The organism is Streptomyces abyssomicinicus, assembly GCF_008974245.1.
Lineage (GTDB): Bacteria > Actinomycetota > Actinomycetes > Streptomycetales > Streptomycetaceae > Streptomyces > Streptomyces abyssomicinicus.
This window is the reverse complement of the sequence record NZ_BBZI01000005.1, coordinates 1,288,751-1,400,696: the sequence shown is the minus strand read 5'-3', so window position 1 is coordinate 1,400,696 and position 111,946 is coordinate 1,288,751. Positions and strand designations below refer to the sequence as shown.

Below are 111,946 nucleotides of genomic sequence, written 5' to 3'. Positions count from 1 at the left end.
CCGAGGAGACCGGTGTGCGGATGGTGGCGGGGGTGCACGGCGGCGCGTCGCTCGACGGGCTCGGCGGGTGGGCCGCGAAGGTGCCGGGGCTGCGGGCGGCGACGTCCGAGGAGTGTCCGGGCGGCGGTCTGTGGGCACGGGTGCCGCTGATCGACATGCGGGTCCACCTGCCGTGGCTGCGGGAACGTTTTCTCGCGGCGGGGGGCGTGGTCGAGGAGCGCGCGGTCTCCTCGCTCGACGAGGCGGCTGCCGAGGCGCCGGTCGTCGTCAACGCGACCGGGCTGGGGGCCCGGGAGCTGGTGCCGGACGACTCGGTGCACCCGGTGCGGGGGCAACTGGTCGTGGTGGAGAACCCGGGCGTGGACACCTGGCTGACCTCGGTCGTCGGTGACACGGACGACGGGTCGCACTCCACCTATTTCCTGCCGCAGCCGGGGCGGCTGCTGCTGGGCGGGACGGCCGAGGTGGGCGCGTGGTCCACCGAGCCGGACCCCGCGGTCGCCGAGGCGATCGTGGCGCGGTGCGCGGCGGTCCGGCCGGAGATAGCGGGGGCCAGGGTGCTCGAGCACCGGGTGGGGCTGCGGCCCGCGCGGCCCTCGGTGCGCCTGGAGCGCGAGACGGCGCCGGGGCACGGGGGCCGGGTGCTGGTGCACAACTACGGCCACGGCGGTGCGGGCGTCACCGTGGCGTGGGGCTGCGCGCGGGAGGCGGCGGCGCTGGTGGGGTGACGCCCGGCCGCACGCCGGCCGAGGCCGGCCGCGGCCGACGGCGGTGACACCCGCGCAGTGGGGGGTCTCGGCGCGGCCGGGCGTTGCGGCCGCGCGGGCGGGCGCCGCGGCCCGCGGTGCGGTGCGGCCGCGGTGCGGCTCCGCCCGCGCCCGCGCGGTGGGCACCGCCTGCCCCGGCCGCCACGTGGGCACCGCCCGCCCCGGCCGCCCGGCCCGCCCCGTACGGCACTCCGTGACGGCAGGGCCCGGGTCAGAGCGGGGAGGCGTCGTCCGCGATCGTGGAGCCGGAGGCGGGGCCGTCGCCCTGGGAGGGGCGGACCTGGAGCTCGAAGTCGCCGTCGAACTTCCGGTACCCGGTCACCACCGCGTCCTCCAGCGCCTCGTTCGCCGCCTCCTCCCGCAGCATCAGCGGGTCCCGCCGCAGATCCCGCATCAGCGCCACGCAGATCCCGATCATCACCAGCACGAACGGCGCCGCTGCCAGGATGGTGAGGTTCTGCAGACCGGTGAGCGCGTCCCCCTCGCCGCTGCCGACCAGCAGCATGATCGCGGCCACCGCGCCGGTGACCACGCCCCAGAAGACCACCACCGTCTTCTGCGGCTCCAGCGCTCCCCGCTGCGACAGCGTGCCCATCACGATGGAGGCGGCGTCGGCGCCGGAGACGAAGAAGATCGCGACCAGGATCATCACCAGCAGCGAGGTGACGGTGGCGATCGGGTACTCCCGCAGCACCGAGAAGAGCCGCCCCTCGACGGTGGTGGCGCCGCCGAGCATGTCCCGCGCCTGCAGCTGCATGGCGGTGCCACCGAAGACGGCGAACCACAGGAGGCTGACCGTGCTGGGGACCAGGATGACGCCGCCGATGAACTGGCGGATCGTGCGGCCCCGGCTGATCCGGGCGATGAACATGCCGACGAACGGCGTCCAGGAGATCCACCAGGCCCAGTAGAAGACCGTCCAGCTCGACAGCCACTCGTCGACCGTCGCTCCGCCGCTGATCTCGGTTCGCCCGGCGAGCTGCGGCAGGTCGCCCAGGTAGGCGAAGAGCGAGGTGGGCACCAGGTCCAGGATGACGATGGTCGGCCCGGCCACGAACACGAACAGCGCCAGCAGCACCGCCAGCACCATGTTGGTGTTGGAGAGCCACTGGATGCCGCGTTCGACGCCCGACACCGCGGAGGCCACGAAGGCCAGGGTCAGCACCGCGATGATCAGGACGAGCAGCCCGGTGCCGGTCTTCTCCAGCCAGTTGACCTCGTGCAGGCCGGAGCCGATCTGCAGGGTGCCGAGGCCCAGGGAGGCCGCGGATCCGAACACGGTCGCCACGATGGCCAGGATGTCGATGATCCGCCCGACCACGCCCTCGGCGTGCCGGCGGCCGATCAGGGGGGTGAAGACCGAGCTGATCGTCTGGCGGCGCTTCTTGCGGAAGGTGCTGTAGGCGATGCCGAGGCCCACCACCGCGTAGATGGCCCACGGGTGCAGGGTCCAGTGGAAGAGGGTGGTCGCCATGGCGGTGGACATCCGCTCCCCGACGCTGCCGGGCCGGGTGCCCGGCGGCGCGTCGACGAAGTGGGCCAGGGGTTCGCTCACGCCCCAGAACATCAGGCCGATGCCCATGCCGGCGCTGAACATCATGGCGACCCAGGAGACGGTGCGGAACTCCGGCTGCTCGTGCTCCGAGCCGAGGTGGATCCGCCCGTAGCGGCTGATCGCCAGCCAGAGGGCGAAGATCACGAAGCAGGAGGCGGCCAGGACGAACGCCCAGCCGCAGTTGTGGATCAGCTCCCCGAGCAGGGTGCCGGAGACACTTTCGAGCGAGTCGGTGCCGAAGGCGCCCCACAGGACGAAGGAGAGGGTCAGCGCCGCGGTCACCCCGAACACCACCCAGTCGGTCCCCTGGTGCTGGGGACCGGGCAGGCCGGCCTCCGTGCCGGGCAGGGAGCCCTGGTGGTGGTGCTGTGAGGGATTGGGGGCGTCATGCGACACTGCGGCACCTTTCGCCGAGCGGACCTTGGTCTGGTTCCGCTACGCAGCTACCACGTATCCCGCGTTTCCCCCCGGCGTAACCCTCACGGCGTCCGCCGTGTGCGGCCGGGAACCCGCTCCCGGCCGCACAGGGCAGGGGTCAGCCCTCGCTCAGGGCGGAAAGCTCGGCGTCCTCCGCGCGGGTGACCCGGCGGCGGACGGCGAACCAGCCGGCCACCAGCGCGGCCCCGATCACCGGGATCAGCAGCAGGGTCTTGCGGCCCACCTCGGGGTCGCCCCACATCAGCGCCAGCACCGACACCAGGAAGGCGATCGTCACGATCTCCGTCACCGGGCTGCCCCACAGCTGGAAGGAGGGCCGCCGGAGCAGTCCGGCCCTGGCCCTGCGGACGAACACCAGGTGGCAGATCATGATGATCACCCAGGTGCTGATGATGCCGAGCGAGGCGACGTTGAGCACGATCTCGAAGGCCTGGCCGGGCATCAGGAAGTTGAGCCCGACGCCCAGCACGCAGACGCCGCCGGTGAGCAGGATGCCGCCGTAGGGCACCTGGTTGCGGTTCATCACGCCGGTGAACCGCGGCGCGGAGCCGGCGGCCGCCATCGAGCGCAGGATGCGGCCCGTGGAGTACAGGCCGGAGTTCAGCGAGGACATGGCGGCGGTGAGGACCACCAGGTTCATCACGTCGCCGGCGGCGGGGACGCCGATCCGGGAGAGCACCGTGACGAAGGGGCTCTCGTCGCCGGAGTAGACGGAGCCGGGCAGGAGCAGAGCGAGCAGCACGACCGAGCCGACGTAGAAGAGGCCGACGCGCCACATGATCGAGTTCACCGCGCGGGGGACGATCTTCCTGGGCTCGGCGGTCTCGCCGGCCGCGGTGCCGACCAGCTCCAGGGAGGCGTAGGCGAAGACCACGCCCTGCATCACCAGGACGACCGGGAGGACGCCGTGCGGCAGGAAGCCGCCGTTGTCGGTGATCACCGACAGACCGGGGGTGGTGCCGCCCACGTCGGCCTGGGTGACCAGCAGGAAGATGCCCACCAGCATGAACACCACGAGGGTGGCGACCTTGATGATGGCGAACCAGAACTCCATCTCGCCGAAGTACTTCACCGAGATCAGGTTCACCACGAGCACCACCGCGAGCGCGGCGAGCGCCAGCACCCACTGGGGGACGTCGGAGAACATGCTCCAGTAGTGGGTGTAGAGGGCCACGGCGGTGATGTCGGCGATACCGGTGGTCGACCAGTTGACGAAGTACATCCAGCCGGCGACGTAGGCACCCTTCTCACCCAGGAACTCGCGGGCGTAGGACACGAAGGAGCCCGAGGACGGGCGGTAGACGACCAGCTCGCCGAGCGCGCGGACCACGAAGAAGGCGAAGACGCCGCAGACCAGGTACGCCAGCGCGAGGGCGGGGCCCGCGTTGTTGAGGCGGCCTCCGGCGCCGAGGAACAGTCCGGTCCCGATCGCCCCTCCGATGGCGATCATGTTGATGTGCCGGGCCTTGAGGTCCTTGCTGTACCCGGCATCGCCCGCGTCCGCGGGTGGTTCGGCCGTCGGGCCGGTTCCCACCGCGCCGTCGGCGGGCTTCGTGACCGTTGCGGTCGCGACGTCCTTGCTCACGCGTGTTCCACTCTGTTGCGCCCCGGTGCGCTGTTCGCGCGGGGTTCGGATGGTGCCCGGTCCGCCCCACCTGCGCTTGTGGCGGACGACGGGGGACGCGGACCAGAAGTGAATGTCTCATTCCGCTTTCCGATGCGCAGTGGTGGAACTCACACCATGCCTTTCGCAGTGCCGGTGAGACAGCAATACTGTTGCGCATGAGGACCGAGACGGAGGGGTCGACGCTCACGGTCGACGAGCTGGCGGCGCGCGCGGGGGTGACGGTCCGGACCGTCCGCTTCTACAGCACCAAGGGCCTGCTGCCGCCGCCCGAGATCGGTCCCCGCCGGGTCGGCCGCTACGGGCCGGAGCACCTGGCGCGTCTCGCGCTGATCGAGGAGCTGCAGCGGCAGGGCATGACGCTGGCCGGGATCGAACGCCACCTGCGCGGGCTGCCCTCGGGCGTCACCGCCCACGACCTGGCGTTGCAGCGGGCGGTGGTGGCCTCGTGGGCGCCGGAGAGCACGGAGACGGTGGACCGGGCGGGGCTGGAGCGTCTGGCCGGGCGGGCGCTGGGCGCCGCGGACCTGGAGCGGATGGTCCAGCTCGGCGTGGTGGACCGGGAGGGCGAGGACGCCTACCGGGTGGACACCGGGCTGCTGCGCCTGGGCGTGGAGCTGCTGGACATGCCGTTCGCGCAGGAGACGCTGCTGGAGGCCCGTGAGGTGCTGACGGAGCACACGCGGGCCGCCGCGCAGGCCCTGTCGGGGCTGCTGCGGGAGGCGTCGGCGGAGCAGGACGCCGAGGCGGTGCGTTCGCTGTCGGCCCACATGCAGCCGCTGGTGGTGCAGGCGCTGCTGACCGCCTTCCAGCGGTCGCTGCGCCAGGAACTGCTCAGCTGGCTCGGCGGCCGGCCCTGATGGGGACCGGCCGCCGGGCCGGACGCCGGAAGCCTCTCAGCGGGCGTCGCTGAAGATCTCGCCCTTCTCGGCCTTCTCCACCAGCAGCGCCGGCGGCTGGAAGCGGTCGCCGTACTTCTCGGCCAGTTCCCGGGCCCGGGCGACGAAGCCGGGCAGGCCGGTTCCGGCGGCGCCCTGGTAGCCGTTGACGTACTGGAGCACGCCGCCGGTCCAGGCCGGGAAGCCGATGCCCATGATGGAGCCGATGTTGGCGTCGGCGACCGAGGTGAGGACGCCCTCCTCGATCAGCTTGACGGTGTCCAGCGCCTCCGAGAACAGCATGCGCTCCTGCATGTCCTCGAACGGGATGCGGTGGCCCGGCTTGGTGAAGTGCTCGCGCAGGCCCGGCCACAGGCCCGCCCGCCTGCCGTCCACGTAGTCGTAGAACCCGGCGCCGCCGCTGCGGCCGGTGCGGCCGAACTCGTCGACCATCCGGTCCACCACGGCCTCGGCCGGGTGGGAGACCCAGGTGCCGCCGGCGGCCTCGACCGCCTCCCTGGTCTCCTTGCGGATCTTGCGCGGCAGGGTGAGGGTCAGCTCGTCCATCAGGTTGAGCACCTTGGCCGGGTAGCCGGCCTGCGCGGCGGCCTGCTCGACGGAGGCGGGCTCGATGCCCTCGCCGACCATGGCGACGCCCTCGTTGATGAAGTGGCCGATGACGCGGGAGGTGAAGAAGCCGCGGGAGTCGTTGACCACGATCGGCGTCTTGCGGATCTGGCGGACCAGGTCGAAGGCCCGGGCGAGGGCCTCGTCGCCGGTGCGGGCGCCCTTGATGATCTCCACCAGCGGCATCTTGTCGACCGGGGAGAAAAAGTGCAGGCCGATGAAGTCGGCCTGGCGCTCCACGCCTTCGGCGAGCTCGGTGATGGGCAGGGTGGAGGTGTTGGAGCACAGCAGCGCGTCGGGGGCGACGACGTCCTGGATCTCCTGGAACACCTTGTGCTTGAGGCCGGTGTCCTCGAAGACGGCCTCGATCACCGCGTCGCAGCCGGCCAGGTCCTGGACATCCGCGGTCGGCGTGATGCGCGCCAGCAGGGCGTCCGCCTTCTCCTGGGTGGTCCGGCCGCGGGAGACGGCCTTGGCGCACAGCTTCTCGGAGTATGCCTTGCCCTTGGCCGCGGACTCGGCGGAGACGTCCTTCAGGACGACCTCGATGCCGGCCATGGCACAGGAGTAGGCGATGCCCGCGCCCATCATTCCGGCGCCGAGCACGGCGACCTTGGTGACCTTGCGCGGCTCGATGCCCTGGGGGCGGTTGGCGCCGGAGTTGACGGCCTGGAGGTCGAAGAAGAACGCCTGCGTCATGTTCTTGGCGGTCTGGCCCGCGGCCAGCTCCGCGAAGTAGCGGGACTCGATCACCTGGGCGGTCTCGAAGTCGACCTGGGAACCCTCGATCGCGGCGGCCAGGATGGCGCGCGGGGCCGGGTAGGGGGCGCCGTTGGTCTGCTTGCGCAGGTTGGCCGCGAAGGCGGGCAGGCTGGCGGCGAACTTCGGGTTCGAGGGGGTGCCGCCGGGGATGCGGTACCCGGGCGCGTCCCAGGGCTGCGCGGACTCCGGGTGGGCGTCGATGAAGGCGCGGGCCCGGGCGGTCATCTCCTCCGCGGTGTCCACCACCTCGTCGACCAGGCCGTTGTCCAGGGCGCGGCGGGGGCTGTACTGGGTGCCCTGCAGCAGCACCTTGAGCAGGGCGTCGGCGATGCCCAGCTTCCGGACGGTGCGCACGACGCCGCCGCCGCCCGGCAGCAGGCCCAGGGTCACCTCGGGCAGGCCGATCTTGGAGCCGGGGGCGTCGAGGGCGACCCGGTGGTGGCAGGTGAGGGCGATCTCGTAGCCGCCGCCGAGGGCGGCGCCGTTGATCGCGGCGACGACCGGCTTGCCGAGGGTCTCGATGCGGCGCAGGTCGCGCTTCATCTCCAGGCCGCCCTGGAAGAGGTCGTGGGCGGTCTCGGGGGTGACCTTGATGAGCTCGCGCAGGTCGCCGCCGGCGAAGAAGGTCTTCTTGGCGGAGGTGACGACGACGCCGCGGATCGAGTCCTTCTCGGCCTCGAGGCGGTCGGCGACGGTCCGCAGCGCCTCGCGGAACGCCTGGTTCATGGTGTTGGCGGACTGGCCGGGGGCGTCCAGGACGAGCGTGACGACGCCGGTCTCGTCCTTCTCCCAGCGGATGGCGGTGCTGTCGGTCATGACGGGGGTCTCTCCGTTGGATTCGTGAGGTCTCGTGGTTCCGCCGGGCTGTGTCAGAGGCGTTCGACGACGGTGGCGATGCCCATGCCGCCGCCGACGCAGAGGGTGGCCAGGCCGTAGCGCTTGTCCTGCCGCTCCAGTTCGTCGATCAGGGTGCCGAGGATCATCGCGCCGGTGGCGCCGAGCGGGTGGCCCATGGCGATGGCGCCGCCGTTGACGTTGACCTTGTCCAGGGAGAAGCCCATGTCCTTGGCGTAGCGCAGGACGACGGCGGCGAAGGCCTCGTTGATCTCGACCAGGTCGATGTCGTCGGCGGTCAGGCCGGCCTTGGCGAGCGCCTTGCGGGAGGCGGGGGCGGGGCCGGTGAGCATGATGGTGGGCTCGGAGCCGGAGACGGCGACGGAGACGATGCGGGCGCGCGGGGTGAGGCCGTACCGCTCGCCGGTCTCCTTGTTGCCGACCGCGACCAGGGCGGCGCCGTCGACGATGCCGGAGGAGTTGCCCGCGTGGTGGACGTGGTCGATCTTCTCGACCCAGTGGTACTTCTGCAGGGCGACGGCGTCGAAGCCGCCCATGTCGCCGATCGCGGCGAAGGAGGGCTTCAGCTTGGCGAGGGTGTCGGCGGTGGTGCCGGGGCGCATGAACTCGTCGTGGTCCAGCACGGTGAAGGCGTTGCGGTCCTTGACCGGGACGACTGACCGCTTGAAGCGGCCCTCCTTCCAGGCGGTGGCGGCCCGCTCCTGGGAGAGCGCCGCGTACTCGTCGCAGTCGCGGCGGGAGAAGCCCTCGAGGGTGGCGATCAGGTCGGCGCTGATGCCCTGGGGGACGAAGTCGGTCTCCAGGCTGGTCATCGGGTCCATCGCCCAGGCGCCGCCGTCCGAGCCCAGCGGGACGCGGGACATGGACTCCACGCCGCCGGCCAGGACGAGGTCCTCCCAGCCTGAGCGGACCTTCATGGCGGCCATGTTGACGGCCTCGAGACCGGAGGCGCAGAAGCGGTTCTCCTGCACACCGGCGACGGTGTCGGGCAGGCCCGCGGCGATCGCGGCGGTGCGGGCGATGTCGGAGCCCTGGTCGCCGATCGGGCTGACCACGCCGAGCACGATGTCGTCGACGGCGGCCGGGTCGAGGTCGGGGAAACGGGCGCGGATCTCGTGGATCAGTCCGACCACGAGGTCGATGGGCTTGGTGCCGTGCAGGGCCCCGTTGGCCTTGCCGCGCCCGCGGGGGGTGCGGATCGCGTCGTAGACGTACGCTTCGGTGCTCACTGGTCAGCCTTTCGCTGGGGTGCGGGGTGGTCGGCGGCGGTCGCGCCGGAGATGCGGTCGTCCGGGGCGGTCGGGTCGGCCGGGGCGGTCCGGTCGGCCGGGGCGGTCCTGGCGTCCGGCGGGTCCAGCAGGTCGGGCAGGTCCCAGTCGCGGGCCACCTCCGCGGCGCCCGAGCCGGCGGCGGCCGGACCGGTCCGCACGGCGGTGGGGGTGGCGGAGAACCGCGGGGCGGGCGCCGGCTGGACGATGCCGGAGTGCTCGACGAAGGTGGAGCGGGCGGCGAGGTGGGGGTGGCCGGGGGCCTCGCGCAGCGAGAGGACGGGTGCCACGCAGGCGTCGGAGCCCTCGAAGACGGCGGTCCACTCGTCGCGCGTCCGGGTCAGGAAGCGGGCGGCGACGGCCTCGCGCAGGGCGGGCCAGCGGGCCAGGTCGACGTGGGCGTCCCGGAACTCCGGCAGGCCCAGCAGGTCGAGGAACTCGGCGTAGAACTTCGGTTCGAGGGCCCCGACCGCGATGTGACCGCCGTCGGCACAGGTGTGGACCCCGTAGTAGGGGCAGCCGCCGTCGAGCAGGTTGCCGCCGCGCCGGTCCTGCCACTGGCCGGCCGCGAGCATGCCGTGGATCAGCGCCGAGAGGTGGGCGGCGCCGTCGACGACGGCCGCGTCGACCACCTGCCCCGTGCCGGTGGCGCGGGCGTGGTGGAGGGCGGCGAGGACCCCGGTGACCAGGTAGAGCGAGCCGCCGGCGAAGTCCCCGAGCAGGTTGGCCGGAACGGCCGGCGGGCGGCCGGCCTCGCCGATCATGCCGAGGACGCCGGTGGGCGCGAGGTAGGCGATGTCGTGACCGGCCCGGTCGGCGAGCGGGCCGTCCTGGCCCCAGCCGGTCATCCGGCCGTAGACCAGGCGGGGGTTGCGCGCGTGGCACTCCGCGGGGCCGACGCCGAGCCGTTCGGCGACCCCCGGGCGGTAGCCCTCGATCAGGATGTCGGCGCGCCCGGCGAGGGCGAGGACGCGTTCCACGCCGTCGGGCGTCTTGAGGTCGAGCACGACCGACCGCTTGTTGCGGTTGGTCACGTCGTACCGCGGATCCGGGGCGACGGGGATGCCGCCCGGCCGGTCGACCCGCACCACGTCGGCGCCGAGGTCGCCCAGGAGCATGGCGGCGAACGGGCCGGGGCCGATGCCGGCCAGTTCCAGCACGCGCACGCCGTCCAGCGGCCCGGACGGTCCGCCCGTCCCCGGGCCGTCTCCCGGGTCGTGTGGCGTCTTCGCCACTGTCATCGCCAGCCCCCACTGTTCGCGGCAGTTCGCGGCGCGGCCCGTCTGCGCGGCCCGCCTGCGCCTGGATGTGACACAACTGATGTAACACCGGTGATGCTACGAAGGCGTGGGGGTGCGCACAAGAGTCGGGAAAGCAAGCGCTCAGTCGGCGCTGGTCGCGGGCCGGTCGGCCAGGGCCTCCCGCAGCGCCCGGCGGCACAGCGCGTCGGCGAGGCGCGTGGTCTCGGGCAGGCGGTAGCGCGGGGTCAGCGCCAGGGTGTGGGCGCAGGCGTTGTCCAGCGAGACCAGGTGGCCGGCCGAGACGAAGACCGGTTTGACCTCGGCGCGGGTGCGCAGCGCCCTGCCGAGCTCCTCCTCGCCCAGGCGCAGCGGGGCGTGGTCGCCGCGGTGGGGACCCGGCGGGTCGGCGGCGAGGACGAACGGGTTCTTGGCGACGCCGACGGTGGGCAGGCCGGTGAGCACGCCCACATGGCAGGCGAGGCCGAAGCGGCGGGGGTGGGCGAGGCCGTAGCCGTCGCAGACCACCAGGCCGGGCGGGCCGGGCAGCGCCTCGAGGGCGGCCAGCACGGCGGGGACCTCGCGGAACGCGAGGAGTCCGGGCACGTAGGGGAAGGCCACCGGGCCGACGGCGACGGCCCGGCCGGTCACCGCGAGGGTCTCCGCGTCCAGGGTGACGGCCGCGGCGGCCACCACCCCTCGCGTGTCGTCGTAGGCGACGTCGACTCCGGTGACCCGGCCGGTCCCGGGCGGCGGGCCTTCCTGGTCGAGCACCAGGAGGGCCCGCAGTTCGTCCTGGACGGCCAGGGCGGCCTCCTCGGTGGTGGGCCATCCTTCGGGAACGCGCACGGCCGCCGTCACGGCCCGGGTGTCGGTCACGGGCGAAGAGACTACGTCCCCTCGCCGGTCACTTGCCCAGCGCCTTCCGCAGCTGCTCCTTGTTCATGTCCGAGCGGCCGTGGACGTTCTTCTTCCTGGCCTCCTGGTACAGCTGGTCGTAGGTGGGGCCCTGGGAGCCGCCGCCGGAACGCCGGCCGCCCCGCCTGCCCGAGGACATGTCCTCGGTGGATGTGCGGCTCGCGGTCCTCGACTCGCCGGAGCGGGCGCGCTCCTTGTTCACGGTGCGGGCGGCGATCTCCTCGGCGCGGCCGGTGGAGGCGCCGCGCGACTTCTCGCTCTCCTTGATGTGCTCGTACTGCCGTTCCCTCTTGGGGCTGGAACCACGGGGCATGTTCTCGCACTCCTCGATGGGGGAAATACCGGAGATCGGACGGTTACCCATGTTCCGGGCGATCATGGACCGCCGCACGGGACCGGGACCGGACGGCGGGGCGGCGGCCCCCGCCCGCGCACGGGACGCGGGGCCGCACATGGGACCCGGGATGCGGGGGACGAGTCCTGGAGATGCCGTGGGGGAATGGTGCCGAAGCGATTGTGTCCGGTGACGCAGGTCACGCTGCCAGGGTGTACGGATCCGCGCCGTCCGGCCTCTGTTCCAGTACGCGGGTCCGACCAGCCCGCCGTCCGGTCAGCCGACTCTTAGGGGAGCAGACGTTTGTCCACCGTCATCGAGCACCCGGTTCAGGCCCGTCTCGTCGCCGCGGCTCCGCGGATGACGGTGATCCCGTCGACGATGCACTACGACACCGGCGACCCGTTCGCGGTGCGGATGACGTTTCCGGGCCCGGCCACCCTGGAGGGGGTGGAGGTGTGCTGGACCTTCTCCCGGGAGTTGCTGGCCGAGGGGCTGCGGGGGCCGCACGGCGTGGGGGACGTGCGGGTGCTGCCGTACGAACAGGGGCGCACGGCACTGGAGTTCCACTCCCCCGAGGGGGCGGCCGTGGTGCACGTGCCGACCGAGGAGGTGCGCCGGTTCCTGGCCGCCACCGCCGCGCTGGTGCCGTTCGGCTGCGAGCACCTGCACCTCGACCTGGACCACGACCTGGCGGAGCTGATGCGGGACGTCATCTGAGGAGGGACGGCCGGGGGGGTCCGGCGGTGCGGCGATCCGGAGCCGGAAAATCGTCTCGCGCCGTCGGGGAGGCGGTGGGTACCCTGGTGGTGGTTCTGTTGCCGTCGATCGGAGAAGGACGTTGCTCGTCTGAGGTCATGAGACACCGCGTCGCACCCCGTCATACCGGGGCTGTCGCGTCGCGCGTGCGACCTCGGACGTCATGAGCCGTCCACCGCCGCAGGGCCTCTTTTCCCGGCCTCGGCACGGTGTCTCGATACGCGATCACCCGACCGCATCACACCACCGCGAGGCTTCGTGTCAACAACAGTCACCCCTTCGGTCACCGCCGCCTCCCTGTCCTTCTCCTGGCCGGACGGCACTTCGGTGCTGGAGGATCTGGACGTCTCCTTCACCCCCGGCCGCACCGGGCTGGTCGGCGTCAACGGCGCCGGCAAGTCGACCCTGCTCAAGCTGATCGCCGGCGAGCTCGCCCCCACCGACGGCTTCGTCCGCGTCACCGGTGAACTCGGTCACCTCCCGCAGAACGTCACCCTCGACACCTCGCTCCGTGTCGACCAGGCGCTGGGCATCGCCGGGAAGCGCGCCGCGCTGCACGCCATCGAGTCCGGCGACGTCGCCGAGGAGCACTTCGAGACGGTCGGCGACGACTGGGACGTCGAGGAGCGCGCCCTGGCCACCCTCGGCGAACTGGGCCTCGGGCATCTGGGCCTGGACCGCACGGTCGGCGAGCTCTCCGGCGGCGAGTCGGTCCTGCTGCGGCTGACCGCGCTGCTGCTGCGCCGCCCCGACGTCCTGCTGCTGGACGAGCCCACCAACAACCTGGACGTCTACGCCCGCCGCCGGCTCTACGACACGGTGGCGGGCTGGAGCGGGGGCTCGCGGATCGTGATCATGGTCAGTCACGACCGCGAACTGCTGGAGTTCGCCGACCGGATCGCCGATCTGCGCGCGGGGGAGGTCACCTGGTACGGCGGCAATCTCACCGACTACGAGGAGGCACTGGCCGCCGAGCAGGAGGCCGCCCAGCGAACGGTGCGCGCCGCCGAGGCGGACGTGCGCCGTCAGAAGCGCGAACTGACCGAGGCGCAGACCAAGTTGGCCAAGCGCAGGAAGTACGGCCAGAAGATGAACGAGCAGAAGCGCGAACCCAAGATCGTGATGGGGATGCGCAAGAACGCCGCCGAGCAGTCGGCCGGCAAGCACCGGGCGATGCACCAGGAGCGTCTCGCCGAGGCCAGGGACCGGCTGGACGAGGCGGAGCTGGCACTGCGCGAGGACGACGAGATCCGTGTCGACCTGCCCGCCACCGCCGTGCCGCCCGGCCGGACGGTGCTGACGCTCGACGGGCTCCGGCCGGTCCACGGGGCCGCGCTCGAGGGAGTGTTCGAGGTGCGGGGTCCGGAGCGGGTCGCCCTGGTGGGCCGCAACGGATCCGGCAAGACGACACTGCTGCGCACGCTGGCCGGGGAGCTGGCCCCGGCGGCCGGCGCGGCGGTCACACACGTTCCGGCGCGCTTCCTGCCGCAGCGGCTGGACATCCTCGACGAGGAGCTGTCGGTCGCCCGGAACGTGGCCCGGTTCGCGCCCGGGGCCACCGTCAACCAGGTGCGGGCCAGACTGGCCAGGTTCCTCTTCCGCGGGGCCCGGGCGGACCAGCCGGCCGGCACGCTCTCCGGCGGCGAACGGTTCCGGGCGGCGCTGGCCGCGCTGATGCTGGCCGAGCCGGCGCCGCAGCTGCTGATGCTCGACGAGCCGACCAACAACCTGGACATGGCGAGCGTGCGGCAGCTCGTCCGGGCGCTGGAGGGCTATCAGGGCGCGCTGCTGGTGGCCAGTCATGACCTGCCGTTCCTGGACTCGATCGGCGTCACCCGGTGGCTGATGGCCGACGGGGAACTGACCGAGATCACCCGGGAGGACCTCGACCGGCCCTGACTCCACGGCTGGAGGGGGCGCTCGGTGCACACTCGACGGTGCCCGCGGTGTTCCGCGGGCACCGCCGCGCCCACCGCGCCCCGGCGCACCCCGGCGACCGCCCGACGACCGTGAGGCACCCATGCTGACCACCGCATTCGTCCCCGGCTCCCCGAACTGGATCGACCTGGGCACACCCGATCTCAACGGGGCGATGACCTTCTACGGCGGCCTCTTCGGCTGGCAGTTCCGTTCCGCCGGCCCGGACGCCGGGGGGTACGGCTTCTTCACCTCGGGCGGGCGGACGGTGGCCGGCGGCATGGAACTCCCCGCCGGCACCGCTCCCCCGTCGTGGACGGTCTACTTCCGTTCCGACGACGCCGAGGCCACCGCGCGGGCGGTCCGCCAGGCGCAGGGGACGGTGGTGGTGGAGCCGGACGACGTGATGGACAAGGGACGCATGGCGATCCTCGCCGACCCGATGCGCGCCGCGTTCGGCGTCTGGCAGCCGGGAACGCTGGCCGGCCTGGACGTGGCCGGTGAGGACGGCGCCCTGTGCTGGGTGGAGCTGTACACCACGGACGTGGCGGGGGCGGCGGGCTTCTACCACGCGGCGCTGGGCTGGGAGACGTCCTCGGTCTCCTTCCCCGGCGGCGCCTACACCTGCGTCAACGCCGCGGGCGCCGGGGAGGACGGCATGTTCGGCGGAGTGGTCGGCTCGGTGGGCGACCCGGTCGAGGCGGGCGGCGGGTCGTACTGGCTCCCCTACTTCGCCGTGGGGGACGTCGACGCCGTCACCGACCGGACCCGGGAGCGGGGCGGCGCGGTGCGGCTGGAACCCACCGACGTCGCGGGCGTCGGGCGGATGGCCCGCCTCGCTGACCCCTACGGCGCCCGCTTCGCCGTGCTGCGCCCGGAGCCCGTGCAGGGCTGAGCCCCTCGCCCGGCCCATGGTCGGCCCGCGCCCGGCCCGTGGGCTGAGCCTGGCCTTCGCCTGCTGCCCGGCCCCGCAGCGCGCGGGGCGGGTCAGGTCTTCCTGGCCCGGCTCGGCTGCACCCGCTTCGGCTCCCCCGGCATCTTCGGGTACTCCGGCGGGTACGGGAGGTCGCCCAGCCCGTGTTCCGCCTCGTCCCGGCGGGCCAGCTCCAGCAGCGGTTCCAGCGAGAAGGCGTGGTCCTCCATGTCGGCGTGGACGTCGCCCACCTCGGCGTACCGCGCCGCCATGGTCCGGATGTCGAAGTCCTCCGGCCGGGCCTGCCCCACCTCCTCCCAGCGCAGCGGCGCCGAGACGGGGGCGTGCGGCCGGGGCCGGACGGAGTACGCGGAGGCGATGGTGCGGTCGCGCGCCGTCTGGTTGTAGTCGACGAAGATCTTCTCGCCCCGTTCCTCCTTCCACCACCGGGTGGTGACCCGCTCCGGCATCCGCCGCTCCAGCTCCCGGCCCGCCGCGATCGCCGCGCGCCGCACCTCGGTGAAGGTCCACCGCGGTTCGATCGGCGCGAAGACGTGGATGCCGCGGCCGCCCGAGGTCTTGGGCCAGCCGCGCACCCCGTGTTCCTCCAGCACGGCGCGCAGTTCGTGGGCGGCGGTGACGGCGTCCTCGTAGCCGGTGCCCGGCTGCGGGTCGAGGTCCAGGCGCAGTTCGTCGGGCCGGTCGACGTCGGTACGCCGCACGGGCCAAGGGTGGAAGGTCACCGTGTTGAACTGCACGGCCCAGACCACGGCGGCGATCTCCGTCGGGCACATCTCGTCGGCGCTGCGCCCGCTGGGGAAGGTGATGTGCGCCGTGGGGATCCAGTCGGGGTGGTTCTTGGGGACGCGCTTCTGGAAGAACCACTCCCCCTCGACGCCGTCCGGGAAGCGCTGGAGGGCGGTGGGCCGCTCCCGCAGGGCGCGCAGCGCGCCGGGGCCCACGGCGAGGTAGTACTCGGCCAGGTCGCGCTTGGTGTAGCCCCTCTCCGGGAACAGCACCTTGTCCGGGTGGGACAGGCGCACCTTCCGTCCTCCGGCGTCCAGTTCCACGGCGTCGTCACCCATGTGTGCCACGGTAGGCGTGCCCCGGGCGGCGCGCACACGCAGAATCGGCCCATGGACCTGCCGGTGATGCCGCCCGTGAAGCCGATGCTCGCCAAGTCGGTGGCGAAGATCCCCGAGGGGATGCACTACGAGGCCAAGTGGGACGGCTTCCGCGCGATCGTGTTCCGCGACGGCGAGGAGCTGGAACTGGGCAGTCGCACCACCAAGCCGCTGACGCGTTACTTCCCGGAGCTGGTGGCGGCGCTGCGGGACCGGCTGCCGGACCGGTGCGTGGTGGACGGGGAGATCGTGATCGCCCGGGCGGGGCGGCTGGACTTCGACGCGCTGACCGAGCGCATCCATCCCGCGGAGTCCCGGGTGCGCATGCTGGCCGGGCGCACCCCGGCGTCGTTCGTCGCCTTCGACCTGCTGGCACTCGGCGACGAGACGCTGACGGGGCGTCCGCTGACGGAGCGCCGGGCGTCGCTGGAGCGGATGCTGGACGGCGTGGAGCCACCGGTCCACCTGGCGCCGGCGACCGGGGACATCGAGGTGGCGCGGCGGTGGTTCGAGCAGTTCGAGGGTGCGGGGCTGGACGGGGTGGTCGCCAAGCCGCCGGACTCGCGGTACCGGCAGGACGAGCGGGCCATGTTCAAGATCAAGCACGAGCGGACCGCGGACGTGGTGGTGGCCGGCTACCGCCTGCACAAGAGCGGTCCCGTGGTGGGCTCGCTGCTGCTGGGCCTGTACGACGGCCAAGGGGTGCTCCAGCACGTGGGGGTGTGCGCCGCGTTCACCATGAAGCGGCGGGCGGAGCTGGTGGAGGAGTTGGAGCCACTGCGGCTGGACGACGTGTCGGGGCATCCCTGGGCGGCGTGGGGCGAGGCGGCGGCGCACGAGTCGGCCCGGCTGCCGGGGGCGCCGAGCCGCTGGTCGGGGAAGAAGGACCTGTCGTGGGTGCCGTTGCGGCCGGAGCTGGTGGCCGAGGTGGCCTACGACCACATGGAGAACGGGGCGCGGTTCCGGCACACGGCGCGCTTCCGCCGCCGGCGGCCGGACCGCGCCCCGCGGAGCTGCACCTTCGCGCAGCTGGAGGAGCCGGTACGGTACGACCTCGGTGAGGTCCTGGGCCTGGAGTGAGGGTGAGTCCCCGTCAGCGGTTCCGGTCGCTCAAGGATGGTCGGGGCTGCCCGGGGGCGCTCGGGGCTGCTCGGTGCCGCTCAGGGATTCATGACGACCTTGACGGCGCCGTCGCGCTTCTTCTGGAACATGTCGTACGCCTCGGGGGCCTCGGCGAGCGGCACATGGTGGGTGGCGAAGTCGTCCACGCCGAGCGGGTCCGCGTCGGTGAGCAGGGGCAGGATCTCGTCGGTCCACCGCCGCACGTTGGCCTGGCCCATCCGCAGCTGGATCTGCTTGTCGAACAGGGTGAGCATGGGCATCGGGTCGGCCATGCCGCCGTAGACGCCGGAGAGGGAGATGGTGCCGCCGCGCCGCACCATCTCGATGGCCGTGTACAGGGCGGCCAGCCGGTCGATGCTGAACCGTTCGGCGAGGGGTCCGCTGATCTTGTTGGGCAGCAGGGCGGTGGCGTTCTGGGCGAGCCGGGCCACGGCGCTGCCGTGCGCCTCGGTGCCGACCGCGTCGATCACCGAGTCCGGGCCGCGTCCGCCGGTGACGTCCTGTACGGCGGCGACCAGTTCCTTCTCGCTGCCGAAGTCGCGCAGGTCGAAGGTCTCCACGCCGCGGTCGCGGGCCCGGCGCAGCCGGTCGCCGACCAGGTCGACGCCGATGACCCGCTCCGCGCCACGGTGGAGGGCTATCCGGCAGGCCATGTCGCCGATCGGGCCGAGGCCGAGGACGGCGAGGGTTCCGCCCCGCGGGACGGAGGCGTACTCGACGGCCTGCCAGGCGGTGGGCAGGACGTCGGAGAGGTAGACGAACCGGTCGTCCGCCGGGCCCTCGGGCACCTTGATCGGTCCGAAGTGGGCCTGCGGAACCCGCAGGTACTCGGCCTGACCGCCGGGTACCGCTCCGTAGAGGCGGGTGTAGCCGAACAGCTGGGCGCCCATGCCCTCGCCGGTCACCTGCGTGGTCTCGCACTGGGTGTAGAGGCCCTGGCCGCACATCCAGCAACTGCCGCAGGAGATCTGGAAGGGCACCACCACGCGGTCCCCGGGCGTCAGACCCGGCACCTCGGGCCCCACCTCCTCGACGATGCCCATGGGTTCGTGGCCGAGGATGTCGCCGGGGGTCATGAAGGGGGTGAGGACCTCGTAGAGGTGGAGGTCGGAGCCGCACAGTCCGGAGGAGGTGATCCGGACGATCGCGTCGGTGGGTTGCTCGATCCTCGGATCGGGCACGGTCTCCACCCGGACATCCCGCTTGCCCTGCCAGGTCACTGCTTTCATCGCGTCGGACTCCCTGCTTCCGCATGCTCTCGTCCGTGCGACGGGTACCCGGACGGCCTACACGAAACCGGCCGAACCGACACGGTTCGTCCGTCCTGGGTGCGGTGGGGGGCGGAAAGGGGTAGAGCAGAACGGACCGGTACTTGGCACATGGACCGACGACACATGAACCGACGATCGGCGGCGGTGGGCATGGGGCTGTGCGACAGACCGAACGGCTCGACCGGCTCCGGCCCCGGCCCCGGCCCAGCGAGCCGGAGCCGGACGCGCAGGACGCGCCCGACGCGCCGGGCAGAAACGAGAGCGGCGCTCACGGCGGTGATCGCCGCTCTCGCGCTGGCCGTGGGGTGCACCGGGAACCCCTCACCGGACCGCAGCGGCGATGCCGATCAGGCGCCCTCCGGCGTCCTCGCCGTCAAGGTCGACAACGTAACCCCGGCCCGCCCCCAGACCGGGCTGGCCCAGGCGGACGTGGTGTACGCGGAGCAGGTGGAGGCCGGCCTCAGCAGGCTGATGGCGCTGTACGCCACCCGCCTGCCCCCGGCGGTGGGTCCGGTGCGCAGCGCCCGGGAGACCGATCTGCGGCTGCTGCGGCAGTTCGACGAGCCGGTGCTCGCCTACTCGGGCTCGCAGAGCCGGCTGCGCCCGCTCATCGAGGCGGCGCCGCTGCGCGCGGAGTCCCCCGGCAACCGGCCGGAGGCCTGGTACCGCTCCGACGACCGCCCGGCGCCGCACAACCTGTACCTGCGGCCGGGGCGCCTGGTGGACGGACCGGCCGGCCGGGAGGCGCTGACCGCGGCCGGCTTCCGCGAGGGCCCGGCGCCGTCCGGCGGCGAACCGGAGCCGGAACGCACGGTGCGTTTCCCCTCCGCGCGGTTCACCTTCACCTGGTCCGCGGAGCGGGGCGGGTGGCTGCTGGAGACCGACGGCCGCCCCACCACCGACGGCGGCAGGCAGCTCGCCCCGCCGACCGTGCTGGTGCAGTACGTGACGGTGCGGGAGTCGGGCTTCGAGGACCGCGGCGGCAACAGGACGCCCTTCAGCGAGACCGTGGGCACCGGCACGGCGGACCTGCTGCGCGACGGCAAGGTGTGGCCGGTGCGCTGGCAGCGCGCCACCGCGGCCGACGGCACCCGCTTCACCACCGAGGGCGGCGCGCCGGTGAACCTGGCCGACGGCCAGGTGTGGGTGGTGCTGGCCGCGCGGTGAGGCGCCGGTGACGCGCGTCGGCGGCGGACGTTGCCGTCCGCCGCCGACGCCCCGCGTCGCAGGCGCGGTCACGCTGCGCGCACGCTCACCGACCGCTCACCGACCGCTCACCGCGGTCATCGCAGCAGGCGCGCCGGGACCGCGTCGGCCAGCGCGCCGTAGCCCACCGGGTTGAGGTGGAGGTGGTCGCCGGTGTCGTAGGCGGGGAGCAGCGTGGTGGGCGCCTTCGGGTCGCGGACGGCGCGGTCGAAGTCGACCACCGCGTCGAACACGCCGCTGTGGCGGATCCAGTCGTTGACCCGCTTGCGCGCCGCTTCGCGGTGGCCGTCCGGGTCGTCGTACATGTCGTTGCCGCCGAACGGCGTGAGGGTGGCGCCGTAGACGGCGATCCCCGCGGCGTGGGAACGGTCGACGATCTGCCGGTAGGCGGCGATCAGGTCGTCGGCGGTGGCCTCCTGGGCCGACGCGGTGGCCTCGGCGGTGCCCAGGTCGTTGACGCCCTCGAAGACCAGCGCCCAGCGGGCTCCGCTGCGCACCAGCACGTCGCGGTCGAGGCGGGCGAGCACGTTGGGGCCGAGCCCGTCGTGCAGCACCCGGTTGCCGCCCGCCGCCTGGTTGAGGACGGCCACGTGGGCGGTGGAGGGCGAGCGGAGCAGGCGCTGGTGGAGCTGGTCGGTCCAGCGGTCGTTGCCGTTGGTGGTGGAGCCCCGGCCGTCGCTCAGGGAGTCGCCGATCACCACGAGGCCGGCGGAGCGCGGGTCCTCGGACCAGGTCTCCGCGCCGCTGAGGAAGTACCAGTGGTCGGTACGCGTGGCGTCGGGCAGGTCGGCGGCGGTGGCGTGGTCGCCCTTGGCCAGGTACGAGGAGGTGCGGGAACCGGGGTGCGAGGTCACCGACGAGGACGCCTGGCCCTCGGCGAGGTAGACCGTCACGGTCAGGTTGGTTCCGGCCGGCACCTTCATCCGCAGCGGGTCGGAGACCACCTGGGCGCCCATCGGCACCACGGTCGAGGTGCGTCCGCCGAAGGTGACCTGCCGGGCGGAGCCGGGCTCGATCGCGGCGACGCCCGCCGCGCCGCCGGCCGGGAGGGCCACGGAGACGCGGGTGAGGGGGAGTTCGGCCCCGCCGAAGGCGTTGGAGAAGCGCAGCCGCAGCTTCTCCCCCGCGACGGTGGTGCGGATGGTCTGCCGCAGGGTGCTGTCGGCCAGGACCGACTCGCCGTCCGTGTAGGGCGCGGGCGGCATGTTGTGGGGTTCGGTGAGCTGCGGCATGGACACCCAGGTGTCCACCCAGTGGGCGCCGCCGGGGCCGATCCCGGGTTCGCGGCCCTGGGTCGTGCTGCCGCCCGGGGCGCCGGTGGCGGTGGCGGTGACGGTCACCACGACGGCGACCGAGGCCACCGCCGCGGTCCTGAGCATGGCCCCGGCGCGATCCCGGAGCCTGAGCCGGGCTGCCACCCGGCTGCATCTTTCGCGAAACGACGTCGACGACGACATGAGGCTCCCTCACGATGCGCTGCTCCGCGCCCCGTGTCGTCGTGTGCCGGAGCGACACGGGACGCCCGATTCGAAACTTTCGAGAATTACGCGAAAGTTTCCGCGAGGCAAGCTACGGAGCGCGGCCCCACGCGTCAACACTGTGGACACGATTGGCCCTTGACTCGTCACCGGAAATCCGGAACCGGTCGCGGAGAGCACCCTCGGGGCCGCGCCCTTCCCGGGCGGCGAGGCGTCAGATGCGGAGGGCGTGGCTCGCCCCGACCCGCGCCGGCCGCTCGAAACATGTCGGCGCACGGGACGATCCGATTCGCCCCGCGGTCGACGGGGCCGGGACCCCGGACGGTCGCGACCCTGACGGCGGAGGCCGGGCGGGCCGTCAGGCGGCGGGGGCGGGAAGGCGGGTCGGCGCAGGGCCCGACGCGGCGTCACATGGCGGGCCGAACGCAGGGGCGGCGGGCCGGCGGCACCGGCCGGCCCGCGCGAGGGCGGCGGGCCGGCGGCACCGGCGGGCATGCGCGAGGGTGGCGGGCACCCGCGAGGGCGGCGGGCACGCGCGAGGGTGGCGCCACCCCACGGCGGCGCCGCGGCGCTCCGGGGCAGCGCGCCGGAGCCTAGACCGGCCGGCGGAGCGTCTCGGCGGCCTCGGAGACCCGCCGGATGAGGTCGACGAAGAGGTCCTGCTCCTCCGTGCCGAGCGGGGCGAGCAGCACCTGGTTCATCCGTGCGGCCCGGACCGTGAGCCGCCGGTGGGTGCGGGCACCCTCCTCGGTGAGGCGCAGCAGGTACCGGCGACCGTCCTGCGGGTCGCGCACCTTGTCCAGCAGCTCGCGGCGGATGAGGCGCCCCACCACCTCGGCGACCGTGGAGCGGTCGAGGGAGACCCGCTCCCCCACCGTGCGCTGGTCGAGGCCGGGCTCCGCCGTCACCGCGTTCATCACCGCGTACTGCGGCGAGGTGATCTCCTCGGACACCATCGCGTTCCAGAGCAGGGTGTGGGCCTGCTGCAGCCGTCGGGCGAGATGCCCGGGATGGGTGGTGAGATCCACCGCGGCCATGCGCTCTCCCGAGGACCGGTCGGTTTTCGTTGGTGTACGGAACAATAGTCGCTGGGCGACCTCCTGTCGCCTCCCTCACGAAGCCGCACCACAACCACATCTTCCCTGAATCGAGGCCGAGATCTTGACCTCTCGCCGGGAACGGTGAAAGCGTGTGCTCCGCCCCGCCGAAATAGTCAGTGCCCTGACTAAATGACCCGGTCGGGGTTGTGGCTGTGGCGGATGCGGTCCGAAGGGGTGTGCCGGCCTCTTCGGCCCGTGTCCGTCCGAACGAAGGAGAGTCGCCGCCACCATGGCCCTCACCCAGCACGACATCGACAAGGAGATCGCCGCCGAGCGCGACGCCTACGAGCAGCGCGTCGCCGGCGGCGCTCCGGTGGAGCACCACCCGGACCGCGGTTACGCCCCGTACCGCTCCTCGGTGCTGCGCCACCCCAAGCGTCCCCCGGTCGGCATCGACGTCACCAAGGACCCCGAGCTGGTGGAGCTCTCCTCCCCCGCCTGGGGCGAGCGCGACATCACGGAGCTCGACAACGACCTGACCCGCCAGCACCGCGGCGAGCCGGTCGGCGAACGCATCACCGTCGAGGGACGTCTGCTCGACCGCGAGGGCCGCCCCGTCCGCGGCCAGCTGGTCGAGATCTGGCAGGCGAACTCCGCCGGCCGGTACGCCCATCAGCGCGAGCAGCACGACGCACCGCTGGACCCGAACTTCACCGGCGCGGGCCGCACCCTCACCGACGACCACGGGTTCTACCGGTTCACCACGATCCAGCCGGGCCCCTACCCGTGGCGCAACCACACCAACGCCTGGCGGCCCGCGCACATCCATTTCTCGGTGTTCGGCCGGTCGTTCACCCAGCGTCTGGTCACCCAGATGTACTTCCCGAACGACCCGCTGTTCCCCTACGACCCGATCCTGCACGCGGTCACCGACCAGGCCGCCCGGGACCGGCTGGTCGCCGCCTACGACCACAACCTCTCGGTGCCCGAGTTCTCCCTCGGCTACCGCTGGGACATCGTGCTCGACGGCCCGAGCGCCACGTGGATGGAAGAAGGACGCTGACCGCCATGACCGACATCGCCACCACCGACACCCACGGCGCCGAAGCCGTGCTCCCGACGCCCTCCCAGACCGTCGGCCCCTTCTACGGCTACGCGCTGCCCATTCCCGACGGCGGGAACATCGCCCCCGTCGGCCACCCGGACACCGTCACGGTGCACGGTCACGTCTACGACGGCGAGGGCAACCCGCTGCCGGACGCCCTGGTCGAGCTGTGGGGCGCGGCGCCGGACGGCTCGGTGCCGACGGCGACCGGCTCGATGCGCCGCGACCCGGCCTCGGGCGGGTTCGTCGGACGCAACGGGCTGGAGTTCACCGGCTGGGGCCGGATCCAGACGGACGCCGACGGGCACTGGGTGGCGCGCACGCTGCGCCCCGGCGCGCGCGGCGGCGGCGCCCCGTACCTCGCGGTGTGCGTGTTCGCCCGCGGCCTGCTGATGCACCTGTTCACCCGGATCTACCTGCCGGGCGACGACGCCGCGCTGGCCGCCGACCCCGTGCTCTCGCAGGTCGAGGAGGGCCGGCGCTCCACGCTGGTCGCCGAGGAGCAGGCGCCGGCGACGTACCGTTTCGACATCCGCCTGCAGGGCGAGAACGAAACGGTCTTCCTGGAGTACCAGTGACAGCTCTGTCCCACCCCGCACCGTCCGAGGCCGGCCTGCTCTCCCCCGGGCAGGCGGGCTCCCCCGCCGCCGGGGCCACCGGCGACGCCGCCTTCCTGGCGGCGCTGCTGGAGGCCGAGGCGGCGCTGACCCGCGCCCAGGCGGCCCTGGGCCTGGCACCTGCCGAGGCCGCCGAGGCGGTGACCGCGGCGGCCGTGCCGGACCGGTTCGACGTCCACGCGCTCGCCCGGCGGGCGGCCGGCGGCGGCAACCCGGTGATCCCGCTGGTCGCCGACCTCACGGCGGCGGTCGGCGGGACGTACGGGCCCTACGTCCACCGGGGCGCCACCAGCCAGGACATCATGGACACCGCCACCATGCTGGTGGCCGCCCGCGCCCTGGACCTGGTCCTGGCGGACCTGGACCGCACGGAGGGCGCGCTGGCCCGGCTGGCCGCCGCGCACCGCGCGACGCCGATGCCGGGCCGGACCCTCTCCCAGCACGCGGTGCCCACCACCTTCGGGCTGAAGGCCGCCGGGTGGCGCTCGCTCGTGCTGGACGCGCGGGACCGGCTGCGCGCCGTCCGCGCCGCGCTGCCCGCCCAGCTGGGCGGCGCGGCGGGCACCCTGGCGGCGTTCGGCGCCTACGGCGCGGACGACCCGCCGGCGCTGGCCGCCGCCTACGCCCGGGAGCTGGGGCTCGCGGAGCCGCCGCTGCCCTGGCACACCCTGCGGACCCCGGTCGCCGACCTGGCCGGTGCGCTGGCGCTCACCACCGGCGCGCTGGGCAAGCTCGCCGCCGACGTGCTGACGCTGGCCCGCACCGAGATCGCGGAGCTCGCCGAGCCGAGCGGCGGTGGTTCGTCCGCCATGCCGCACAAGGCGAACCCGGTGCGCTCCACGCTGATCGCCGCCGCGGCCCGCCGTGCCCCGCAGCTGGCGGCTTCCTTGTTCGGCTGCCTGGTCGCGGAGGACGAGCGTCCGGCCGGTGCCTGGCACGCCGAGTGGGAGCCGCTGCGCGACCTGCTGCGGCTGGCCGGTGCGGCCGCGCACCAGGCCGCGGACCTCGCCGAGGGGCTGCGGGTGGACGCCTCCGCGATGCGGGACCACCTGGGTGTCACCCACGGCCTGATCGTCTCGGAGCGCCTCTCGGTCGCGCTGGCGCCGGTGCTGGGCCGGGCCCGGGCCAAGGAACTCCTCACCGAAGCCGCCCGGCGGGCCTACGCGGAAGGGCTGCCGTTGGTGGATGTCCTCCGCGAGCAACCGGAGTTGCGGGACGTCGACCTGGCGTCCCTGACCGATCCGGCCGAGTACACGGGCTCCGCCGCCACACTCACCGACCGTGCTCTGGAGCGACGTTGACGAAGAAGTTGCCGTACTACCGTGCTGAGGGCCCCTCTTCGGCCGAGCCGCTGCTGCTGGGTCCCTCGCTGGGCACCTCGCTGGCCCTGTGGGACGCGGTCGCTCCGGAACTCGCCGCGAGCCACCGGGTGATCCGCTGGGACCTGCCGGGGCACGGCGGCTCCCCGGCCGGGCTCATCGGTCCCGGCGCCACCGTCGACGACCTGGCCGCGCTGGTGCTGGACCTCGCCGACGACCTGGGCGTGGAGCGGTTCTCCTACGCGGGGGTGTCGCTGGGCGGCGCGGTCGGTCTGCACCTGGCGGTCCACCACCCGGAGCGCCTCTCCTCGCTGGCCGTGATCTGCTCCTCGTCGCACTTCAACGGCGCCCGGCCGTGGGAGGAGCGGGCTGCCGCGGTCCGTTCCGGGGGCCGTGCCGCGATGGCGGAACTGGCCGGCTCGGCGGACGCCCGCTGGTTCACGCCCGGCTTCACGGTGGACCGGCTGGTCGAGGACCACCGCGAGGCCGACCCCGCGTCGTACGCCGCCTGCTGCGACGCGCTGGCCGCCTTCGACGTGCGCGAGCAGCTGGGCTCCGTCCGGGTGCCGACGCTGCTGATCGCGGGGCGCGAGGACCCGGCGACGCCGCCGGCGCACCTGCGGGAGATCGCGGACGCGGTGCCGGGGTCTTCGCTGACCGAGGTCCCCGGGGCCTCGCACCTCGCCCCGGCGGAGCGGCCCGAGGCGGTACTCGCGGCGCTGCGCGGGCACTTCGACGGGTTCGCCCGGCGGGGCGTCGCGGTGCGGCGCCAGGTGCTGGGGGACGCCCACGTGGACCGGGCGATGGCGCGGCAGACGCCGTTCACCGCGCGGTTCCAGGACTTCATCTCGCGCTACGCCTGGGGCGAGATCTGGACCGACACCACCCTCACGCGGCGCGAGCGGTCGATGGTGACGCTGACCGCGCTGGTGGCGCACGGTCACCTGGACGAGCTGGCCATGCACGTCCGGGCGGCGCGGCGCAACGGGCTCTCCGCCGACGAGATCGGCGCGGTGCTGCTGCAGGCCGGGGTGTACCTGGGGGTTCCGGCCGCCAACTCCGCCTTCGCCGTGGCCCAGCGCGTCCTCGCGGAGGACGACGCCGTCTGACACTCCGGCGGTGGCCTGGCGCCGCCCTCCCCCGCCGACCGCCCTCCCCCGCCGACCGGCCGCCCGCCGACCCGCGGGCGGCCGGGCCGCCGTGCGGTGAGCGGTCCGCTCCACCACCCCCGACCCCGCCGGGACGGCCGGGACGGCGCGGCGGCGGGCGGCCGCCGCGGGGCGCGTGCCGGGCGGCGAAGCCGCGCGACGCGCTGCGGGCGGACAGCGGGCGGGCGGGCAGCGGGCGCGCGGCGTCCCGCGGCCGAGGGGACCGCGGGGCCCCCGGCGTCAGGCGTCCGCGCCCAGGGCCCGCAGCGCGTTGCGCGCGTGTGCGGCCACCGCGTCGGCGCCGCAGGACTCCGCCAGCGCCAGACCCCGGCGCAGTTCCGCCACGGATCCCGCCAGTTCGCCGTACTCCACCCTCGCCGCGGCGTGCTCGTACTGGCACGGCGACTCCTCGAGCAGCTTCGCCGCCCGCCCCGCCAACTCCACCGCCAGGTGCCTCGGCGCGAGGGCGGCCTCGCACCGCAGCGCCTCGCCGATCGCCGTCCAGGTGCCCGACCTCTCCGCCCCGGCCCGTACCGTCGCCGCGAGTTCACGGGCCCGGTCGGGATCGCGGTCGGCGAGCGCCCGCGCCAGGTCGGCCGCCCAGGGCGCCACCAGGTGGTTGCGGTGGCCCCGTTCGGCCGCGGTCCGGCCCGCCGCCTCCAGTTCCTCGATGCCCTCCTCGGTGCGCCCCACCGCCAGCAGCAGCCGCCCGCGCACCGACCGGGCGTCGGGCAGCAGGATCGTCGACGGGTAGGGCGCCCCGAACTGGTACCGCTCGGCGACCTCCATCGCCTCGTCCGGATGGCCGCGCGCGATCAGGGTGTCGACGAGGTTGCAGAACGCGGTCCAGTGCAGCGGCAGCCGGTGGCCCACCCGGTCGGCGAGCCGCAGGGACTCGCGCAGCGTCGACTCCGCCTCCCGCAGGCGGCCCCGGCGGCGCAGGGCGAGGCCCAGGTAGCCGTAGGAGAGCGAGACGTGGCCGCCGCTCCAGCCGGCCGTCTCGTAACTCGCGGACCGCCTCGGAGAACAGCGCCTCGGCCCTGTCGAGACGGTCGGTGTAGGCGTAGATGGAGGCGATCATCAGCGGCAGTTCGAAGCCCCACCCGCTGTCGGTCCAGCCCAGTCCGGGGGCGAGCCGGCCGTTGACCAGGGCGCGGTCGCAGATGGCCACGACCTCGTCGGCGTCGCCGCCGCGCATCAGCACGTCGAACCCGTGCACGATCAGCAGCGCGCGCTCGGAGTCGTCACGCCCGGTGCAGGCGGCGGCCAGGTCGGCCAGGTGCCGGGAGCGGCCGGGCGAGTCGGCTCCGGCGGCGTGGATGCTCTGCCAGAGGAACCGGCAGGCCTGCAGGCGCAGCCGCGCGGGGCCGTGTTCGTGGCGGGACGCCTCGGCCGTCACGGTGCGGATCGCCTCGGCGGCCTGGTCGTTGTGGAGCAGCGCCTGGGAGAGCCGGACCACCGCGTCGACCCGCTCGGCGACGTCCAGGCCCGGCAGCGCGAGGGCGCTGCGCAGGTGGCCGATGGTGACGGCGGGCGCGGTGAGCAGCGTGGCGCAGCCGAGTTCGTAGAGGACCCTGGGGTGGGACTCGGCGCTCGGCGGCTCCTTGAGGGCGCGTTCCAGGCAGGCCCGGGCGGCGGCGGGGGCGCCGACGGCGAGGTGGGCGCGGGCGGCCTCCCGCAGCTGCTCGACCACTTCCTCGTCGTCGTCGGGATGGACCTGCAGCAGATGCCGGGAGGCGGCCGCCGCTCCCCGGCCGGAGTCGGTGACGACCTGGGCGGCGATGCCGTGCATGGCGGTGCGCAGGCTGTCGGGTATCGAGTTGTAGACCGCGGACTCGATCAGCGGATGGGTGAACTCCAGCTCGCCGTCCGCGGCCTGCTGGTTGAGCGGGTCGGGGGTGGTGAGGATGCGGGCCTCGCAGAGGATGCCGGCGCAGCGTTCCGCCGCCGTCGGCTGGAGGGTGGCGAGTCTGGCGACCAGGTCGACGGTGATGCCGGTGCCGAGGATGGCCGCGGCCCAAGCGAACCGGGTGGCCTCGATGCCGAGTTTGTCGAGGCGGGAGACGAGGCCGCCGCCGCGGGCGGAGCGGTTGAGGTCGCGCAGTTCGTGGGCGGACGGCTCCAGGGGCTCGATCTCCGCGTCGCGGACCTTGGCGAGGAGTTCCACCGTCTCGTACGGGTTGCCGCCGGTGACCGCCCACACCTCGCGGCAGAACGGGTCGTCCGCGTGCTCGCCGACGGTGGCGCGGGTGAGTCCGGCGGTGGCCTGCGGGGTGAGCGACCGCAGTGAGGAGACCGGTCCGGCGGCCTCGACGATCCGGTCGAGGTATCCGGCGCGTTCCTCGCTGAGTTCGCCGGTACGGCAGGCGACGAGCACCAGGACGGAGGTGTCCTCCAGGCGGGCGCACAGCTCGGTGAGCCAGCGCAGGGTCTCCAGGTCGGCCCAGTGGGCGTCGTCGACCAGCAGGACCAGCGGGTACTCGCGGCGCGCGAGCCGCCGGACGACGGCGACCAGGCCGTCGCAGACCGAGCCCGGGTCGGGCTGCCCGCCGCCGGGCGGGGCGATGCCGAGGGCCGGGCCGGTGATGTCGTACCAGTCGCCGAGGTACTCGCGGGCCTCCTCGGGCAGGAGGGCCAGCAGCGCGGGCTGCAGGAGCTGGCGCACCACGTTGTACGGCACCGAGCGCAGGGTCTCCCCGCCGCGCGCCGACCACACGGTGCAGCCGCGGAGTTCGGCGATCCGGTGGGCCTCGGTCAGCAGCGCCGTCTTGCCGAGTCCGGCCTCGCCCCGCAGGACCAGGAGCCGGCCGGCGGGGGCGCGCCCGGTGCACAGGGTCTCGACGGCCCGCTCGATGGCGGCGACCTCCTCGTCACGCTCCCAGAGCAGGGCCGAACCGTCGGCACGCATCCCGGGCCGTTCCTCCGTCATCGCCGTTCCCTCCCCAGGCCACCCGGACCACGTCCGCCGTCCGAGCCTAGCCCGCCGCGGGCCGCCGCGCGGCCCGACCCGCACGACGTGTCGCCAGACGGTCCGCTCCACGCGCACGCACAACACCGTTGCGCAAGGCGGGTGTTGGGGGACGGACCGCCGGTTCGCCGACCCTCTCGCCGGTTCTTCACGGTTGCCCCATACCTTTGACGCATGACGCAGGCTATTCCTCCCGGGTGGTACCCGGACCCCGGGCATACGAGTGACGGTCCCATCGGTGTGCGCTGGTGGGACGGCGGCGCGTGGACGCAGCACACGCTGCCCGCGGGCGCCCCCGTGCCGCCAGGGCCGCCCGCATCGCCCGTGGCCGGCTCCTCGCCCCAGGCGATCGCCGCGCAGCCCACCCTGGTCGGTACGGTCCCCGCCGCTCCGGTGTACCCCGCGTATCCGGCCTACGGCGCGCCGCCGCCCCCCAAGCGCCGCCGCGGGGCGCTGGCCGCCGGGATCGTCGCCGCGGTCGTACTGGTGGCCGGTGGCACGGCAGGGGCCCTGCTGGTGCTGGGCAACGCGGACGAGGACCCGGCCAGGGCCTCGTCGTCCGGTGAACGCGGCGGGTCCGGGGAGGACGGCGCGCCGGGTGAGGAGGGCGCGCCGGAGAACCCGGAGGAGATCACCGAGGGGCCGGTGGCGGACCCGGCCAACGGCATCAGCCTCCCGCTGCCCGACGGCTGGACGGGTTCCGCGCACGAGGCGGGGGCGCAGATCGGCGTCGACGAGACGTATCCGTGCCCGGGCAACCCGGCGGAGAAGTGCACGCCGGGCGGCGCCTACTCGCTGGCGGCGGAAGGTCTGGGGCTGCACGGTCCCGCCGAGGCGGTGGCCCGTGCGGACATCGCCGCCAACGTGGAGGACTCCTACGGCGGGGACACGTACGGCTCCATCACCTCGCACAAGGAGCTGGACGCCGGTCCGGTGACGGTGGCCGGGCAGAAGGGCTACCGGGTCCGCTGGTCGGCGGTGACCGAGGAGGGACCGGACGGGATCGTGGAGTCCCTGGCGTTCCCCTCGCCCGCCGACCCGGAGCGGATGGTCGTGGTCCGGTTCGGTATCGACAAGGGCGAGGACCTGTCGGTGATCGGGAAGATCACCGAGGGCATCGAGAAGTCCGAGCTGGGCGCCGCGCCGGGGTCCGGCAAGGAGGTCTGAGCGACGGCACGGAGGCCGGTTCCGCCCCCAGGGGGTGCGGAACCGGCCTTTTCGCATGCGTGCACGGGCGTCCGCGGGCGAGCGGGCGGACGGCTCGGCCGGCGCGGCGGACGCGACAGGCGAGGAGGGGGCTGAACCCCCCGGCCGCCGGAGCCGTGTTCCCGGGTGGGGCGGACCCCCGGCCGACCCCTTCCCGAAGTGTCAACAATTTCGTCAGCCAAACCATTGACCTCGGCCGTGGCGGGATCTACCGTCACGCAGCAAGCGTGCCCCCACCGCGCGACGGAACCCGGTCGCGCCGCTCCGCGCCCACCTCCCCTTCCCCGTTCTCCCGCACAGGAGTAGCCATGCGTCGCCTGCTCGCCGGAATAGCCACCGGCGCCCTCCTGCTCACCGCGACGGCCTGTGGCTCGTCCGACGACCCGTCGGACAAGAGCTCGTCGTCCGGCGGTGTCACCACCGTCAAGGTCGGCGTCATCCCGATCGTCGACGTCGCGCCCCTCTACCTCGGCCAGGAGAAGGGCATCTTCGGCAAGCACGGGCTGAAGCTGGAGATGACCCCCGCCCAGGGCGGCGCCGCGATCGTGCCCGGAGTGGTCAGCAACCAGTTCCAGTTCGGCTTCTCCAACATGGCCTCGCTGATGATCGCCCAGTCCAACGGCGTGCCCGTCCGGGCCGTCGTCAACGGTGTCGCCACCACCGGCGAGAAGGGCAAGGACTTCGGCGGGCTGGTGGTCAAGGGCGACAGCGGCATCACGTCGGCCAAGGACCTCGAGGGGAAGAAGGTCGCGGTCAACACGCTGAAGAACATCAACGACACCACCGTGCGCGAGTCGGTGCGCGAGGCGGGCGGCGACCCGTCCAAGGTGAAGTTCGTCGAGATCGCCTTCGACCAGATGCCGGCCGCACTGGACTCCGGCGAGATCGACGGAGCCATGGCCGTGGAGCCCGCGCTGACCACCGCGAAGAGCCAGGGCGCGGTCGAGGTGGCCTCCTCCTACGTCGACGTGTCGGACAGGCTGACCGTCGCCATGTACTTCACCTCGGCGCAGTACGCGCAGCAGAACCCGGAGGTGGTCGAGAAGTTCGAGGCGGCCACCAAGGAGGCGCTGGCCTACGCGGACGGCCACCCCGACGAGGTGCGCGAGATCCTGACCTCCTACACCAAGATCCCCGCCGACCTGCTGCCGCAGCTGACGCTGCCGAAGTGGCCGGCCGAGGTGGACCGAGGCTCGATCGAGACGCTCCGCGACCTCGGCGAGAAGGACGGGCTGTACACCAAGACCCCGGACCTGGACGCGCTGCTGCCGTGAAGCACCTGAACCTTGTCCTGGGCGCGGCCGGGCTCGCGGTCTTCCTCGCCGTCGGCGAGGCGGTGCCGCGGCTCGGCCTCGTCAAGGAGGCGTACTTCCCTCCGGTGAGCACGATCGCCGGCGCCCTCGCGCGGGAGGTCTCGGACCCCGCCTTCTGGACCGCGCTCGGCGACACCCTGACGGGCTGGGCCGTCGGCCTGGCCCTGGCGGTGGCCGGCGGGCTGCTGGCGGGCGTCCTCCTGTCGGTGGTGCCGTACCTGCGGGAGGCGACCGCCTCGACCGTCGAGTTCCTCCGCCCGATCCCCTCGGTCGCCCTGATCCCGCTGGCCGTGCTGCTCTACGGGACCGAACTGCGGTCGGTGCTGCTGCTGGTGGTGTACGCCGCCTTCTGGCAGATCCTGATCCAGGTCCTCTACGGCGTCCAGGACGTCGACCCGGTGGCCGAGGCGACCGCCCGCAGTTACGGGCTGGGCACCCTGGCCCGGGTGCGGTACGTGCTGTGGCCCACCGCGCTGCCCTACGTGATGACCGGGGTGCGGCTGGCCGCGGCGGTGGCGCTGATCCTCTCGGTCACCGCCGAACTCGTCATCGGCGCGCCGGGCCTGGGCGCCCGGATCGCCGTCGCCCAGACCTCTCAGGCGGTACCGGAGATGTACGCGCTGATCGTGGTGACCGGCCTGCTGGGCCTGCTGATCAATGTGGGCGCGCGCACGGTCGAGCGCCGTGCGCTGTCCTGGCACCAGTCCGTGCGCGGGGAGGTGGCGGTATGAACGGGACGTTCCGCGTCCTGCGGCGCCTGCTGTTCGTCGTCGCGCTGCCGGCCGTGCTGCTCACGGTCTGGTGGTTCGCCTCGGCCGGCAGCACCGACGTGTACTGGCCGCCGCTGGAGACCATCGTGGCCGCCTTCCCCGAGGTGTGGGACGGGGAGCGGATCCGGGCCGATCTGCTGCCCAGCCTCTGGCGGCTGCTGTCCGGATACGCGCTGGCCGCCGTGGTGGGCGTGGCGCTGGGCACCCTGATCGGCTCGTACCGCACGGTGCGCGCCTTCTGCGAGCCGGTGCTGGAGTTCCTGCGCGCGGTGCCTCCGCCGGTGCTGGTGCCGGTGATCATGCTCTTCGCCGGGATCGGTGACGGGATGAAGATCGTGGTGATCGCGGTGGGCTGCGTGTGGCCCATCCTGCTCAACACGGTCGAGGGGGTGCGCGCGGTGGACCCGGTGATGACCGAGACCGCCCGCTGCTACGGCGTCGGCGGCGCGGCCCGGCTGCGCCACCTGGTGCTGCCGTCGGCGAGCCCGCAGATCTTCGCGGGCCTGAGGCAGTCGCTGTCGATCGGCATCATCCTGATGGTGATCAGCGAGATGTTCGCCGCGAGCAACGGACTGGGTTTCGCCATCGTCCAGTTCCAGCGCGGGTTCGCGATCCCCGGCATGTGGACCGGCATCCTGGTCCTCGGCCTGCTCGGTTTCCTTCTCTCCGTCGTCTTCCAGCTGGTCGAGCGGCGGGTGCTGTCCTGGTACCACGGGCTGCGGGACTCCTCCCGGCGGTCGCCGTGACCGGTGCGGTGAACGACACGACTGCGAAAGGGCGTTCCATGCTCGACGTGCGCGGGCTGCGCAAGGTCTACGAGGGTTCCGGGCGCACGGTGGAGGCCGTGCGCGACCTGACCTTCTCGGTGGCCGCCGGTGAACTCGTCTGCCTGGTGGGGCCGTCGGGGTGCGGCAAGACGACCCTGCTGAAGTGCATGAGCGGCCTGCTCGCTCCCACGGGCGGCGAGGTCCTGCTGGACGGCCGCCGGGTGACCGGTCCGCCGCCCGGCATGGCCTTCGTCTTCCAGGAGTACGGCCGCAGTCTCTTCCCCTGGATGCGGGTCGGCCAGAACGTCGAACTTCCGCTGAAGCAGAAGGGAATGGCCAAGGAGCGGCGTCGGGCGCTGGTGGCCGACGCGCTGGAGTCGGTCGGCCTGGCGGACGCGGCGAAGGCCTATCCGTGGCAGCTGTCCGGCGGCATGCAGCAGCGCGTGGCGATCGCCCGCGCGCTGGCCTACGAGCCGCAGGTGCTGCTGATGGACGAGCCGTTCGCGGCGGTCGACGCGCAGACCAGGGCCGACCTCGAGGACCTGGTGCGCCGGCTGTGGCGCGAGCGCGGGATCACCGTCCTGTTCGTCACCCACGACATCGACGAGGCGGTGTACCTGGGCGAGCGGGTGGTGGTGCTTTCGGCCTCCCCGACCGTGGTCCAGGAGGAGCTGGTCGTCGATCTCCCGGTGGAGCGCGACCAGTTGAACACGAGGGTGCAGCCGAGGTTCGCCGAGCTGCGGACCCGGGTCTACGAGCAGATCCAGGCCGCGAAGCGGGGATCGGTGTCCGCGGCGCCGGGGGCGCCGGGGGCGGGCGTCGAGAAGGAGTGAACCCGCGCGGCCGGGTGGCGCTACGCCGCCCGGCCGTCGTCGTCCGCCCTCACGCCCGCGGGGGCCGCGTGCGGGACGCTCGTCGCCACCCGTGAGGGTGACCGCCGCGAACTCCCGCCGCACCCGCGGCTCACGCGGTGGTGTACGGTCTCACGACCGGACGAGTCGGCCTTCGATGACCCCGCGGACCGGGTGGCTTCCCTCGGCGATCTTCGTCGGCGTCTCCGCCACGGAGTCGAAGTACCGGGCCGGCGATGCGTACTCGCCCCCGACCGTGGTCCCACCCACGAACCACCTGCCGACACGCCCGTCCCGCACATCGACGAACTTCCCGTCCAGCCGTCCTGGTCCGGCAGGAACGGGATCCACTCGTTGCGCCGGAACGGATCGTCCGGCCTGTCCGGAGGGTTGGATCCACCGGAGGTGGAGCAGTTCGCGTAGAGCCTCTCCATCGCCCGGATGCCCAGGAAGAAGCTTTGCTCGTCCGGGAACCCGTCGAAGCCGCAGCGTGCCACTTCGTCGTCGACGTCCCTGCTCAGGCGGATCCAGATTGTTCCGCGACAACCACGTCCGCAGATCCCCGGGGAGGGCGATACCCGTCCGCTCCTCGGCGGCCACGAGCGTCTGCTCCGTGGCGGGCCCTGGAAGATCCGCTCGATCGGCCGGGGCGTGCTGCCGAAGAAGAGTCATCACGCCAGATCAGCTCTCGGCCACGCTCATTGCCATCCGCCCTCCCCGCACAACGCCTTCATTCGACCGCGCCACGACGGAGGCTGCGAAGTGCCGCCCTCGCCCTGGAGCGGCAGAGCCGAAAACGTTCAGTGCCCGCCGCTGGTGACGGAGTGCACCAGCGACAGGTGGCCACGGCCACGCGGAGAACGCTCGGGCGCGTCCGCGGTGGGCCCGGGCTCCGGATCGGGTCCGGGAAGCACCAGCGTCATCCGCTCGTACCCCAGTTCCGCGAACGCGGTGGGCGTCTCCACCACCAGGCGGCACTCCCGCACCCCCCGCCCCCCGCCCGGGCGCACCAACTGCCGTACCGAGCCGTCGTGTTCGCGCGCCGCGCGCTCTCCCACGGTACGCACCCAGTGCGGGAGCCCCTGGCGGTAGGCGGCCTCCATCAGCGGGTCCTCGGCGATCTCGCGCCGCACCGCCTGAAGGACCGGGTCGTCCCCGTACCGTTCGGTGAGGTGGGCGAACCGCGCGAGGGCGGGCAGGCACCACCGGACCTCCCGGTCGGCGAGCACCTGGCCGGCGTCGGGGTGGAAGAGGACGAAGCGCAGGAAGTTGTCGCCCGGCATGGCGGTGGGGTGCGGCCCGACGGAGCGGAACAGCTCGGTGAACGCCGTATTGGCGACCACCACGTCCCAGGCGCGGTCGAGCAGCACCGACGGGAAGGACACACTCTCCAGCAACGCCGTGTAGTCCCTCAGATAGGCCTCTTCGGGCCCCGGCCGCGGTTGCGGGCGCCGGCCCCCTGCCCGAGCTTTCATCGGGAGGTCCCCCTCTCGGCCCCGTCGGCGGCCCTGATCCTCCCGGTCGGGCACCACGCGTGTCAACCATTGTGGCATTTCAGGGGTGTTGGCGGCCGGATCCGGCCACAGTTGTGGCGGGACCTGGAGGGTCGTCGGGGCGACCGCTAGTCTCACGGCGTCCGGACGGACGCGACGCGGGAGAGCTGCGGTGGCGGGTGACATGGAGGGCCGGGGGGCCGGTGAGGCCGCCCCGCTACGGGCGGTGACCGCCCGGGTCTGCTCGCTGGCGGACCGGCTCGGCGTCTCCCGTGCCGAGGCGTTCGACGTGGCGCGGCTGTCGGCGGCCTCCGGTGTCCCCGAGGGCGTGGTGAAGGCCCTGCTGAACGGCCGGCCGGGCGGGGAACGCGACGTGCAGACCCGGTTCCTGCAGCGGCTCGACCTGCTGCGCCGCACCCGGCTCCGGCCGGACGGCCGCCGCTACACCCAGCGGGAGATCGCCGACGGCGCGGGCATGTCCCGCCAGCAGGCCGGCGCGCTGCTCAACGGCGACCGGCGGCCCACCATGGAGCACTGTGACGCGTTGCAGCGGTTCTTCGGCGTGCACGCCGGCTTCCTGACCGCGGAGGACCCGGAGGCGCTGGTCGGCGCGCTCCAGCGGACCGAGCGGGAGCTGCTGCGCCGGCTGGCCGAGGCGCCCGGCCGCGAGGGACCCGGGCACGAGGCGTGGGGCCGCGAAGGAGCCGTGCCCCCGGGGGCGGGGTTCACGGGGGCGGGGCACGAAGGACCGGGCCTCGAAGGACCGGGCCTCGAGGGGCCGGGCCTCGAAGGGGCGGCCCGCGACCGGGCGGACCGTGCGGCGGCCGAGGGCGGGCGGGCGCACGGGACCGAGGACGCCCTGGAGCGCCTGCTGCGCGACCACGGCGTGCGCGGCATCGCGTGGCGGGCGGCGCAGCTTCCCACCGACCAGCACCGCGACAAGGTCGCCGAGTGGCTCGACATGCTGCTGGAGAGTGTCCGACGGCCGGGACCGTGACCTTGGGTCTGATCAGGACGCTGCGCACCCGCAGGGAGATGGGCCGGCTGTGCGACGCACTGGTGGGCGGGCTCTGCCTGCCGCCCACCGCCGGGGCGGAGGAGACGCTGCGCGCGCTGTGCGCGGTGATGAGCGGTCTGCGGGGCCGCCCGGTGCGCCTGCGCACCGCGGTCTTCCCGGCCGGTACGGCCAGCGGACTGTGGCTGGACTTCGCCGACCAGGACGTCGTGGTGGTCGAGGAGCGCACGGCGCCCGGGCACCAGTTGGTGATCCTGGGGCACGAGCTGTGGCACATGGCGGCCGGACACCGGGGCGGACCGCTGGACGGGGTGGCGATGGCCGCCCGGACCCGGTTCGACCGGCGCGAGGAGGCGGAGGCGGAGCGGTTCGGCCTGCTGCTGGCGAGCCGCTTCCGCGCCTGGACGCCGACCGTCCCGCCGGCCGTCCCGTCGGCCAGGGAACCGGCCGGCCCTCCTGCCGGGGATCCGTCCTGGCCGGACGGCCTGGTGCGCCGCATCGAGGCCTCCCTGGGCGGGGAGCGGACCACCGCGAGGCGCGGGGCGGGCGGTCCGTGAACAACGTCGGCTACTACGTCCCGGCCGCGGCCATGGCGGTGCCGCTGGTGCTCAAGTGCCGCACCCCGGGGGCGTGGCGGGACCCGTTGCTGCGCTCGGTGTGCGCGCTGCTGCTGGTCACCGCGCTGGCCTTCACGTTCGCCGCGCCGCCCACCGTCGTGGCCGTCAACCGGCTCACCGGCGTCCCCAACGCGGGAGCGCCGCTGGTGTACTCGCTGCTCACCGCCGTCTGCGCGGCGAGCCTGGTGCTGATGATCAGCTGGCGCGGCGGTCCGCCGGACGTCACCCGGAGCCTGACGGTCCGCTGCACGGCCGGTTTCGGCGCGGTGATCGCCGTGATGTGGGTGCTGTTCGCGTGGGGCGACGCGCCGGTGGAGCGGCTGCGCGACTTCGACACCTACTACGCGAGCACCCCCTTCGTGCGCGAGATGGTGCTGCTGTACCTGTTCTCGCTGCTGGCGGCCGGGGTGGCGATGAACGTCCTGTGTCTGCGCTGGATCCACCGGGTGTGCGGCCGGCAGCTGCGCGGTTCGCTGCTGCTGATCGCCCTCGGCTTCGGGTTCTGCGCGCTGTACGCGGTCGCGAAGCTGACGGCGATAACGGTGCGCTGGGCGGGCGGGAACATCGACGGGCTCAGCACCTGGGGCGCTCCGGCGATGGCCGCCTTCGGTGGTCTGCTGAGCGCGGCCGGGTTCTCCCTGCCACTGCTGTGGACGCTGCCCGCCCGGCTCTTCGGCGACGCCTGGTCGGCGTGGCGTTCCTACCACGCGCTGGCGCCGCTGTGGCGGGAGCTGCGTCCGGTGTCCGCGGCGGACGCGGGCGGCCGGGCGGCGGTGCGGGTCGGCTGGTGGTCGCCGCCGTCGCTGCGGGCCGTGCAGCGGCAGGCGGAGATCCACGACGCGCTGCTGCTGCTCTGCCCGCTCTTCGACCCGCTGGTGCGGGAGCGGGCCCGGGCGGCCGCGGTGGCGGCCGGCGCCGGGGCGGAACGCGCCCGCGTGGAGGCGGACGCGGTGATGGTGGTGGCCGCGGTCCGGGCCCACGGCGCGGCCGGTGAGACGGCGGTGGACGGCCCCGGCACGGCGGGGCCGCCGGCGGAGGGCCCCGAGGACCTGGTGCGGCTCTCCCGGGCGATGCGGGCGATGCGGGCCGTGCGCGGATGACACGCCGCCGCTGAGACACGGTCGGTGACGCGCTGGCAGTGAGGCGCGCCGCCGGTGAAACGCCCCGCCGGTGAGGCCCCGCCGGTGGGGCGGCACCGCTCCTGAACCGTCGGCCACGGGCCGCCGGTCACCCGCTGTCGGTGGCGCGCGGCAGGCTGGTAGGAGGATCCGACGACCGGCCGCCCGAGGAGATGCCGAGGATGACCACCACCAGCGTGCCGACCGACCGTGAACGCCGCGCCGCGCAGGCGTACCTGCGGCTGCTGAACGCGGTGCAGGCCGCGTTCGCGGAGCCGGGCGCGGGCCCGCCGGCGGTGCCTCCCGCGGTCCTCGCGGAGGCCGACCGGGCGCTGCGCGAGGCCGGGTTGGCGGGCAACGAGGAGGCGTTCCTGCGGCGGGTGGGCCGGTAGCGCCCGGGGGCCGGGCGAGTGGCTCCGGGCCGTGCCGGGACCGGCCCGACACGCGGTGGGGGAAGTCGTAACACTCGTGTAGCGGAACGCGTCCCGCGAAGCTCTATGATCGGCCCGACGCCGCCGCTGCGAAACCCCCGTTTCACTTCCCGCGGTTCGGCGTCCCTACACGCGTGTACCCGGCCGGGCCGGCTGCTTCGCCGTGCCCGAACACCCGAAAGGCGGCCTGAATGATCTCTCGCGTACGCGTCTGGCTCAACCGCACGTACGCGGAGAACGTGTTCTTCATGGACCAGTTGCGGAGAAATCCGCAGGATCGCGCGGTGGAGATCCATGCCACCCACGGGGACCCGAACTCGCCGGTGCTCGCCGCGGCCGACACCTCGGCGATGGAGCCCGAGGGCCTCTCCCCCGCCGCCTACGCCGAGTTCGCCCTGGACCAGTGCGCGCGGCGCGGCATCGACGTGTTCGTGCCGCGGCTGCACCAGGAGGTGATCGTCGCGCACCGCGCCGAGTTCGAGGCCGTCGGCACGGCGCTGCTGGCGCCGACCGCCGCGGGCGTGGCCGCCTTCCAGGACAAGGCGACCGCCTACGAGCGGGTCGCCGAGCTGGGCATCCCGGTGCCGCCGTGGTTCCGGGTGCGGGACGGGTCCGAGTTGGTCGAGGCGGTCGAGAAGCTGGAGGCCGACGGGCACCGGGCCTGCCTCAAGCCCGCCGCCGGAGCGGGCGGCGTGGGGTTCCGGGTGATCACCCGCAGCCCGTTCTCGATGGCCCAGCTGGACGGCTTCCCCAGCACGGTGGTCCCGCTGGACATGGTGCTCCGCGCGCTGCGGGACGGCGGCGAGGAGGTCAACTGGCTGGTGATGCCGCGGCTGGAGGAGCCGGAGGTCTCGGTGGACTGCCTCACCGGTACCGACGACCGGGTACGGATGACCGTGGGCCGGACGAAGAACGGCCGGCGCCGCGGGTTCACCCTCGACGAGCGGTGGATCGCGCCGGCCCGTCTGATCGCCGAGCGGTTCGGGCTCCATCACCTGTCCAACGTCCAGTTCCGCATGTTCGGCGGGGAACCGGTTCTGCTGGACGTCAACACCCGGGCGGCGGGCGGGCTGCACCAACTCTCGCTGTGCGGTCTGAACGCGCCGTGGGCCGCGGTCCGCCTGGCCCTGGGCGAGGACCCGGGTGACCTGGAGCCGCCGTTCCTGGGGGCGGACTACGCCGTGGTGGCGTCCCCGCAGCGGCTTCGTCCGGCGGGCTCGCCGTGGGGCGACGAGGAGCCGGCCGCCGCGCTGCCCAGCGTTCCCGCCCAGTCCGCGCCTCCCGCCGCCGGACCGGCCGGCGCCTCCTCCGCCTCCGCCGCGGCCGGGGCGCGCGCCTGACCGCGCCTGGCCGAGGGCCGGTTCCGCCTCCGTACGGAGGCCGGAGAAAAAAAATTTCCCGAGGGTGTATCAGAAGGCGTACGGCGCGCTCTTAACGGTGCGGGGGATGGGGCGGGCGGCTGCACCCGGGGGGAGTGCGGCCGCCCGCCCCACCATCGGACCGGGGGGCCCGGGCCTCACCTCAGGTAGGTGAGGCCCGGGTGCGCGTCCAGGTAGCCCGCCATGAGCCTTCTGGCCACGGTGACCGAGTCGACCAGCGGATGCAGGGCGAACGCCTTCACCGCGGCGGCCCGGGAACCGGTTGCGGCCGCGGTGATCACCTCGCGTTCCACCGCCTTGACGGCGCCCACCAGCGCGGCCGCGTGGCCCGGCAGCGGCGCGAGGGCCGTCGGGTGCGCGCCGTCGGCGTCCACCCGGCAGGGGATCTCCACCACGGCGTCCTCGTCGAGGCCGGGCAGGGCGCCCCGGTTGCGGACGTTCAGGATCAGCGTGGCCCTCTCGTTCCGGGCGATCGCCCGCATCAGCGCGAGCGCCACCTTCTCGTAGCCGCCCGAGAGGTCCTCCTCCTCGCGTTCCCCCGCACCCGCCGCGTCGCGGTTCTCCGCCATGTACGTGGCCTCGCGCTCGGCCCGGGTGCGGTCCCACAGCTCCAGCGCCGGGACGCCGGGGCGGCCGGCCTCCGCGTAGAAGCGGGCCTGCTGGTCGCGGAGGAAGACGCCGCGGGTCTGCCCGGCCTCCTGGTAGGCGCGCACCGTCTCGCGGTTGAAGTAGTAGTAGTGCAGGTACTCGTTGGGGATCGCGCCCAGTGCCTGCAGCCAGTCCGCGCCGAAGAGGCGGCCCTCCTCGAACGACTCGAGCAGTTCCCGGTCGGCGAGCAGCCGGGGCAGCAGGTCCTCCCCGTCGGCGCGCACGGCGCGGACCCAGCCGAGGTGGTTGAGGCCGCCGTAGTCCACGTGGGCCCGGTCCGCGGGCACGCCGAGGACGCGGGCGACGCGGCGCGCGAGGCCGACCGGGGAGTCGCAGATGCCGATCACCCGGTCGCCGAGCCGGTGCGACATCGCCTCGGTGACCAGGCCGGCGGGGTTGGTGAAGTTGATGACCCAGGCGTGCGGGGCCAGGCGCTCCACCCGGCGGGCGAGGTCCAGCGCGACGGGCACGGTGCGCAGGCCGTAGGCGATGCCGCCGGCGCCGACGGTCTCCTGGCCGAGGACCCCCTCGGCCAGCGCCACCCGTTCGTCGGCGGCCCGCCCCTCCAGGCCGCCGACGCGGATGGCCGAGAAGACGAAGTCCGCTCCGGTCAGCGCCGCGTCCAGGTCGGTGGTCGCCACCACCTCCGGGGCGTCCGGCACCCCCTGGGCCTGCTCGGCCAGCACCCGGGTGACGGCCGCGAGCCGCCCCTCGTCCACGTCGTGCAGCACCACACGGGTGACACGGCCGGGCGCCCGGTCGGCCAGCAGCGCTCCGTACACGAGCGGCACACGGAAGCCGCCCCCACCAACGATCGTCAGCCTCATCCCGCCAACCTAACGCGGCCGGGCGGGAGGACGGCGGGGGCGTGCGACGGGGGCGCGGCACGGGCCCTCGGGAAGGACGGGGGACACGGGGCGGTGTGGGGTGGCACGAGGACGGGAACCCCTTCCGGGGTGACGGGCGGATCCGCCCTGACCTGCGCGGATCGCTCGGGAGGGCGCCGCCTCCGCATGGCCCGCGGCCCACCGCGGTACTCGGCCCTCACCCGTCCGACGAGAAAGTAGATGATCACATTGACCGAAGCGACCGGAACGGTGGACGCCGTGCGGCGCGGGACCGGCGGCCCGCTGCCGGGTGTGCCCAACCCGCTGCGCGATCCCCGCGACCGCAGGCTTCCCCGGATCGCGGGCCCGTCCGGCCTCGTCATCTTCGGCGTCACGGGCGACCTGTCCCGTAAGAAGCTGATGCCGGCCGTGTACGACCTCGCGAACCGGGGGCTGCTCCCACCGGGCTTCTCCCTGGTCGGCTTCGCGCGCCGCGAGTGGGCGGACCAGGACTTCGCCCAGGTGGTGCACGACGCCGTGGAGCAGTACGCGCGCACCCCCTTCCGTGAGGAGGTCTGGCAGCAGCTCGCCCAGGGCATGCACTTCGTCCCCGGCGACTTCGACGACGACCGCGCGTTCGAGCAGTTGCGGGAAGCGGTCGAGCAGCTGGACACCTCCCGCGGAACCAGCGGGAACTTCGCCTTCTACCTCTCGGTGCCGCCCAGGTTCTTCCCCCGGGTGGTCCAGCAGCTGGAGAAGCACGGTCTCGCCGAGGCGCCCCCGGGCTCCTGGCGGCGCGCGGTGATCGAGAAGCCGTTCGGCCACGGCCTGGCCAGTGCCCGCGCGCTCAACGCGCTGGTGCACGAGGTGTTCGCCCCGGACCAGGTGTTCCGGATCGACCACTACCTGGGCAAGGAGACGGTGCAGAACATCCTGGCGCTGCGTTTCGCCAACCAGATGTTCGAACCGGTGTGGAGCCGTTCCTACGTCGACCATGTGCAGATCACGATGGCCGAGGACATCGGCATCGGCGGCCGGGCCGGCTACTACGACGGCATCGGCTCCGCCCGGGACGTCATCCAGAACCACCTGCTCCAGCTGCTCGCCCTGACCGCCATGGAGGAGCCCGCCTCCTTCGACGCCGAGTCGCTGCTGACCGAGAAGCTGAAGATCCTCAAGGCGGTCCAGCTTCCGGAGGACCTGGGCGAGCACACCGTACGGGCCCAGTACACCGGCAGCTGGCAGGGCGGCCGGAGGGTGCTGGGCTATCTGGAGGAGGACGGCATCGACCCCTCCTCCATGACGGACACCTTCGCGGCGATCAAACTGGAGATCGACAACCGCCGCTGGGCGGGCGTCCCCTTCTACCTGCGCACCGGCAAGCGGCTGGGCCGCCGGGTCACCGAGATCGCGGTCGTCTTCCAGCGCGCCCCGTACTCGCCGTTCGACTCGACGGCGACCGAGGAGCTCGGGGCCAACGCGATCGTCATCCGGGTCCAGCCCGACGAGGGCATGACCGTGCGGTTCGGTTCCAAGGTTCCGGGCACCTCCATGGAGATCCGGGACGTCTCGATGGACTTCGCCTACGGCGAGTCCTTCACCGAGTCCAGCCCGGAGGCCTACGAGCGGCTCATCCTGGACGTGCTGCTGGGTGACGCCAACCTGTTCCCCCGCACCGAGGAGGTCGAGGAGTCCTGGAGGATCCTGGACCCGATCGAGGAGTACTGGGCCACCCACGGTGTGCCCGCCAAGTACCCGGCAGGCAGCTGGGGACCCCCGGAGGCCGACGAGATGCTCGCACGAGACGGACGGAGCTGGCGCAGGCCATGAAACTGGACCTCACCGACACCACGGCCGGAGAAGTCAACAAGGCGCTGCTCCACGCGCGCCGGGCGTCGGGCACACCGGCCGTCGGCATGGTGCTGACCATGGTGGTCGTGATCGACGAGGAGTTCGCCTACGACGCCATGCGGGCCGCGCAGCAGGCCTCGCAGGAACACCCCTCCCGCACGGTGGTGGTGATCCGCCGTCATCCCCGCAGCCCGCGCGACCGCACCCATCCCCGGCTGGACGCCGAGGTGCGGGTCGCCGCCGACTCGGGGCCGGGCGAGACGGTGGTGCTACGGCTGTACGGCGAGCTGCGGGACCACGCCCAGTCGGTGGTGCTGCCGCTGCTGCTGCCGGACGCGCCGGTGGTGGTGTGGTGGCCGGTCGACGCGCCGGAGAACCCGGCCGGCGACGCGCTGGGCGCGCTGGCGCAGCGCCGGATCACCGACATGGACGCGGCCTCCGACCCGCTGACCGAGCTGGAGGTGCGGGCGGCCAACTACACGCCCGGCGACACCGACCTGGCATGGACCCGGCTGACGCTCTGGCGTTCCGCCCTCGCCGCCGCCCTCGACCAGGAGCACGCGCCGGTGCGGGGCGTGGTGGTGGAGGCGGAGCCGGGCAATCCGAGCGCGGAACTCCTGGCCCGCTGGCTGCGGGAGCGGCTCCGGGTGCCCGGCGAGGTCCGGGCCTCCGCCGGCCCCGCGGTCACCGCGGTCCGGCTGGAGACCGACCGGGGCGAGCTGTCCGTCGTCCGCGAGGGGGGACCGCTCGCCGCCCTGACGCTGCCCGGCCAGCCGCCTAGGAGTCTGGCGCTGAAGATCCGGCCGACGTCGGAGCTGATCGCCGAGGAACTGCGGCGGCTCGACGCCGACGACATGTACGAGATCGCCCTGCGGGACGGCGCCGGCGCCGGTGCCGGCGCCGGGGCGGATGCGGGAACCGGAGCGTAAGCAGGGGCCTGAGCAGGGGCCGACACAGGAGCCGGGGCCGTCCGACGGCCGCGGACCTGCCCGACGAACGATCAGGAAGAAGTGACAGTCATGCAGCTCGGACTCATCGGTCTCGGCAAGATGGGCGGGAACATGCGCGAGCGCATCCGCCGGGCGGGCCACACCGTGATCGGGTACGACCGCGATCCGGACCTCTCCGACGTGGCCAGCCTGGCCGAACTGGCCGACACGCTGGAGGCCCCCCGCGTGGTGTGGGTGATGGTCCCGGCGGGCGCACCCACCCAGTCCGTGATCGACGAGCTCGCGGGTCTGCTCGACGCCGGTGACGTGGTGGTCGACGGTGGCAACTCGCGCTGGACGGACGACGAGAAGCACGCCGCGGAGCTGGCCGAGAAGGGCATCGGCTTCGTGGACTGCGGCGTCTCCGGCGGTGTCCACGGCCTCGCCAACGGCTACGCCCTGATGTACGGCGGCGAGGCCGAGCACGTTGCCAAGGTGCAGCCGGTACTGGACGCCCTGAAGCCCGAGGGCGACTTCGGCGCCGTGCACGCCGGCAAGGTCGGCGCGGGCCACTTCGCGAAGATGGTCCACAACGGCATCGAGTACGCCATGATGCAGGCCTACGCCGAGGGCTGGGAGCTGCTGGAGGCGGTCGACTCGGTGACCGACGTCCGGGAGATCTTCCGCTCCTGGCGTGAGGGCACCGTCATCCGCTCCTGGCTCCTCGACCTCGCCGTCAACGCCCTCGACGAGGACGAGCACCTGGAGAAGCTCCGCGGCTTCGCCCAGGACTCCGGCGAGGGCCGCTGGACGGTCGAGGCCGCCATCGACAACTCCGTCCCGCTGCCCGCCATCACCGCCTCCCTCTTCGCCCGGTTCGCCTCCCGCCAGGAGGACTCCCCGCAGATGAAGATGATCGCCGCGCTGCGCAACCAGTTCGGCGGCCACGCCGTCGAGGCGGCCGGCCCTTCGGCTCCACGGTAGGCGGGCCGGTCGTGGGCGATCTTCTGCTGCTGCGGCACGGCGAGACCGAGTGGAGCGCGGCACGCCGGCACACCAGCCGCACCGACCTGCCGCTCACCCCGAGGGGCGAGGAGGAGGCGCGGGCGGTGGTCCCGCTGCTCGCCGGCCGGACCCCGCTCACCGTGCTGACCAGCCCGCGGGTGCGCGCCGTCGCCACCGCGCGGCTGGCGGGGCTGTCCGGTGAGACGGAGCCGGAACTGAGGGAGTGGGAGTACGGGGCGTACGAGGGGATGATGACGGAGGAGATCCGCCGGGACCGCCCGGGCTGGAACATCTGGACCGACGGGTGCCCGCCCTCCGCGGACGGGCACCCCGGTGAGCTCCCGGAGGAGGTCGGTGCCCGGGCGGACCGGGTGCTGGCCCGCATCGAGCCGCTGCTGCGGGCCGACCGGGGTGACGTCCTGCTGGTGGCCCACGGCCACTACCTGCGGGTACTGACGGCCCGCCGGCTCGGCCTCGCACCCGGGGACGGACGGCTGTTCCAGATCTTCACCGGCACCGTCAGCCGTCTGTCCGCCGAGCACGGCCGCCCGGTGGTCTCGGTGTGGAACGCCCGGCCCGGTGGCACGGAACTCTAGGCGGGAGGACCGCCACCGCCATGGTCCGGACGCCCGGCCGTCACCCCCGGGCGCCCTGGGGGACGCCGTACACCCGCTCCACGCGCAGCCGCAGCACCAGTCTCCGGTCGCGCACCATGGCCGCGCGGTAGTCGTCCCAGTCGGGGTGCTCGCCGTTGACGTCGCGGTAGAGGCGTATCAGCTCCTCCACCGTCTCGTCCCGCGGGTCCCGGGCCACCGGGGTCAGCTCCGCGGTGCCGTCGGCGACCGTGTACGCCCAGCGGTCGGCGCTGGTCACGTGGTAGGAGGCACGGGGATCGCGGCGCAGGTTGCGGGTCTTGGCCCGGTCGTCCGTGACGGAGATCCGGAGCAGGCGTTCCTCCGGGTAGTAGGCGTGGTTGACGTTGGACAGCTGCGGCCGCCCGTCGGACCTGAGGGTCGCCAGCACTCCGCCGTCGGCCTCGGAGAGCAGGGCGAGCAGGGCTTCTTCGCTCATACCCGCCGAACGTCCCCACCGGCCCGCGTGTTCCCCGTGCGGCCCGATCAGGTCTGAGATTGCGCCGGACGGGGTATCCCGGTTCAGCTTGCGGAAGGCACACGGAAGGCCAGGAGCATGACGGCGACCGCGAGGACGGTGTTGCGCCAGGAGATCGACCCGGACGAGGCGGGGCTCGATCCGCGGCGGCTGGAGGAGCTGGACCGGCTGCTGGCCCGGCACGTCGACACCGGGAGCCTGCCGGGCTACCTGCTGTCGGTGGCGCGGGCCGGCCGGGTGGCGCGGCTGACCGCCTGCGGCAGCCGTGACCTGGCCGCGGGTCTGCCGGTGGAGCCGGACACCCTCTGGCGGATCTACTCGATGACCAAGCCGGTCACCTCGGTGGCGGCGATGGTGCTGGTCGAACAGGGCCTGCTCTCGCTGGACGACCCGCTCGAGCGCCACCTGCCGGCCTTCGCCGCCCCGCGCGTGCATGTGGCGGGCGAGGGCCCGAGGATGCGGACCCGGCCGGCGGACGGGCCCGTCCTGATCCGGCACCTGCTCGCCCACACTGCCGGCCTGACCTTCGCCTTCCACCACGCCCACCCGGTGGACGCCCTCTACCGGGAGGCGGGCCTGCACGCCTCGGTGCTGCCGGGCGGAGACCTGGCCGAGACCTGCGCCGCGTACGCCCGGCTTCCGCTCCAGTTCGAACCGGGAAGCGGGTGGAACTACTCGGTGGCCACCAATGTGCTGAGCCGGGTGATCGAGGTGGTCTCCGGTGTCCCGCTGGACGTCTTCGTGACCGAACGGGTCCTGCGGCCGCTGCGGATGAACGACAGCGGGTTCTGGATCGACGGGGAACAGGCCGGGCGGCTGGCCGAGCTCTACGGGGACGGCGACGACGGGTCCCTCGAGGTCGTGCCCGGGACCCCGGTGCGGGAGCGGCCTCGGTTCGTGTCCGGCAGCGGGGGGCTGGTGGCGAGCGCGGGCGACTACCACCGCTTCATGGAGATGCTCCGGCGCCGTGGCGAACTGGACGGGGTGCGGCTGCTGCGGCCCGCGACGGTGGAGCTGATGACCCGCAGTCACCTGCCGGACGGCACGGACATCAGGAGCTTCGGAGCGCCGGTCCACGACGAGCCCGCCAACGCCGGGATGGGCTTCGGACTGGGGTTCTCGGTGGTGGTGGACCCCTCGCGCGCGCAGTCGCCGTCCTCGCGCGGGACCTTCGGCTGGAAGGGCGTGGCGACCACCCTCTTCGAGGTGGACCCGGTGCACGACCTGACCGTGCAGTTCATGACACAGGTGCGGCCCCGGCGGTCGCGGATGCTGTTCCCGGAGATCCGGCGGCTGGTCCACGCGTCGGTCGTGGACTGACGGCGGTCCGGGCGAACCGCGCGGGACGCTGCCGCCCGGTCATGGTCCCGCATCGACCGATCGGACGATGCCCCTCGCACCGGACGGGCGATGCGCCCTCGCACCGGACGGGCGATGCGGCTTCGCGCCGGACGGGCGATGCGGCGGCCCGCGCCTGCGGGGGACGCTTCCCCCATGGCGACGACGAACCCGAGGAACACGACGGCACCCACGACTTCCCGCCGGGCGGCGGTCGTCGAGGTCGAGGGACTGCGCAAGGCCTACGGCGGCCGGACCGTCGTGGACGGTGTCTCCTTCGCCGTCGAGGAGGGCGAGATCTTCGGCATCCTCGGCCCCAACGGCGCGGGCAAGACCACCACCGTCGAGTGCGTCGAGGGCCTGCGGTCCCCCGACGCGGGCCGGATCCGGGTGGCGGGGCTGGACCCGGCCGCCGACCACGAGAAGGTCACCCACCTCCTCGGCGCGCAGCTCCAGGAGAGCGAGCTGCAGCCCAAGCTCACCGTCCGCGAGGCGCTGGAGCTGTACGCCGCCCTGTACCCCAGCCCCGCCGACGGCTACGAGCTGGCCGGGCGGCTGGGTCTGACCGAGCGGCTGGACACCCGGTTCGGCAAGTTGAGCGGCGGCCAGAAGCAGCGCCTGTTCATCGCGCTCGCCCTGATCGGCAACCCGCGGATCGTGGTGCTGGACGAGCTGACCACCGGCCTGGACCCGCGTGCCCGCCGTGACACCTGGGACCTGATCGAGGACGTCCGCGCCCGGGGTGTGACCGTCCTGCTGGTCACCCACTTCATGGAGGAGGCGCAGCGGCTGTGCGACCGGATCGCCATCGTCGACGGCGGCCGGATCACCGCGCTGGACACCCCGCAGGGACTGATCGGCAGGGCCGCCGGCGCCACCCACATCTCCTTCACCCCGTCCGAGCCGCTGGACGACGCCGAACTGGCCGCCCTGCCGGGGCTCGCGTCCATGGAGGACAAGAACGGCCGGCTCACCCTGGCCGGCACCGACGACACCGTGAACGCGGTCGTCCAGCTGCTCGTCCGGCGGCGCGTCACCGCCCACCAGTTGCGCGTCACCGACGCCACGCTGGACGACGCCTTCCTCGATCTCACCACCACCTGACGGAGGCCCACCCCATGTCCGCGACCCCCACTCCCGCCCCGGCGGTCCCCTCGGCCTCGGGCGGCTCCGCACCGGCCCGCCGTCCGCGCCGGGCGGTGCTGCGGGCCGAGACCCGCCTCTTCCTCCGGGAACCCGGCAACTTCTTCTGGATCGCGGTCTTCCCGCCCGGTCTGCTGGCGCTCCTCGGGCTGATCCCGACCTTCCGCGAACCCGACCCGAATCTCGGGGGCGTCCGGCTGATCGAGACCTACGTGCCGGTGACCGTGCTGGTCGCGCTGATCGTGTCCGGCGTCCAGGCACTGCCGCCGGTGATCACCGGCTACCGGGAGCGCGGCATCCTGCGCCGTATGTCCGCGACGCCGGTGCGCCCCTCGGCGCTGCTGGCCGCGCAGATGGGTCTGCACGGCGCGGCCGCCCTGGTGTCGGTCCTGCTCTCGCTGGCGGTCGGCCGGATCGCCTACGGCGTCGGGCTGCCGGAGCAGGTCGCCGGATACCTGCTGGCTCTGCTGCTGGCGGCCGCCGCCGCGCTCGCCATGGGCGCCCTGGTGGCCGCGTTCTCCCCGACCGCGAAGATCGCCACGGCGGTCGGCTCGGTCGTGTTCCTGCCGATGATGTTCGCCGCCGGTGTCTGGCTGCCGGTGCAGGCCATGCCGGACGCGCTGGCCACCGCCGTGGGCTTCGTCCCCTTCGGCGCGGCGGCCGAGGCCCTCGGGCAGGCGGCCGCGGGGGACTGGCCCGACTGGTCGTCCCTGGGAATCCTGGCCCTGTGGGCGGTCGTGCTCACCGCGGCGGCCACCCGCTGGTTCCGCTGGCAGTAGGTTGTCGGCCGTGCGGAACGACGGGGCGGGGACGGGGGAACCGGCAACGGCCGGGCGCGGGTGGGAACTCTTCCGCCGGTGCGGGCCGCACGCGATGCTGGTGTTCACCGCGGCGCTGGCGGCCGCCGCCCCGGAACTCACGCCGGTTCCGGGCGAACGGCGGGCGGCGGCGGTGCTGGTGGGCGCGGCCGTCGTCGTGCACCTGGGCTGGGACCGGGCCCACCTGCGCCGCCCCGGCCCGTCACCGGCCGGGGCGGTCTACTACTGGCTGCGCTGGGCCCTCGGTTTCGCACTCAGCTGGCTGAACCCGCTCTTCGCCTTCTACTCCGCGGTGGGCTACTTCGACGCCGAGGACCTGATTCCCCGGGGCCGGCGTCCCTGGCGCCGACTGGGCCCGCTCGCCTGCGCCCTGCCGGTGGCGGGTGCGCAGGCGGGCGGCCTGCCGCCGCAGAGCACCGCTCAGTGGGGGCTGTTCGCCGGGCTGCTGATCGTCAACCTCGCGCTGATCGGCGTCACCACGCACTTCAGCGAACAGCAGGAGGAACGCTCCAGCGCCCGCGCCGCCGCCATCGTCGAACTGGAGCGCGCCAACGCGGCCCTGCGGCGGGCACTCGACGAGAACGCCGCGCTCCACACCCAGCTGCTGCTCCAGGCGCGGGAGGCGGGCATCGCGGACGAGCGCCGGCGGCTGGCCGCGGAGATCCACGACACGCTCGCCCAGGGACTGACCGGGATCATCGCCCAGCTCCAGGTGGTGGCGAGCACCGACGACCCCGCCGTGGCCCGCAGGCACGCGGACCGTGCCGCGGACCTGGCGCGGCACAGCCTCGGTGAGGCGCGCCGGTCGGTGCAGAATCTGGCCCCGGCCGGCCTGGCCGAGGACGGTCTTCCGCAGGCGCTGCGCAAGACGGTCGACGGCTGGTCCGAACGGCAGGGACTGCGGGCGGAGTTCACCCTCACCGGGGAGCCGGAGCAGTTGCACGGCGAGGTCGCCGCCACCTTGCTGCGGATATCGCAGGAGGCGCTGTCCAACGTGGCCCGGCACGCGTCGGCGTCCCGGGTGGGCGTCACCCTCAGCTTCATGGGCGACGAGGTCACCCTCGACGTCCGGGACGACGGCCGCGGGTTCGACCCGGCAGCGCTTCCGCCACGCACCCGGAACGGGGGTTTCGGCCTGGACGGCATGCGGGCCCGCGCCGAACGCATAGCCGGATCGGTGGTGGTCGAGTCGGAGGCGGGGCAGGGCACCGCCGTGTCGACTCGCGTACCGTTGGTCCGTCATGAGCGATGAGACGTCCGGCCGGACCGGAATCACCTTGCTGGTCGTCGACGACCATCCCGTCGTGAGGGACGGTCTGCGCGCTCTGTTCGAGGCCGCTCCGGGCTTCCGGGTGCTCGGGGAGGCGGCCGACGGGGTCCGGGCGGTGGCGCTGGCCGCCGAACTCGACCCGGACGTGGTCCTGATGGACCTGCGGATGCCCGGTGGCGGCGGGGTGCCGGCCATCGCCGAGCTGACGCGTCGCGGCATCCGCGCCAAGGTCATGGTCCTCACCACCTACGACACCGATTCCGACACCCTGCCGGCCATCGAGGCGGGGGCGACCGGTTACCTGCTCAAGGACGCCCCGCGCGACGAACTGCTGGCCGGTGTGCGGGCGGCGGCGGAGGGCCGCACGGTGCTCTCCCCCGCCGTGGCCTCGCGTCTGGTCTCGGCGGTCCGCGCTCCGGGCAACGAGCCGCTCTCCGCGCGCGAGCGGGAGGTGCTGGCGCTGGTCGCCCGGGGCACCTCCAACCGGGAGATCGCCCGCGAGCTGTTCATCAGCGAGGCCACGGTGAAGACCCATCTCACCCATCTGTACGCGAAGCTCGGCGTGAACGACCGCGCGGCGGCGGTCGCGGCGGGTTACCGGCGGGGCATCCTGGGCGGCTGAGGCGACCGGGGCCGCGCCCCGCCCACCCGGCGGGGCGCGGCCGTGCCGGCACGCGCCCCGCCGGTCCCGCTCAGCCCGTGACCGGCGCCGGAGCCGGGGCGTAGCCGGCCGGGCGGGAGACGAAGGCCCCCCGGCCCCGGGTCCGGCCCCGCAGCGAGGCCGAGTAGCCGAACAGCTCCGCCAGCGGGACCACCGCGCTCACCACGGCCGTCCCGCCCCGGGCCTCGGAGCCGTGCACCCGGCCGCGCCGGGCGGCCAGATCGCCGAGCACGCCGCCGAGGTGGTCGGCGGGCACCGTGACGGTGACCTCGGCGACCGGTTCCAGCAGCGCGACGCGGCAGGCCCGCAGCGCCGCCCGCAGCCCCGCCCGCCCGGCCGTGCGGAAGGCGGTCTCCGACGAGTCCTTCACGTGCGTGGCGCCGTCGGTGAGGACGACCCGCAGGCCGGTCACCGGATGCCCGCCCAGCGGACCGTCCACCAGGGCGTCCCGGCACCCCGCCTCCACCGCGCGCACGTACTCCTGCGGCACCCGCCCCCCGGTCACGGTCGACCGGAACTCGAACCCGGAACCGTCCAGCGGCTCGACGTCGAGCACGACGTGCGCGAACTGCCCGGCCCCGCCGTCCTGTTTGACGTGCCGGTGGACGAACCCGGCGATGCCGCCGGCCACCGTCTCCCGGAAGGCCACCCTCGGCCGTCCGACCGTGAGGTCCGGCCCGCCGGACCGGCGGATCTTCTCCACGGCCACCTCCAGGTGCAGTTCGCCCATGCCGGACAGCAGGGTCTGCCCGGTCTCCGGGTCGGTGCGGACCGTCAGCGACGGGTCCTCCTCGGCGAGGCGGGCGAGCGCCTCGGCGAGGCGTCCGGTGTCGGTGGAGCGGACGGCCTCGACGGCAACCGAGACCACCGGATCGGCCGGCGCGGGCGGTTCCAGCACCAACGGGTGCTCCCGGTCGCACAGCGTCGCCCCGGCCCGCACGCCCTTGGGGCCCGCGACGGCGACGATGTCGCCGGCCACCGCGGCGTCGACCTCGCCGTACCGGTCGGCGCGCAGCCGCAGCACCCGCGCGACGCGCTCCGTCCGGCCCGTGGCCGTGTCCCGCACGACGTCCCCCTTCCGCAGGGTGCCCGAGTAGATCCGCAGGCTGGTCAGCCTGCCGGTCGCGGTCGCGTTCACCTTGAACGCCAGCGCGGCCAGCGGTCCCGCGGGGTCGGCCTCCCGCCGCACCTCGGCGCCCTCCCAGCTGCCCGCCACCGGCGGCAGGTCGAGCGGGGACGGCAGGTAGTCGGCGACCGCGTCCAGCAGCGGCTCGACCCCCTTGTCGCGGTAGGCGGAGCCGCAGAGCACCACGACGGCGTCACCCGTGCGGGTGAGGTCGCGCAGCGCCGCGCGCAGGGCGGGCCCGGTGAGCGTCCCGCGTTCGCAGAACTCCTCGAGCGCCCCGGCGTGCAGTTCGGCCACGGCCTCCTCCAGCACGCGGCGCCGCCGTGCGGCCTCGGCGAGCAACTGCGGGGGAACGGGCTCCTCCACGGGCTCCTCGGCGCCGTCGGGCCACACCAGCGCCCTCATGCCGAGCAGGTCGACGACGCCCCGGAAGCCGTCCTCCGCGCCCACGGGCAGCTGGACCGCCAGCGGCGCGGGATGCAGCCGCTCGCGGATCGAGGCCACGGCGGCGTCGAGGTCGGCGCCGGCCCGGTCCATCTTGTTGACGAGGACGATCCTGGGCACGCCGTGCCGGTCGGCCTGCCGCCACACCGCCTCGCTCTGCGGCTCGACCCCGGCCACCGCGTCGAGGACCACGACCGCGCCGTCCAGCACGCGCAGCGAGCGCTCCACCTCGTCGGCGAAGTCGACGTGGCCCGGCGTGTCGATCAGGTTGATCCGGCAGCCCTTCCACGCGCAGCTGACGGCGGCGGCGAAGATGGTGATGCCCCGCTCGCGCTCCTGGGCGTCGAAGTCGGTGACGGTGGTGCCCTCGTGCACCTCGCCGCGCCGGTGGACGGCGCCCGTGGCGTAGAGGATCCGCTCGGTCACGGTGGTCTTGCCCGCGTCCACGTGGGCCAGGACGCCGAGGTTGCGGACGGTGGCGAGGGAGGGGGCGGGCTGGCGGGTGAGGTCGTTGCGCACGGCCTGCGGCCTTTCTGGAGGATGATCCGGTCCTTCGGACGCGCGATCACCGCCACGACCGCGCCACGCCGCGTGGGCGGACGTGGTTCAGCGGGACGTGGCGGACTTCCGGCGCCGGCCGCGCAGCGGGCGCCGGAGCACCGGGGACACCAGGATCACCTCGTACCGCGAACGGGGAACGACGGCAACGGAGCGCTGACGCACGGCCTGTCCCCCTTCACTCGTCACGGTCGTCCTCCAGGGCGCGCCGAACGACGCGAACCGGCCGTCAACAGGCCTTGCGCCCCTGGGGGTTGATGCGAGTGTAGGGTCCGGAGAGGAGCAGGGCAGCACATTTTCCGGTGCGGGCGACCGGCCTGGGAGGACTTCCGCCTCACGGTAGGTTCGCCCCACGGTCGTCTCTCGAGGAGCTTGTGAAACGCATGTCCGTCAAGGTCAGTGTGGTCGTCCCGGTGTACAACCCCGGTCCGTACATCGAGGACTGCGTCGACTCGCTCCTGCGGCAGTCCCTGCCACCCGGCGAGTTCGAGGCCGTCTTCGTCGACGACGGGTCGACGGACGGGACGCCCGCCCTGCTGGACGCGCTGGCCGCCGAGCACCCCCACATCCAGGTGATCCACCAGGAGCCCTCGGGCTGGTCGGGCAAGCCGCGCAACGTCGGGATCGAGGCGTCGCGGGGCGAGTACGTGATGTTCGTCGACAACGACGACTACCTCGGCGACGAAGCCCTCGAGCGCATGTACGAGTACGCCGTGAAGAACGACGCGGACGTCGTGGTCGGCAAGATGGCCGGAAAGGGCCGGCCGGTGCCGGTGGAGCTGTTCCGGCGGAACCATCCGCGGGCGACCGTCGAGAACGCGCCGCTGATGGACAGTCTGACGCCGCACAAGATGTTCCGGCGCGCCTTCCTGGACCGGATCGGGCTGCGCTTCCCGGAGGGCCGTCGCCGGCTCGAGGACCACGTGTTCATCGCCGAGGCGTATCTGCGGGCCGAGACCGTGTCGGTGCTGAGCGACTACGTCTGCTACTACCACGTCAAGCGCGAGGACGCCTCGAACGCCGGGTTCCAGCGCTTCGACCCGGTGGGCTACTTCAAGAACCTGCGGGAGGCGCTCGACGTGGTCGAGCGGTACACCGAACCGGGTGAGCTGCGCGACCGGATGTACCGCCGCTGGCTGCGCAACGAGATGGTCGAACGGATGCGGGGCAAGCGGCTGCTGGTCCTGCCGGACGACTACCGCCGCGAGATGTTCGGTGAGATCCGCGACGTGATCAACGAGCGGTTCGGCCCGTCGGTGGCCGCTCCCCTGGCCCCCACCCAGCGGGTGGTGGCGGCGCTGGTCGCCGCCGGGCGGTACGAGGACACCCTGGCCTTCGCCGAATGGGAGGCCTCGCTCACCCCGCAGGCCGCCGCCGGGGCGGTCCGGTGGGACAAGGGCGTGCTGCGGTTCGACCTGACGGCCGGTTACACGGCGGACGGCGCGCCCATGGTCTTCCCGGCCGACGGCGCCCACACCCCGCCCGAGGGCGCGCCCGAGGACGTGCCGGCGGCGATCGCCTGGGTGCTGGCCGACACCACCGCGCGGTTCGCTTCGGCGGGCGTGGACGTGGTGGTGCGCGAGCGGGCGACGGCGGCCCAGTACTATCTGCCGGTCGAGGTGACGCGGGAGAGGGAGCCGGCCGGGGAGGGCTCCGGTGCCGCGGGCGGAGTGGGGCTGCGGGTACGGGCCTCGGTGGCGGTGGATCCGGTGGTGGCCGCGGGCGGGTCCCCGCTGCGGCCGGGGCTGTGGGACCTGTTCGTCCGCGTGAAGATGGGCGGCTGGGCCCGCGAGTGCCGGATCGACCCGGCCGCGGGGGCTCCGCGCCCGGCCCAGAACGCCGCGGTGACGGCGGGCAGCGTGGTCCTGCCCTACTGGACGGTCCGCGACACCCTGTCGCTGGACGTCGACAAGGCTTCCAGGAACCTCCGCCTCGACCGGCTCTCCCCTTCCGCCGTCACGGTGGCCGACGGCCGCCTCCGCGCGACGCTGCCGCTGCACGTGCCGGACGTCACCGAGGTGCTGCTGCGGCTGACCGGCCCGGCCGGCACGGCCGCGCTGGAGGCGCCGGGCACCCTCACACCGGGCACCGTGACCCCGGGCACCGTGACCCCGGCCGCAGTGACCCCGAGCACCGTGACCCCGGGCACCGTGACGCCGGGGAGCCCGTCGCCGGACGCCGGAGCGGCCGTCTCGGTGCTGGAGGCGGCGCTGCCCCTGGACCGGGCGCCGCGGGCGGTCCCGCTGCGGACCGCCCTGGCGCCCGCCCCGCGCGCCGGCGCCCCCCGTTTCCTGCTCCTGCCGGTCACGCTGCGGGTGACCGGCGAGGGGGTGCGGGTCGGCCACGCGGCCCTGCCGCAGGCGGCGCGTCCACCGGGCGGTGTCCTGCTGCGGCTCGGGCGGCGGCTGCCGCTGCCGGCCCGCCGCGCGGTGGTGAAGGCGATGGACACACTCGCGCCCGGTCTGCGGGCGCGGCTGACCGAGGACAAGGGGGAATGAGCACGTGCGACCGCTGACCATCGAGGGGACCTGGCTGCTGGAGCCGAAGGTCTTCCCGGACGACCGGGGCAGCTTCCACGAGTGGTTCCGGGGCCGGGAGTTCCGCGAGGCCACCGGGTACGACCTGTCGCTCGCCCAGGCGAACTGCTCGGTCTCCCGGCGGGGCGTGCTGCGGGGGCTGCACTTCGCGGACGTGCCGCCCGGGCAGGCCAAGTACGTGACCTGTGCGAGCGGCGCGGTGCTGGACGTGATGGTGGACATCCGGGTCGGCTCCCCCACCTTCGGGCGCTGGGAGTCGGTCCGGCTGGACGAGGACAACCGTCACGCCGTGTTCCTCGCCGAGGGCATCGGGCACGCGTTCATGGCGCTCACCGACGACGCCACGGTGCTCTACCTGTGCTCGACGGGTTACGCCCCCGGCCGCGAGCACGGTGTGCATCCGCTCGACCCCGCACTGGGCATCGAGTGGCCCGCCGGCATCGAGCCGGTGCTCTCCGAGAAGGACGCCGCGGCGCCGTCGCTGGCCGAGGCGCGGGCGGCGAGCCTGCTGCCGGTGTACGAGGAGTGCGTGGCGTACTACGAGAAGCTGCGGGGCGACGAGTCCGTGTGAGGGCGCGCACGACGACGGCCGGGGCCCCCGCGGACACCGCGGGGGCCCCGGCCGTCGTCATGGGCCGCCGCCGGCCCCGTGCGGGGCCGGCCGGGCCCGGTCAGCCGGTCTCGCCGGTCAGCCGGTCCAGCGACCTGCTCAGCTGCTCCCAGCCCTTGGCCCGCTTGGTGCCGCGGTTGCGGGCGTGGACCAGCGGCTTCCAGAAGCCGGCGCCCAGCAGGTCCTCGGCCCGGACCGCGGTGGTGCGGTCCAGGATGGACTCGGGCACCTTCTGCGGGTCCGGCACGTCGAACTCGGCCATGATCTCGTCGTACTTCTCCTCCAGCACCGTGCTGGCCGGGTCGGCGCCGAAGACCAGGAGCTGGCCGGTGGGCTGGGTGTCGACCAGGACGGTCCGCAGGTCGGGCCGGTAGCGCCGGAGGATCTCGACCACCTTGTAGACGTCGCCGGTCCACGCGCCGGTGTGGCGGTCACGGGCGGCCTCGTCGACGTTGCGGGGCAGCATGTCGTCGAAGACGATGACGCTGGCCCAGTCCGAGTGCTTCTCGATGTTGATGAAGTCGCGCAGCGCGAACTCGAAGAGGTGCATCCCGTCGATGAACGACAGGTCCAGCGTGACGTCCTGCCAGTAGCCGAACGGGCTGCGGTTGCGGGCGATGTTGCGCAGCGGGTGACGGCCGCCCTTCAGGTGGCCCAGCGGGTTCTCGCGGGCGAAGAAGTCGTCACTGGTGGCCTTCACCAGGTGGACGTCGCAGCGGATCTCGGTGACCACCTTGAAGGCGGGGTCGACGGCGATGCTCGGGACCCGGGAGAGGGTGAGGCTGCGGCCGTCGTTGACGCCGATCTCCAGGTAGTTCCGGTTGGCGCAGGTCTGGTGGAGCTCCCTCAGGAACTCGTGGCGCTTCACGAACAGGACTCCTTGCGGATGAGCGGAAGGGCAACATGCAGGGCGGTGCGCCAGTCGCGCAACGGCGGCAGTCCGAGGTGCCGCCACCGGTGGTGCGCGAGGGCGCTGTAGGCGGGACGGGGGGCGGGCCGGGGGAACGCCTCGCTGCTGACGGGGCGCACCCGGGCCGGGTCGGCGCCGAGGAGGCGGAAGACCTCCTGGGCCAGTTCGTGCCAGGTGGCCTCGCCGGAGCTGGTGGCGTGGAAGATCCCGGTCGCGTCCCGGTCGTCCCCGCCGAGCCGGACGCCGAGTTCGGCGATCCGCTCGGCGACGTCGGCGCTCCAGGTGGGCTGGCCGCGCTGGTCGGCGACGACGTCGAGGGTGTCCCGGCGTGCTTCGAGCTCGGTCATGGTGCGGACGAAGCTCCTGCCGTGGACGCCGTAGAGCCACGCGGTGCGTACCACGGCGCTCCGTCCGGGCAGTTCGGCGAGGACCGCCCGCTCGCCGGCCAGTTTGGTGCGGCCGTAGGCGGTGCGGGGGGCGGTGGGGTGGTCCTCGGGGTAGGGGGTCTCGCGGGCCTCGCCGTCGAAGACGTAGTCGGTGGAGACGTGGACCAGCCGGGTCGGGGCCTGCTGCGCGCACGTCCGGGCCAGGACGCGGGGGCCGTCGCCGTTGATCCGCAGGGCGGCCGCCTCGTCGTGCTCCGCGTCGTCGACCGCCGTGTAGGCGGCGCAGTTGACGACCACGTCGGGGCGGTGTTCGCCGAGGGCGGCGCGGACCTTCTCCTCACGGGTGATGTCCAGTTCGGCGCGTCCGAGGGCCACCACCTCCTCACCGCGGCGGGCGAGTGCCTCGACGGTGTCCCGGCCGAGCATGCCCGAGGCGCCGGTGACGAGCCATTTCATGCGTGCTTCTCCGTAGTTCCCGTGCTCCGTGGTTCCCGTGCTCCGCCGTACCCGTGCTCCGCCGGCCGGTCGCGGCCCGCGTGGTCAGACGTCGGCCCGTTCCTTCAACGGCTCCCACCAACCCCGGTTGTCCCGGTACCACTTGACGGTGTCGGCGAGACCGGTGGGGAAGTCGTGCCGGGGATGGTAGCCGAGTTCGGTGCGGGCCTTGCCCCAGTCGACCGAATACCGCAGGTCGTGTCCCTTGCGGTCCTCGACGTACTCGACCATCTCCCAGCCCGCGCCGCAGGCGTCCAGCAGCAGGCCGGTGAGCTCCTTGTTGGAGAGCTCGGTGCCTCCGCCGATGTTGTAGACCTCGCCGGAGCGGCCCTTGGTACGGACGAGTTCCACGCCCTGGCAGTGGTCCTCGACGTGCAGCCAGTCCCGGACGTTGCGCCCGTCCCCGTAGAGCGGGACCTTCTTCCCGTCGAGGAGGTTGGTGACGAAGAGCGGAATCACCTTTTCGGGGAACTGGTGGGGCCCGTAGTTGTTCGAGCAGCGGGTGACCCGGACGTCCATGCCGTGGGTCCGGTGGTAGGCGAGCGCGAGCAGGTCGGACGACGCCTTGGAGGCCGAATAGGGCGAGTTGGGGGCGAGCGGGTGGGTCTCCGGCCAGGATCCGGTCTCGATGGACCCGTACACCTCGTCGGTGGAGACGTGCACGAACGGCCCCACGCCGTGCCGCAGCGCCGCGTCCAGCAGCGTCTGGGTGCCGACGACGTTGGTGAGCACGAAGTCGGCCGCGCCGGCGATGGACCGGTCGACATGGGACTCGGCGGCGAAGTGGACGACCTGGTCGGCGGCGCCCATCAGCTTGTCGACGAGCTCGGCGTCACGGATGTCGCCCTGGACGAACTCCAGACGCGGGTGGTCCAGCGGGAGGTTGTCCAGGGTGCCGGCGTAGGTGAGCTTGTCCAGCACGGTGATGCGCAGGTCCGCCTTGTCCTCGGCGGCGAGCAGGGTCCGCACGTAGGTGGAGCCGATGAAACCCGCGGCACCGGTGACGAGCAGGCCGGTGGAGGTCGGAGTGGAAGAGGTCATGGGTGGATTCGCACCTTGCTGTGGTCGCCGAGAACGAGACGGTGGGCACTGGGCACGCCGGGCGCGGCCTGGGTGGTCACCTCGGCGTGACGGCCGATGAGGGAGGACTCGATCCGTCCGACGCCGCAGATGGTGGCGTCACGCAGCACGATGGAGAACTCCAGCTCGCTGTCGTTGACGGTGCAGTTCTCCCCCACCGAGGTGAACGGCCCGATGTACGAGTCGCTGACCACGGTTCCCGCGCCGATCACCGCGGGGCCGACGATCCGCGAACGGGTCACCCGGGCGCCCGGCTCGACGACGACCCGGCCGACGGTCTCGCTCGCCTCGTCGACCTCGCCGTCGTTGCGGGGTTCCAGCGACTCGAGGACCATCCGGTTGACCTCGAGCATGTCGACGACGTTGCCGGTGTCCTTCCAGTACCCCTGGATGACGGTGGACCGCACGGCGGCCCGGTCGTCGATCAGCCGCTGAATGGCGTGGGTGATCTCCAGTTCGCCGCGCCAGGACGGCTCGATGGCGCGGACCGCCTCGTGGATCCTGGGCGTGAAGAGGTAGACGCCGACCAGCGCGAGATCGCTCTTGGGCTGCTCGGGCTTCTCCTCCAGCGCCACCACGCGCCCGGCGTCGTCGAGCACGGCGACACCGAAGGCACGGGGGTCGGGGACCTTGGTCAACAGGATCTGGGCGGCGGGGCGGTTGTGGCGGAAGTCGTCGACGATGTCGTTGATGCCGCCGACGATGAAGTTGTCACCGAGGTACATCACGAAGTCGTCGTCACCGAGGAAGTCCCGGGCGATCAGCACCGCGTGGGCCAGGCCCAGCGGCTTCTCCTGCGGGATGTACGTCACCTTGAGACCGAAGTCGGAGCCGTCGCCGACCGCGGCGCGGATCTCCTCGGCGGTGTCCCCGACGACCATCCCGACCTCGGTTATCCCCGCATCGGCGATGGATTCCAATCCGTAGAACAGAACCGGCTTGTTGGCCACCGGCACCAGCTGCTTGGCCGACGTGTGGGTGATCGGCCGCAGTCGCGTGCCGGCTCCACCTGACAGGACGAGAGCCTTCATTCGTCCCACCCTAGCCGCGTCGGTGCGCAACGGACGCCAGACCGGACGATGCGACGATCATTTCCCGCTTCCGCGTGACAGCGGGCCGACACGAGCGCGGCGCCCGCCCGCTGACCAGGCGTCAGGCAGGACCGGCGTGGTCCCGCCGCCGGGGAGTCCGGCCACCCGGGGTCCGGCCGCCCGGGCGGTGAGATTTTTTCCTGATCCCCGTACAACCTTCTCCACCGCTCGGCGGTCGATCACCCCGGGCCGTGTTCCCACCATTCCGTCACCGCATGCGGGTCGACGGATCCGATACGCCTTGTTGACGATGTCAACGACATGTTGCGCTGGCCAACACGAACACAATCGTGTAGCGTCTCCTTCCGACGCACCGCTTCGTCGGGGGGACGTACCGGTGCGCCTCGGGGGCCTGAGGGGGGATCCCGGGGGGATTCATGGGATCCGGGGGGATTCCCAGGGCCGACCGGCCCCGGCGTGACCTGGGGGGGGACACGCCGGGGCACGGGTCGGAACGGCCGTGGTATGCAAGGGCGGTGACGCCTGCGACCCGCGCCTTCGACGCCGTTCTCTGCGACCTCGACAACGTCGTCCGCTTCTACGACTTCTCGGCGCTCGCCGCGCTGGAGCGGGCCTCGGGGCTCGCGGAGGGCCTCACCGCGTCGGTGGCCTACGCGCCGGAACTCGACCTGCCGCTGCTGCTCGGCCACATCGGCGTCGACGAGTGGCGGGAGGCCGTGGCGGGGCGGATGAGCGCCTACGTGCCGCCCGCACGGGCCGGTGAACTCGCGAGGGCCATGGCCGACGCGCCGTTCCGCGCGGATCCCGAGGTGGTGGGGACGTTGCGGCGGATACGCGAGGTGATGCCGCTCGTCCTGGTCACCAACGCGACGGCCGAACTCGACCGCGACCTGCGGACGATGGGGATCGCGGACCTGGCCCACCATGTCGTCGGCAGCGCGTGGCTGGGCGTGGCCAAGCCCGCCCGCGAGATCTACGAGATCGCCGCCGGGCTGGCCGGCGTGTCCTGTGACCGCTGCCTGTTCGTGGACGACCGGGACGAGAACGTGGAGGCCGCCGCGGCACTGGGGATGTCCACCGTGCGCTACCGGTCCCCGCGGGACCTGCGGTCGGTGGTGGAGCCGTGGTGCTCCGGGGCCGGGCGGCCGTAGGCCGACCGAGCGCCCCTCTCAGCCCTCGGCGAGGACGGGTTCGGCCCAGGTGGTGAGCTGGAGGACCGGCCGGGAGGCGATCGCACGGTCCTGGGCGGGGAGTCCGGCCGTACCCGGCCCCGCCTGACCGGCGGGCAGCAGCACCGCGCGGGTGCGTCCCCGCAGGCCGATCCGGAGCAGGTAGCGCAGTCCCTCGATGTCGACCAGCCCGCACTCACCGGCCGGCCAGTCCACCGGCTGGTCAACGGGATCGACCCGCCATCCGGCACGCCGGGCGGCGTGCACCCAGGCTCCCAGCGCCTGTATCCGGTCCTCGGCCACCGAGGTGCTGGGGCGGGTGATGATCTGGATCGGGTCGGGCCTGTGCTCCATGGAACTCCCCCTGGTCCACCGGACTGGTGCGGCGATCCTGCCATCCGGGGGCTCGGGCTCCGCAACCCTCCCGCCCCGGGACCTCCTGCCCCGGGAACCCTCCGACACGCGGTAGCACGCGGAAGGAGTCCCCGTCCGGTTCGACACACGGCCGTCCGGATGACGTTCCCGGTGGTGCTAGCCCGCAGGAGTGTTCCCGCCGGGCGGCAGGGCGGCGCGCGTGCTGGGATCGGTGACGTCGATCAGGCCCGGCGCGAACCGCTCGGCGTGTACCCCGCGCCCGGCCCTTCACCTCATCGGGAGCAACCTTGAAGAAGTCGATACGCCGGCTCTGCCACGTCGGCCTGCCCGCCCTGACGGCGGCCCTCATCTCCGGCGCCGTGGCGCCTCAGGTCCAGGCCGCGGAGGCCGACGGCCAGCGGTCCGTGTCGCACGGGTGCCAGCACTCGTGCGAGGGCGGGCACGGCGGACACGGTGGGCACGGCCAGGCCGGGCCGGCGGGTCCGCAGGGTCAGCCCGGACCCGCCGGGCCGCAGGGCGAGCCGGGCCCGGCGGGTCCGGCAGGTCCGGCAGGGGCGGCAGGTCCGGCCGGTCCCGAGGGCCCGCAGGGCCCGGTCGGACCGGCGGGCCCGCCCGGTGAGGACGGCGAGGACGGCGCCACCGGTCCCGCGGGTCCGCCCGGAGAGCAGGGAGAACAGGGAGAGCAGGGGCCCCAGGGAGAGCAAGGGGAACAGGGAGAGCAGGGCGAACAGGGAGAGCAGGGGCCCCAGGGAGAGCAGGGCGAACAGGGAGAGCAGGGCGAACAGGGAGAGCCCGGCGAGCCCGGAGAGCCCGGCGAGGTGATCCCGACCTTCCTCGAGGTCGAGACGGGCAGCGCGGCCGCCACGTCCACCGGGACGGAGACGGCCACCTGCCCGGCCGGCAGCACGCTCACCGGTGGCGGCGTCACCGTGGACGACTCGCTGCTTTCCGTCGTCACGGTGCTCGAGTCGACCCCGGACGGCGCGAACGGCTGGACCGGTACGGTGCGGAACACCGGCGACGAGGCCGTGGACTTCACGGTGAACGCCATCTGCCTGCCCCTCACTCCCACCGCCTGACGGGAGGCCCCTCCCCGGGACGCCGGGGGAGGACGGAGCGCGGCACATCTCCACGGGTCGGCCCCGGAACGCCCTCCAGCGGTCCGGGGCCGCCCCCGTGTCAGTCGTCGGGCCCGGGGGCCAGCGCCCCGTTGCCCAGGCCCTCGCCCGCGAGTTCGGCGATCCGCCGCGTGAGGTCGGCGACCTCGCGGGCGCACGCCTCGAACTCCCGCAGCCTGCTGAACGCCGCTCCGTAGCGCCGCTGTTCCTCGATGTCCATCTGCGGCACCCGCGCCCCCCGCCCGTCGAGACGGAACGTCCCGCTCAGCGAGGTCGACCGCCGGACGTTGGCCGAGGCACGCAGGAACCCGCGGAGGTAATCGGTGTCGAGCTGGTCGCTGGCCGAGACGGGTTCCTCCCCGCCCTGGGTGACCAGCCCCGCCCGCGCCAGCTCGGCGACGCTCACGGTGGAGCCGTCCAGCGAGCCCGGTCCCCGGCCCTCCGCGAGCGCGGGGAGCAGCCGCGCGAGCCGCTCCAGCCGCTCGTCGAGCTGTTCCCGCAGGGCCCGGTACTCGACGGCGAAGTCCCGGGTCGAGTCCTCCACGTGACGCCCGGGGGTGAGGTCCACGCTGTCGTCGAGCAGGTCGATCAGGGCGATGTCGGCGGCCTGCGCGGGCCCGGGTTCCAGGGGACCGTCCGGGTCGTTGTCGGTCAGGTCGACCATCCGGACGGCGGTGGCGGCGTCCCCGGGCCCGGTCGGCCGGCGCAGGTGCCAGAGGTGGACGGGCTGGGCGTGCGAGGCGGCGGTGCCGGGGGCCAGCGCGACGACCTGGGCGAGGATGCCCCGGCGGACCAGTTCGGCGCGGATGCGGCGGCCCGCCTTGCGGTAGGCGACCGAGGCGGGCATCACCATCAGCACCCGGCCGCCGGGTGCGGTGTGCGCGTACGCGTGCTGGAGCCAGGCGAGTTCGCTCTCCGCCCGCGAGGGCGTGCCCAGTTCCCAGCGGCGGTCCAGGAGGAGCTGCTCGCGGCCCCAGTCGGTGTCCCCGACGGGCGGGTCGCAGACCACCAGGTCGGCCTTGAGATCGGGCAGCCGGTCCTCGCGCAGCGAGTCGCCGACCGCGACGTCGACACCGTCGCGGCCGGTGAGGCCGGCGCGCAGCCGGGCGAAGCGCGCGCTGTCGGGGTCGATCTCCTGCCCGTGGCGCCGCGGCCCGTGCTCGGGACCGACGCGCAGCAGCAGCGTGCCGATGCCGCAGGCCGGGTCGAAGATCACCGCGTCCTTGGCGACCCGGCCCGCGAAGTGACGCACGGCCCGTACCACCCGGGCGGTGGTGACCTGGTCGGAGGCGGCGCGGCGGACCGAGTCGGTGAAGCGCTCGGCGAGGCCGGTGACCAGTTCCGCGGAGGAGCCGCGTTCGAGGAGCTGGGCGACGAGCCGCACGGCCTCCTCGGGGAGGGGGGTGACGGCATCGGGGTCGTCGACGTGCGCGGCGGCGTCGGCGAGAGCACCGATCATGTCGTCGCCGTAGGCTCCGCGGAGCGTCTGCCAGAGCCTGACCTCCTCGGAGACGTCCTGTCCCTTGCGCTGCCGTTCGAGCCAGGAGCGGACCTCGGCCAGGTCGAAGAGCGGGCTGTTGGGTCCGCCCCCGGCCGGTTCGGGGAAGTCGTCGTAGCGCCGTCGCCAGTTGGAGACGGCGGCGCGGGTGACGCCTGCGAGACGGGCGATCTCCGAGCCGGTCACCAACGCTCCCGACGTCTGGCTCCCAGCGCTCTCAGTCATGACCCACACCGTACACAGCACTCCGGCGGGTCGACAACGACGGGACGTTGACAGCGTTCACGCAGGTTGCTCCGGCCGGGTGAAGTCGGCCGAACCACCGCTGCGGAGGTTTGCCCTCCGCGCTTCCGGTGAGGCGCTTGCCCATGTCAACGGCGACAGAAAGCGCTCACCGGCCGGGCGGACCGGACAGGGCGGAGTCCTCCCCCGGGCCCGGCGACCCCTCGGGGGCCCGTGACGCGTTCTTCGACAACGCGAAGTACCTGGCGATCCTCCTGGTGGCGGTCGGCCACATCTGGGAGCCGCTGCTGCCGGGCGACCGCGGGCTGCTGGCCCTGTACGTCTTCGTCTACGCCTTCCACATGCCCGCGTTCATCGTCGTGTCCGGCTTCTTCTCCCGGTCCTTCGACGCATCTCCCGGCCGGGTCCGGCGTCTGGTCACCTGCTTCGTCGTGCCGTACGTCCTCTTCGAGACGGCGTACGCGCTGTTCACCCGCTGGAGCGACGACGACCCGCAGCGGCCCGTCACCCTGCTCGACCCCACCTACGTGACGTGGTTCCTGGCCGCGCTGTTCGTCTGGCGGCTGACCGCGCCGCTGTGGCGGTCGCTGCGGTGGCCCCTGGCGGTGGCGCTGGTCGTGGCGATGCTCGCGAGCCTCTCGCCCTCGATCGGCGAGGACCTGGACCTCCAGCGGGTGCTGCAGTTCCTGCCGTACTTCGTCCTCGGGCTGTGTCTGCGACCGGACCACTTCGCGCTGGTGCGGCGCCCCGCGGTCCGGGCGCTGTCGGTGCCGGTGGCGCTGCTGGGCCTGGCGGCGGCGTACTGGGCGGTGCCCCGGGTGTCCTACGCCTGGCTCTACCACAGCAGCGCCGCCCAGCAGTTGGGCATGCGCTGGTGGGCGGGTCCGGTGGTGACCCTGCTGCTGTTCGCCGTCGGGGTGGCGCTGGTGATCTGCTTCCTCGCCTGGGTGCCGGCCCGCCGGACCTGGTTCACCGCCCTCGGCACGGGCACCCTGTACGGCTATCTGCTGCACGGCTTCGTCATGAAGGCCCTCGCCCGCACCGGCTTCCACGACCTGCTGCGGCCGTACGGCCTGCCGGGTCTCGTCGCGGTGACGCTGCTGGGCGCGCTGGTGGTCACCGCGCTGTGCACGGCGCCGGTGCGGAGGCTGTTCCGGCCGGTGGTGGAACCGCGGACGCGGTGGGCGTTCCGGCCTCCGCGCGGGACCGTCAGCCGGTGAACGGCCCCGTGCGGACGCGTTCCGGCCGGGGTCAGGCGCCGGGCGCCCGGGCCGTGACCGCCCAGGTGCGGTGCGGGATGCCGAGCGGGTCGCCGGGGAACGTGTCGCGCAGCACCGCCGTGAGCTCGTCGGAGAAGGTCCGCACCTCCTCCTCCGGGAGGCTCGCGCCCACGCCGGCGCTGGCGCGGATGCGGCCCACCCAGTCCTGCGGCGTGTAGGGCACGTCGACGTCGAAGGAGAACGTCTCGATGCCGCCGAAGCCGGCCGTGGCCAGGTCCGTCAGCCACCGCGGATGGAGGCCGGTGCCGCCGCCCATGGACCATGCCGGGTTGTGGGCCAGGATCAGCTCCTCCGTGGCGCTGACCACGTTGCCCGGCAGCGGCAGCCAGTCGAAGTGCGCGATCACCAAGCTGCCGCCGGGGCGCAGCAGCCGCCGGACCTCCGCGGCGGCCCTGGGCGCGTCGAACCAGTGCCAGCACTGACCGGCCGTGACGACGTCGAAGCGGGCGCCGGGAAGTCCGGTCTCCTCGGCGGTGCCCACCCGGTACTCGGCCGTCACCCCCGCCTCGGCGTCCAGCCGGCGGGCCTGGTCGAGCAGGGGCGCCGCGGGGTCCACGCCGGTGACGCGCGCGCCCGCCAGGGCGAAGAGCCGGGCGAGGCTGCCGGTGCCGGTGCCGAGGTCGAGGACATCGCGGCCGGACGCCTCGACGCCGTGCCGGGCCAGCCGGGTGATCAGCTCCGGCGGGAATCCGGCGCGGTGGCGCCCGTAGTCCTGTGCGGTGAGCCCGAAGTCCGGGGTGTTCCGTTCCATGGCCGCTCCCTGTCCTGCCGTACCGTCCGCGCACGATCGCACGTCCGGGGTCACGGGCAAGATCCTTCCCCACGGCGGGCGGTGCGGACCGGCCGATTCGGGGAGAGCTGGGTCACAGGGGTGGTGCGGGCCGGCCCCCGGACGTGGTGCGATGGCGGGCATGGACGCCACGACGCTGCTGCGGGAGACGCTGACCCTGACGGAGGCGACCACGGGGCGGGTGATCCTCGGCATCGCCGGGGCGCCGGGCGCCGGGAAGTCCACGCTCGCTGAGTACCTGGTGGCGGCCGCCGGGGAGCGGCTGGGTCCGGGGAGCACGGCCTACGTGCCGATGGACGGTTTCCACCTCTCCAACGCCCAGCTCGCCCGGCTGGGCCTGACCGGCCGCAAGGGCTCCGAGCCGAGCTTCGACGGCTGGGGGTACGCCGCGCTGCTGCGGCGGATCCGCGAGCCGGGTGAGGGGCCGGTGTACGCCCCGGGTTACTCGCGGACCCTGCACGAGCCGGTGGCGGCGCTCCACGTGGTGGAGCCCTCCGTCCGGCTGGTCGTCACCGAGGGGAACTACCTCGCCGTCGCCCGGGGGCCGTGGCTCTCGGCGCGCGCCTGCCTGGACGCGCTCTGGTTCCTGGACGCACCGGACGCGGTGCGCGAGGAACGGCTGCACGGCCGGCACACGGCGACCGGTTCCGGTCCGGAGCTCGCCCGGTCCCGGGTGACGGACAACGACCGGCCCAACGGGCGGCTGGTGGCGGCCACCCGGGATGCCTGCGACCGGGTGATCACCGTCGAGGGGCCGCTGGAGCCCCTTCCGCGGTCCCGGCGGCCGTGACACCGGCCGCCGGGTCACGGCGGGGCTGCGGGAGCGGCGGCGACGTCCACCGGCGCCCGCCGCCGGGGCCGGGCCGTGGCTCAGAGCAGGTCCCGCCACTTGGGGCTGGTGGCGATCGCCCGGAGCTGTTCCATCGTCAGCGCGGGCGTCCCGCGCGTCGCGGCCGTGTGCTGGGCGCCGGAGTTGAAGGCGCTGACCACCACCCGCATGCCGTCGGGCCGGATGGTGTCGACGGTCCACATCACCACGCCCTGCCCGCCCTTCTCGCCGGGGCCCTGCCGCTGCACGACCTTCGTGCCGTCGGGGAGCGTCTCCACTCCGTCGCGGAAGAGCTGCCCTTCGACGTCGGACATGTCGGGCTGCACGTTGATCTGGACCATGCTCGCCCCGTGGCCGTCGTCGACGACCAGGTAGGCGTAGTCGGAAGCCTGACCACCCTGCTTCTTCACCTTGAGCCCGTCGGGGAGCAGCGAGACGAAGGTCTTGCGCAGCCCCTCGTCCAGCGCCTCGGGCGGCGTGCCCGCGTCCGCCGGCGGGGACGCGTCCGTCGACGGGGAAGCGTCCGGCCGGGGCTTCTTCCCCTCGGCGAGGACGTCGGCGAGCGGGCGCCAGACGGGGGCCGTGGCCAGTTTCTCCAACTCCTTGACGGACAGCGGGGGTTCCGGCCGGGTGACCGGGGCGTCCTTCTGTGCCTCGGCGTTCCACTCGCTCACCGAGATGTGCCCGCCCTCGGGGGTGACGAGTTCCGCGGCCCAGTACTTCGTCTCCGCCCGGCGGTCCGGGTACTCGTACCCCTGGAAGATCATGAGCATCGAGCCGTCGGCGAGTTCGGTGGTCCGGCACGCGTCGTGCGGGACGAAGGTCCTGTCCGGGCAGGTGGTGGTCTCGCGGGCCTGCGGGCTTCCCGGTTCCACGCGTTGCAGGCTGACGGCGACCGCCCCTCCTCCCTTGCCGTCGTCGTGGACGACCTGGGCGAACGGCAAGGGGGGTGTGTCGTCGGTGCCCCTCCCCTGCTCCTTGCTGATCCGCCCGTCGGGAAGCAGGGACTTGAGGGTGCGGATCATCTCCTCTGCGGTGATCCCGCCGGACCCGCCGGCGGCCGGTGAGGGTCCGTCGGCGGCCGGGGACGGGGCGTCCTGGCCCGCGGCCGGCGACGGGGCCGCCGAGGCGGCGGCCACGGACTGCCCGTCCGCCGCGCCTGTGCCTCCTCCGGGGAGCAGCAGGGCCCCGCCGACGCCGGCACAGGCCACCGCCGCCGCCCCCGCGAGGACGGCGGCCCGGCGGCGCAGCGCGAGGGCGCGGCCCCGGGTCTCACCGGCGGACGCGAGATCGCGGTGCGTCTCGAAGCCCGCCCCGGCGTCGTGCAGGGCCCGGGCGAACCGGTCCTCGAAGGGGTCGTGTTCCTTGGGGTCTTCAACGGGCATGACGAATCACCTGTCCGGGTCGTGGATGGGGACGTGCCGTGCGGATGTGCGGTGCGGGCGGCGTCGTGGGGTGCGGGTCGTGCGGTGCCGTGCCGTGCCGTGCGGGAGGGTCAGGCGGTGGCGTGCTCGAGCAGGTCCTCGCCGAGCAGCCCACGGAGCCGGCCGAGGGCCCGGACGCACCGGGTGCGCACCGCGGCCGTGCTGGTGTGCATCACCTCGGCCGTCTCCTGGATGCTCCGGTCCTCCCAGTAGCGCAGGACGAGCACGGCCCGGTCCTTGGCGGGCAGCCGTCCCAGGGCGTCGAGGAGGGTGAGCCGTGTGTCGGAGTCGACGCCTCGTGGGTCGGCGAGGTCGGGGAAGAGGTCGGTGGCGCGTTCCGCGCTCCTGCGGAGCCGACGGTGGGCGAGGAAGGTGCGGTGCAGGACGGTCTGGGCGTACGCGGCCGGGTTCCCGGCGCGGGAGACCCGTCCCCACTTCACGTACAGACGGCCCAGGGTCTCCTGGACCAGGTCTTCGGCGAGGTGGGTGTCACCGCCGGTGAGCAGGCACGCGGAGCGGAAGAGATGGCTCGCCCGTGCCGTCACGAACTCCGTGTAGTCACTCTTCGTCCGACCGTTCCGCATCCCCGCGCCCCGCCCTCTCTCGCACCGTCTCACCTCATTGATGCGGTGGGGTCCGGGAAATGTTTCATGCCGTCAGCACATTTTCGCGCGCCGGTGGTCGGCGGTGCCCAGGAGGCCCGCGGTGACGCCGGCCGTCGGCGCCGGCTCCGGCCGGCGGCGCTGTGCGGAGGCCCCGGGGGAGCCTGTGGCTCCGGCCCGTTCCCGGGCTGCCGGGCGGGTCGCCGGCGGCCCGGGGGGTTCCGGCCAGGTGGCCGGTCAGTCGAGCTTGGCGACGGACGTGCGGGCGGTGTCGCGGAAGGCGGCGACGGGGGCGTCCTTGAACCGGCCCATCTGTCCCCACTGGACCACGGTCACCGTGCGGCCGTCACGGCCCACGGAGAAGAGGTGGATGTCACGGGTGTACTCGGTGTCGACCTGGACCGCGTACAGCCGTGCGCCCTCCTCGACGTTGACGCGGCCGAGGCTGCGGCCGGTGGCGTCGACGTCCGGGTACTGCGCCTCGGTGCGCGCCGCGCACTGCTTGACGGTGCGGTGGAGCAGGTCCGCGAGGCGCTTGGCGGAGGCGGCGTCCTTCTCGACGACGGTGACCTGGCGGGCGGTGGCGTCCAGTTCGGTCCAGAACTCCCGGTGCCGGGAGGTCGCTCCGGGGAGCGCCTGGCCGTAGCAGAAGGGGAGCGGGTCGGGCGTCCCCGCCGTGACCTCGCCGGCGTACCAGTCGGAGGACGGGTGCGGCGGCAGGTCGGCGGGGGCGAGGAAGCCGGGCGTCGACGCGGCGTGGGCGGTGGTGGCCGTGGTGGCGGGAAGGATCAGGGCGATCGCCGTGGCGGTGACCACGGCTGCGGTGCTGCGGCGCATGCGGGTGCCTCTCTCTGCGAACCGTGTGTGCGGGTCCGGATGTCGCGGGTCCCGCGGCGCACCGGGCGGCCCTGATCGAGGTGCCGGCCGGTGGACGAAGTCCCCTTTCCCCCGGTACGACACCTGGCGGACGCCCTTGGTTGCGCCGCGACGGCGCGTTCACCCCCGCGAGTGCGGGGGGGTACGCGGCGTCTCGGAGGCGGGGCTCCTCGAGAACCCGCAGCGGCCACTGGGCGCTCGCCGGGGTTCGCCCTGGGAGACGTCCGGGCCCGCGTCGCCGGGGAACAGGCGTCCTGCGCCGCAGGTCCACGCGCGGTGAACTCCTCCACGGCGGTCCGCCAGTCGGCGTCGCCCCAGGGGGTGACGGCATCCGGCCGGTCGCCCCGGTCGGTCACGGTGTCGGTGTCCGTCTGTCGCATGCGGCCGTGCCGGCAGGCCGGCACCGTCGCCCACCAGCGGTTTCCGCTGCTCCCGGACGGCAGGCGGGAGGATCCCGGCCGGTCGGGGCGCCCCCGGGTGCGGGGGCCGTTCCCGCGGAGTGTTGGTGCCCGGATCCGGCGGCGGTCTGCGCCTACCCTGCATCGTTCGTATCGGATGGTCATCGGGCCCGTCTGGACGGCGGAACCGCAGGCAGGCGGCCCGGGCAGGAGCGTGGCGTATGAGGTGCGAGGTTCGGGCGATCACCCGCGAGGAGCATCTGGACTTCGTCCGGGAGCGGCCGTCGGTGAGCCATCTGCAGGTGCCGGCCTGGGGCGAGGTGAAGGAGGACTGGCGTCCGCACGGCCTGGGCTGGTTCGGCGCGGACGGGCGGCTGGTGGGGGCGGGACTGGCGCTGCTGCGGCCGATGCCGGGCCTCGGGCGTTCGCTGGCCTACCTTCCGGAGGGCCCGGTCGTCGACTGGGACGACTCCGAGCTCTCCGACGGGTGGCTGCGGCCGATGCTGGACCACCTGAAGGGGCTGGGCGCGTTCACCGTGCGGATGGGTCCGCCGGTGGTGGCCCGGCGCTGGAGCGCGGAACGGGTGAAGGAGGCGATCCAGGACCCGGCGGCGCACCGGCTGGCGGACGCGGAGCCCAGCGTGCGGGAGGAGCGGGCCGAGCCGGTCGCCGAACGGCTGCGGCAGGCCGGCTGGCGGCGGCCGAGCGAGGACGGCGCCGGCGGATTCACCCTCGGACAGCCCCGCTACGTCTTCCAACTACCATTGCGAGGGCGGACGTTGGAACAGATCCAGAACGGTTTCAACCAGCAGTGGCGGCGCAACGTCAAGAAGGCCGAGAAGGCAGGCGTCAAGGTCGTCGAAGGGGACGGCGAGGACCTGGGCGTCTTCCACGAGCTCTACCTGGAGACGGCCGGACGCGACGGTTTCGCGCCGCGGCCGCTGGGCTACTTCCGCCGGATGTGGGAGGCGCTGCGCGCGGAGGACCCCGGCCGGATGCGGCTCTACCTGGCCTCGCACGACGGCGAGACACTGGCCGCGGCCACCGTGCTGACGGTCGGGGAGCACGTCTGGTACTCCTACGGCGCCTCGACCTCGCGCCGCCGCGAGGTGCAGCCGAGCAACGCCCTGCAGTGGCGGATGATCTGCGACGCCCACGAGCGCGGCGCGGCCGTCTACGACCTGCGCGGCATCACCGACACCCTGGAGGACGGCGACCCGCTGCTCGGCCTGCTCCGGTTCAAGGTCGGCACCGGCGGCGAGGCGGTGGAGTACCTCGGCGAGTGGGAGTTCCCGCTCAACAAGGCGTTGCACAAGGCCTTCGGGATCTACCTGGCGGCCCGACGGTGATCGCCGGGTGAAGGTCCGGAGCATCAGCAGCTTTCCGCCACATCACACCTGGTCAACTTGATGTGACAAGTAGTCCATTGTCGGAAATCTGTGATCAACTTCTCCTCACAGTTCGGTCACCTGCAGGCAATCCGAGACACACAACGTCCCTATAGTGTCCCCGAGTTACCGCCCTGCCGCTGTGCCACGGCCTGCTGAGGAGTACACCGATGCCCCTGTCCCGAGTCCGCTCGGTCGCGTTCGTCTGTGCGCTGACGAGCGGGGCGCTCGCCGGCGTGACAGCCTTCGCGGTCCCGGCGGACGGCTCGGACGCGCTTGTGTGGACCGTGTCCGGCGGCGGCGTCCTGCTGACCTTCACCGCCGGGCTCGCCGCCTGGTTCCGGTCCCGCGAACTGCGCGCCGTCGAGCGGTACGCCGAACTCGAGGCGGACGCCGTCCGGTTCGCCGACACCACGCTCCCGGCCGCGATCGCCCGGGCCGCCCAGGGCGCCACCGCGGAGCGGGTGCTGGCCGAGTTCACGCCGACCGGCCGGCAGGCCGCCGTGGCTCCCGTCCGGCCCGAGCACGTCCGGGCGCTGCAGGAGGCGGTCCGCGCGCTGGGCCGCAGCGAGGCCCGCCGGGCCGCCGCCCTGGCCGCCTGCGCCAACGCGGCCGGGCGCATGCAGGCCATCTCCACCTCCACCCTCGCCGAGCTGCGGGAGATGGAGGAACGCCACAACGACGGCGACGTCCTGGCCGACCTGCTGCACGTCGACCACCGCACCGCGCAGGCCGGCCGGCTGGCCGACTCCATCGCAGTGCTCAGCGGCGCCCGATCGGGCCGTCGCTGGGCGCGTCCGATCACCATGGAGTCGGTGCTGCGCGGCGCGATGGGCCGGATAGCCGGCTACCGGCGGGTGCGGCTGCGCGCCGTGCCGCCGACCCTGGCGGTCGCCGGGCACGCGGCCGAGGGCGTGATGCACGTCCTGGCCGAACTCCTCGACAACGCCTGCAACTTCAGCCCGCCCAGCACCGAGGTGTTCACCTACGTCGGCGAGGTGCCGGCCGGTCTGCTGGTCACCGTCGAGGACAGCGGCCTCACCATGGGCGACTCGGCGCTGCGCCGGGCGGAGCAGGCGGTCTCCGGGGACACCCCGGACCTGTCCGCGCTCACCGGCACCCGACTGGGACTCGCGGTCGTCGGGCACCTGGCCCGCAAGCACGACCTCACGGTCTCCTTCCGGCCCTCCGCGACCGGCGGCACGGCGGTCCTGGTGCTGATACCCCGCCACCTGATCAGCCGCATCGAGGAGACGGCCACGGCTCCGGCCGCGTCGGCCACCGCCGCCACCCCGGCCGCCCCGGCGGCCGCCACCCCGGCCGCCGCCACCGCGACAGGCGCCGCCCCGGCGGCGGCCCAGGCCCCCGCGCCCGGGCCGGACACCGCTCGGCGACCGGCCACCGGGTCCATCCCCAGTCAGCGCACCCCCTCCGGCGCCGCGCCCCAGGGCCACGCCGACGCCCTCCCCCGGCGCCGGCCCGCGCAGCAGTCCGGACCCCCCGCCCCTTCCGCCCCCGCCCCGGGGAGCGGGGCCACGGCGGCCTCGACGCTTCCCAAGCGCCGCCGCGGACAGACCTTCGCCGCCGCGCACCCCGAAGGCCTGCCGGGCGCCTCCGCGTCCGCGGACGACAGCGCCCCCGCGCCCTTGTCGCTCCCCCGGCCGGCCCGCCACGGTGCGCGCTTCCACGCGTTCCGGACGGCCGTGACCGGCAAGGCCGGCCCCGAGAGCACGACCCCCCGCGCGTCCGACCCGGCGACAGCCGAGGACAAGGACTCCCCCGACTCCCCCGCGAGCGCCGACACCCGAGGAAGCGACAGATGAACCACGACCACAGCCGCATAGCAGAGCTCACCTGGCTCCTGGAGGGCCTGCTCGAACGCACCCCGGGAGCGCGCCACGCGCTGGTGCTCTCCCGGGACGGCCTGAAGCTGTGCCACTCCCCCGAGCTCACCGTCGACCAGGCGGACCAGCTGGCCGCCATATCGGCGGGCATCCAGTCCCTCGCCCAGGGCGCGTCCGCCGAGTTCGGCAGCGGCGACGGCGGCGTGCGGCAGTCGATGACTGAGTTCCACGGCGGCCTGCTGTTCATCGTCGAGGCCGGGGCGGGCGCCCACATCGCGGTGGTCGCCGAGGAGGACGCCGACCCCGGGCTGGTCGGGCACACCATGCAGGAGCTGATCGAGCAGCTCGGCGAGCACCTGAGCACGCCGCCCCGGGAGTCCTCCGACCCGGCCGTCCAGGTCGCCACGTCGTGAGCCGGCCGGGGCCCGACGACCGGCCGGACCGGCTGTACACCCTCACCTCGGGGCGCAGCCGGCCCTCCCGGGAGGACCTGGACCTGGTGACGCTGATCGTCGCCGAGAGCGGACCGGCGGCGGGGCTGTCGTCGGAACTCGCGACGATCCTGCGTCTGTGCGCCCACCCCACCTCGGTGGTCGAGATCTCCGCCGAGCTCGGCCTGCCCGTGTCCATCACGAAGATCCTCGTCTCGGACCTTCTGGACGCGGGCCGGGCCACCGCCCGTCATCCGCGGTACACCGCCTCCGGCCGCCCGGAGCTGGATCCCGCCACACTGGAGAAGGTGCTCGTTGGACTCCGCGCTCTCTGAAACCCGGCCCCTGCCCGACGGGCCGCGGGCTCCGCTCGGCGACCGCGCCAGCAACGGCCTGAAGATCGTCGTCGTGGGCGGCTTCGGGGTCGGCAAGACGACCCTGGTCCGTTCGGTCAGCGAGATCCGTCCGCTCAACACCGAGGAGACGATGACGCGGGCGGGCGTCCCGACCGACGACACGCGCCATGTGCCGGAGAAGACGGGGACGACGGTCGCCTTCGACTTCGGGCGGATCACCCTCGACGAGGAGACCGTCCTCTACCTGTTCGGCGCGCCCGGCCAGGAACGGTTCTGGTTCCTGTGGGACCGGCTGTTCGCCGGGACCATCGGCGCGGTGGTGCTGGTCGACGACCGGCGTCTGGACGACTCCTGGTACGCGATCGACCGGCTCGAGCACCACGGAACGCCGTTCATCGTCGCCCGCAACGACTTCGGGGGCCCGCCGCACTCCCTGGAGGAGATCCGGGACGCGCTCGACCTGGACCCGGCCATCCCCCTGATCGACTGCGACGCCCGCTCCCGGGAGTCCAGCAAGCGGGTGCTGCTCACCCTGGCGGAGCACCTGCAGACCCTCCACGGGGCCCGCGCCGCGGCCCCTGTCCGGTGAGGCCGAGATGAACACTTCTGCCCAGAGCTCCACGCAGGGCGGCGTCTGCCCCGTCGACCTGCTGGCGGACGAGCGCTTCCACACCGCGCCGCACGCCCAGTACCGGGACATGAGGGCCCGGTTCGGCCCGGTGGTGCCGGTGGTGTTCGCCGGCTTCCCGGCCTGGCTGGTGATCGGCTACCGGGAACTGCACCAGGTCACCAGCGACCCCGAGCTGTTCCCCCGGGACGCCGGCCTGTGGAACCAGTGGCCGAACGTGCCCGCGGACTGGCCGCTGCGGCCGATGCTGGGCGAACGCGTGCCGTGCGTGTACTTCACCGTCGGCGAGGAGCACCGCCGCCACACCCGCCTGGTGAACGCCGTGCTGGAGCAGACCGACGCCTTCGAACTCCGCCGCGAGGCCGAGGAACTGGCGGACCGGCTGATCGACGGTTTCTGCGGTCGCGGGAGCGCCGACCTGGTCGACGAGTTCGCGATGGCGCTGCCCATCCTGACCCTGGCCCGGCTGGCCGGTTTCCCGGACGAGGACGGGCCGAGGATCGCCGGGATCATCCAGCGGCTCTCCGACGCCGGGCCGGACGCCCAGAAGGCGAACGACGAGTTCGGTGAGAGCATGCGGGAGCTGCTGCACTCCAAGGTCGAGCGGCCCGGTCCGGACATCGCCTCGCGGATCCTCGCCCACGACAGCGCCGTGGACGCGCCGTTCACCGAGGAGGAGATGGTCTGGGACCTGCGGGCCATCGTGGCCGCCGGCTACCTGCAGACCACCGACTGGATCGGCAACTCGATCCGCCTGATGCTCACCGACGAGCGCTTCGCGACCGCGCTGGGCGGGGCACGCCACAGCATCGCCCAGGCCATGAACGAGGTGCTCTGGGAGGACACCCCCTCGCAGATGCTGCCCAACCGGTGGGCCGCCCGTGACACCACCCTGGGCGGTCGCGTCCTGCGGGCCGGCGACCTGATCCTGCTCGGGTACGGCGGGGCCAACCTGGACCCGCACGTGCGCCAGGACCTCACGGCCGGCCGGACCGTGGTCGCGGCGGGCAACAGCGCCCACCTGTCCTTCAGCCACGGCGAGTACCGGTGCCCCTTCCCGGCCCAGGAGATCGCCGAGATCATCGCGCGGACCGGGATCGAGGTGCTCCTCGACCGGCTGCCCGACCTGGAGCTGACGGTACCCGCCGAGTCCCTGGTACGCCGTCCCTCCCCGTTCATGCGGGGCTTCACGTCGCTGCCGGTGCGTTTCACCGCCGTACGGACTGTTGGAGACTACTGATGAAGTGCCCTTACACCGGCGCCACGAACGCCGGGCCGATCGTGATCGACCCGATGGTCCGGGACCTGGACGGCGAGACCGAGCGTCTGGTCGCTGCGGGACCGGTGGTCCCGATCGACCTGCTCGGCGTTCCCGCCTGGTCCGTGACCCGGCACGCCGTCGCGCGGGACCTGCTGCTCGACCCCCGTCTCGTCAAGGACCTGAACGAGTGGCGGCTCTGGCAGGAGGGGGTGGTCACCCGTGAATGGCCGCTGATCACGATGATCGACGCCGGCCGTTCGATGTTCACCGTGGACGGCCCCGACCACCGGCGGCTGCGCGCCAAGACGGCGCAGGCGCTGACGCCCAGACGCATCGAGGCGATACGCGACGACATCGTCGCCTTCACCGACAAGCTCCTCGACGCGGTGGAGGAGGCCGGCCGTGACGGCTCCGCCGTGGACCTGAAGGCGGTCTTCGCCCAGCCGCTGCCGATGCAGGTGGTGTGTCTGCTGCTGGACGTCCCCGCGGAGAGCCAGCCCTGGCTGGCCGACGGGTACAAGCGGTTCTTCTCGATGCTCACCCCGCACGAGGAGCGGCTGGAGATCCTGGACACCTTCGACCGGTGGTACCTCGAGCTCATCCGCGAGCGGAAGGCGAACCCGGGCGACGACCTGCTCAGCGCCCTGATCCACAGCGAGGAGGGCGGTGAGCCGCTCGCCGAGGACGAGGTGCTCGGCAACCTCAAGGCGCTGGTGGCCGCGGGTCACGAGACGACCATCGACCTCATCACCAGTGCGACCCGGGCGCTGCTGAACCACCCGGACCAGCTCGCCCTGGTGCTCGCGGGCAAGGTGTCGTGGGAGGCGGTGATCGAGGAGACCCTGCGCTGGGACCCGGCCAACAGCCACCTGCTGATGCGGTTCCCGACGGAGGACCTGACCATCGGCGACACGGTGGTCCCCAAGGGCGACGGGGTGGTCATGTCCTACCGTGCGATCAACCGCGACCAGGAGCAGCACGGGGCGGACGCCGACAGCTTCGACGTCACCCGTGAGACCCCGATCCGGCACATGGCGTTCGGGCACGGGCCGCACATCTGCCCCGGTGCGGCGCTCTCCCGACTGGAGGCGGCCATCGCCCTTCCGGCGCTGTTCGAGCGGTTCCCGCGGATGCGGACGGCCGTGCCGGACGAGGAGATCCGGAACCTTCCGGTGATGACGCAGAACGACCTGGTGGCGTTCCCGGTCTTCCTGGCCTGACCCTCCACCGGTCACCGGAGCCCCGGTCGGCTGCCGCGAGGCACCGCACCGGGGCTCCGGCGTGTCCGGGGCGGCGCGACCGGATCCGGCGGGTCCGGGGCCGGCGCGACCAGGCCGGCCGTGCCCGGACCCGGCGGGTCAGGGGGCGGGGCGGCGGGCGCCGCCCCGTGCGGTGGCCACGGCGGCGAAGCGGTGGGCGACGGTGCGCCAGACCTCGGCGGCGGCCGCCTCGTCGCGCCGGGCGCGGGCGAGCAGGTCCGCGTGGTCGAAGCCGTTGCGGGCGAGCCTGCCCGGGTTCCAGTGGACGAGGTGCTCGGCGGCGATCTCCGGGTGGAACTGCACGCCCCAGGCGGCGGGGCCGACCCGGAACGCCTGGTACGGGCAGGCCTGCGAGCGGGCCAGCCAATGCGCCTCGGGCGGCAGCGCGGTGACGGCGTCCACGTGGTGCTCGATGGCGGTGACCCGCTCGGGCAGACCGTGGAAGAGCGGGTCCTCGGCGGTGGCGCCGGCCAGCAGGGTGAGCGGGGTGCTGCCCGCCTCCGGCGCGCCGTGCCCCGCGCGGACCTCGCCGCCCGCCACCTGGGCAAGGAGTTGTCCGCCCAGACAGACGCCGAAGTAGGGCCGTCCGTCCTCCAGCGCCTGCCGGGTCAGCGCGCGGACGGCGGGAAGCCAGGGCGCGCGGACGTCGTCGTCCGGCATGAAGGGGCCGCCGAGGACCACCAGGGCGGCGTGGCCGCGGGCGGCCCGGGTGTCCGGGACCGCCGCGCCCGTGTGGGCCTCGACCACCTCGCAGCCGAGGCCCGCCTCGCCGAGCCAGTCCCCCCACCGGCGGGGGCCTCCCCCGGGGAAGTTCTGGATCACGAGGGCGGTGGGCGCGGTCATGGGTGTCCCTTCGACACGGCGGGCTCCGGCACGGCCGGCCTGCGGCGTGGTGATCCATACCCTTGACGGGCTCCGGTCAGTGCTGACGACACCGTCATCTGAGGACACCGTCGGCCGATGACATCGTCGGCCGAGGACACCGTCGGGTGCGCACGGCGGAGGTGGGGAGGGAACGCTGCGGGAACGCTTCTTCCCTTGCCCCGGCCCTGGCTGCCAGGATGGCGGGGCCATCGGCGCGGGGTGGCGAGCCCAAGGGGGATCGAACATGTCGGAGCCCGTCGAGGACGAGCGGCGCCGTGCGCGCCTGGTGGCGGCACTGGAGGACGCCGGGGTCGGCCCGGACCGGGTGGCCGGGTGCCGGAAGCTGGACGGCGGCACCTTCAGCGCCGTGTTCGGCGTGCGAACGGTGGACGGGGCCGGCCTGGTGGTGAAGCTCGCGCCCGGCCCCGACGACCCGGTGCTGCGCTACGAACGCGGCATTCTCGGCACGGAGGCCTGGTACCTGCGGACGGCCCGGGAGAGGACCTCCGTCCCGGTCGCGACGGTGCTGGCCGTGAGCGCGCGGGACGAGGGAGGGCCGGGCGACCACCTGGTGACGTCCGAGTGCCCCGGGGTGCCCTGGGACAGGCTCGCGCGGGACCTGGACGCCGGGGCCCGGGCCCAGGTCCGGGCGGAGCTCGGGGGGCACATGGCCCAGCTGCACGCCGTGACCGGCACGGAGGGGTTCGGGTATCCGGCGCTCCCGTTCGGCCCGCTGCGCCCGAGCTGGCGGGAGGCATTCCTGGAGATGGTGGACGCGGTGCTGGACGACGCCGGGCGCTTCGCGGTCCCCCTCCCCCGGCCGGCCGAGGAGATCCGGGTGGTGATCGCCGCCGAGAGTTCCGTGCTCGACGAGGTGACGGTGCCCCGCCTGGTGCACTGGGACCTGTGGGACGGCAACATCCTCGCCGAACGGCGGCCCGAAGGGCCGCGGATCACCGCGCTGATCGACGCGGAACGCGCCCTCTGGGGCGACCCCCTGGCGGAGTTCGTCTCGCTGGCCCTCACCCACGACATCACCGGGGACGACGCCTTCCTGAACGGCTACCGCGCCGCGGGCGGCTCGGTGGTCCTCGACGCGTCCGCCCTCAACCGGATCGCCCTCTACCGCGCCTACCTCTACCTGATCATGTGGGTGGAGGCTCGCCCCCGCCGCTTCGACGCGGCGACCCTCGACTGGCTGGGGCGTGAGGTGCTCACACCGCTCGCGGCGATGCTCGACGCCTGGCACCGGGGGGAGGGTCCGGTGACCCACTGGTGGTCTACGGGATGAGCACCAGGCGGATGGGGTTGCCCTTCTTGGACTCCAGGGCCTCCACCGCCTGAGCGGCGTCGGCGAGCGGCAGGGTGCCGCTGACGGAGCGCGAGAAGTCCAGCCGGCCCAGTTCGACCAGGCGCACCAGGTCCGCCACGTGCCGCGGCTCCGAGCCGTAGTGCCCCAGGATCCGCTTGCGCGCGTACTGGAACCGTCCGTCGTTCTCGACCGTCAGCGCCCCTCCGCTGATGCCCACCAGCACCAGCCGGCCGCCCGTCCCCAGGGCCCGCAGCGCCTGGTCCCGCACGGGCGCGACGCCCGCGAAGTCGATGGCCGCGTCCAGCCCCGCCCCCTTGGTGACGGCGGCGATCCTGGTGTCGAAGTCCGGGTCCGCGGGGTCCAGTGCGAGGTCCGCGCCGAACTCCAGGGCCCGTTCGCGGGCCGCCTCCACCGGGTCGACGGCGACGATCGGCGCCGCCCCGGCAAAGCGCAGCAGCTGCACGCCGTGCGCGCCGAGGCCGCCGATGCCCCAGACGCCGACCGCCTCGCCCGCCGAGACCTGCCCGGTCCACTCGACGGCGGCCCAGGGGGTGGACACGGCGTCCGGGATGATGGCGGCCTGCTCGAACGGCAGGCTGTCGGGGATGGGCAGCAGGACCTCGGCGGGGGCGACCACGTACTCCGCCCAGCCGCCGTCGTAGTCGACGCCCATGGTCCACACCACCTCGCCGACGCGCTTGCCGGCACCGACGATCACCCGGGTGCCGGGTTCCGCACCGGTGACGCCTTCGCCGGGCACGTCGACCTCGCCGGCCACCTCGTGCCCGAGCGTGACCTCGTCCCCCTGGAGCAGCATCGGGCGGAGCAGGCCCTCGATCAGGTGGACGTCGGAGAGGCAGACGCCCGCGGCGCGGACCCGCACCCTCACCTCGCCCGGTCCCGGATCGGGGAGCGGCACCTCCCTGACGTCGAACGTCCGGGTGGCGAAGTTCATCCGGCCCGCCAGCATGGTGCGGCTCATGAGGTGCGTCCTTTCCCGCTGCTGTCGTCGGTCTGGTCTCCTCCGACGGACTCACGTGTACCCGTTCCGGCAGCGGCTCGTGCCGTCCCGGCACACGGCGGGCGCCGAACGGGTGTCGGCCGCGGAGATCCACTCGCCGCCGCCCAGCACCTCGGCGGTACGGCGGGGCCCGGTTCCGGGCGGCCGTTCCACCTGCCCCCGGCGCGGCACGTCCGCCCGCTGCTCCCGGCCCCGCACGGCTCTCAGTCCCGCACGGCTCCCGGTCCCGCGCGGCTCTCAGTCCCGCACGCAGTGCAGATAGAGGTGCGGCTCCGGCTCGGCGTCGGGGTGGGCGGGGGTGAAGAGGGCGGACTTCTCCTCCACGACGGTGAGGCCCGCCCGCCGGGCCAGGTCCACGAACCCGGCCGCCGCGAAGCTGCTCACCCTGACCGGGTGCCCCATGAAGGCGTGCGGGACGTCGTCCGCGTCCACCGGCACCGTGGCCAGCACTGCGGCGCCGTCCGGCCGCAGGGCGCGGGTGAGGCGCCGCACCAGGCCGGCCTGTTCGCCGCGGGTCATCTGCAGCAGCGAGAAGTACACCGTGACGGCGTCGAACGACGCGTCCTCCAGGGGCGTTTCCCGGGCGTCGGCGAGCCGGAACCGGGCCTTGGGCACCTGCCGGGACGCCAGGTCGACCATCACGGGGGAGACGTCCACCCCCAGCACGTCGTGACCGGCCCCGGCGAGGACCTCGGCGGTGGGCCTGCCGGTGCCGCTGCCCACATCGAGGACGCGGCTGCCGGGCCGCAGCCGGTCCAGCAGCCACCGGAGCGAGGCGTGGTGTGCCTCGGAGCCGGCGAACGCCTTCTCGTAGTCGGCCCCCAGGGCGTCGAAGACCGCTTCGGGGCGGGGGCGGCCGGTGCGGCCGTCGGCGTCGGTCATGGCGGCATCGTCGCACCGGGCGCCGAGGAGGACAATGGCGCCGTGCCTACCTTGCTGATCGTGCATCACACACCCTCGCCGAGCTGCCAGGCGATGTTCGAAGCGGTCCTCTCCGGGGCGACCGACCCGGAGATCGAGGACGTGAAGGTCGTCCGGCGGGCGGCGCTGGCCGCGACCGCCTCGGACGTGCTGGAGGCCGACGGCTATCTGCTCGGCACCCCGGCCAACCTCGGCTACATGTCGGGGGCCCTCAAGCACTTCTTCGACCAGGTCTACTACCCCTGTCTCGACGCCACCCGCGGCCGCCCGTTCGGCTACTACCTGCACGGCAACAACGACGTGACGGGCGCCGCGCGCGCCATCGAGTCGATCACCACCGGGCTGGGGTGGAAACGCGCCGCCGAGCCGGTGACCGTCACCGGCGACCCGGGCAAGGCGGGTACCCGGGCGTGCTGGGAGCTGGGCGCGACGGTCGCGGCCGGGCTGACGGACTGAGCCCGGCCGACGGACCGGGGCCGACCGACGGACCGGGGCCGACCGACGGACCGGGGCCGACCGACGGACCGGGCCCGCCCCCGGTCAACGGGCTCTCCCCCGGTCACCAGGCCCGCCCCCGGTCACCGGGCTGCCCGGTCTCCCGTACCGCGCGCCCGGTTCAGCACTTCTCGTCGGTGCGGACCACGCCGAACTGGTACACCTCACGGCCGTTCGTCCCGCTGAGCTGGTGGACCGTGCAGAGCTTCCACTCCACCGGGTTCTCCACCGGCCGGTCCGCCCCGCCGACGTCGGTGAGCCGGACGTCCACGTCCGATCCGAGCTGCTCCATGGCGCGCTGGGCGTTGCCGCCCTCGAAGTCGGCGGTCCGGTCGGCCAGGGTGCTCAGCACCTCGGGGGTGGCCGCCGCCGGGGAGCCGGAGGCTGCCGGGGCGTCGGCCTCGCCGACGGACGGGGCCGCGCACGCCGTGGCCCCCAGGAGCGTGAGGACGAGTGCGGCGGCCGATCGGGGGACGGTGGTGCGGGTGACTGTGGGTCGCATGATGCCTCTCGGACAGCGGCCGGGCCGGCCGGACGTCGTTCGGTGTCCCTCTCGCCGGTCCGATGATCCGCCCGGCCGGTCGGGGAGATCGAACTCTACGCCCGCCCGGTCGCCCTCCCCCGGGCAGGGGCGCCGAGCTGATCAGCTCAACTGGCGCACGGACATCAGCAGGTGACGGTGGGTCACCTGAGCCCCGGCGTCCTCCCCGCTCTCCGGGACTCCGCCCAGCAGGGCGCGCTGCCCGGGGCCCAGCAGCTCGAACCGGATCCGCCGCGCGGTGAAGGACTGGAGGGCGTCCAGCAGGTACTGGGGGTTGAAGGCGACGGAGACGTCCCCGCCGCCGGCGAGGGTGGCCGCCATCCGTTGCGAGGCCACGTCGTCCTCGTAGCCGGCCTGCAGCAGCACGCCGCCGTCCGCCGAGAAGTCCATGCGTATCGGGCTGTTGGGTTCGGCCACCACGCCCACCCGGCGCACCGCCTCGGTCAGCGGCTCGCGCTCCACCTCGGCCACGGCGGGGCCGTCCAGGGAGAAGAGCTTGTCGTAGCGGGGCAGCCGCCCGTCCAGCAGCCGCAGCGCGCTGCGCATGCCGGTGGTCTCGAAGGAGACCAGGCCGTTGCCGCCGTGCGGGTCGAGGCCCACCCGCAGCAGCCCGGAGCGGGCCACGGCACGCGCCAGATCGGTCAGCCGGCGCCCGGGGAGCACGATCTCCAGGGTCTCCACGGCGGCGTCCGGCTCGGGCTTCCAGGGCAGGGAGCGCACGGCGTAGCGGTAGCGGTCGGAGGCGGAGAGGGTCAGCGTCTCCCCCTCCGTGCGGAGCTGGACCCCGGTGAGCACGGGCAGGGTGTCGTCCCGCCCCGCGGCGACCACCACCTGGCCGAGCGCGGCCGCGAACTCCGCCGCGTCGACCTGGCCCCGGACCGCGGGAAGGGCGGGGAGCGCCGGATACTCCTCAAGGGGCAGGGTGGACAGGCCGAAGCGGGTGCCGCCGCCGTCCACGGTGAAGCGGGAGCCCTCCAGCGCGCAGCCGACCCTGCCCTCGGGCAGCACCTTGCAGATGTCCGCCAGGCGGCGCCCCAGGACCAGCACGCGGCCGTCGACGGCCGTGTCGGCGGGGGTGTCGATCTCGGCGAAGGCCTCGTGGTCGAAGCCGGAGATCCTGAGCCGGCCGGCCCGGGCGTCCAGCAGCAGGCCGCCCAGGACAGGCACCGTGGAGCGCGCGGGCAGGGAGCGCGCCGCCCGCGCCACGGCTTCCGCCAGCGCGCTCCGCTCGATCGTGAACTCCATCGCGCCCATCCTCCGTCGGTCGTCGTTACGCACTGGCGTCCACGCTAGGGGGCACCACTGACAACGCCGCCCGGCGCGGGCGGGCGGACCCGGCGGTCGGCGGCCCGACGGTCGGCGGCTCGCCGGTCCGTGGCCGGGCGCGAGGCGGGACCGCGGTGCCCGACTAGCCCATCGTCGCCGCGACTTCGTCCTCCAGCCAGGTGCGCCCCCGCGTCCTGGGGGTGATGCGGGTGCCGTCGAGGAGGGCGGTGAGCCGGTCGGCCTCGGCCCGCACCGCGGCGCGGGCCCCGGCTCCGACGTCCTCGAGGAACCGGTGGACGACCCTGCCGCGCTCGTCGGTGGTCCAGCCGCCGACGACACGGCCGTTCCACCAGACGGAGGGGCCGATGTTGCCCGCCCGGTCGAACAGTTTCGGGCCGTGCGGGCCGAGGAACCACTCGCGCCGCTGCCAGCCCATGGGGGTGGGGTCCAGCGCGGGGAGCAGCGCCGCCCAGGGCTCCGGCTCGGGCACGTCGTCCTGGTCGTCGGCGAGCAGCAGCCCCGGCGTGCCGTCGAGGTCGGCCTCCACCAGGTCCAGGCCGGCCAGGGCCTGCCGGGTGCGGGTGCGGGTCCAGCCCGTCCACCACTGCAGGTCCTCCGCGGGGGCGGGGCCGAACGACCGCAGCCACAGCCGGGCCAGTTCCGTCGCGGCCTCGGCGTCGGGGAGGTCGGCCAGTCCTTGCGGGCACCACCGTTCCAGCGGCGACCACCGGTACTGGTGGGAGGTCCAGGACCCGCGGGGCCGTCCGCGCACGGCCCGCCCGTCGGCGGCCAGCAGGAGCAGCAGCCGTGCGGCGACACTCGGCCGCGCCTCGTTCCGGCTGCCGCGGCCGATCACCACCCGCTCGGCCAGGCGCGGGTCGTCCGCGGCCAGTTCGGCCGCCGTGGCCTCGCCGCGGGCCTCCAGCGAGGCGAGCGCGGCCGCCTCGGCCCCGGCGAGCCAGTGCTCGGCGCCGGGTCCCGTGCCGTCGCCGAGACCCGACTCGGCGAGCATCGTGACCAGCTTCCGCCGTTCCCTGGCCGCGACGTCCCGGGAGCAGGCGGCCTGGAGGACGGCGGCCCGGTCCAGGGTGGTGACGAAGACCGTGCGCCGCATGGCCAGCAGCCGGATCAGCGTCCGGTCGTCGTAGAGGGCCCGTTCGACCTCGGCGACGCCGCAGCCGGTGGTCCGCGCCCAGCAGGAGAGGTGGACCGACGACGGGTCGGTGCCGTGCAGCGCCACCACGGACCGGGCGGCCTCGGCCGGGTCCGCGGCCCGGTCCCCGGGTGTCAGGAGGTGCCGTCGCCCCAGCCGGGCCCGCCGCTGCTCCACCGTGATCGTCCGCATGTCGCCCTTCCGCCTCGGGGAGCTCTGCCCGGCATCCGTGTGGTGCGAGGTCCGCGCCGGGCGGCGAGGGCAAAGGGAAAGGCAAGGAGAGCGGTCTCCTTGCCATGCTCAACGTATAGCGCACCCGGGGGCTTGCCGCAAGGCCCGGGTGAGGCCGCAGAATCCGGTGATTCGATCGACAACCGCCGTGCGGGGCGCGGCGGTTCCGGAGGTGTCGCAGTGACCGGACAGTACGTGCTGGATCTACGGGCCGTCGACGCGGCGCAGGTGCCCGTCGTCGGTGGCAAGGGCGCGCACCTGGGCGCGCTGACACGGATCGAGGGCGTCCGTGTGCCGGACGGCTTCTGCGTCACGACGGACGTCTTCCGGCGGGTCATGGCGCGGGAGCCGTCGATCGGCGAGCGGATCGCCCGGCTGTCACGGGTGGACCCGGCGGACCGGGACGCGGTCAGGGCCCTCGCCGAGGAGATCCGCGGGAGCATCGAGAGGGTCGCGGTCCCGGACGACGTCGCGGCGGAGATCACCCGCGCGCTCGTCCGGTACGGGGACCGGGCCGCCTACGCCGTCCGGTCCAGCGCGACGGCGGAGGACCTGCCGACGGCGTCCTTCGCCGGCCAGCAGGACACGTACCTGAACGTCGTGGGGCCGGCGGCGGTCCTGCGGCACGTCGTCCGCTGCTGGGCCTCGCTGTTCACCGAGCGGGCCGTGACCTACCGTCGGCGCAACGGCGTCGACGACCGCGCGGTCCACATGGCGGTGGTCGTGCAGCGGATGGTCGTCCCGCGTGCGTCCGGCGTCCTGTTCACGGCCGACCCCGTCACGGGGAACCGGAGGACCGCCGTCGTGGACGCGGGGTTCGGCCTCGGTGAGGCCCTGGTCTCCGGTCTGGTGAACCCGGACGTCTTCACGGTCCGCGACGGCGAGGTCGTCGCCAGGACGGTCAACGCCAAGCGCCGTGCCGTGCACGCCCTGCCGGGGGGCGGCACGCGGGAGGCCGGGATCGATCCCGGGCGGCAGGAGGAGCCGGCCCTGACGGACGCGCAGGCGGTGCGCCTGGTGGCACTCGGACGGCGCGTCGAGGCGTACTTCGGCCGCCCCCAGGACATCGAATGGTGCCTGGCCGACGACGGCTTCCACATCGTGCAGAGCCGGCCGGTCACCACACTGTTCCCCGTCCCCGAGGCCGGTGACCGGGAGAACCGCGTCTACGTCTCGGTCGGTCACGGGCAGATGATGACCGACCCGATGAGGGCGCTGGGGCACTCCATGTGGCGGATGACGGCCATGGTGCCGATGACGGAGGCCGGCGGAAGGCTGTTCGTCGACGTCACCCGGCGGCTGGCCTCTCCGGCGGGCCGCGCCGCCCTGCTGGAGGCCATGGGGACCGGTGACCCCCTGATCAGGGACGCCCTGGAGACCGTCCTCGAGCGGGACGACTTCGTGCCGTCGCTCCCGGACGCGCCGCCCGCGGGACCGCCGGCCGGCGCACCGCCCGTGCCGCCCGCTCCGATCGCGACCGATCCGGCGGTGGTGGCCGAGCTGATCGGTCGCAGCGAGGCGTCCCGCGCGGCTCTGGAGCGCGACCTCCGGACGAAGAGCGGGCCCGCCCTGTTCGACTTCCTGCTGGAGGCGTTCGAGGAGCACAAGCGGGTCCTCGGTGACCCGCTGAGCCATCAGGCGCTCATGGCGGGGATGGACGCCACGCGGTGGCTCAACGACACGCTGCGGGAGTGGCTGGGCGAGAAGAACGTGGCCGACACCCTGACCCTGTCGGCCCCCGACAACATCACCTCGGAGATGGGTCTGGCGCTGCTCGACGTCGCGGACATGGTCCGCCCGCACCCGGAGGTGGTGTCCTTCCTGCGGGGCGTGGGGGACGAGGACTTCCTGGACGAGCTGGCGAAGCTCCCGGGCGGTACCGCGGCGCGCGACGCCCTGGACGCCTACCTCGACCGGTTCGGCATGCGCTGCGCCGGCGAGATCGACATCACCAGGCCGCGGTGGCGCGAGCGACCCGCCACGCTGGTGCCCGCGCTGCTCGACAACGTCCGGAACTTCGCTCCCGGCGCCGCCGGGCGGCGCTTCGAGGAAGGGCGGCTGAGGGCCCTGCACAAGGAGCAGGAGGTCCTCGCGCGCCTGCGGCGCCTGCCGGACGGTGACCGCAGGGCCGAGGAGACGAAGCGGATGATCGACCGGGTCAGGACCTTCATCGGGTACCGGGAGTATCCCAAGTACGACATCGTCAGCCGCTACTTCCTCTACAAGCGGGCCCTGATGGCGGAGGCCGGGCGGCTGGTGCGGGCCGGCGTGCTGCCCGAACGGGAGGACGTCTTCCACCTCACGTTCCAGGAGTTCCACGACGCCGTGCGCACCCACCGGGTGGACGAGGAGCTGGTGCGGCGGCGCAAGGAGGCGTTCCGGTCGTACCACGCGCTCACCCCGCCTCGGGTGCTGACCTCGGACGGCGAGGCGGTCACCGGGGCCTACCGGCGCGACGACGTCCCGGCCGGCGCCCTGGTCGGCCTGCCGGTGTCCACCGGGACCGTCGAGGGGCGGGCGCGTGTCGTCCTCGACATGGCGGACGCCGATCTCGCCGCGGGCGACATCCTGGTCACGGCCTTCACCGACCCCAGCTGGTCGCCGCTGTTCGTCGGGATCGCGGGTCTCGTGACGGAGGTGGGGGGCCTGATGACCCACGGCGCGGTGATCGCCCGCGAGTACGGGCTGCCGGCCGTGGTCGCCGTGGAGCGGGCCACCCGGCTGATCAGGGACGGGCAGCGCATCCGCGTGCACGGAACCGAGGGGTACGTCGAGATCCTGCCGTGAGGCGGGCCCGGGACGGGCGGACGACAGGTTGCCGACAGCAGTGTCGAGAAAGCGTCTATGATGCTGACACTGCTGTCGTCAAATTTCGGCAAAGTGCCGCTGTGCCCTGCCGTGGCCCAGTGCTGCCCTTGGCCTCCTGCTCCGTGGAGATTCCTGTGTTCCTCGCCCTACGCGACCTGCGCTTCGCCCGCGGTCGTTTCCTCCTGATGGGGGCCGTGGTCGCGCTGATCGCCGTGCTCGGCGTCCTGCTGTCCGGACTGGCCTCCGGACTGGCCGACGCCGGCATCTCCGGTCTGCGCGCCCTGCCCGTGTCCCACCTGGCCTTCGACGCGAAGGCGACCAGCGAGCAGTTCTCCCGTTCGTCCGTGGAGTCCGAGGACTGGGCGGCATGGTCCGAGGTCCCCGGGGTGGAGCGGGCGGAGCCGTTCGGCAACACCCTCGTCAACGCCCAGGTGACCGCGGGCGCGGAGGAGGGCGAGCAGGTCAACCTGGCGGTGTTCGGCATGGCGCCGGACTCCTCCATGGCGCCGAGGCCCACCGAGGGGAGATCCTTGGCGGACGGCGGGGGGGCATCGTCATCACCCGGGAGATCGCCGACCTGGGCGTCCGGGTCGGGGACGTGCTGACCGCGGACCGGAGCGAGGTGCGCCTGGAGGTCGTCGGCCTGGTCGACGAGCCCGTGTCCTACGGCCACATCGGCGTGGTGTACGCGGACCTCGGCACCTGGCGCCACCTGCACTACGGCCTGCCCGGGGAACTTCCCGAGGCCGCGGGCGAGCAGGCCACCGCCGTGGCGCTGACCCTGGAGCCGGACGCCGACGTGACCGCGGTGCAGAAGGCGACCGGCACGCGCGCCGACACCAAGGAGACGGCCTTCGACGCCTCACCCGGCTACGCGGCGGAGTCGAGCACCATGGCGTTGATCAAGGGCTTCCTGTACGCCATCTCGGCGCTCGTCATCGGTGCGTTCTTCACCGTGTGGACCGTGCAGCGCAAGGCCGAGATCGCCCTGCTGAAGGCGCTCGGCGCGCCCACGCGGTACATCCTGCGCGACGCCCTCGCCCAGGTCGTCGTGGTCCTGGTGACCGCCACGGCGGCGGGCACGGCCGTCGGACTGGCCCTGGGAAGCGCGATGACCGGCAAGGCGCCGTTCTCCCTCTCCGCCTCCGCCGTCGCCACCTCCGCCGGGCTCCTGATCGGCCTCGGAGCCGCGGGCGCCGCCGTCGCTGTACGCCGCATCACCGCCGTCGACCCTCTGATCGCCCTGGGAGCCACCCGATGACCGTCCCCGCCCCCGACGCCACCGCTGCTCCGGACGCCACGGCCGCCGGCCTGCGCCTGCTCGACGTCACGCTGGTCCACGGCGACGGCGACACGGCCGTCACCGCCCTCGACCACGTGACCCTGTGGGTCGCCCCCGGGGAGTTCGCCGCCGTCGTCGGCCCCTCCGGCTCGGGCAAGTCCAGTCTCCTCGCCGTCGCCGGCGGTCTGCAGAGGCCCTCGTCCGGGACCGTCGCCGTGGCCGGCGCCGAGCTGACGGCCCTCCCGGACAAACGGCGCACCGAGGCACGCCGCCGGCACATCGGCTTCGTCTTCCAGCAGTCGAACCTGCTGAGTTCGCTGACCGTGCGGGAACAACTGCTGCTGCCGCTGCACATCGACGGGCGGCTCGACGCGGCGGCCCGTGCACGGGCGGACGAGCTCATCGAGGCGGTCGGCCTCTCGCACCGCGCCGGCTCCCGGCCGCACCAGCTCTCCGGGGGCGAGCGTCAGCGCGCGGGCCTGGCGCGCGCGCTGACGACCTCCCCCGCGGTGCTCCTGGTCGACGAACCCACCTCGGCGCTGGACCGGGCCCGTTCGGCCGAGGCCGTGCGGCTGATCGCCGAACAGACCCGCGAGCACGGGACGGCGACGGTCATGGTCACCCACGACCTGGCGATAATGGACCATGCCGACCGGGTGTACGAGATGGTCGACGGCCGCCTGTCCTGACCGGGGCGGCGGGCCGTCTCGCGAGATCCGGACCGTTCACCATCCCGGAGTCCGCCCGCATGCCCAAGATCAACGCCGCCACCGTCGCCGAGCACCGCGCCCGCCAGCGCGAGGCGCTGATCCAGGCAGCCATCGACATCCTGGTGAGCGAGGGCGCCGCCGCCGTGACCCCCGCGGCGGTCGGCGCCCGCGCGGGCCTGGCCCGCTCCAGCGTGTACCAGTACTTCGACTCGTCGGCGGCCCTCCTGGCGACCATCGTCGAGGAGGCCTTCCGCCGGTCCGACGAGGCCCTCGCCCGTGCGATGGCGGACGCGACCGGTCCGGTGGAACGCGTGGAGGCCTACTTCAGGGAAAGTCTGCGACTGGGCGCGGAGGGCGCCCACCGGCCCGCCGCCGCGCTCATGGGCGCGGAGCTCCATCCCGCCTGCCAGGAACGGCTGATGGAGCTCCACCTGCGGCAGGTCGCCCCCTTCCGGGCCGCCGTGGCGGAGATCGGCGTGCCCGACCCCGAACTCACCGCGGACATGATCGCGGGCATGCTGCACTCCGCACTGTCCTCCGTCGAGCACGGCGCTCCTCTCGAGGCCGTGACGAGACGTGCCCTCGAGCTGGTGCACCGGTGCCTGGCCGCGGAGGGCTGACGGGACGAGATCCCCGGAACCCCCCGATCCGGCACCGGCCCGGAGGTTCCCGGGCCGGCCGAGGCCTTGTGGAGTGGGGAGGTCAGCGCCGCGCCGCTGTCTCGCGGCGGCGCCGGGCCTCCTCGAAGAGCGCGTCCGTCTCGGCCTCGAGGACGCCGCCGAGCAGCAGCCCGGGCCGGTGGAAGGTGCCCGAGGACCGGGCCACCTCGTGGGCGCGCAGGGAGATCTGCGGGATGCCGGTGCGGCGCAGGGTGGGGATCGAGCTGCCCCAGACCACCTGGGCCACGCCCGCCCAGGCCATCGCCGCCATGCACATCGCGCAGGGTTCGCCGGTGCTGTAGAGGGCGACGGCGTCCCACCCGCCGTTCCCGTGGCGGGCCAGGTAGGCGCGCATCGCCGCGATCTCCCCGTGCAGGGTCGGGTCGGCCGCCGCGTCGTTGACCGCCGCGGCCAGCAGGTCACCCGAGCGCGCGTCCGCGACCACGGCGCCGAACGGGTAGAACGGGTTGCGCCGTCCCTGCTCGATCGCGAGCCGCATCAGCCGCTCGTGGCGGGTCTCGCCGCCCGTGGGCGTGGCCGGGCGCGGGCTTACCGCGCCCCCGGCCACGCCCACGGGCAGCGTCAGCCCCGCCAACGCACCGGTCACGGCAGCGGTGACCAGCCCGCGTCGCCCGGTGCCCGCCGGGCGCAGGGCCGGCCGTCCGGGGTCCGCGGCCGTGACGGTGCTGGTCATGGGGGTGCTCCTCACGCGTGGTGTCCCGCACAGCGTCCGGGAGCCTGGCCCCGTCCGCCAGCCGGGCCGGGCATACGATGGGCGCCGGACACGAAGATCACCGGGCGGAAGCGAGGCGGGGCAGATGAGCAACACCGAGGTGCACCCCCCGGAGGTGCTGTGCACGTCCTCACCGGGGTCCTCCGCCCCGGTGGAGATCCTGACCCCGCGCTCGGTGCCGCTGGGCGGGCCGCGTGCGATGACCGTGCGGCGCACGCTGCCGCAGCGGGCCCGCTCGCTGATCGGCGCCTGGTGCTTCGCCGACCACTACGGCCCGGACGACGTCGCCGAGACCGGCGGCATGGACGTCGCCCCTCACCCGCACATCGGACTCCAGACGGTGAGCTGGCTGTTCACCGGTGAGATCGAGCACCGTGACAGTCTGGGCAGCCACGCCATGGTCCGCCCCGGCGAGATCAACCTGATGACCGGCGGGCACGGCATCGCCCACACCGAGGTGTCCACGCCGTCGACCACGGTCCTGCACGGCGTGCAGCTCTGGGTGGCGCTGCCGGCCGAACACCGCGACGCGCCACGCGACTTCCGCCACCACGTGCCCGAGCCCGTGGCGCTGCCCGGCGGTGCGGGCGAGGCCCGCGTCTTCCTTGGTGCGCTGCTCGGTTCGGTGTCACCGGTCCCCACCTTCACCCCCCTGCTGGGCGCCGAACTGATCCTGGCCCCCGGCGCCACCGTCAGCCTCCCGGTGGACGAGACCTACGAGCACGGTCTGCTGCTGGACACCGGGGCGCTGACCTTCCCCGGCGGGAACCGGCTCGCGCCCGCGGAACTCGGCTACCTGGCGCCGGGCCACGCCACCGTCGACATCGCCAATCCGAGCGCCGACGAGTCCGCCAGGGTGATCCTGCTGGGCGGACCGCCGTTCGGCGAGGAGATCGTCATGTGGTGGAATTTCGTGGGCCGTTCGCACGACGAGATCGCCGAGGCCCGGACCGCGTGGGAGGCGCACTCCGACCGGTTCGGCGTCGTCGAGGGCTACCCCGGCGACCGGCTGCCCGCGCCCACCCTGCCCAACATCCGTCTCCAGCCGCGGAGGAACCCGGTGCCCCAGACCCCGCCCGCCCCCGACGAGACCACCCAGGTCCGTCTCGCCGCCGAGGCCCACCGCTACGAGATCCTGGTGGAGGGCGCGGTCGCGGGCTTCACCGAGTTCCGGGACCACGGCGCCCAGCGGGTCTTCTTCCACACGGTGGTCGAGGACGCCTACGCCGGCCGCGGCCTGGCCTCGGTCCTGGTCCGCGAGGCGCTCAACCACGTGCGGAGCAGCGGGATGCACCTCGTCCCGATCTGCCCGTACGTGGCCAAGTACCTGACCAAGCACGACGGTTTCCGCGACATCACGGACGAGGCGACCCCGGGGATCCGGTCCTGGCTGAAGGCCGAACTCGGCTCCTGACCCCGGGCTCAGGCGGCGTCTGCCGGGCGCCGCCCGGCAGGTCGATCTCCGCCCACACCGTCTTGCCGGGCCCCTGCCGCTCCCGCACGCCCCACCGGCGGGCGAGCACCTCCACCAGCCGCAGCCCCCGCCCTGCCTCGTCCAGCGGGCCACGGCGCTCCGGCCGCGGCAGGGCCGGGTGGGTGTCGGACAGCTCCACACGGAGCCGGGCGGCGGACACGTCGTGCACCATCCGCAGCTCGAAGTCCCGTCCGGGCACCCGGCCGTGGAGCACCGCGTTCGCGGCGAGTTCGGCGACCACCAGCGTCACGGCCTGCGAGGCCTCGCTGTCGTAGGACACGCCCCAGGCGTCGAGCTGGTGCACGGCGAGCCTGCGCGCGAGCCGCGCGCCGCGACGCGTCGAGGAGAGGCGCTGGACGAAAACACGCACGGTCACGACCTCTTCGGCCGGTGGAACGGTCATGGCCCCAGCGTTGGCCCGCCGTGCGCGGCGTGCCAGGTACGGCGCTGATACAGGAAGGGTTGTATCAGCCGGTTCCTTGGACGCGGCCGGTGACGATGCGTGAGCATGACGGGGTGACAGCGGAACGCGGCGGCGACGCCGTGAGCAGGCGGCCCGAGGCCTCCGACGGCCTCAAGACCTTCGGCGCGGTCCTGAAGGCGTTGCGCGAGGAAGGCGGGTGCACGCAGGAGGAGTTCGCCTCCCTGGTGGGCTACTCGGCCGTGTACATCGCCAAGATCGAGCAGGGGAAGCGGTATCCGCCGCAGGATCTGTCCGGCCGTGCGGAGGACGCGCTGGGGGCGACGGCGGGCAAGGTCCTGCGGGCCGCCGCGCGCAGCCTCGACCGGCGCCCAGGGCTCGCCTCCTGGTTCCAGCACTGGGCGGCGATCGAGGAGGAGGCGGTGTGCCTCTTCGCCTACGAGTGCCGTGCGGTTCCCGGGCTGTTGCAGCCAGAGGGATACATCCGCGCCATCTTCGAACGCCGCCTGCCGCCGCTGTCGGAGGAGCAGTTGGCGCAGCAGGTGGCAGCGCGCCTGGATCGCCAGCGCCTCCTGGCCGAGCGTCCGAACACCACGTTCTCGTTCATCGTGGAGCAGGCGGTGCTCGAACGCCGCCTCGGCGGACCGGCGGTGACCGTGGAACTCATCGACAACCTGCTCGCGCAGGGTGGGCGCCGCAACGTGGAGATCCTGCTGATGCCCCTCCGTCAGGAGGACCACGCGGGTGTGGACGGTCAGATGTACCTGGCCGAGACTCCGTCGCACGAGTGGATCGGCTACGTGGAGGGCCATGACAGCAGCATGCTGTTCACGTCGCGCGAGCTGGTCAGCGCCATGCAGCACCGCTATGGAAGGATGCGGTCCCAGGCACTGAACCGTGCCGATACGGCCGACCGGTTGAAGCGGATGCGAGGGGCACCATGAGCGCCGAACTCTCCTGGGTGCGGAGCAGCTACAGCGGAAGCGGCGGGGACAACTGCGTGGAGGTCGCTCCGCTCGGCCACGCCGTGCGCGTGCGGGACTCGAAGGACGTGAGCCGCACGCCGCTCACGTACGGCCCGGTCGCGTGGGACGCCTTCCTCCGCCTGGTCCGCCGCCTTCCCTGACCCCCGGCGTTCACCCGGCCGTCGTACTCCGGCCGGATCGCGGTCTCTCCCCGCCCACGGTGACCGGGCACGCTCCGGCTGTCCGACTCCAGACGTCGATCGCAGTCATCCGGGAGCCCGTGGTGAAGACCCGTATCAGCAGACCGCGCATCCTGCCCGCCGCCGCGCTGGCCGCCGCCGTGGCGGTGGTGGCCGGCACGCTGGCCGCCGCTCCGCCGGCCGGGGCCTTTGGCCGGTTCCACGGTGAACTCCCCGGTGTCACGCCCCGCTCGGAGACCGCCGCGGTCTTCGACGACGAGGAGGGCGGAAACGCCGACGCCGACGACCCGGCGATCTGGCGGAACGCGGCCGACCCCGACCGCAGCCTGGTGATCGCCGCGGTGAAGGAGGGCGGACTGCGCGTCTACGACCTCGACGCCCGGCAGGTGCAGGCCGTCGCCGCTCCCCCGGCTCCGGGTCCCGGTGACGCTCCGGGCCGGTTCAACAACGTGGACCTGCTGCACGGTCTGCGGCTGGCCGAAGGCCGGGCGGACGTCGCCGTGACCACCGACCGCGGCACCGACCGGCTGCGCTTCTACCGGATCGACGGCGGCGGGGGCGCCGGCGCCCCGCTGACCGACGTCACCGACGCGCGGGCTCCGCGGATCTTCACCGCCTCGCAGGAGGAGGTGAACGAGGAACGCACCGCCTACGGTCTGGCCACGTACACCGACCGCCGCACCGGCCGTTCCTACGCCGTGGTCAGCCGGGCGGGGACCACGGAGGTGGCGCTGCTGGAGCTGAGTGCCACGGCGGCCGGAACGGTCACCTACCGCACGGTGCGGACCGTCGCGCTGCCCTCCGCCTTCCGCCTGCCCGACGGTGGTTCCTGGTCGCCGTGCGGGGAGCCGGGCGAACTGCCCCAGGTCGAGGGCATGGTGGTGGACCCCCAAGCCGGCACGCTGTACGCCGGCCAGGAGGACGTGGGCATCTGGCGGCTCTCCGCCGATCTGCGGGGAACACCGGAACTGCTAGACAGAGTGCGGGAGTTCGGCGTGCCGGCCGGCTACGACGCGGAGAGCGACGAGTGCGTCCCGGCCGGCGCGGACCCCGGTTTCGGCGGCACCCGCCTCGCGGCCGACGTCGAGGGCCTGACGCTGCTGCCCGGTGGTGCGGGCGGTGCGGTCCGGCTGCTCGCGTCCAGTCAGGGCGACGACACCTTCGCCGTGTACGAGCGCGGCCGTTACGCGGGCGGTTTCCGGGTGGTGGCGGCGTCCGAGGAGCTGGACGGCGCGCAGGAGTGCGACGGCGCGGCCGTCCTCGACGCCCCGCTGGGCAGCCGGTATCCGGACGGGCTGCTGGTGGTGCAGGACGGTCACGTCTCCCCCGAGGACTCCGACCGGGAGGCGACCGGCTTCAAGTTCGTCGACCTCGCCGACGTCGAGGCGGCCCTGGGCGGGCGGCGTTCCTGAACGCCGACGTGCCCGCCGGGACCCGCGCGGGCCGACGAGCGGGTGAGCCGATGAGCCGGTGAGCCGATGAGCCGGTGAGCCGATGAGCCGGTGAGCCGGTGAGCCGGTGAGCCCGGGGCGGAGCCGGGGACGGCCGGGACTACTCGTCCCCGGCCGTCCCCGGCTCCGCCATCTTCCGGTGGAACAGGCCCTTCACCTTGTCCGGCAGGGCCTTCTGCACCGTCCCCTGGGCCTTGGTCTGCGCCGAGCCCGTGACCAGCTTCCTGCGGCCCTTGGTGACGGCCTCGAACGCCTGGCGGGCCACCTCGGCGGGGTCGTCCTTCTCCATGGCCCCGATCCTGGTGTCCTCCATGCCCGCCCGGCGGAAGAAGTCGGTGTCGGTGGGGCCGGGCATGAAGGAGGTGACGGTCACGCCGGTGTCCTTCAGTTCCTCCTGGAGCGCCTGGGCGAAGGACTGCACGAAGGACTTCGACGCGTTGTAGACGGACTGGAAGGAGCCGGGCGACAGGGAGGCGATCGACGAGGTGAGGAGCATCCGCCCCTCGCCCCGCTCCAGCATCCGCCGCAGCAGCGGCTTGGCGAGCAGCACCGTGGAGGTGACGTTGAGGTCGATGACCTCGCGGTCGTCGTCCGGATCGGTGTCCACGAAGGCTCCGCCCCGGCCGACTCCGGCGTTGAGCGCCGCGACGTCCACGGCGAACTCGCCCGCGGCGGCGGCCACCCGGGCGACTCCCTCCGGGTCGCGGAGGTCGGCGCGGACCGTGCGCACGTCGGCGCCGGTCTCCCTGAGGCGGCCGGCGGCGGCCTCGACGGCGGCGTCCTCGGCGTTGATCAGCAGGTCGTAGCCGTGCTCGGCGAACTGGCGGGCGAGTTCGAAGCCGATGCCGCGGGAGGCACCGGTCACCAGGGCGACGGGCCGGCGACTGCCGGGTTCTCCGGGAGCGGGTGTGGTGTTCGGGGTGTTCATGAGGGCGGAGTAACCGCCCCGGGCGCGGTCAATCCCCGTCCGGTCCGGTGTCGTCCGTGTGGCCCGGCCGCACGGCCAGCAGGGCGATGTCGTCGGTGGCGTCCGCTCCCAGGCGGATCAGGAGTTCGTCGCAGAGGGTGCCCAGCGGCTCGCGGGCCAGGGAGGCCGCCTGTTCCTGGAGCCGCCGCAGGGAATCGTCGAGGTCCTCGCCCCGCCGCTCGATCAGGCCGTCGGTGAAGAGCAGCAGCGTCGCCCCGTGGGGAATCGGCACCGAGGCCCCCTTGCGGCGCAGGTCGTGGCCCGTGCCGAGCATCACCCCGGAGCCGCCCTCGAGCAGGCGCGCCCCCCGGTCGGGGTCCACCAGGAGGGGAGGCAGGTGCCCGGCGGAGGAGAAGTGGAACTCCCACTCCCCCGGCGAGGGTTCGGCCATCCTTCCGTACACGCAGGTGGCGGTGGTCGCCGACCGCAGGCTCCGGTCCGCCATGTCCAGGCGGCTCAGCACCTCCTCGGCCGGCTCCTGCCGGTCGAGGGCGATGCCCCGCAGCATGCTGCGCAGCTGGCTCATGGTGATCGCCGCTTCCAGGTCGTGTCCGGCGATGTCACCGATGATCAGGGCGGTGTCCCCGTCGGGCAGGCGGAAGCAGTCGTACCAGTCGCCGCCGATCTGGGTGGTGACGGAGGACGTCGCGTAGCTCGCGTCGATCTCCAGCCCGGGCACCCGCGGCAGCACGGGCAGCAGGTCGCGCTGGAGCCGTTCGGCGACGTACCGGGTTCCGTCGAAGAGGCGCTGGTTCTCGACGGCGAGGGCGACGGAGCGCACCAGGTCGTCGATGAAGGCGAGGTCGTCCTCGACGAAGGGGTGCGCGGCGTCCTCACGGGCGAGGGTGAGGGCGCCGAAGATCTGACGGCGGGCGCGCAACGGGGCGACGACGGCACTGGTGGCGCCGAACCGCTCGAAGAGCGACCGGTAGCCGGAGTCCAGGCCGCACTCCCCGGAGTGGGGCGGGACGCCTCCGCCGAGCAGCAGGGGACCGGCGCCGCGCAGGGTACGGGCGAGGGGGCCGCGCGCGCTCTCCGAGATGGGCGGCAGACGGCCCTCGAGCCCGCCGGGCGCGATCCTGCGGGGGTCGCGGTGCATGACGCCCACGCGTTCCACCGAGTCGCCGTCGAGGAGGTCGATGACGCACCAGTCGGCCAGGCGCCTGACCAGGTGTGCGGAGACGGCGTGCAGGCCCGGTCCGAGTTCGGAGGCGTCGGCGAGTTCGCGGCCGATGTCGGCGAGCAGGCTGAGCCGGTCCATGGCGGCCATGGCGGCCGCGGCCGCCACCGGACGGCGTCCGAACCGCGGGAGCTCCGGCGACTCCTCCGGGGGGAGCCGGTGCGGCGGGGCCGGGCGTTCGGGAAGGCCGGTGGGCCGGACGACCGGCCTGCGGTGGGAGGGGCGGGGCTCCGGTCCGAAGGTGGTGGAGCGGGGCACCATCTGGCCGATAAACACGGTGTGGCCGTCGGACATCTCCTGGGCCTGGATCAGCAGCCGGACCGGCACCAGGTGACCGTCGCGGTGGAGCGCGGGGAGCGGCACGGCCCGCCCGAGGATGCGGGGCTGTCCGGTCAGCAGCAGGGAGTGGAAGGCGGCCAGGTGGCGTTGTCTCAGGTGTTCGGGAATCAGTTCGGTCAGGGACCTGCCGACGAGGTCGTCGGAGTCCCAGCCGAGGAGATCCGCGGCGGGCACGTTGGCGGCGACGATCAGGTTGTCGTCGTCGACGACGACGGTGGGCAGACGGCTGGTGTGGACCTCCTCCTTGTCCCAGGGCATCAGGTCCAGCGGGCTGGCGGAGGGGTCGCGCGGCACCATGGTCCAGGCGGTCGGCAGGGCGCCGTCGAACTGTCCGGTGATCTGGTCGAACAACCAGTCCTGCAACGCCTGGCTCTGCGGGAGACCGGGCCGGGTGAGCAGCAGTTCGTCGCGGCTCGCCTCCTCCGCGGTCTCCAGGACCCGGCGCAGCAGCGTGACGGCGGGTCCGATGCCCGCGGGGAGGGAGAGGGTGACGGTGCGGATCTCGGCGGTGCCGTGCCGTTCTCCCAGGGCGGCGAGCATGGCGGCGCTGAGCAGGTTGCTGGTGTCGTGCGCGGTGAGCAGGTCCTCCGGGTCGACGCCCAGCCGGTCGCCGAGGGCTCCGGCGAGGGCGAGTTCGCGCAGGACGGCGTGCCGGTGCTGCTGGGAGGTGATGTGCAGCGCTCCGGGCAGGTCGATCAGCACCACGGGAACGGTGTCGCCGTCGGTGAGCGGGCGGGGCGGGGCCCAGTGGGAGGGCGTTCCCGGGATTCCGTTCTGCCGCAGCAGTTCGAACCAGACCCGCTTCTCCTCACGACCCTGGTCGGCGCCGTGCCGGTCGGCGAGTCCGGCGACCACGCCGAGGCCCCGGCCGGTGCCGGCGTTGGGAGGGCACTCGCGGGGCAGCGGCATCAGGCCGGGCCGGCGGTCGGCGACCTCGACGCGGACGCGGTTCCCGTCGACGTGGACCGTCACCTCGGTCTCGGTGCGGGCATGCAGGAAGCTGTTGGTCGCCAGCTCGCTGACCAGCAACTGGGCGGTCTCGAGGGTCTCCCGCGGCAGGTCCGTCGCGGCGAGGACCGACCGCACGAACGCACGGGCGGCGGGGACGCTGTCCGGCCGCCGCCCGTCGAACCTCCGGGATCGAGGCGCTCCGGGCGACGGCGGGCTGTCCATGCCGACCAGTCTGCCGCCGCCCCGTCCGGGGCGCGCGTGCGCGCCGCCGGACGGGCGATGCCCGGCGGGGCCCCGCACGTCCGCGGGGGTCAGCGCAGGGCGTCCACCAGGACCCGTGCCACGTCCTCGAGCAGGATGTCCGAGCGGGGCGCGTCCCGCTCGGGCTTGGTGGTCAGCACGGCCATCACCAGCGGAGTGCCGTCCTCGGTCCACACGACGCCGACGTCGTTGAGCGAGCCGTAGGTGTCGGCGGCGCCCGTCTTGTCGGCGATGGTCCACTCCGGCGGCAGTCCTGCCCTCAGCCGCGTCTTCCCGGTCCGGTTGCCCAGGAGCCAGGAGGTGAGCAGCTCCCGGTCGGGCCGCTCCAGGGCGCCGCCGAGCACGAGCCGGGCGTAGGTCGCGGCGATGGCCGCCGGCGAGGTGGTGTCGGTCTCGCGCCAGGGTTCGCCGGAGTTGAGCTCCGTCTCCCACCGGTCGAGCCGGGTCACCGGGTCACCGAGCGAGCGGGCGAAGCGGGTGATGCCGTGGGGTCCGCCGATCTCCCGCAGCAGCAGGTTGCCGGCCGTGTTGTCGCTCCACTGGATGGCCGCGGCGCACAGTTCCCGGATGGTCATCCCGGTGGCCAGGTTGGCCTCGCAGATGTCGGAGTTCTCGACCAGCTGCGCCTTGGTGTAGCGGATGCGCCGGTCGAGGAACCCGCCGTCGGTGTCCCGGTCGCGCAGCACGGCGGCCGCCGCCAGCGTCTTGAAGACCGACAGGATGGGGAACCGCTCGTCGGCACGGTGCCGGACGGTCGTCCCGGTGGCCATGTTCCGCGCGTGGACGCCCACGCGGGCGCCGTGCCGCTCCTCCAGCTCGCGCAGGCGTGTCACGGCGCCGGGCGCCTCGTGCGCGGCCGCCGGCCCGGCGGCCAGCAGGGTCACGGCGGTGGCCGCGCCGGCCGTCAGGAGGGCGCGTCGGGAGGTGGTGAGGTGCTGTGAACCAGGGATCGTTCTCTCCGTTCCTCGGTGGTCTCCGTCATCGGTCCGACGCCGCCGCCGTGGGCTCCGGTTCCGGGGCGGTGACGACCGCCGGGCCGTGACGCCTCATCCCGCGCGGGCGGCGCGGACCGCCGCCGCGGTCTCCTCGGCGATCAGGTCGGCGTTGAGGGCCGCCCCCGCCATGAGTCCGGCTGCGGAGGCGACGGTCACCATGGCCGCGAGGTCCGCGGTGTTGCCCGCCGCCCAGACGCCGTCGATCCCGGTGCGCCCCTGGGCGTCGACGGCGATGTGGGACCCGAGCGGATGGTCCGTACGGCTGCCGCCCAGCTGTTCGTAGAGCTCGGCGCGGGCCACGAAGCGGGGTCCCACCACCACGGCGTCCGCCGGGAGTTCGGTCCCGTCCTCGAGCAGCACGGCCCGCAGCGCGCCGTCCTCGCCGTCGAGCAGCCGGGCCACCGGACCGTCCACGACGGCGATGCCGCGCGCGGAGAGCTGTTCGAGGGTGTCCTCGTCGGGTGCCGGCATGGTGTGCCGCAGCAGCGTCACGTCCTCACTGAGCTGCCGGAACATCTGCGCCTGATGGGTGGCGTGCGGCCCGGTGCCGAGCACGGCGATCCGGCGGCCGCGGACCTCCCAGCCGTGGCAGTAGGGGCAGTGCAGCACGCTGCGGCCCCAGTGCTCGCGCACACCCGGCAGGTCGGGCAGCCCGTCGGCGAGTCCGGTCGCCAGCAGCAGGCGCCGGGCGCGGACCACGCCGCCCGTAGCCAGGGTGACCTGGAAACCGTCGTCCGCGCGCCGGGCCGTGACGGCGCGGTCGTCCAGGAATCGCGCGCCGTACCCCTCGGCCTCGCGACGGCCCGCCGCCAGCAGTTCCAGAGGCGGTACGCCCTCCTGGCCCAGCACGTTGTGGGCGCCGTCGGCCGGAGCGTTCCTGGGGTGGCCCGCGTCGACCACGATCACCCGGCGCAGGGAGCGGGACAGGGCGACGGCCGCGCTCAGTCCGGCGGGGCCTCCGCCGACGACCAGGACGTCGGCAGTGGCGGCGTCCGCGACGCCGGCGGGGTCGGTGGGGTCGGTGGGGTTGGCGGGGTCCGGTGACTCGGTGGTGCTCATGAGGTCCTCCTCGGGACGGGAGCCGGTGCGGGAGCCGGTGCGGGGCGGTGTCAGGGACGGCGCGCGGCCCACACGGTGCGGACGGAGCGGGGGACGATGTCGTGGCGGCGGCCGACGAAGGCGGGGTCCTCGGGGTCGAGGAGCCGGTCGAGGGCGGCGAGGTCCTCCGGGGCCAGCCGGCCTTCCAGCGCGCCGCGGAGCCGGCCGAGCACCAGATGGGCGTAGTGGGCCGCCTGCCGGCCCGGAACACCCTCGGCGGTGCGGGTCCATCGGTCCACGGGCCCGAACCCGGCCCGCTCCAGGTCGTCCCGCCAGTCGGGGTAGGCGTTCCACCCGGCCCGGGCCGCCACCTCCCGGCAGCGGTCCTCCAGGCCGGGGCGGCCCGCTCCGGCGTCCTCGGGGAGGAAGCGCGGCATCCCGTCCGACTCGACGACGACCAGCAGGCCGCCCGGCGCGAGGGCCCCGTGCAGCCGGCCGAGGAGGGCGGCGGGGTCGGCCACGTGGTGCAGCGAGGAGGAGGCCCAGACGACGTCGAGCGGGCCGAGGTCGGGGAGTCCGGCGTCGAGGTCGGCCTCCGCGGTCCGCACCCGGTCGGCCAGGCCCGCGTCCCTGGCGGCGGCCAGGACCCGGTCGAGCATCACGGGCGAGTGGTCGACGGCGGTGACCTGTGCGGCGGGGAAGCGACGGGCCAGCGCCAGGGTCCCGACGCCGGGGCCGGAGCCCAGGTCGGCGACGTGCCGGGGGGCGGCGGGACCGAGGGCGGTCGCGGCGCGGTCGAGGGCCTCCTCGAGCGCGGGGGCGAAGGTGGTGGCCTCCAGCTCCAGCAGCCGGGCGTGCGCGGTGTCACCGCCGTGGTGGTTGCCGTGGCCGTCGCCATGGCGTGGGTCGTGACCGTGGCGGTGCTCGTCGTGCCGGGTGCCGCCTTCCGGGTGAGCATGGGGGCTGTGGCCGGGGCCGTGGCCAGGGCCGTGACGGTGGCTGGGTGCGGGGTGGTGCGTCATGTTCCCCACCGTAAGGCGACTCCTGCCCCGGAGGCATACACTCTTGCGCATGACGCAAGAAGTCGACCTGGACGGTCTGATCAGGCAGCGGATCCGGAGCCTTCGGCACGCCCGGGGCTGGTCCCTCGACGCCCTTGCGGCCCGGGCCCACCTCAGCCCCTCCAGCCTGAGCCGGATCGAGACCGGTCACCGCCGGATCTCGCTGGACCAGCTCGTCCCCATCGCCCGGGCGCTGGACACCACGCTGGACCAGCTCGTCGAGTCGCCGCACGACGAGGACGTGGTGATCCGCCCCCAGCCCTCGCACACCCCGGGGACGACCGTCTGGCTGCTCTCCCGGGAGGCCTCGGTCCACGGGGTGACGGTGGCCAAGATGCGCATCACCCCGGCTCTCCCGTTCACCGCGGAGAGCCTGAAGGTGCACCCCGGCCACGAGTGGTTCACGGTGCTCTCCGGCACGGCCCGCCTGCACCTGGGCGACCGGACGGTGCTCGTCCAGGCGGGCGACGCGGCCGAGTTCTCGACCATGACGCCGCACGCCATCAGGGCGCACGAGGGTCCGGTCGAACTGCTGACCGTCCTGGACCACAACGGGGAGCGGGCGCACCTGCACACGGGGGGCGAGGGCGCCCACCCGTGACGCGCCGCCGGGGTGACCCGGGCCCCGGTCAGTGGTCCCGGGCCCCGGCGCTCCCCGCGAAGAAGTCGCCGAGGGCGGCCGCCAGTGCTTCGGGGGCCTCCTCGGCGACATGATGGCCGGAGTCGATCCCGTGGCCCCGGACGTCGTCCGCCCAGCCCCGCCAGATCTCCAGCGGGTCGCCGTGGAGCTCCACGAGGTCGTCGCGCAGCGACCAGAGGATCAGCGCGGGGCAGCGCACGCGCCGCCCCGCCGCCCGGTCGGCCTCCTCGTGTGCCCGGTCGACGGTGAGCCCGGCACGGTAGTCCTCCAGCATGGCGCGGACGACCTCCGGCCGACGCACCGCCTCCAGCCGCTCGGCGTGGTTCTCCTGCCCCATGGCCTCGGGGTCGCCCCGGTACCAGCTGTCGGGGTCGGCACCGATGACGCGTTCGGGGATCCTGGGCTGGGCGAAGAAGAACCAGTGCCACCACCGGGTGGCGAACTCCGCCCCGGCACGGGCCAGGTGCTCGGAGACGGGCAGGCAGTCCGTCAGCGCCACCCGGGTGACCGCCTCCGGGTGGTCGAGGGCGAGCCTCAGCGCGACCAGCGAACCGCGGTCGTGTCCGGCCACCTGGAACCGCCGGTGCCCCAACTCCCGCATGGCGAACAGGAGGTCACCGGCCATGGCCCGCTTGGAGTGGGCGCCGTGGTCGGGGGTGGGAGCCGGGCCCCGGGAACGGCCGTAACCGCGCAGGTCGGGGCAGACGACGGTGAAGCCGCGCTCCACGAGGAGCGGCGCCACCCGGTGCCAGGTGGCCGAGGTGCGGGGATGCCCGTGGAGGAGCAGCACGGGCGGGCCCTGTCCGCCCTGCCGGAGGAAGACCGAGGCCTCGCCGGTGTCGATGGTGGTCTCGGTGAACTGCGCGAACATCCCGCCGCCCTTCCCGTCGTCGGCCGCCCTCACGCCTCGCACACGAGCGCCCTCGCGCCCGGGGCCCCTCACGCCCGGGGGCCGGCGCCCGGGGCCGGCGACCGGGTACCCCTGCACGCCGCGCGTCCACCTCGCCGTGTCGGCGGCGGCGGTTAGCGTGAAGTCATGACGACACGACAGCAGTTGAGTCTGGTGACGCTCGGGGTGCGGGATCTCGGGGCGAGCCGCCGGTTCTACACGCGGGGCCTCGGCTGGAGTCCGTTGCTCGACGTGGACGAGGTGGTCTTCTACCAGGTCGGCGGAGGCGTGGCGCTGGGCCTGTTCCGGCTGAGCGACCTCTCGGCCGACGTGGGGCACCCGGCGACGGCCGGCACGCCGTTCACGCTGGCGCGGAACGTGGACTCGCCCGCCGAGGTGGACGAGGCGATGGAGCGGGCCGCCGCGGCGGGGGCGGAGGTCCTCAAGCCGGCGCAGCGTGCGGCCTTCGGCGGCTACCACGGCTACTTCGCCGACCCGGACGGTCAACGTTGGGAGGTCTGCCACAACCCCGGTTGGTCGGTGGCGCCGGACGGCACGGTGTCGCTGACCGCGGTGGAGCCGGCCGACTCCGCGGAGTAGACCTCGTGCGGGCGGCGCGGCCGGCCCCGAAATGCGTTGGGCATCGCGGGTGTGATCTTGGACGATGACGGCGGCGGCCTTCCCCGGCCGCCCGGAGCGAGCAGGGGGCAGACGGAATGAGCGATCCGTTCGGGACCGGCGACGGCAGCGCCGACGGCGGAAGCGGCAGCGGCAGCGGCAGCGGCGGAAGCGGAGGAGGAGGCGGAGAAACGGCACTCCGGGACCCCGGACGGCGCGCCGGCCGGGAGGGGCACGCCGCCGGTGGCGTGTCGCCGCGCGGGGAGACGCGTTCCGGTTCCGTCGTGGTCCGGCCCGGGGTGACGCTCGATCACGACGACCTCGGTCCCGTGGACGGCGTGCCCGTCCTGCTGGTGCACGGGCACCCCTTCGACCGGAGCATGTGGCGGCCGCAGGCCGAGGCGCTGGCCGCCGCCGGGTACCGGGTGATCCTGCCGGACCTGCGCGGGTACGGGGCGAGCCCCGTGGCCCCGGGGCGGACCACGTGGCGGGACTTCGCCGAGGACCTCGCCGCGCTGCTCCGCCATGCCGGTGTGGCGCGGACGGTGGTGGTGGGGCTGTCGATGGGCGGGCAGATCGCCATGGAGTTCCACCGGCTCCACCCGGAACGCACGGCCGCTCTGGTGCTGGCCGACACCTCGCCCGTCGGTGAGAGCGAGGAGGGACGCGTCCTGCGGAACACGCTGGCCGACCGGTTGCTCGCGGAAGGCATGGACGGGTACGCCGCCGAGGTGCTGGACCGGATGATCGCGCCCCGCCATGTGACCGCCCTGCCCGAGGTCGCCCGCCACGTGACCGGCATGATGCGCGCCACCGCACCGGCCGGCGCGGCCGCGGCCCTGCGGGCACGGGCCGAACGCCCGGACTACCGGAGCTCGTTGGCCGACGCCCGGGTGCCCGTGCTGCTGCTGGTCGGCGCGGAGGACACCTACACGCCGGTGGCGGAGGCGGAGGAGACGCACCGGCTGATCGGCGGCTCGGTCCTCGCCGTGGTCCCGGACGCGGGCCATCTGCCCAACCTCGAGCAGCCGAAGCGGTTCACCGCGGAGTTGCTGGCCTTCCTCGACTCCCGCCGTGAGGCCCTCCGGCCCCCTCACCCGCTGCTGGCGCTCCTGTGGGACGCCGCCGAGGACCGCTTCCCCCAAGTCGACGGGGCCGTGACGGTGCTGCCCCGGCCGCACCACGGGCCGGAGTGCTCGGTCGCCTTCACCGGTCACGCCGTGGTCGCCACCGCGCTGCCCGCGGACCGGGTGCGCGCCCTGCGCCCCGACGGCTTCGGCGGGTCGCTCGCCCCGGACTTCCTGCGCGCGCTGGCGGGCCCCCACGGCACGATCGGCACCGTCGACGCCGTGCTGGTGGCCCGTGGCGTGGGCGGGCCGGCCCGGCTCGCCCCGCTGGAACGCCTGCGCGAGCATCCCCGGGTGCGTCACGCCCGTCGACTGCGCCGGAACGTGCGGGTGTTCGGCGACGAGCGCGGTCTGGTCACCCTGGCGGAGGGGCCGGCCGGGCGGACCGAGCTGAGCGTCGAGCTCTCCGCCGAGGAGGCGCACGGCAGGGGACACGGCCGGTCCCTGCTCGCCGACGCACTCACCCTGGTCCGAGTGAACGAGCCGGTCTTCGCCGCCGTCACCCCGGGCAACGCCCGCTCGCTGCGCGCCTTCCTGGCCGCCGGGTTCACCCCCATCGGCTCCGAGGCCCTGGTCGAACCGGCCCGCGACGACGGCTGAGGGCGCCGGGCAGCGGCGTGCGCCGCGCCGCGGGGGAGGCTGCGCGGCGCACGCCGGTCGCGGGGTCAGCCCAGGCCGAAGAAGCGGGCCGCGTGGTAGGGGCCGCAGAGGGAGTCGTGGCCCTGGCCCACCGATCCGCACTTGTCGATGCCGGTGCCGGGGTCGACGGGCGCCTCGTGGCCCATCCGGTCGATCAGGTACGTCTCGACCTGTCCCGCCCCGCAGATCTGCCGGGTGACACCGAGGGCGGGGCGGGTGGTGGAGGCGGGGACCCGGGAGACGCCGAGGACGTCGGTCCAGCCGTCGCGCTGCTTCTCCAGGGAGTTCTTGTTGATCAGCGGGTCGGAGCCGCCGTGCCAGATCTGCACCCGCGGCCGCGGACCGCCGTAACCGGGGTGCGCGGCGCGGATCCTGTTCCCCCACTCCTGCGGTGACAGGGTGTTGAAGGCTCCGGGGCAGCGGGCGAACAGCCCGGTGTCGAAGTAGTCGGCCTCCGTGTCCGCGCAGCCGTAGGCCATGCCGAAGAAGACCGCTCCGGCCCGGAAGACGTCCGGGTAGGCGGCCATCATCACGTTGGTCGCCGCGCCGCCGCCGGAGTAGCCGGTGACGTAGACCCGGTCGGGGTCGGCCCCGTACGCGGTCGTCATGTGGTGCACCATCTCCACCACCGAGCGCGCCTCGCCCTGCCCGGCGCGGGTGCGGTCCTCCGGGTTCCACGCGCTGAAGCACGTGTGCGGCACCAGCCCGCCGGACCCGACGTTCTCCGCCTTCTGTTCCGGGAGGACGACGGCGAAGCCGTAGGCCTCCGCGTACTTGCGCCAGCCCGTGTCGACGTCGAGGCCGCCGGCGGAGCCGCCGCAGCCGTGGAAGAGGACCACCACCGGTGCGCCGGGTCCGGCGTTCACCGGGACGTAGGCGAACATCCGGAGGTTGCCGGGGTTGACGCCGAAGCCGGTCACCTCGTGGAAGCCGGTCGGGGACGGAGCCGCCGCCGTGCCGGCGGCGGGCGGTGAGGTCAGCACGGCGACCAGGGTGGCCAGGACCGTCAGGAGTCCGAGCACCGCGGAGCGGGGCACCTTGGAACGGGGCACCGTGGAGCGGGCTCGCGCGCCCGCCGGGCGATATGTGTCCATGTCCGGAAGGGTGGGTGCGGCGGGCCCGCCGCGGCATCGGCGAGATGGCCGGTGCCGCGGGTCCGTGGCGGTCGTCCTCGCCCCGTCAGTAGGGCGGGGGGACCGGCCGCAGCGCCAGCATGGCGATGTCGTCCGCGCCGTCCGTCCCCAGCCGGACCAGCAGTTCGTCGCAGAACACGTCCAGCGGCATCCGCGCCAGGTCCGCCGTCTGCCGCCGCAGCCGGGCCAGCGAGTCGGTCAGGCTCTCGCCCCGGCGTTCGACGAGCCCGTCGGTGTACAGCAGGACCGTGGACCGGGGCGGCAGCCGTACCTGGGTGGCGGGCCGCGGCATGTCGATGCCGGTGCCCAGCATCAGTCCGGTGCCCTCCTCCAGGAAGCGGGTCTCCCCGTCCTCGGTGGTCAGCAGCGGGGGCAGGTGGCCGGCCGCCGAGTGGTGGAACACCCACGGTCCCTCCACGGGTCCGCCGACCAGGCCGTACACGCAGGTGGCGGTGGCCTCGCGGTGGAGGGTGTGGTTGGCGATGTCCAGCCGTCGCACCACCTCGCCGGGCGGCTCCTCCCGGTCGACCGCGATGCCCCGGAGCATGGACCGGAGCTGGCTCATCGCGACCGCGGCCGACAGGTCGTGCCCTGCCACGTCCCCGATGGTCACCGCCAGGTCGCCGCCGGGCAGCACGAAGCAGTCGTACCAGTCGCCGCCCACCTCCGCGGTGACCGATGACGGCACGTACCGTGCGGTGATCCGCAGGTGTGGCAGTTCGGGCAGCACCGGCAGCAGCGACCGCTGCAGCTGCTCGGCGATGCCGCGGGTCTCGGCGTACATCCGGGCGTTGTCCACGCCCACCGCGATGCCGTGCGCCAGGTCGTCGACGAACGTGAGGTCCGCCTCGGTGAACGGCCGGTCGGAGCCGGTGCGGGCCAGCGTGACGGCGCCCAGCACCTCCCGGCGGGCCCTGAGCGGGGCCACCACCGCGCTGTCGGCGCCGAGGTGGTCGAAGAGGGCCCGGTGCCGGGCGTCGAGAGGGCTTCCGACCTGGCCGGGCGGCTCGTCGGCCCCGATCGGACCGAGCAGCAGCGGCCGCGCTCCCCTCAGCACCCGGGCGAGCGGTCCGCGCCCGCTCTCGGTGAGCGGCGGGAGGGTGCCCTCGACACCGTCGGCGGGGCGGCCGTGCCGGTCCCGGCGGACCACGCCGACCCGTTCGCCCTCGGTGTCCGCGGCGAACAGATCGACCACGCACCAGTCGGCCAGCCGTACGGTGAGGATCCGGCAGACCTCGCGCAGCCCCTGGTAGAGGTCGGAGGCGTCGGTGATGGCCCGGCCGGTGTCGACGATCAGCCCGAGTCGCTCCAGTGCCTCACCGACCACCGGGGTGCCACGGGCGAGCGCCTGCTCCTCGACGGGGGCGAGAGCGGGACGGACCCCGGGTGCGGCCCGGAGGTCCCCCTGGCCCGCGCCGCGGCCGGGCGCGGCGGCCGGTGCCTCTCCGGCACGGGGGATCAGATGGGCGACGAACATGGTGGCGCCGTCGGCCGTGTGCTGGGTCTCGATGACCAGACGGATGGGGATCTGGCGGCCGTCGCGGTGCAGGGCGGGCAGGGGCACCGATCGCCCGAGGATGTGGGAGCGTCCGGTCGTCAGCAGGGAGGTGAAGGCCTCCAGGTACCGCTGCCGCAGGTGCTCGGGCACGATCGTGAGGAGCCGCCGCCCCACCAGTTCGTCCGGGTCCCAGCCGAGCAGCGCGGCGGCCGCGGCGTTCACCGCGACGATCCTCTTCTCCTCGTCCGCCGCCACGGTGGGGGTGCGGCTGGCCCGTACCTGGGCCGCGTCCCAGGGCACCATCTCCAGGGGCCCGGGTCGGGGGTCCCTCGGGATCACGGTCCAGGCCGTCGGATGGCCGCCGGCGATCTGCCCGGCGATCTGTCCGAAGAGCCAGCTCCGCAGTTCCCGTACCGAGGGAAGGGCCGGCCGGGACAGCATCCTTCCGCTGCGGGCCGCGTCCTCGGCCCGGTCGAGCACCCTGCGCAGGACCAGCACCGACAGGCCCGCGTCCGCCGGCACGGACAGGGTCAGGGAGCGGGTGCCCGCCTCGGCGACCGGATGCTCGCTGAGGGCGGCGTCCACCCAGGCGCCGACCATGTGGTTGACGTCGTCGGCGACGGCCAGGTCCTTGGGCCGCACGCCCAGGTCGTCGCCGCCCAGGGCGGCGAGTCTCAGCTCCCGCAGCAGCACCCGCCGGTTCTGGTGGGCCGCCATGAAGAGCGAGTCGGGCAGGTCGATCAGGGTCACGGGACGCCGCGCCCCGGTGAACAGGACGGCGCTCCCCCAGTCGGAGGGCTCCCTGGGGGTGCCCTCCGGGCCGATCTCGACCCAGACCGTCTTGGCGTCCTCGCCGGTCTCCACACCGAACCGGGTGGCCAGCCGCTCCACCACGAAGAGGCCGTGCCCGGTGGCCGGGAAGCGGTGGAACTTCTGCTGGGGCAGCAGCCCCAGCTGGGGGCGTTCGTCGCGCACCCTGATCTCCACCCGGTCGCCGAGGCGGCGGACCGACACCTCGGCGTCGGTCCGGGCGTGCAGCACCACATTGGCGACCAGCTCGCTCACCAGCAGTTCGGCGTTCTCCCGCAGCTCCTGGGCGACGTCGCCGAGCCTGTGCCGCACGAACTCCCTCGCCTCACGCGCGCTCCTGGGGAGCGGTGGGAAGCGGCGGGAGCTCGGCACGCCGGGAACGATGTCGGACACATACCCCAGTCTGTGCCATTCCGCGCGATCGTTCGCGGCGGGCACCGCCGACCGGAGACGGCACGACCCCCGGTCGGGAGGCCGGACGGAGGCCGGACGGGAGGCCGGACGGGAGGCCGGAC

At 73.9% G+C, this 111,946-nt stretch carries 98 protein-coding genes and 2 pseudogenes (1 of these 100 only partly in view); 58 read left to right on the top strand and 42 right to left on the bottom strand.

Annotated elements, in window-relative coordinates; genetic code table 11:
• Positions 1-728, top strand: the 3' portion of a protein-coding gene (locus tag GBN72_RS05815; protein ID WP_151770492.1) for an NAD(P)/FAD-dependent oxidoreductase. 244 nt of this gene lie to the left of the window's left edge; 728 of the gene's 972 nt are visible here — the last part of the coding sequence; its start codon lies off the left edge, out of view; the stop codon is at positions 726-728.
• Between the two features lie 250 nt (positions 729-978).
• Here GBN72_RS05815 and GBN72_RS05805 read toward each other — a convergent pair whose 3' ends face one another.
• Both GBN72_RS05805 and GBN72_RS05800 read right to left on the bottom strand, forming a co-directional pair.
• A complete protein-coding gene (locus tag GBN72_RS05805) occupies positions 979-2,718 on the bottom strand; it encodes a BCCT family transporter (protein ID WP_151770491.1) in 1,740 nt (579 codons plus the stop codon).
• A gap of 139 nt (positions 2,719-2,857) precedes the next feature.
• On the bottom strand, positions 2,858-4,345 hold the full coding sequence (locus tag GBN72_RS05800) for an amino acid permease (RefSeq protein WP_439959732.1): 1,488 nt from the start codon (positions 4,343-4,345) through the stop codon (positions 2,858-2,860).
• A 197-nt stretch (positions 4,346-4,542) separates the two neighbouring features.
• On the opposite strand from GBN72_RS05800, the gene GBN72_RS05795 reads away from it, so the two are divergent.
• Positions 4,543-5,244: a MerR family transcriptional regulator gene (locus tag GBN72_RS05795; protein ID WP_151770490.1), complete on the top strand. Its 702-nt coding sequence runs from the start codon at positions 4,543-4,545 to the stop codon at positions 5,242-5,244.
• A 36-nt stretch (positions 5,245-5,280) separates the two neighbouring features.
• Here the strand turns inward: GBN72_RS05795 and GBN72_RS05790 are convergent, their stop codons facing one another.
• The 5 genes from GBN72_RS05790 to GBN72_RS05770 form a co-directional block, all read right to left on the bottom strand.
• Positions 5,281-7,467 carry a 3-hydroxyacyl-CoA dehydrogenase NAD-binding domain-containing protein gene (locus tag GBN72_RS05790; RefSeq protein ID WP_151770489.1) on the bottom strand — a complete coding sequence of 729 codons (2,187 nt, stop codon included), beginning with the start codon at positions 7,465-7,467 and terminating at the stop codon, positions 5,281-5,283.
• A 53-nt stretch (positions 7,468-7,520) separates the two neighbouring features.
• Positions 7,521-8,735 carry an acetyl-CoA C-acetyltransferase gene (locus tag GBN72_RS05785; RefSeq protein ID WP_151770488.1) on the bottom strand — a complete coding sequence of 405 codons (1,215 nt, stop codon included), beginning with the start codon at positions 8,733-8,735 and terminating at the stop codon, positions 7,521-7,523.
• Positions 8,732-10,015 carry a CaiB/BaiF CoA transferase family protein gene (locus GBN72_RS05780; RefSeq protein ID WP_151770487.1) on the bottom strand — a complete coding sequence of 428 codons (1,284 nt, stop codon included), beginning with the start codon at positions 10,013-10,015 and terminating at the stop codon, positions 8,732-8,734. The genes GBN72_RS05785 and GBN72_RS05780 overlap by 4 nt, the downstream gene beginning before the upstream one ends.
• A gap of 141 nt (positions 10,016-10,156) precedes the next feature.
• Complete coding sequence (locus tag GBN72_RS05775) at positions 10,157-10,891, bottom strand: endonuclease V (RefSeq protein ID WP_164540400.1); 735 nt, start codon at positions 10,889-10,891, stop codon at positions 10,157-10,159.
• Positions 10,892-10,919: 28 nt separating this feature from the next.
• The gene (locus tag GBN72_RS05770; RefSeq protein WP_151770975.1) at positions 10,920-11,243 is read right to left on the bottom strand and encodes a plasmid stabilization protein; all 324 of its coding nucleotides are present in this window, start codon (positions 11,241-11,243) and stop codon (positions 10,920-10,922) included.
• A gap of 324 nt (positions 11,244-11,567) precedes the next feature.
• Between GBN72_RS05770 and ssgD the strand changes: the two genes are divergently transcribed.
• The 3 genes from ssgD to GBN72_RS05755 all read left to right on the top strand — a co-directional run bounded on the left by ssgD (position 11,568) and on the right by GBN72_RS05755 (position 14,835).
• On the top strand, positions 11,568-11,984 hold the full coding sequence (gene ssgD, locus GBN72_RS05765) for a spore wall synthesis regulator SsgD (RefSeq protein WP_151770486.1): 417 nt from the start codon (positions 11,568-11,570) through the stop codon (positions 11,982-11,984).
• A 297-nt stretch (positions 11,985-12,281) separates the two neighbouring features.
• On the top strand, positions 12,282-13,922 hold the full coding sequence (locus GBN72_RS05760) for an ABC-F family ATP-binding cassette domain-containing protein (protein WP_151770485.1): 1,641 nt from the start codon (positions 12,282-12,284) through the stop codon (positions 13,920-13,922).
• Positions 13,923-14,043: 121 nt separating this feature from the next.
• Positions 14,044-14,835 (top strand): VOC family protein, encoded by a 792-nt coding sequence (locus tag GBN72_RS05755; protein ID WP_151770484.1) that lies wholly within the window; start codon positions 14,044-14,046, stop codon positions 14,833-14,835.
• A gap of 92 nt (positions 14,836-14,927) precedes the next feature.
• Here the strand turns inward: GBN72_RS05755 and ligD are convergent, their stop codons facing one another.
• Positions 14,928-15,938 carry a non-homologous end-joining DNA ligase gene (ligD, locus tag GBN72_RS05750; protein WP_151770483.1) on the bottom strand — a complete coding sequence of 337 codons (1,011 nt, stop codon included), beginning with the start codon at positions 15,936-15,938 and terminating at the stop codon, positions 14,928-14,930.
• Between the two features lie 51 nt (positions 15,939-15,989).
• Here ligD and GBN72_RS05745 point away from each other — a divergent pair, with 51 nt between their 5' ends.
• Positions 15,990-17,057: an ATP-dependent DNA ligase gene (locus GBN72_RS05745; protein WP_151770482.1), complete on the top strand. Its 1,068-nt coding sequence runs from the start codon at positions 15,990-15,992 to the stop codon at positions 17,055-17,057.
• An 80-nt stretch (positions 17,058-17,137) separates the two neighbouring features.
• Here the strand turns inward: GBN72_RS05745 and GBN72_RS05740 are convergent, their stop codons facing one another.
• Positions 17,138-18,328 (bottom strand): zinc-dependent alcohol dehydrogenase, encoded by a 1,191-nt coding sequence (locus GBN72_RS05740; protein WP_151770481.1) that lies wholly within the window; start codon positions 18,326-18,328, stop codon positions 17,138-17,140.
• 318 nt (positions 18,329-18,646) lie between these two features.
• Between GBN72_RS05740 and GBN72_RS05735 the strand changes: the two genes are divergently transcribed.
• On the top strand, positions 18,647-19,537 hold the full coding sequence (locus GBN72_RS05735) for a DUF3048 domain-containing protein (protein WP_246212269.1): 891 nt from the start codon (positions 18,647-18,649) through the stop codon (positions 19,535-19,537).
• A 116-nt stretch (positions 19,538-19,653) separates the two neighbouring features.
• Here GBN72_RS05735 and GBN72_RS05730 read toward each other — a convergent pair whose 3' ends face one another.
• Together GBN72_RS05730 and GBN72_RS05725 are read right to left on the bottom strand one after the other, a co-directional pair.
• Positions 19,654-20,955: a GDSL-type esterase/lipase family protein gene (locus GBN72_RS05730; RefSeq protein ID WP_151770480.1), complete on the bottom strand. Its 1,302-nt coding sequence runs from the start codon at positions 20,953-20,955 to the stop codon at positions 19,654-19,656.
• Between the two features lie 692 nt (positions 20,956-21,647).
• Positions 21,648-22,091, bottom strand: a complete 444-nt coding sequence (locus GBN72_RS05725) for a MarR family winged helix-turn-helix transcriptional regulator (RefSeq protein WP_151770479.1) — start codon at positions 22,089-22,091, stop codon at positions 21,648-21,650.
• A gap of 292 nt (positions 22,092-22,383) precedes the next feature.
• On the opposite strand from GBN72_RS05725, the gene pcaH reads away from it, so the two are divergent.
• From pcaH to pcaDC, 4 genes are read left to right on the top strand one after another with little or no spacing between them, the layout of a single operon-like run.
• A complete protein-coding gene (gene pcaH, locus GBN72_RS05720) occupies positions 22,384-23,157 on the top strand; it encodes a protocatechuate 3,4-dioxygenase subunit beta (protein WP_151770478.1) in 774 nt (257 codons plus the stop codon).
• A gap of 5 nt (positions 23,158-23,162) precedes the next feature.
• Positions 23,163-23,777, top strand: a complete 615-nt coding sequence (gene pcaG / locus GBN72_RS05715) for a protocatechuate 3,4-dioxygenase subunit alpha (RefSeq protein ID WP_164540398.1) — start codon at positions 23,163-23,165, stop codon at positions 23,775-23,777.
• Positions 23,774-25,117, top strand: coding sequence for a 3-carboxy-cis,cis-muconate cycloisomerase (gene pcaB, locus GBN72_RS05710; RefSeq protein WP_151770477.1), 1,344 nt, complete (start codon positions 23,774-23,776; stop codon positions 25,115-25,117). Before pcaG ends, pcaB begins: the two co-directional genes overlap by 4 nt.
• A complete protein-coding gene (gene pcaDC, locus GBN72_RS05705) occupies positions 25,114-26,244 on the top strand; it encodes a bifunctional 3-oxoadipate enol-lactonase/4-carboxymuconolactone decarboxylase PcaDC (protein WP_164540396.1) in 1,131 nt (376 codons plus the stop codon). The genes pcaB and pcaDC overlap by 4 nt, the downstream gene beginning before the upstream one ends.
• Before the next feature lie 279 nt (positions 26,245-26,523).
• Here pcaDC and GBN72_RS05700 read toward each other — a convergent pair.
• A pseudogene (locus GBN72_RS05700) lies at positions 26,524-29,212 on the bottom strand (ATP-binding protein).
• A gap of 213 nt (positions 29,213-29,425) precedes the next feature.
• On the opposite strand from GBN72_RS05700, the gene GBN72_RS05695 reads away from it, so the two are divergent.
• The 5 genes from GBN72_RS05695 (at position 29,426) to GBN72_RS05675 (ending at position 34,140) form a co-directional block, all read left to right on the top strand.
• The gene (locus GBN72_RS05695; protein WP_151770476.1) at positions 29,426-30,418 is read left to right on the top strand and encodes a DUF2510 domain-containing protein; all 993 of its coding nucleotides are present in this window, start codon (positions 29,426-29,428) and stop codon (positions 30,416-30,418) included.
• Between the two features lie 347 nt (positions 30,419-30,765).
• Positions 30,766-31,731 (top strand): ABC transporter substrate-binding protein, encoded by a 966-nt coding sequence (locus GBN72_RS05690; protein ID WP_151770475.1) that lies wholly within the window; start codon positions 30,766-30,768, stop codon positions 31,729-31,731.
• Positions 31,728-32,501 (top strand): ABC transporter permease, encoded by a 774-nt coding sequence (locus tag GBN72_RS05685; protein ID WP_151770474.1) that lies wholly within the window; start codon positions 31,728-31,730, stop codon positions 32,499-32,501. Before GBN72_RS05690 ends, GBN72_RS05685 begins: the two co-directional genes overlap by 4 nt.
• Positions 32,498-33,286, top strand: coding sequence for an ABC transporter permease (locus tag GBN72_RS05680; protein ID WP_151770473.1), 789 nt, complete (start codon positions 32,498-32,500; stop codon positions 33,284-33,286). Before GBN72_RS05685 ends, GBN72_RS05680 begins: the two co-directional genes overlap by 4 nt.
• 38 nt (positions 33,287-33,324) lie before the next feature.
• The gene (locus GBN72_RS05675; protein ID WP_151770472.1) at positions 33,325-34,140 is read left to right on the top strand and encodes an ABC transporter ATP-binding protein; all 816 of its coding nucleotides are present in this window, start codon (positions 33,325-33,327) and stop codon (positions 34,138-34,140) included.
• 818 nt (positions 34,141-34,958) lie between these two features.
• Here GBN72_RS05675 and GBN72_RS05665 read toward each other — a convergent pair.
• Positions 34,959-35,633 (bottom strand): MmyB family transcriptional regulator, encoded by a 675-nt coding sequence (locus GBN72_RS05665; protein WP_151770471.1) that lies wholly within the window; start codon positions 35,631-35,633, stop codon positions 34,959-34,961.
• Positions 35,634-35,823: 190 nt separating this feature from the next.
• On the opposite strand from GBN72_RS05665, the gene GBN72_RS05660 reads away from it, so the two are divergent.
• The 5 genes from GBN72_RS05660 to GBN72_RS05640 all read left to right on the top strand — a co-directional run bounded on the left by GBN72_RS05660 (position 35,824) and on the right by GBN72_RS05640 (position 40,172).
• Positions 35,824-36,648 (top strand): helix-turn-helix domain-containing protein, encoded by an 825-nt coding sequence (locus GBN72_RS05660; RefSeq protein WP_246212268.1) that lies wholly within the window; start codon positions 35,824-35,826, stop codon positions 36,646-36,648.
• Positions 36,649-36,686: 38 nt separating this feature from the next.
• Positions 36,687-37,223 (top strand): ImmA/IrrE family metallo-endopeptidase, encoded by a 537-nt coding sequence (locus GBN72_RS05655; RefSeq protein ID WP_151770970.1) that lies wholly within the window; start codon positions 36,687-36,689, stop codon positions 37,221-37,223.
• Positions 37,220-38,383 carry an MAB_1171c family putative transporter gene (locus tag GBN72_RS33990; RefSeq protein ID WP_164540394.1) on the top strand — a complete coding sequence of 388 codons (1,164 nt, stop codon included), beginning with the start codon at positions 37,220-37,222 and terminating at the stop codon, positions 38,381-38,383. Before GBN72_RS05655 ends, GBN72_RS33990 begins: the two co-directional genes overlap by 4 nt.
• Positions 38,384-38,583: 200 nt before the next feature.
• Positions 38,584-38,793 (top strand): hypothetical protein, encoded by a 210-nt coding sequence (locus GBN72_RS05645; RefSeq protein WP_151770470.1) that lies wholly within the window; start codon positions 38,584-38,586, stop codon positions 38,791-38,793.
• A gap of 230 nt (positions 38,794-39,023) precedes the next feature.
• The gene (locus GBN72_RS05640) at positions 39,024-40,172 is read left to right on the top strand and encodes an ATP-grasp domain-containing protein (RefSeq protein ID WP_151770469.1); all 1,149 of its coding nucleotides are present in this window, start codon (positions 39,024-39,026) and stop codon (positions 40,170-40,172) included.
• 176 nt (positions 40,173-40,348) lie between these two features.
• Here the strand turns inward: GBN72_RS05640 and GBN72_RS05635 are convergent, their stop codons facing one another.
• Positions 40,349-41,686, bottom strand: a complete 1,338-nt coding sequence (locus GBN72_RS05635; protein ID WP_151770468.1) for a 6-phospho-beta-glucosidase — start codon at positions 41,684-41,686, stop codon at positions 40,349-40,351.
• 240 nt (positions 41,687-41,926) lie between these two features.
• Between GBN72_RS05635 and zwf the strand changes: the two genes are divergently transcribed.
• The 4 genes from zwf to GBN72_RS05615 all read left to right on the top strand — a co-directional run bounded on the left by zwf (position 41,927) and on the right by GBN72_RS05615 (position 46,067).
• Entirely contained in the window at positions 41,927-43,516 is a 1,590-nt protein-coding gene (zwf, locus tag GBN72_RS05630) for a glucose-6-phosphate dehydrogenase (protein WP_151770467.1), read from the top strand.
• Positions 43,513-44,466 carry a glucose-6-phosphate dehydrogenase assembly protein OpcA gene (gene opcA / locus GBN72_RS05625; RefSeq protein WP_151770466.1) on the top strand — a complete coding sequence of 318 codons (954 nt, stop codon included), beginning with the start codon at positions 43,513-43,515 and terminating at the stop codon, positions 44,464-44,466. Before zwf ends, opcA begins: the two co-directional genes overlap by 4 nt.
• An 81-nt stretch (positions 44,467-44,547) precedes the next feature.
• Positions 44,548-45,450 carry a phosphogluconate dehydrogenase (NAD(+)-dependent, decarboxylating) gene (gene gnd, locus GBN72_RS05620; protein ID WP_281371407.1) on the top strand — a complete coding sequence of 301 codons (903 nt, stop codon included), beginning with the start codon at positions 44,548-44,550 and terminating at the stop codon, positions 45,448-45,450.
• An 11-nt stretch (positions 45,451-45,461) separates the two neighbouring features.
• The gene (locus GBN72_RS05615; protein WP_151770464.1) at positions 45,462-46,067 is read left to right on the top strand and encodes a histidine phosphatase family protein; all 606 of its coding nucleotides are present in this window, start codon (positions 45,462-45,464) and stop codon (positions 46,065-46,067) included.
• Between the two features lie 40 nt (positions 46,068-46,107).
• Here the strand turns inward: GBN72_RS05615 and GBN72_RS05610 are convergent, their stop codons facing one another.
• Positions 46,108-46,542, bottom strand: coding sequence for a PPOX class F420-dependent oxidoreductase (locus tag GBN72_RS05610; protein WP_151770463.1), 435 nt, complete (start codon positions 46,540-46,542; stop codon positions 46,108-46,110).
• Positions 46,543-46,659: 117 nt separating this feature from the next.
• Here GBN72_RS05610 and GBN72_RS05605 point away from each other — a divergent pair, with 117 nt between their 5' ends.
• From GBN72_RS05605 to GBN72_RS05585, 5 genes are all read left to right on the top strand, one after another.
• A complete protein-coding gene (locus GBN72_RS05605; protein ID WP_151770462.1) occupies positions 46,660-47,901 on the top strand; it encodes a serine hydrolase domain-containing protein in 1,242 nt (413 codons plus the stop codon).
• Positions 47,902-48,075: 174 nt separating this feature from the next.
• A complete protein-coding gene (locus GBN72_RS05600) occupies positions 48,076-49,023 on the top strand; it encodes an ABC transporter ATP-binding protein (RefSeq protein WP_151770461.1) in 948 nt (315 codons plus the stop codon).
• 14 nt (positions 49,024-49,037) lie between these two features.
• A complete protein-coding gene (locus GBN72_RS05595; protein WP_151770460.1) occupies positions 49,038-49,841 on the top strand; it encodes an ABC transporter permease in 804 nt (267 codons plus the stop codon).
• Between the two features lie 10 nt (positions 49,842-49,851).
• Complete coding sequence (locus tag GBN72_RS05590; protein ID WP_246212267.1) at positions 49,852-51,132, top strand: sensor histidine kinase; 1,281 nt, start codon at positions 49,852-49,854, stop codon at positions 51,130-51,132.
• Entirely contained in the window at positions 51,122-51,772 is a 651-nt protein-coding gene (locus GBN72_RS05585; RefSeq protein WP_151770459.1) for a response regulator, read from the top strand. The genes GBN72_RS05590 and GBN72_RS05585 overlap by 11 nt, the downstream gene beginning before the upstream one ends.
• Before the next feature lie 70 nt (positions 51,773-51,842).
• Here GBN72_RS05585 and fusA read toward each other — a convergent pair whose 3' ends face one another.
• Positions 51,843-53,900 carry an elongation factor G gene (gene fusA / locus GBN72_RS05580; protein ID WP_151770458.1) on the bottom strand — a complete coding sequence of 686 codons (2,058 nt, stop codon included), beginning with the start codon at positions 53,898-53,900 and terminating at the stop codon, positions 51,843-51,845.
• A gap of 422 nt (positions 53,901-54,322) precedes the next feature.
• Between fusA and GBN72_RS05575 the strand changes: the two genes are divergently transcribed.
• Both GBN72_RS05575 and rfbC read left to right on the top strand, forming a co-directional pair.
• Positions 54,323-56,437 (top strand): glycosyltransferase family 2 protein, encoded by a 2,115-nt coding sequence (locus GBN72_RS05575; RefSeq protein WP_151770457.1) that lies wholly within the window; start codon positions 54,323-54,325, stop codon positions 56,435-56,437.
• 4 nt (positions 56,438-56,441) lie between these two features.
• Complete coding sequence (rfbC, locus tag GBN72_RS05570) at positions 56,442-57,047, top strand: dTDP-4-dehydrorhamnose 3,5-epimerase (RefSeq protein WP_151770456.1); 606 nt, start codon at positions 56,442-56,444, stop codon at positions 57,045-57,047.
• A gap of 100 nt (positions 57,048-57,147) precedes the next feature.
• On the opposite strand, the gene GBN72_RS05565 is transcribed toward rfbC, so the two are convergent.
• From GBN72_RS05565 to GBN72_RS05550, 4 genes are all read right to left on the bottom strand, one after another.
• Positions 57,148-57,954 carry a class I SAM-dependent methyltransferase gene (locus GBN72_RS05565; RefSeq protein ID WP_151770455.1) on the bottom strand — a complete coding sequence of 269 codons (807 nt, stop codon included), beginning with the start codon at positions 57,952-57,954 and terminating at the stop codon, positions 57,148-57,150.
• The gene (gene rfbD / locus GBN72_RS05560) at positions 57,951-58,838 is read right to left on the bottom strand and encodes a dTDP-4-dehydrorhamnose reductase (protein ID WP_151770454.1); all 888 of its coding nucleotides are present in this window, start codon (positions 58,836-58,838) and stop codon (positions 57,951-57,953) included. Before rfbD ends, GBN72_RS05565 begins: the two co-directional genes overlap by 4 nt.
• Before the next feature lie 84 nt (positions 58,839-58,922).
• Entirely contained in the window at positions 58,923-59,918 is a 996-nt protein-coding gene (gene rfbB, locus GBN72_RS05555) for a dTDP-glucose 4,6-dehydratase (protein WP_151770453.1), read from the bottom strand.
• Positions 59,915-60,988 (bottom strand): glucose-1-phosphate thymidylyltransferase, encoded by a 1,074-nt coding sequence (locus GBN72_RS05550; RefSeq protein WP_151770452.1) that lies wholly within the window; start codon positions 60,986-60,988, stop codon positions 59,915-59,917. The genes rfbB and GBN72_RS05550 overlap by 4 nt, the downstream gene beginning before the upstream one ends.
• Positions 60,989-61,524: 536 nt before the next feature.
• Between GBN72_RS05550 and GBN72_RS05545 the strand changes: the two genes are divergently transcribed.
• Positions 61,525-62,160, top strand: a complete 636-nt coding sequence (locus GBN72_RS05545; RefSeq protein WP_246212266.1) for an HAD family hydrolase — start codon at positions 61,525-61,527, stop codon at positions 62,158-62,160.
• A gap of 18 nt (positions 62,161-62,178) precedes the next feature.
• Here GBN72_RS05545 and GBN72_RS05540 read toward each other — a convergent pair whose 3' ends face one another.
• Positions 62,179-62,532: a hypothetical protein gene (locus GBN72_RS05540; protein WP_151770450.1), complete on the bottom strand. Its 354-nt coding sequence runs from the start codon at positions 62,530-62,532 to the stop codon at positions 62,179-62,181.
• Positions 62,533-62,840: 308 nt separating this feature from the next.
• Between GBN72_RS05540 and GBN72_RS05535 the strand changes: the two genes are divergently transcribed.
• A complete protein-coding gene (locus GBN72_RS05535; RefSeq protein WP_151770449.1) occupies positions 62,841-63,632 on the top strand; it encodes a hypothetical protein in 792 nt (263 codons plus the stop codon).
• A 100-nt stretch (positions 63,633-63,732) separates the two neighbouring features.
• On the opposite strand, the gene GBN72_RS05530 is transcribed toward GBN72_RS05535, so the two are convergent.
• Positions 63,733-65,394, bottom strand: a complete 1,662-nt coding sequence (locus GBN72_RS05530; RefSeq protein ID WP_151770448.1) for an N-6 DNA methylase — start codon at positions 65,392-65,394, stop codon at positions 63,733-63,735.
• Positions 65,395-65,537: 143 nt separating this feature from the next.
• Here GBN72_RS05530 and GBN72_RS05525 point away from each other — a divergent pair, with 143 nt between their 5' ends.
• The gene (locus tag GBN72_RS05525; protein ID WP_151770447.1) at positions 65,538-66,632 is read left to right on the top strand and encodes an acyltransferase family protein; all 1,095 of its coding nucleotides are present in this window, start codon (positions 65,538-65,540) and stop codon (positions 66,630-66,632) included.
• A gap of 31 nt (positions 66,633-66,663) precedes the next feature.
• Here GBN72_RS05525 and GBN72_RS05520 read toward each other — a convergent pair whose 3' ends face one another.
• Complete coding sequence (locus GBN72_RS05520) at positions 66,664-67,443, bottom strand: class I SAM-dependent methyltransferase (protein ID WP_151770446.1); 780 nt, start codon at positions 67,441-67,443, stop codon at positions 66,664-66,666.
• A gap of 160 nt (positions 67,444-67,603) precedes the next feature.
• On the opposite strand from GBN72_RS05520, the gene GBN72_RS05515 reads away from it, so the two are divergent.
• Positions 67,604-68,272, top strand: a complete 669-nt coding sequence (locus GBN72_RS05515; protein ID WP_151770445.1) for a nucleoside/nucleotide kinase family protein — start codon at positions 67,604-67,606, stop codon at positions 68,270-68,272.
• Positions 68,273-68,352: 80 nt separating this feature from the next.
• Here GBN72_RS05515 and GBN72_RS05510 read toward each other — a convergent pair whose 3' ends face one another.
• From GBN72_RS05510 to GBN72_RS05500, 3 genes are all read right to left on the bottom strand, one after another.
• Positions 68,353-69,696 (bottom strand): hypothetical protein, encoded by a 1,344-nt coding sequence (locus GBN72_RS05510; protein WP_151770444.1) that lies wholly within the window; start codon positions 69,694-69,696, stop codon positions 68,353-68,355.
• A 110-nt stretch (positions 69,697-69,806) separates the two neighbouring features.
• Positions 69,807-70,319 (bottom strand): SigE family RNA polymerase sigma factor, encoded by a 513-nt coding sequence (locus GBN72_RS05505; RefSeq protein WP_151770443.1) that lies wholly within the window; start codon positions 70,317-70,319, stop codon positions 69,807-69,809.
• A 255-nt stretch (positions 70,320-70,574) separates the two neighbouring features.
• Positions 70,575-71,174: a hypothetical protein gene (locus GBN72_RS05500; RefSeq protein WP_151770442.1), complete on the bottom strand. Its 600-nt coding sequence runs from the start codon at positions 71,172-71,174 to the stop codon at positions 70,575-70,577.
• Between the two features lie 658 nt (positions 71,175-71,832).
• On the opposite strand from GBN72_RS05500, the gene GBN72_RS05495 reads away from it, so the two are divergent.
• The 7 genes from GBN72_RS05495 to GBN72_RS05465 all read left to right on the top strand — a co-directional run bounded on the left by GBN72_RS05495 (position 71,833) and on the right by GBN72_RS05465 (position 78,739).
• The gene (locus tag GBN72_RS05495; RefSeq protein ID WP_151770441.1) at positions 71,833-72,960 is read left to right on the top strand and encodes a lipid II:glycine glycyltransferase FemX; all 1,128 of its coding nucleotides are present in this window, start codon (positions 71,833-71,835) and stop codon (positions 72,958-72,960) included.
• Positions 72,961-73,169: 209 nt separating this feature from the next.
• Entirely contained in the window at positions 73,170-74,822 is a 1,653-nt protein-coding gene (locus GBN72_RS05490) for a sensor histidine kinase (RefSeq protein WP_151770440.1), read from the top strand.
• Positions 74,819-75,256, top strand: a complete 438-nt coding sequence (locus GBN72_RS05485) for a roadblock/LC7 domain-containing protein (RefSeq protein WP_151770439.1) — start codon at positions 74,819-74,821, stop codon at positions 75,254-75,256. The genes GBN72_RS05490 and GBN72_RS05485 overlap by 4 nt, the downstream gene beginning before the upstream one ends.
• A complete protein-coding gene (locus tag GBN72_RS05480) occupies positions 75,253-75,609 on the top strand; it encodes a DUF742 domain-containing protein (protein WP_151770438.1) in 357 nt (118 codons plus the stop codon). The genes GBN72_RS05485 and GBN72_RS05480 overlap by 4 nt, the downstream gene beginning before the upstream one ends.
• Positions 75,590-76,219: a GTP-binding protein gene (locus GBN72_RS05475; RefSeq protein WP_151770437.1), complete on the top strand. Its 630-nt coding sequence runs from the start codon at positions 75,590-75,592 to the stop codon at positions 76,217-76,219. Before GBN72_RS05480 ends, GBN72_RS05475 begins: the two co-directional genes overlap by 20 nt.
• Positions 76,220-76,226: 7 nt before the next feature.
• A complete protein-coding gene (locus tag GBN72_RS05470; RefSeq protein ID WP_151770436.1) occupies positions 76,227-77,498 on the top strand; it encodes a cytochrome P450 in 1,272 nt (423 codons plus the stop codon).
• Positions 77,498-78,739, top strand: a complete 1,242-nt coding sequence (locus GBN72_RS05465; RefSeq protein WP_151770435.1) for a cytochrome P450 family protein — start codon at positions 77,498-77,500, stop codon at positions 78,737-78,739. The genes GBN72_RS05470 and GBN72_RS05465 overlap by 1 nt, the downstream gene beginning before the upstream one ends.
• A gap of 138 nt (positions 78,740-78,877) precedes the next feature.
• Here the strand turns inward: GBN72_RS05465 and GBN72_RS05460 are convergent, their stop codons facing one another.
• The gene (locus GBN72_RS05460; RefSeq protein WP_151770434.1) at positions 78,878-79,621 is read right to left on the bottom strand and encodes a type 1 glutamine amidotransferase; all 744 of its coding nucleotides are present in this window, start codon (positions 79,619-79,621) and stop codon (positions 78,878-78,880) included.
• Positions 79,622-79,886: 265 nt separating this feature from the next.
• On the opposite strand from GBN72_RS05460, the gene GBN72_RS05455 reads away from it, so the two are divergent.
• On the top strand, positions 79,887-80,933 hold the full coding sequence (locus GBN72_RS05455; protein WP_151770433.1) for a phosphotransferase family protein: 1,047 nt from the start codon (positions 79,887-79,889) through the stop codon (positions 80,931-80,933).
• On the opposite strand, the gene GBN72_RS05450 is transcribed toward GBN72_RS05455, so the two are convergent.
• Together GBN72_RS05450 and GBN72_RS05445 are read right to left on the bottom strand one after the other, a co-directional pair.
• The gene (locus GBN72_RS05450; RefSeq protein WP_151770432.1) at positions 80,923-81,936 is read right to left on the bottom strand and encodes a zinc-binding dehydrogenase; all 1,014 of its coding nucleotides are present in this window, start codon (positions 81,934-81,936) and stop codon (positions 80,923-80,925) included. The two genes, GBN72_RS05455 and GBN72_RS05450, sit on opposite strands and share 11 nt — an antisense overlap.
• A gap of 276 nt (positions 81,937-82,212) precedes the next feature.
• Positions 82,213-82,857, bottom strand: coding sequence for a class I SAM-dependent methyltransferase (locus tag GBN72_RS05445; RefSeq protein ID WP_151770431.1), 645 nt, complete (start codon positions 82,855-82,857; stop codon positions 82,213-82,215).
• Between the two features lie 42 nt (positions 82,858-82,899).
• Here GBN72_RS05445 and GBN72_RS05440 point away from each other — a divergent pair, with 42 nt between their 5' ends.
• Complete coding sequence (locus GBN72_RS05440; protein WP_151770430.1) at positions 82,900-83,352, top strand: flavodoxin family protein; 453 nt, start codon at positions 82,900-82,902, stop codon at positions 83,350-83,352.
• A gap of 160 nt (positions 83,353-83,512) precedes the next feature.
• On the opposite strand, the gene GBN72_RS05435 is transcribed toward GBN72_RS05440, so the two are convergent.
• From GBN72_RS05435 to GBN72_RS05425, 3 genes are all read right to left on the bottom strand, one after another.
• Positions 83,513-83,893 carry a hypothetical protein gene (locus GBN72_RS05435; RefSeq protein ID WP_151770429.1) on the bottom strand — a complete coding sequence of 127 codons (381 nt, stop codon included), beginning with the start codon at positions 83,891-83,893 and terminating at the stop codon, positions 83,513-83,515.
• 141 nt (positions 83,894-84,034) lie between these two features.
• The gene (gene dnaN / locus GBN72_RS05430; protein WP_151770428.1) at positions 84,035-85,177 is read right to left on the bottom strand and encodes a DNA polymerase III subunit beta; all 1,143 of its coding nucleotides are present in this window, start codon (positions 85,175-85,177) and stop codon (positions 84,035-84,037) included.
• 163 nt (positions 85,178-85,340) lie between these two features.
• The gene (locus GBN72_RS05425) at positions 85,341-86,543 is read right to left on the bottom strand and encodes a winged helix DNA-binding domain-containing protein (RefSeq protein ID WP_174887068.1); all 1,203 of its coding nucleotides are present in this window, start codon (positions 86,541-86,543) and stop codon (positions 85,341-85,343) included.
• Between the two features lie 219 nt (positions 86,544-86,762).
• Between GBN72_RS05425 and rph the strand changes: the two genes are divergently transcribed.
• The 5 genes from rph (at position 86,763) to GBN72_RS05405 (ending at position 92,002) form a co-directional block, all read left to right on the top strand.
• Entirely contained in the window at positions 86,763-89,369 is a 2,607-nt protein-coding gene (rph, locus tag GBN72_RS05420; protein ID WP_151770427.1) for a rifamycin-inactivating phosphotransferase, read from the top strand.
• Between the two features lie 143 nt (positions 89,370-89,512).
• On the top strand, positions 89,513-89,995 hold the full coding sequence (locus GBN72_RS35070) for a hypothetical protein (protein ID WP_246212265.1): 483 nt from the start codon (positions 89,513-89,515) through the stop codon (positions 89,993-89,995).
• Positions 89,989-90,651, top strand: coding sequence for an ABC transporter permease (locus GBN72_RS35065; protein WP_246212264.1), 663 nt, complete (start codon positions 89,989-89,991; stop codon positions 90,649-90,651). Before GBN72_RS35070 ends, GBN72_RS35065 begins: the two co-directional genes overlap by 7 nt.
• A complete protein-coding gene (locus GBN72_RS05410; RefSeq protein ID WP_151770426.1) occupies positions 90,648-91,361 on the top strand; it encodes an ABC transporter ATP-binding protein in 714 nt (237 codons plus the stop codon). The genes GBN72_RS35065 and GBN72_RS05410 overlap by 4 nt, the downstream gene beginning before the upstream one ends.
• Positions 91,362-91,420: 59 nt before the next feature.
• Complete coding sequence (locus tag GBN72_RS05405) at positions 91,421-92,002, top strand: TetR/AcrR family transcriptional regulator (protein ID WP_151770425.1); 582 nt, start codon at positions 91,421-91,423, stop codon at positions 92,000-92,002.
• 82 nt (positions 92,003-92,084) lie between these two features.
• Here GBN72_RS05405 and GBN72_RS05400 read toward each other — a convergent pair whose 3' ends face one another.
• Positions 92,085-92,735 (bottom strand): deaminase, encoded by a 651-nt coding sequence (locus GBN72_RS05400; protein WP_246212263.1) that lies wholly within the window; start codon positions 92,733-92,735, stop codon positions 92,085-92,087.
• A gap of 124 nt (positions 92,736-92,859) precedes the next feature.
• Here GBN72_RS05400 and GBN72_RS05395 point away from each other — a divergent pair.
• Positions 92,860-93,834: pseudogene (locus tag GBN72_RS05395) on the top strand (pirin family protein); the annotation flags it as partial.
• A complete protein-coding gene (locus GBN72_RS35060) occupies positions 93,835-94,188 on the top strand; it encodes a GNAT family N-acetyltransferase (protein WP_246212354.1) in 354 nt (117 codons plus the stop codon).
• Here GBN72_RS35060 and GBN72_RS05390 read toward each other — a convergent pair.
• Entirely contained in the window at positions 94,130-94,651 is a 522-nt protein-coding gene (locus GBN72_RS05390; RefSeq protein WP_151770423.1) for an ATP-binding protein, read from the bottom strand. The two genes, GBN72_RS35060 and GBN72_RS05390, sit on opposite strands and share 59 nt — an antisense overlap.
• 95 nt (positions 94,652-94,746) lie before the next feature.
• Between GBN72_RS05390 and GBN72_RS05385 the strand changes: the two genes are divergently transcribed.
• From GBN72_RS05385 to GBN72_RS05375, 3 genes are all read left to right on the top strand, one after another.
• A complete protein-coding gene (locus GBN72_RS05385; RefSeq protein ID WP_151770422.1) occupies positions 94,747-95,613 on the top strand; it encodes a helix-turn-helix domain-containing protein in 867 nt (288 codons plus the stop codon).
• Positions 95,610-95,795 carry a DUF397 domain-containing protein gene (locus GBN72_RS05380; protein WP_151770421.1) on the top strand — a complete coding sequence of 62 codons (186 nt, stop codon included), beginning with the start codon at positions 95,610-95,612 and terminating at the stop codon, positions 95,793-95,795. The genes GBN72_RS05385 and GBN72_RS05380 overlap by 4 nt, the downstream gene beginning before the upstream one ends.
• A gap of 119 nt (positions 95,796-95,914) precedes the next feature.
• The gene (locus GBN72_RS05375) at positions 95,915-97,246 is read left to right on the top strand and encodes a phytase (RefSeq protein WP_439959731.1); all 1,332 of its coding nucleotides are present in this window, start codon (positions 95,915-95,917) and stop codon (positions 97,244-97,246) included.
• A 139-nt stretch (positions 97,247-97,385) separates the two neighbouring features.
• Here the strand turns inward: GBN72_RS05375 and GBN72_RS05370 are convergent, their stop codons facing one another.
• The 5 genes from GBN72_RS05370 to GBN72_RS05350 all read right to left on the bottom strand — a co-directional run bounded on the left by GBN72_RS05370 (position 97,386) and on the right by GBN72_RS05350 (position 104,038).
• Positions 97,386-98,213 carry an SDR family NAD(P)-dependent oxidoreductase gene (locus GBN72_RS05370; protein WP_151770420.1) on the bottom strand — a complete coding sequence of 276 codons (828 nt, stop codon included), beginning with the start codon at positions 98,211-98,213 and terminating at the stop codon, positions 97,386-97,388.
• Positions 98,214-98,241: 28 nt separating this feature from the next.
• Positions 98,242-100,944, bottom strand: a complete 2,703-nt coding sequence (locus GBN72_RS05365; protein ID WP_151770419.1) for a SpoIIE family protein phosphatase — start codon at positions 100,942-100,944, stop codon at positions 98,242-98,244.
• Between the two features lie 89 nt (positions 100,945-101,033).
• Positions 101,034-101,867 carry a class A beta-lactamase gene (gene bla, locus GBN72_RS05360; protein ID WP_369695874.1) on the bottom strand — a complete coding sequence of 278 codons (834 nt, stop codon included), beginning with the start codon at positions 101,865-101,867 and terminating at the stop codon, positions 101,034-101,036.
• Positions 101,868-102,029: 162 nt separating this feature from the next.
• Positions 102,030-103,037, bottom strand: coding sequence for an NAD(P)/FAD-dependent oxidoreductase (locus tag GBN72_RS05355; protein WP_151770417.1), 1,008 nt, complete (start codon positions 103,035-103,037; stop codon positions 102,030-102,032).
• A gap of 50 nt (positions 103,038-103,087) precedes the next feature.
• Positions 103,088-104,038 carry a class I SAM-dependent methyltransferase gene (locus tag GBN72_RS05350; RefSeq protein WP_151770416.1) on the bottom strand — a complete coding sequence of 317 codons (951 nt, stop codon included), beginning with the start codon at positions 104,036-104,038 and terminating at the stop codon, positions 103,088-103,090.
• 49 nt (positions 104,039-104,087) lie between these two features.
• Between GBN72_RS05350 and GBN72_RS05345 the strand changes: the two genes are divergently transcribed.
• Entirely contained in the window at positions 104,088-104,678 is a 591-nt protein-coding gene (locus GBN72_RS05345; protein ID WP_151770415.1) for a helix-turn-helix domain-containing protein, read from the top strand.
• A gap of 28 nt (positions 104,679-104,706) precedes the next feature.
• Here the strand turns inward: GBN72_RS05345 and GBN72_RS05340 are convergent, their stop codons facing one another.
• Positions 104,707-105,588, bottom strand: coding sequence for an alpha/beta hydrolase (locus tag GBN72_RS05340; RefSeq protein WP_151770965.1), 882 nt, complete (start codon positions 105,586-105,588; stop codon positions 104,707-104,709).
• Positions 105,589-105,753: 165 nt separating this feature from the next.
• On the opposite strand from GBN72_RS05340, the gene GBN72_RS05335 reads away from it, so the two are divergent.
• Together GBN72_RS05335 and GBN72_RS36015 are read left to right on the top strand one after the other, a co-directional pair.
• Positions 105,754-106,206 (top strand): VOC family protein, encoded by a 453-nt coding sequence (locus tag GBN72_RS05335; protein WP_151770414.1) that lies wholly within the window; start codon positions 105,754-105,756, stop codon positions 106,204-106,206.
• 116 nt (positions 106,207-106,322) lie between these two features.
• On the top strand, positions 106,323-107,951 hold the full coding sequence (locus tag GBN72_RS36015; protein WP_151770413.1) for an alpha/beta fold hydrolase: 1,629 nt from the start codon (positions 106,323-106,325) through the stop codon (positions 107,949-107,951).
• A 65-nt stretch (positions 107,952-108,016) separates the two neighbouring features.
• Here the strand turns inward: GBN72_RS36015 and GBN72_RS05325 are convergent, their stop codons facing one another.
• Positions 108,017-109,084, bottom strand: coding sequence for an extracellular catalytic domain type 1 short-chain-length polyhydroxyalkanoate depolymerase (locus GBN72_RS05325; RefSeq protein WP_151770412.1), 1,068 nt, complete (start codon positions 109,082-109,084; stop codon positions 108,017-108,019).
• An 85-nt stretch (positions 109,085-109,169) separates the two neighbouring features.
• Positions 109,170-111,824 carry a SpoIIE family protein phosphatase gene (locus tag GBN72_RS05320; protein WP_246212261.1) on the bottom strand — a complete coding sequence of 885 codons (2,655 nt, stop codon included), beginning with the start codon at positions 111,822-111,824 and terminating at the stop codon, positions 109,170-109,172.
• Positions 111,825-111,946 lie beyond the last annotated feature (122 nt).

What these genes read in the sequence shown, in the direction of transcription:
- GBN72_RS05600 (WP_151770461.1), top strand. Translation starts at nt 48,076, where the DNA reads ATGGCGACGACGAACCCGAGGAACACGACGGCACCCACGACTTCCCGC.
- GBN72_RS05400 (WP_246212263.1), bottom strand. Translation starts at nt 92,735, where the DNA reads ATGACCAGCACCGTCACGGCCGCGGACCCCGGACGGCCGGCCCTGCGC.
- GBN72_RS05350 (WP_151770416.1), bottom strand. Translation starts at nt 104,038, where the DNA reads ATGACGCACCACCCCGCACCCAGCCACCGTCACGGCCCTGGCCACGGC.
- GBN72_RS05690 (WP_151770475.1), top strand. Translation starts at nt 30,766, where the DNA reads ATGCGTCGCCTGCTCGCCGGAATAGCCACCGGCGCCCTCCTGCTCACC.
- opcA (WP_151770466.1), top strand. Translation starts at nt 43,513, where the DNA reads ATGAAACTGGACCTCACCGACACCACGGCCGGAGAAGTCAACAAGGCG.
- ligD (WP_151770483.1), bottom strand. Translation starts at nt 15,938, where the DNA reads ATGGGTGACGACGCCGTGGAACTGGACGCCGGAGGACGGAAGGTGCGC.
- rfbD (WP_151770454.1), bottom strand. Translation starts at nt 58,838, where the DNA reads ATGAAATGGCTCGTCACCGGCGCCTCGGGCATGCTCGGCCGGGACACC.
- GBN72_RS05385 (WP_151770422.1), top strand. Translation starts at nt 94,747, where the DNA reads ATGCGTGAGCATGACGGGGTGACAGCGGAACGCGGCGGCGACGCCGTG.
- GBN72_RS05355 (WP_151770417.1), bottom strand. Translation starts at nt 103,037, where the DNA reads ATGAGCACCACCGAGTCACCGGACCCCGCCAACCCCACCGACCCCACC.
- GBN72_RS05610 (WP_151770463.1), bottom strand. Translation starts at nt 46,542, where the DNA reads ATGAGCGAAGAAGCCCTGCTCGCCCTGCTCTCCGAGGCCGACGGCGGA.
- GBN72_RS05575 (WP_151770457.1), top strand. Translation starts at nt 54,323, where the DNA reads ATGTCCGTCAAGGTCAGTGTGGTCGTCCCGGTGTACAACCCCGGTCCG.
- GBN72_RS05485 (WP_151770439.1), top strand. Translation starts at nt 74,819, where the DNA reads ATGAACCACGACCACAGCCGCATAGCAGAGCTCACCTGGCTCCTGGAG.
- GBN72_RS05635 (WP_151770468.1), bottom strand. Translation starts at nt 41,686, where the DNA reads ATGAGGCTGACGATCGTTGGTGGGGGCGGCTTCCGTGTGCCGCTCGTG.
- GBN72_RS05725 (WP_151770479.1), bottom strand. Translation starts at nt 22,091, where the DNA reads ATGGCCGCGGTGGATCTCACCACCCATCCCGGGCATCTCGCCCGACGG.
- GBN72_RS05540 (WP_151770450.1), bottom strand. Translation starts at nt 62,532, where the DNA reads ATGGAGCACAGGCCCGACCCGATCCAGATCATCACCCGCCCCAGCACC.
- GBN72_RS05410 (WP_151770426.1), top strand. Translation starts at nt 90,648, where the DNA reads ATGACCGTCCCCGCCCCCGACGCCACCGCTGCTCCGGACGCCACGGCC.
- GBN72_RS05595 (WP_151770460.1), top strand. Translation starts at nt 49,038, where the DNA reads ATGTCCGCGACCCCCACTCCCGCCCCGGCGGTCCCCTCGGCCTCGGGC.
- GBN72_RS05500 (WP_151770442.1), bottom strand. Translation starts at nt 71,174, where the DNA reads ATGCGCCGCAGCACCGCAGCCGTGGTCACCGCCACGGCGATCGCCCTG.
- GBN72_RS05405 (WP_151770425.1), top strand. Translation starts at nt 91,421, where the DNA reads ATGCCCAAGATCAACGCCGCCACCGTCGCCGAGCACCGCGCCCGCCAG.
- GBN72_RS05465 (WP_151770435.1), top strand. Translation starts at nt 77,498, where the DNA reads ATGAAGTGCCCTTACACCGGCGCCACGAACGCCGGGCCGATCGTGATC.
- GBN72_RS05795 (WP_151770490.1), top strand. Translation starts at nt 4,543, where the DNA reads ATGAGGACCGAGACGGAGGGGTCGACGCTCACGGTCGACGAGCTGGCG.
- GBN72_RS05345 (WP_151770415.1), top strand. Translation starts at nt 104,088, where the DNA reads ATGACGCAAGAAGTCGACCTGGACGGTCTGATCAGGCAGCGGATCCGG.
- GBN72_RS05435 (WP_151770429.1), bottom strand. Translation starts at nt 83,893, where the DNA reads ATGCGACCCACAGTCACCCGCACCACCGTCCCCCGATCGGCCGCCGCA.
- GBN72_RS05505 (WP_151770443.1), bottom strand. Translation starts at nt 70,319, where the DNA reads ATGCGGAACGGTCGGACGAAGAGTGACTACACGGAGTTCGTGACGGCA.
- zwf (WP_151770467.1), top strand. Translation starts at nt 41,927, where the DNA reads ATGATCACATTGACCGAAGCGACCGGAACGGTGGACGCCGTGCGGCGC.
- GBN72_RS05445 (WP_151770431.1), bottom strand. Translation starts at nt 82,857, where the DNA reads ATGACCGACGCCGACGGCCGCACCGGCCGCCCCCGCCCCGAAGCGGTC.
- GBN72_RS05520 (WP_151770446.1), bottom strand. Translation starts at nt 67,443, where the DNA reads ATGGAACGGAACACCCCGGACTTCGGGCTCACCGCACAGGACTACGGG.
- GBN72_RS05730 (WP_151770480.1), bottom strand. Translation starts at nt 20,955, where the DNA reads ATGCTCAGGACCGCGGCGGTGGCCTCGGTCGCCGTCGTGGTGACCGTC.
- GBN72_RS05665 (WP_151770471.1), bottom strand. Translation starts at nt 35,633, where the DNA reads ATGAAAGCTCGGGCAGGGGGCCGGCGCCCGCAACCGCGGCCGGGGCCC.
- GBN72_RS05460 (WP_151770434.1), bottom strand. Translation starts at nt 79,621, where the DNA reads ATGACCGCGCCCACCGCCCTCGTGATCCAGAACTTCCCCGGGGGAGGC.
- GBN72_RS05340 (WP_151770965.1), bottom strand. Translation starts at nt 105,588, where the DNA reads ATGTTCGCGCAGTTCACCGAGACCACCATCGACACCGGCGAGGCCTCG.
- GBN72_RS05770 (WP_151770975.1), bottom strand. Translation starts at nt 11,243, where the DNA reads ATGCCCCGTGGTTCCAGCCCCAAGAGGGAACGGCAGTACGAGCACATC.
- GBN72_RS05335 (WP_151770414.1), top strand. Translation starts at nt 105,754, where the DNA reads ATGACGACACGACAGCAGTTGAGTCTGGTGACGCTCGGGGTGCGGGAT.
- dnaN (WP_151770428.1), bottom strand. Translation starts at nt 85,177, where the DNA reads ATGGAGTTCACGATCGAGCGGAGCGCGCTGGCGGAAGCCGTGGCGCGG.
- GBN72_RS05515 (WP_151770445.1), top strand. Translation starts at nt 67,604, where the DNA reads ATGGACGCCACGACGCTGCTGCGGGAGACGCTGACCCTGACGGAGGCG.
- GBN72_RS05745 (WP_151770482.1), top strand. Translation starts at nt 15,990, where the DNA reads ATGGACCTGCCGGTGATGCCGCCCGTGAAGCCGATGCTCGCCAAGTCG.
- GBN72_RS05450 (WP_151770432.1), bottom strand. Translation starts at nt 81,936, where the DNA reads ATGAGCCGCACCATGCTGGCGGGCCGGATGAACTTCGCCACCCGGACG.
- GBN72_RS05455 (WP_151770433.1), top strand. Translation starts at nt 79,887, where the DNA reads ATGTCGGAGCCCGTCGAGGACGAGCGGCGCCGTGCGCGCCTGGTGGCG.
- pcaG (WP_164540398.1), top strand. Translation starts at nt 23,163, where the DNA reads ATGACCGACATCGCCACCACCGACACCCACGGCGCCGAAGCCGTGCTC.
- GBN72_RS05510 (WP_151770444.1), bottom strand. Translation starts at nt 69,696, where the DNA reads ATGCCCGTTGAAGACCCCAAGGAACACGACCCCTTCGAGGACCGGTTC.
- GBN72_RS05325 (WP_151770412.1), bottom strand. Translation starts at nt 109,084, where the DNA reads ATGGACACATATCGCCCGGCGGGCGCGCGAGCCCGCTCCACGGTGCCC.
- GBN72_RS05530 (WP_151770448.1), bottom strand. Translation starts at nt 65,394, where the DNA reads ATGACTGAGAGCGCTGGGAGCCAGACGTCGGGAGCGTTGGTGACCGGC.
- GBN72_RS05470 (WP_151770436.1), top strand. Translation starts at nt 76,227, where the DNA reads ATGAACACTTCTGCCCAGAGCTCCACGCAGGGCGGCGTCTGCCCCGTC.
- GBN72_RS05490 (WP_151770440.1), top strand. Translation starts at nt 73,170, where the DNA reads ATGCCCCTGTCCCGAGTCCGCTCGGTCGCGTTCGTCTGTGCGCTGACG.
- GBN72_RS05380 (WP_151770421.1), top strand. Translation starts at nt 95,610, where the DNA reads ATGAGCGCCGAACTCTCCTGGGTGCGGAGCAGCTACAGCGGAAGCGGC.
- pcaH (WP_151770478.1), top strand. Translation starts at nt 22,384, where the DNA reads ATGGCCCTCACCCAGCACGACATCGACAAGGAGATCGCCGCCGAGCGC.
- GBN72_RS05675 (WP_151770472.1), top strand. Translation starts at nt 33,325, where the DNA reads ATGCTCGACGTGCGCGGGCTGCGCAAGGTCTACGAGGGTTCCGGGCGC.
- GBN72_RS05605 (WP_151770462.1), top strand. Translation starts at nt 46,660, where the DNA reads ATGACGGCGACCGCGAGGACGGTGTTGCGCCAGGAGATCGACCCGGAC.
- GBN72_RS05740 (WP_151770481.1), bottom strand. Translation starts at nt 18,328, where the DNA reads ATGAAAGCAGTGACCTGGCAGGGCAAGCGGGATGTCCGGGTGGAGACC.
- GBN72_RS05780 (WP_151770487.1), bottom strand. Translation starts at nt 10,015, where the DNA reads ATGACAGTGGCGAAGACGCCACACGACCCGGGAGACGGCCCGGGGACG.
- GBN72_RS05370 (WP_151770420.1), bottom strand. Translation starts at nt 98,213, where the DNA reads ATGAACACCCCGAACACCACACCCGCTCCCGGAGAACCCGGCAGTCGC.
- GBN72_RS36015 (WP_151770413.1), top strand. Translation starts at nt 106,323, where the DNA reads ATGAGCGATCCGTTCGGGACCGGCGACGGCAGCGCCGACGGCGGAAGC.
- rfbB (WP_151770453.1), bottom strand. Translation starts at nt 59,918, where the DNA reads ATGACCTCTTCCACTCCGACCTCCACCGGCCTGCTCGTCACCGGTGCC.
- GBN72_RS05645 (WP_151770470.1), top strand. Translation starts at nt 38,584, where the DNA reads ATGACCACCACCAGCGTGCCGACCGACCGTGAACGCCGCGCCGCGCAG.
- GBN72_RS05655 (WP_151770970.1), top strand. Translation starts at nt 36,687, where the DNA reads ATGGGCCGGCTGTGCGACGCACTGGTGGGCGGGCTCTGCCTGCCGCCC.
- GBN72_RS05495 (WP_151770441.1), top strand. Translation starts at nt 71,833, where the DNA reads ATGAGGTGCGAGGTTCGGGCGATCACCCGCGAGGAGCATCTGGACTTC.
- GBN72_RS05365 (WP_151770419.1), bottom strand. Translation starts at nt 100,944, where the DNA reads ATGGACAGCCCGCCGTCGCCCGGAGCGCCTCGATCCCGGAGGTTCGAC.
- GBN72_RS05550 (WP_151770452.1), bottom strand. Translation starts at nt 60,988, where the DNA reads ATGAAGGCTCTCGTCCTGTCAGGTGGAGCCGGCACGCGACTGCGGCCG.
- GBN72_RS05525 (WP_151770447.1), top strand. Translation starts at nt 65,538, where the DNA reads ATGTCAACGGCGACAGAAAGCGCTCACCGGCCGGGCGGACCGGACAGG.
- GBN72_RS05390 (WP_151770423.1), bottom strand. Translation starts at nt 94,651, where the DNA reads ATGACCGTTCCACCGGCCGAAGAGGTCGTGACCGTGCGTGTTTTCGTC.
- GBN72_RS05640 (WP_151770469.1), top strand. Translation starts at nt 39,024, where the DNA reads ATGATCTCTCGCGTACGCGTCTGGCTCAACCGCACGTACGCGGAGAAC.
- GBN72_RS05695 (WP_151770476.1), top strand. Translation starts at nt 29,426, where the DNA reads ATGACGCAGGCTATTCCTCCCGGGTGGTACCCGGACCCCGGGCATACG.
- GBN72_RS05425 (WP_174887068.1), bottom strand. Translation starts at nt 86,543, where the DNA reads ATGCGGACGATCACGGTGGAGCAGCGGCGGGCCCGGCTGGGGCGACGG.
- GBN72_RS05680 (WP_151770473.1), top strand. Translation starts at nt 32,498, where the DNA reads ATGAACGGGACGTTCCGCGTCCTGCGGCGCCTGCTGTTCGTCGTCGCG.
- GBN72_RS05790 (WP_151770489.1), bottom strand. Translation starts at nt 7,467, where the DNA reads ATGACCGACAGCACCGCCATCCGCTGGGAGAAGGACGAGACCGGCGTC.
- GBN72_RS05755 (WP_151770484.1), top strand. Translation starts at nt 14,044, where the DNA reads ATGCTGACCACCGCATTCGTCCCCGGCTCCCCGAACTGGATCGACCTG.
- GBN72_RS05585 (WP_151770459.1), top strand. Translation starts at nt 51,122, where the DNA reads ATGAGCGATGAGACGTCCGGCCGGACCGGAATCACCTTGCTGGTCGTC.